88 protein-coding genes, 4 pseudogenes and 1 riboswitch (2 of these 93 cut by a window edge) are annotated in these 115,343 nt (G+C 45.8%); of the genes and pseudogenes, 70 read left to right on the top strand and 22 right to left on the bottom strand.

Annotated features, from left to right (window positions below):
• A protein-coding gene (locus tag J2T20_RS01895; protein ID WP_307585009.1) for an AraC family transcriptional regulator crosses the window boundary here: on the bottom strand, window positions 1-299 show its beginning. Its footprint begins 973 nt before the window's first position; 299 of the gene's 1,272 nt are visible here — the first part of the coding sequence; the start codon lies at window positions 297-299; the stop codon falls past the left edge of the window.
• A 115-nt stretch (window positions 300-414) separates the two neighbouring features.
• Between J2T20_RS01895 and J2T20_RS01890 the strand changes: the two genes are divergently transcribed.
• The 14 genes and pseudogenes from J2T20_RS01890 to J2T20_RS01825 all read left to right on the top strand — a co-directional run.
• Complete coding sequence (locus J2T20_RS01890) at window positions 415-2,685, top strand: glycoside hydrolase family 3 C-terminal domain-containing protein (protein WP_373457738.1); 2,271 nt, start codon at window positions 415-417, stop codon at window positions 2,683-2,685.
• A 1,094-nt stretch (window positions 2,686-3,779) separates the two neighbouring features.
• Window positions 3,780-5,246, top strand: a complete 1,467-nt coding sequence (locus tag J2T20_RS01885; protein WP_307585006.1) for a glycoside hydrolase family 30 protein — start codon at window positions 3,780-3,782, stop codon at window positions 5,244-5,246.
• A gap of 119 nt (window positions 5,247-5,365) precedes the next feature.
• The gene (locus tag J2T20_RS01880) at window positions 5,366-7,147 is read left to right on the top strand and encodes a sensor histidine kinase (protein ID WP_307585004.1); all 1,782 of its coding nucleotides are present in this window, start codon (window positions 5,366-5,368) and stop codon (window positions 7,145-7,147) included.
• Window positions 7,140-8,201 carry a response regulator gene (locus J2T20_RS01875; protein WP_307585002.1) on the top strand — a complete coding sequence of 354 codons (1,062 nt, stop codon included), beginning with the start codon at window positions 7,140-7,142 and terminating at the stop codon, window positions 8,199-8,201. Before J2T20_RS01880 ends, J2T20_RS01875 begins: the two co-directional genes overlap by 8 nt.
• A gap of 102 nt (window positions 8,202-8,303) precedes the next feature.
• Window positions 8,304-9,614, top strand: a complete 1,311-nt coding sequence (locus tag J2T20_RS01870; protein ID WP_307585000.1) for an ABC transporter substrate-binding protein — start codon at window positions 8,304-8,306, stop codon at window positions 9,612-9,614.
• A 104-nt stretch (window positions 9,615-9,718) separates the two neighbouring features.
• Complete coding sequence (locus J2T20_RS01865) at window positions 9,719-10,603, top strand: carbohydrate ABC transporter permease (protein WP_307584998.1); 885 nt, start codon at window positions 9,719-9,721, stop codon at window positions 10,601-10,603.
• Complete coding sequence (locus tag J2T20_RS01860) at window positions 10,600-11,427, top strand: carbohydrate ABC transporter permease (RefSeq protein ID WP_307584996.1); 828 nt, start codon at window positions 10,600-10,602, stop codon at window positions 11,425-11,427. The genes J2T20_RS01865 and J2T20_RS01860 overlap by 4 nt, the downstream gene beginning before the upstream one ends.
• A gap of 23 nt (window positions 11,428-11,450) precedes the next feature.
• Window positions 11,451-13,454 carry a beta-galactosidase gene (locus J2T20_RS01855; RefSeq protein WP_307584994.1) on the top strand — a complete coding sequence of 668 codons (2,004 nt, stop codon included), beginning with the start codon at window positions 11,451-11,453 and terminating at the stop codon, window positions 13,452-13,454.
• A 100-nt stretch (window positions 13,455-13,554) separates the two neighbouring features.
• Window positions 13,555-13,663, top strand: a riboswitch (guanidine-I (ykkC/yxkD leader).
• Window positions 13,664-13,752: 89 nt separating this feature from the next.
• Window positions 13,753-14,088, top strand: a complete 336-nt coding sequence (locus tag J2T20_RS01850; protein ID WP_307584991.1) for a DMT family transporter — start codon at window positions 13,753-13,755, stop codon at window positions 14,086-14,088.
• Between the two features lie 204 nt (window positions 14,089-14,292).
• Entirely contained in the window at window positions 14,293-14,607 is a 315-nt protein-coding gene (locus J2T20_RS01845) for a DMT family transporter (protein WP_307585110.1), read from the top strand.
• Window positions 14,608-14,708: 101 nt separating this feature from the next.
• Window positions 14,709-15,608: an aldo/keto reductase gene (locus J2T20_RS01840; protein ID WP_307585108.1), complete on the top strand. Its 900-nt coding sequence runs from the start codon at window positions 14,709-14,711 to the stop codon at window positions 15,606-15,608.
• A gap of 360 nt (window positions 15,609-15,968) precedes the next feature.
• Window positions 15,969-17,153: a glycerate kinase gene (locus tag J2T20_RS01835; protein WP_307584989.1), complete on the top strand. Its 1,185-nt coding sequence runs from the start codon at window positions 15,969-15,971 to the stop codon at window positions 17,151-17,153.
• A gap of 40 nt (window positions 17,154-17,193) precedes the next feature.
• Window positions 17,194-17,436, top strand: coding sequence for a GntT/GntP/DsdX family permease (locus J2T20_RS01830; protein ID WP_307584987.1), 243 nt, complete (start codon window positions 17,194-17,196; stop codon window positions 17,434-17,436).
• A gap of 276 nt (window positions 17,437-17,712) precedes the next feature.
• A pseudogene (locus J2T20_RS01825) lies at window positions 17,713-17,970 on the top strand (family 1 glycosylhydrolase); the annotation flags it as partial.
• 479 nt (window positions 17,971-18,449) lie between these two features.
• On the opposite strand, the gene J2T20_RS01820 reads toward J2T20_RS01825, so the two are convergent.
• Window positions 18,450-19,523: a M42 family metallopeptidase gene (locus J2T20_RS01820; protein ID WP_307584986.1), complete on the bottom strand. Its 1,074-nt coding sequence runs from the start codon at window positions 19,521-19,523 to the stop codon at window positions 18,450-18,452.
• 526 nt (window positions 19,524-20,049) lie between these two features.
• On the opposite strand from J2T20_RS01820, the gene spoVAC reads away from it, so the two are divergent.
• The 15 genes from spoVAC to J2T20_RS01745 all read left to right on the top strand — a co-directional run bounded on the left by spoVAC (window position 20,050) and on the right by J2T20_RS01745 (window position 32,793).
• On the top strand, window positions 20,050-20,502 hold the full coding sequence (gene spoVAC / locus J2T20_RS01815) for a stage V sporulation protein AC (RefSeq protein WP_307585106.1): 453 nt from the start codon (window positions 20,050-20,052) through the stop codon (window positions 20,500-20,502).
• 3 nt (window positions 20,503-20,505) lie between these two features.
• Window positions 20,506-21,540 (top strand): stage V sporulation protein AD, encoded by a 1,035-nt coding sequence (gene spoVAD / locus J2T20_RS01810; protein ID WP_307584984.1) that lies wholly within the window; start codon window positions 20,506-20,508, stop codon window positions 21,538-21,540.
• A complete protein-coding gene (gene spoVAE / locus J2T20_RS01805; RefSeq protein WP_307584982.1) occupies window positions 21,537-21,887 on the top strand; it encodes a stage V sporulation protein AE in 351 nt (116 codons plus the stop codon). Before spoVAD ends, spoVAE begins: the two co-directional genes overlap by 4 nt.
• A gap of 192 nt (window positions 21,888-22,079) precedes the next feature.
• Window positions 22,080-23,036 carry an AAA family ATPase gene (locus tag J2T20_RS01800; RefSeq protein WP_307584980.1) on the top strand — a complete coding sequence of 319 codons (957 nt, stop codon included), beginning with the start codon at window positions 22,080-22,082 and terminating at the stop codon, window positions 23,034-23,036.
• Between the two features lies 1 nt (window position 23,037).
• Window positions 23,038-24,282 carry a DUF58 domain-containing protein gene (locus J2T20_RS01795; RefSeq protein WP_307584978.1) on the top strand — a complete coding sequence of 415 codons (1,245 nt, stop codon included), beginning with the start codon at window positions 23,038-23,040 and terminating at the stop codon, window positions 24,280-24,282.
• A gap of 1 nt (window position 24,283) precedes the next feature.
• Window positions 24,284-26,521 (top strand): DUF4129 domain-containing transglutaminase family protein, encoded by a 2,238-nt coding sequence (locus J2T20_RS01790; RefSeq protein ID WP_307584976.1) that lies wholly within the window; start codon window positions 24,284-24,286, stop codon window positions 26,519-26,521.
• Window positions 26,522-26,612: 91 nt separating this feature from the next.
• A complete protein-coding gene (locus J2T20_RS01785; protein WP_307585104.1) occupies window positions 26,613-27,146 on the top strand; it encodes a YqeG family HAD IIIA-type phosphatase in 534 nt (177 codons plus the stop codon).
• On the top strand, window positions 27,143-28,270 hold the full coding sequence (gene yqeH / locus J2T20_RS01780; RefSeq protein WP_307584973.1) for a ribosome biogenesis GTPase YqeH: 1,128 nt from the start codon (window positions 27,143-27,145) through the stop codon (window positions 28,268-28,270). Before J2T20_RS01785 ends, yqeH begins: the two co-directional genes overlap by 4 nt.
• A gap of 17 nt (window positions 28,271-28,287) precedes the next feature.
• Entirely contained in the window at window positions 28,288-29,163 is an 876-nt protein-coding gene (gene aroE / locus J2T20_RS01775; RefSeq protein ID WP_307584972.1) for a shikimate dehydrogenase, read from the top strand.
• Window positions 29,164-29,222: 59 nt separating this feature from the next.
• Entirely contained in the window at window positions 29,223-29,516 is a 294-nt protein-coding gene (gene yhbY / locus J2T20_RS01770) for a ribosome assembly RNA-binding protein YhbY (protein WP_307584970.1), read from the top strand.
• Between the two features lie 53 nt (window positions 29,517-29,569).
• On the top strand, window positions 29,570-30,172 hold the full coding sequence (locus J2T20_RS01765) for a nicotinate-nucleotide adenylyltransferase (protein WP_307584968.1): 603 nt from the start codon (window positions 29,570-29,572) through the stop codon (window positions 30,170-30,172).
• Window positions 30,144-30,722, top strand: coding sequence for a bis(5'-nucleosyl)-tetraphosphatase (symmetrical) YqeK (yqeK, locus tag J2T20_RS01760; protein ID WP_307584966.1), 579 nt, complete (start codon window positions 30,144-30,146; stop codon window positions 30,720-30,722). Before J2T20_RS01765 ends, yqeK begins: the two co-directional genes overlap by 29 nt.
• Entirely contained in the window at window positions 30,719-31,066 is a 348-nt protein-coding gene (gene rsfS, locus J2T20_RS01755; protein ID WP_307584964.1) for a ribosome silencing factor, read from the top strand. The genes yqeK and rsfS overlap by 4 nt, the downstream gene beginning before the upstream one ends.
• A complete protein-coding gene (locus J2T20_RS01750) occupies window positions 31,063-31,980 on the top strand; it encodes a CvfB family protein (RefSeq protein ID WP_307584962.1) in 918 nt (305 codons plus the stop codon). The genes rsfS and J2T20_RS01750 overlap by 4 nt, the downstream gene beginning before the upstream one ends.
• 42 nt (window positions 31,981-32,022) lie before the next feature.
• Window positions 32,023-32,793, top strand: a complete 771-nt coding sequence (locus tag J2T20_RS01745; protein WP_307584960.1) for a class I SAM-dependent DNA methyltransferase — start codon at window positions 32,023-32,025, stop codon at window positions 32,791-32,793.
• 108 nt (window positions 32,794-32,901) lie between these two features.
• Here J2T20_RS01745 and J2T20_RS01740 read toward each other — a convergent pair whose 3' ends face one another.
• Both J2T20_RS01740 and J2T20_RS01735 read right to left on the bottom strand, forming a co-directional pair.
• On the bottom strand, window positions 32,902-33,063 hold the full coding sequence (locus J2T20_RS01740; RefSeq protein WP_307584958.1) for an asparagine synthase: 162 nt from the start codon (window positions 33,061-33,063) through the stop codon (window positions 32,902-32,904).
• Between the two features lie 90 nt (window positions 33,064-33,153).
• Window positions 33,154-34,068 (bottom strand): ArsR/SmtB family transcription factor, encoded by a 915-nt coding sequence (locus J2T20_RS01735; protein ID WP_307584956.1) that lies wholly within the window; start codon window positions 34,066-34,068, stop codon window positions 33,154-33,156.
• A 330-nt stretch (window positions 34,069-34,398) separates the two neighbouring features.
• Here J2T20_RS01735 and J2T20_RS01730 point away from each other — a divergent pair, with 330 nt between their 5' ends.
• The 4 genes from J2T20_RS01730 to J2T20_RS01715 all read left to right on the top strand — a co-directional run bounded on the left by J2T20_RS01730 (window position 34,399) and on the right by J2T20_RS01715 (window position 38,628).
• A complete protein-coding gene (locus J2T20_RS01730; protein WP_307584954.1) occupies window positions 34,399-35,742 on the top strand; it encodes an ABC transporter substrate-binding protein in 1,344 nt (447 codons plus the stop codon).
• A gap of 74 nt (window positions 35,743-35,816) precedes the next feature.
• Window positions 35,817-36,755 carry a carbohydrate ABC transporter permease gene (locus J2T20_RS01725; RefSeq protein ID WP_307584952.1) on the top strand — a complete coding sequence of 313 codons (939 nt, stop codon included), beginning with the start codon at window positions 35,817-35,819 and terminating at the stop codon, window positions 36,753-36,755.
• 3 nt (window positions 36,756-36,758) lie between these two features.
• Window positions 36,759-37,607, top strand: a complete 849-nt coding sequence (locus J2T20_RS01720; protein WP_307584950.1) for a carbohydrate ABC transporter permease — start codon at window positions 36,759-36,761, stop codon at window positions 37,605-37,607.
• 49 nt (window positions 37,608-37,656) lie between these two features.
• Window positions 37,657-38,628: a glycoside hydrolase family 43 protein gene (locus J2T20_RS01715; RefSeq protein ID WP_307584948.1), complete on the top strand. Its 972-nt coding sequence runs from the start codon at window positions 37,657-37,659 to the stop codon at window positions 38,626-38,628.
• 105 nt (window positions 38,629-38,733) lie between these two features.
• Here the strand turns inward: J2T20_RS01715 and J2T20_RS01710 are convergent, their stop codons facing one another.
• The 4 genes from J2T20_RS01710 to J2T20_RS01695 all read right to left on the bottom strand — a co-directional run bounded on the left by J2T20_RS01710 (window position 38,734) and on the right by J2T20_RS01695 (window position 43,391).
• On the bottom strand, window positions 38,734-39,822 hold the full coding sequence (locus J2T20_RS01710) for a GerAB/ArcD/ProY family transporter (RefSeq protein ID WP_307584946.1): 1,089 nt from the start codon (window positions 39,820-39,822) through the stop codon (window positions 38,734-38,736).
• A 34-nt stretch (window positions 39,823-39,856) separates the two neighbouring features.
• Window positions 39,857-41,077 (bottom strand): Ger(x)C family spore germination protein, encoded by a 1,221-nt coding sequence (locus J2T20_RS01705; protein ID WP_307584943.1) that lies wholly within the window; start codon window positions 41,075-41,077, stop codon window positions 39,857-39,859.
• A gap of 12 nt (window positions 41,078-41,089) precedes the next feature.
• Window positions 41,090-42,709 carry a spore germination protein gene (locus tag J2T20_RS01700; RefSeq protein ID WP_373457737.1) on the bottom strand — a complete coding sequence of 540 codons (1,620 nt, stop codon included), beginning with the start codon at window positions 42,707-42,709 and terminating at the stop codon, window positions 41,090-41,092.
• Window positions 42,710-42,860: 151 nt separating this feature from the next.
• Window positions 42,861-43,391 (bottom strand): hypothetical protein, encoded by a 531-nt coding sequence (locus tag J2T20_RS01695; RefSeq protein ID WP_307584939.1) that lies wholly within the window; start codon window positions 43,389-43,391, stop codon window positions 42,861-42,863.
• Between the two features lie 710 nt (window positions 43,392-44,101).
• On the opposite strand from J2T20_RS01695, the pseudogene tnpB reads away from it, so the two are divergent.
• The 3 genes and pseudogenes from tnpB to J2T20_RS01680 form a co-directional block, all read left to right on the top strand.
• A pseudogene (tnpB, locus tag J2T20_RS01690) lies at window positions 44,102-45,176 on the top strand (IS200/IS605 family element RNA-guided endonuclease TnpB); the annotation flags it as partial.
• A gap of 285 nt (window positions 45,177-45,461) precedes the next feature.
• Window positions 45,462-46,109: an SGNH/GDSL hydrolase family protein gene (locus tag J2T20_RS01685; RefSeq protein ID WP_307584937.1), complete on the top strand. Its 648-nt coding sequence runs from the start codon at window positions 45,462-45,464 to the stop codon at window positions 46,107-46,109.
• A 135-nt stretch (window positions 46,110-46,244) separates the two neighbouring features.
• Window positions 46,245-46,415, top strand: a pseudogene (locus J2T20_RS01680) (glycoside hydrolase family 95-like protein); the annotation flags it as partial.
• A gap of 155 nt (window positions 46,416-46,570) precedes the next feature.
• On the opposite strand, the gene J2T20_RS01675 reads toward J2T20_RS01680, so the two are convergent.
• Window positions 46,571-48,067, bottom strand: a complete 1,497-nt coding sequence (locus J2T20_RS01675; RefSeq protein WP_307584934.1) for an amidase — start codon at window positions 48,065-48,067, stop codon at window positions 46,571-46,573.
• Window positions 48,068-48,393: 326 nt separating this feature from the next.
• Between J2T20_RS01675 and J2T20_RS01670 the strand changes: the two genes are divergently transcribed.
• Window positions 48,394-51,924, top strand: coding sequence for an S-layer homology domain-containing protein (locus J2T20_RS01670; RefSeq protein WP_307584933.1), 3,531 nt, complete (start codon window positions 48,394-48,396; stop codon window positions 51,922-51,924).
• Between the two features lie 126 nt (window positions 51,925-52,050).
• Complete coding sequence (locus J2T20_RS01665) at window positions 52,051-55,017, top strand: GH36-type glycosyl hydrolase domain-containing protein (RefSeq protein WP_307584931.1); 2,967 nt, start codon at window positions 52,051-52,053, stop codon at window positions 55,015-55,017.
• A 45-nt stretch (window positions 55,018-55,062) separates the two neighbouring features.
• Here J2T20_RS01665 and J2T20_RS01660 read toward each other — a convergent pair whose 3' ends face one another.
• Together J2T20_RS01660 and J2T20_RS01655 are read right to left on the bottom strand one after the other, a co-directional pair.
• Window positions 55,063-56,676 carry a response regulator gene (locus J2T20_RS01660; protein WP_307584930.1) on the bottom strand — a complete coding sequence of 538 codons (1,614 nt, stop codon included), beginning with the start codon at window positions 56,674-56,676 and terminating at the stop codon, window positions 55,063-55,065.
• The gene (locus J2T20_RS01655; RefSeq protein ID WP_307584928.1) at window positions 56,654-58,405 is read right to left on the bottom strand and encodes a sensor histidine kinase; all 1,752 of its coding nucleotides are present in this window, start codon (window positions 58,403-58,405) and stop codon (window positions 56,654-56,656) included. The genes J2T20_RS01660 and J2T20_RS01655 overlap by 23 nt, the downstream gene beginning before the upstream one ends.
• 129 nt (window positions 58,406-58,534) lie before the next feature.
• On the opposite strand from J2T20_RS01655, the gene J2T20_RS01650 reads away from it, so the two are divergent.
• Entirely contained in the window at window positions 58,535-60,130 is a 1,596-nt protein-coding gene (locus J2T20_RS01650; RefSeq protein WP_307584926.1) for an extracellular solute-binding protein, read from the top strand.
• Window positions 60,131-60,232: 102 nt separating this feature from the next.
• Here the strand turns inward: J2T20_RS01650 and bglS are convergent, their stop codons facing one another.
• Window positions 60,233-60,916, bottom strand: a complete 684-nt coding sequence (gene bglS, locus J2T20_RS01645) for a beta-glucanase (RefSeq protein WP_307585103.1) — start codon at window positions 60,914-60,916, stop codon at window positions 60,233-60,235.
• An 805-nt stretch (window positions 60,917-61,721) separates the two neighbouring features.
• Between bglS and J2T20_RS01640 the strand changes: the two genes are divergently transcribed.
• Entirely contained in the window at window positions 61,722-62,249 is a 528-nt protein-coding gene (locus J2T20_RS01640) for an IS110 family transposase (RefSeq protein WP_307584925.1), read from the top strand.
• A complete protein-coding gene (locus tag J2T20_RS01635) occupies window positions 62,227-62,628 on the top strand; it encodes an IS110 family transposase (RefSeq protein ID WP_307584923.1) in 402 nt (133 codons plus the stop codon). The genes J2T20_RS01640 and J2T20_RS01635 overlap by 23 nt, the downstream gene beginning before the upstream one ends.
• A gap of 558 nt (window positions 62,629-63,186) precedes the next feature.
• Here J2T20_RS01635 and J2T20_RS01630 read toward each other — a convergent pair.
• Window positions 63,187-64,995, bottom strand: coding sequence for an LTA synthase family protein (locus tag J2T20_RS01630; protein ID WP_307584921.1), 1,809 nt, complete (start codon window positions 64,993-64,995; stop codon window positions 63,187-63,189).
• A gap of 503 nt (window positions 64,996-65,498) precedes the next feature.
• Between J2T20_RS01630 and alaS the strand changes: the two genes are divergently transcribed.
• The 11 genes from alaS to J2T20_RS01575 all read left to right on the top strand — a co-directional run bounded on the left by alaS (window position 65,499) and on the right by J2T20_RS01575 (window position 78,865).
• Complete coding sequence (gene alaS / locus J2T20_RS01625) at window positions 65,499-68,129, top strand: alanine--tRNA ligase (protein ID WP_307584919.1); 2,631 nt, start codon at window positions 65,499-65,501, stop codon at window positions 68,127-68,129.
• Between the two features lie 216 nt (window positions 68,130-68,345).
• Window positions 68,346-68,621, top strand: coding sequence for an IreB family regulatory phosphoprotein (locus J2T20_RS01620; RefSeq protein ID WP_036648763.1), 276 nt, complete (start codon window positions 68,346-68,348; stop codon window positions 68,619-68,621).
• Complete coding sequence (ruvX, locus tag J2T20_RS01615) at window positions 68,621-69,037, top strand: Holliday junction resolvase RuvX (RefSeq protein WP_307585101.1); 417 nt, start codon at window positions 68,621-68,623, stop codon at window positions 69,035-69,037. The genes J2T20_RS01620 and ruvX overlap by 1 nt, the downstream gene beginning before the upstream one ends.
• Window positions 69,038-69,050: 13 nt before the next feature.
• Window positions 69,051-69,359, top strand: coding sequence for a DUF1292 domain-containing protein (locus J2T20_RS01610; RefSeq protein WP_036648760.1), 309 nt, complete (start codon window positions 69,051-69,053; stop codon window positions 69,357-69,359).
• Window positions 69,352-69,657: a DUF1292 domain-containing protein gene (locus J2T20_RS01605; RefSeq protein ID WP_307584917.1), complete on the top strand. Its 306-nt coding sequence runs from the start codon at window positions 69,352-69,354 to the stop codon at window positions 69,655-69,657. Before J2T20_RS01610 ends, J2T20_RS01605 begins: the two co-directional genes overlap by 8 nt.
• Window positions 69,658-69,829: 172 nt before the next feature.
• Window positions 69,830-70,879 carry an endolytic transglycosylase MltG gene (gene mltG, locus J2T20_RS01600; protein WP_307584915.1) on the top strand — a complete coding sequence of 350 codons (1,050 nt, stop codon included), beginning with the start codon at window positions 69,830-69,832 and terminating at the stop codon, window positions 70,877-70,879.
• 55 nt (window positions 70,880-70,934) lie between these two features.
• On the top strand, window positions 70,935-71,867 hold the full coding sequence (locus J2T20_RS01595; RefSeq protein ID WP_307584914.1) for a peptidase U32 family protein: 933 nt from the start codon (window positions 70,935-70,937) through the stop codon (window positions 71,865-71,867).
• Window positions 71,868-71,904: 37 nt separating this feature from the next.
• Window positions 71,905-73,242: a peptidase U32 family protein gene (locus J2T20_RS01590; protein ID WP_307584912.1), complete on the top strand. Its 1,338-nt coding sequence runs from the start codon at window positions 71,905-71,907 to the stop codon at window positions 73,240-73,242.
• A gap of 196 nt (window positions 73,243-73,438) precedes the next feature.
• Window positions 73,439-75,691 carry a methyl-accepting chemotaxis protein gene (locus J2T20_RS01585; protein ID WP_307584911.1) on the top strand — a complete coding sequence of 751 codons (2,253 nt, stop codon included), beginning with the start codon at window positions 73,439-73,441 and terminating at the stop codon, window positions 75,689-75,691.
• Between the two features lie 207 nt (window positions 75,692-75,898).
• Window positions 75,899-76,963 carry a LacI family DNA-binding transcriptional regulator gene (locus tag J2T20_RS01580; RefSeq protein ID WP_307584910.1) on the top strand — a complete coding sequence of 355 codons (1,065 nt, stop codon included), beginning with the start codon at window positions 75,899-75,901 and terminating at the stop codon, window positions 76,961-76,963.
• 75 nt (window positions 76,964-77,038) lie between these two features.
• Complete coding sequence (locus J2T20_RS01575; protein ID WP_307584908.1) at window positions 77,039-78,865, top strand: APC family permease; 1,827 nt, start codon at window positions 77,039-77,041, stop codon at window positions 78,863-78,865.
• 96 nt (window positions 78,866-78,961) lie between these two features.
• Here J2T20_RS01575 and J2T20_RS01570 read toward each other — a convergent pair whose 3' ends face one another.
• The 3 genes from J2T20_RS01570 to J2T20_RS01560 are packed head-to-tail and all read right to left on the bottom strand — an operon-like array spanning window position 78,962 to window position 82,321.
• Entirely contained in the window at window positions 78,962-80,137 is a 1,176-nt protein-coding gene (locus tag J2T20_RS01570; protein WP_307584905.1) for a glycoside hydrolase family 130 protein, read from the bottom strand.
• Between the two features lie 2 nt (window positions 80,138-80,139).
• On the bottom strand, window positions 80,140-81,351 hold the full coding sequence (locus J2T20_RS01565) for an AGE family epimerase/isomerase (RefSeq protein WP_307584904.1): 1,212 nt from the start codon (window positions 81,349-81,351) through the stop codon (window positions 80,140-80,142).
• Window positions 81,344-82,321, bottom strand: a complete 978-nt coding sequence (locus tag J2T20_RS01560; RefSeq protein WP_307584902.1) for a glycoside hydrolase family 113 — start codon at window positions 82,319-82,321, stop codon at window positions 81,344-81,346. The genes J2T20_RS01565 and J2T20_RS01560 overlap by 8 nt, the downstream gene beginning before the upstream one ends.
• Before the next feature lie 448 nt (window positions 82,322-82,769).
• Here J2T20_RS01560 and J2T20_RS01555 point away from each other — a divergent pair, with 448 nt between their 5' ends.
• The 3 genes from J2T20_RS01555 (at window position 82,770) to J2T20_RS01545 (ending at window position 88,856) form a co-directional block, all read left to right on the top strand.
• The gene (locus J2T20_RS01555; protein WP_307584900.1) at window positions 82,770-83,792 is read left to right on the top strand and encodes a glycoside hydrolase family 130 protein; all 1,023 of its coding nucleotides are present in this window, start codon (window positions 82,770-82,772) and stop codon (window positions 83,790-83,792) included.
• A gap of 344 nt (window positions 83,793-84,136) precedes the next feature.
• Window positions 84,137-86,173: a methyl-accepting chemotaxis protein gene (locus tag J2T20_RS01550; protein ID WP_307584898.1), complete on the top strand. Its 2,037-nt coding sequence runs from the start codon at window positions 84,137-84,139 to the stop codon at window positions 86,171-86,173.
• A gap of 898 nt (window positions 86,174-87,071) precedes the next feature.
• Window positions 87,072-88,856, top strand: a complete 1,785-nt coding sequence (locus J2T20_RS01545; protein ID WP_307584896.1) for a peptidoglycan D,D-transpeptidase FtsI family protein — start codon at window positions 87,072-87,074, stop codon at window positions 88,854-88,856.
• Window positions 88,857-88,860: 4 nt separating this feature from the next.
• Here J2T20_RS01545 and J2T20_RS01540 read toward each other — a convergent pair whose 3' ends face one another.
• Entirely contained in the window at window positions 88,861-90,009 is a 1,149-nt protein-coding gene (locus J2T20_RS01540) for an AI-2E family transporter (RefSeq protein WP_307584895.1), read from the bottom strand.
• A 247-nt stretch (window positions 90,010-90,256) separates the two neighbouring features.
• Here J2T20_RS01540 and J2T20_RS01535 point away from each other — a divergent pair, with 247 nt between their 5' ends.
• A complete protein-coding gene (locus tag J2T20_RS01535; RefSeq protein ID WP_307585099.1) occupies window positions 90,257-91,642 on the top strand; it encodes a polysaccharide deacetylase family protein in 1,386 nt (461 codons plus the stop codon).
• A gap of 84 nt (window positions 91,643-91,726) precedes the next feature.
• On the opposite strand, the gene ilvD is transcribed toward J2T20_RS01535, so the two are convergent.
• Window positions 91,727-93,412 carry a dihydroxy-acid dehydratase gene (ilvD, locus tag J2T20_RS01530; protein WP_307584893.1) on the bottom strand — a complete coding sequence of 562 codons (1,686 nt, stop codon included), beginning with the start codon at window positions 93,410-93,412 and terminating at the stop codon, window positions 91,727-91,729.
• A gap of 328 nt (window positions 93,413-93,740) precedes the next feature.
• Window positions 93,741-94,781: an acyltransferase family protein gene (locus tag J2T20_RS01525; protein ID WP_307584891.1), complete on the bottom strand. Its 1,041-nt coding sequence runs from the start codon at window positions 94,779-94,781 to the stop codon at window positions 93,741-93,743.
• A gap of 205 nt (window positions 94,782-94,986) precedes the next feature.
• Here J2T20_RS01525 and J2T20_RS01520 point away from each other — a divergent pair, with 205 nt between their 5' ends.
• Genes J2T20_RS01520 through J2T20_RS01510 form a run of 3 tightly spaced genes read left to right on the top strand, consistent with a single transcriptional unit; the run spans window position 94,987 to window position 97,304 of the window.
• Window positions 94,987-95,730, top strand: coding sequence for an alpha/beta hydrolase (locus J2T20_RS01520; RefSeq protein WP_307584889.1), 744 nt, complete (start codon window positions 94,987-94,989; stop codon window positions 95,728-95,730).
• 30 nt (window positions 95,731-95,760) lie between these two features.
• Window positions 95,761-96,528: an HAD family hydrolase gene (locus J2T20_RS01515; protein WP_307584887.1), complete on the top strand. Its 768-nt coding sequence runs from the start codon at window positions 95,761-95,763 to the stop codon at window positions 96,526-96,528.
• Window positions 96,529-96,557: 29 nt separating this feature from the next.
• Entirely contained in the window at window positions 96,558-97,304 is a 747-nt protein-coding gene (locus J2T20_RS01510; RefSeq protein ID WP_307584885.1) for an NAD-dependent protein deacylase, read from the top strand.
• A 163-nt stretch (window positions 97,305-97,467) separates the two neighbouring features.
• Here J2T20_RS01510 and J2T20_RS01505 read toward each other — a convergent pair whose 3' ends face one another.
• A complete protein-coding gene (locus tag J2T20_RS01505; RefSeq protein WP_307584883.1) occupies window positions 97,468-98,346 on the bottom strand; it encodes an AraC family transcriptional regulator in 879 nt (292 codons plus the stop codon).
• 153 nt (window positions 98,347-98,499) lie between these two features.
• On the opposite strand from J2T20_RS01505, the gene J2T20_RS01500 reads away from it, so the two are divergent.
• From J2T20_RS01500 to J2T20_RS01490, 3 genes are read left to right on the top strand one after another with little or no spacing between them, the layout of a single operon-like run.
• On the top strand, window positions 98,500-99,678 hold the full coding sequence (locus J2T20_RS01500) for a galactokinase (protein ID WP_307584881.1): 1,179 nt from the start codon (window positions 98,500-98,502) through the stop codon (window positions 99,676-99,678).
• A gap of 1 nt (window position 99,679) precedes the next feature.
• Window positions 99,680-100,666: a UDP-glucose 4-epimerase GalE gene (gene galE, locus J2T20_RS01495; protein WP_307584880.1), complete on the top strand. Its 987-nt coding sequence runs from the start codon at window positions 99,680-99,682 to the stop codon at window positions 100,664-100,666.
• 17 nt (window positions 100,667-100,683) lie between these two features.
• The gene (locus J2T20_RS01490) at window positions 100,684-102,267 is read left to right on the top strand and encodes a UDP-glucose--hexose-1-phosphate uridylyltransferase (protein WP_307584878.1); all 1,584 of its coding nucleotides are present in this window, start codon (window positions 100,684-100,686) and stop codon (window positions 102,265-102,267) included.
• Between the two features lie 103 nt (window positions 102,268-102,370).
• Here J2T20_RS01490 and J2T20_RS25905 read toward each other — a convergent pair.
• Window positions 102,371-103,073 (bottom strand): annotated as a pseudogene (locus J2T20_RS25905) (transposase).
• Window positions 103,074-103,471: 398 nt separating this feature from the next.
• Between J2T20_RS25905 and J2T20_RS01475 the strand changes: the two are divergent.
• From J2T20_RS01475 to pulA, 8 genes are all read left to right on the top strand, one after another.
• Window positions 103,472-104,635, top strand: a complete 1,164-nt coding sequence (locus tag J2T20_RS01475) for an iron-containing alcohol dehydrogenase (RefSeq protein WP_307584875.1) — start codon at window positions 103,472-103,474, stop codon at window positions 104,633-104,635.
• 164 nt (window positions 104,636-104,799) lie between these two features.
• Window positions 104,800-105,336 (top strand): protease, encoded by a 537-nt coding sequence (locus J2T20_RS01470; protein ID WP_307584873.1) that lies wholly within the window; start codon window positions 104,800-104,802, stop codon window positions 105,334-105,336.
• On the top strand, window positions 105,336-106,823 hold the full coding sequence (locus tag J2T20_RS01465) for a flotillin family protein (RefSeq protein WP_307584871.1): 1,488 nt from the start codon (window positions 105,336-105,338) through the stop codon (window positions 106,821-106,823). Before J2T20_RS01470 ends, J2T20_RS01465 begins: the two co-directional genes overlap by 1 nt.
• A gap of 198 nt (window positions 106,824-107,021) precedes the next feature.
• Window positions 107,022-107,894, top strand: a complete 873-nt coding sequence (gene glcT, locus J2T20_RS01460; RefSeq protein ID WP_307584869.1) for a glucose PTS transporter transcription antiterminator GlcT — start codon at window positions 107,022-107,024, stop codon at window positions 107,892-107,894.
• 292 nt (window positions 107,895-108,186) lie between these two features.
• Window positions 108,187-110,250 carry a glucose-specific PTS transporter subunit IIBC gene (ptsG, locus tag J2T20_RS01455; protein WP_307584867.1) on the top strand — a complete coding sequence of 688 codons (2,064 nt, stop codon included), beginning with the start codon at window positions 108,187-108,189 and terminating at the stop codon, window positions 110,248-110,250.
• A 95-nt stretch (window positions 110,251-110,345) separates the two neighbouring features.
• The gene (locus J2T20_RS01450) at window positions 110,346-110,621 is read left to right on the top strand and encodes an HPr family phosphocarrier protein (RefSeq protein ID WP_307584866.1); all 276 of its coding nucleotides are present in this window, start codon (window positions 110,346-110,348) and stop codon (window positions 110,619-110,621) included.
• A complete protein-coding gene (ptsP, locus tag J2T20_RS01445) occupies window positions 110,614-112,338 on the top strand; it encodes a phosphoenolpyruvate--protein phosphotransferase (RefSeq protein ID WP_307584864.1) in 1,725 nt (574 codons plus the stop codon). The genes J2T20_RS01450 and ptsP overlap by 8 nt, the downstream gene beginning before the upstream one ends.
• A gap of 397 nt (window positions 112,339-112,735) precedes the next feature.
• A complete protein-coding gene (gene pulA, locus J2T20_RS01440) occupies window positions 112,736-115,138 on the top strand; it encodes a type I pullulanase (RefSeq protein WP_307584862.1) in 2,403 nt (800 codons plus the stop codon).
• A 172-nt stretch (window positions 115,139-115,310) separates the two neighbouring features.
• On the opposite strand, the gene J2T20_RS01435 is transcribed toward pulA, so the two are convergent.
• A protein-coding gene (locus J2T20_RS01435) for a diguanylate cyclase domain-containing protein (RefSeq protein WP_307584861.1) crosses the window boundary here: on the bottom strand, window positions 115,311-115,343 show its 3' end. The gene runs 1,578 nt beyond the window's last position; the window shows 33 of its 1,611 coding nt (coding positions 1,579-1,611); its start codon lies beyond the right edge, outside the window; its stop codon occupies window positions 115,311-115,313.

The following is a 115,343-nucleotide window of genomic DNA, read 5'->3' as shown; positions in this document are numbered from 1 at the left end:
GTAGCTTCTAGATGCTCATTAGGCAGACGGAGAATAATAAAATTCTCTAGGAATTGAGTACTTCGAATAATTGGTAGAAAGGAAGGGTTATCATTAGTACCCCCCTCATCCGCAGGGCTTATAATTTCGGCAAGCACACTGCTTGCATCTTTACTTAAAGGGCGAGATCTAAAGGACTCCGGTAGCTGATATTCTATGGTCCGGCTTGCGTTCAGAACAAACACCGGAATCTGATACGCTTCAAACATTAGTTTACAAATATATTGAATCCGTTCATTAGCCTCCAGATGATCAAGCATGCCACAACTACTCCTTTCATCCAATGAAAATACCAAGAATACAATCATAATGCCATAAAATACGAAAGAAGTATATTAAGATGATAATAGTAAACGCATTCATAGGAGGCTAATTATGAAAAATAAAGTTCAAGACCTCATATCCCAAATGACACTCGAAGAGAAAGCAGGGCTCTGCTCAGGGATGGACTTCTGGCATACAAAAGGCATTGAACGGCTGGGAATCCCCGCTTTAATGGTAACGGACGGGCCCCATGGCCTGCGCAAGCAAAAAGAAAGTGCCGATCACCTTGGACTTCATAACAGTGTGCCGGCAACCTGTTTTCCTTCTGCCGCAGGTATGGCTTCCTCTTGGAATCGGGATTTAATCGGACGAGTGGGCAAAGCGCTAGGTGCAGAATGTCAGGCAGAGAATGTTGCTGTCCTGCTGGGTCCGGGAACCAATATTAAACGCTCTCCGCTGAATGGGCGGAATTTCGAATATTTTTCTGAGGATCCCTACCTTTCTTCAGAAATGGGTACTAATCATATCAAAGGTGTGCAAAGTCAAGGCGTAGGTACATCCTTGAAGCATTTTGCCGCGAATAATCAGGAACATCGGAGAATGTCTACAGATGCTGTTATTGATGAGCGTACACTGCGCGAGATTTATTTGGCGAGCTTTGAAGGGGCGGTTAAGAACAGCCAGCCTTGGAGTGTAATGTGCTCCTATAACCGGGTAAACGGCGAATATGCTTCCGAAAGTGAATATCTGCTGACACGGATTCTTAGAGAAGAGTGGGGCTTTGAAGGTTTTGTGGTCTCCGATTGGGGTGCGGTTAACGAGCGGGTAAAAGCATTGCAGGCTGGGTTGGAGCTTGAAATGCCATCGTCTGCAGGGATCGGAGATGCGAAGATTGTTGCTGCGGTAAAGAGTGGCGAACTGTCCGAGGACACACTAAATCTTGCGGTGGAGCGGCTGCTCACTTTTATTCTGAAGACTGTGGAGAACCAAAAAGAAAATGCTGTGTTTAATGCTGATGATCACCATCAACTGGCGCGTGAAGTAGCTCGGGAGAGCATGGTGCTGTTGAGAAATGAAGAAGGCATTCTGCCGTTGTCCAAGGAAGGAACAATAGCAATTATTGGTGAATTCGCCAAAAAGCCGCGTTATCAGGGCGGGGGCAGTTCACACGTAAATCCGACGAAGTTGGATGATGCTTTTACAGAGATGAAGGCTATTGCCGGTGCGGATGTAGAACTTATTTATGCCCAAGGATATGAGCTCGACAGCAATAATATTAATGCGGATTTGCTGAATGAGGCGCGCGAAACGGCGGCAAAAGCAGACATAGCCGTACTGTTCCTCGGACTGCCAGATAGCTATGAGTCAGAGGGATATGACCGTATCCATCTATCCTTACCTGAAAGCCATATCGCGTTAATCGAGGCGGTAGCTGAAGTTCAAAGTAATATTGTTGTGGTGCTTAGCAACGGCTCTCCGGTAGAAATGCCTTGGCTCCATCATACAAAAGGGATTCTTGAAGCCTATCTGGGTGGTCAGGCCTTTGGCGGAGCAATTGCGGATCTGCTGTTCGGTGAGGTTAGTCCGAGCGGTAAATTGGCAGAGACGTTCCCGATGAAGCTTAGTGACAACCCATCCTTTCTCAATTTTCCCGGTGAAGGCGATAAGGTGGAGTATAAAGAGGGATTGTTCGTTGGATACCGCTATTATGATAAAAAAGAAATCGAGCCATTGTTCCCGTTCGGCTTTGGACTCAGCTACACTGAATTCCAGTATAGTGATTTGAGGATTTCTAAAAGCAGCATCAAGGATACAGAGAACGTGCAGGTTAGTGTAACTATTCAAAATATCGGAAATTGCCCCGGCAAGGAAATTGTCCAGCTCTATGTCAGTGATGTAGAGAGCCGAATGATTCGTCCGCTGATGGAGTTGAAGGGGTTCCAGAAAGTGGAGCTTCAGCCCGGTGAACAAAAAGAAGTTACTTTCGAGCTGAATAAGCGTTCCTTCGCCTATTACAATGTTAATATTGGGGATTGGCATGTAGAGAGTGGAAGCTTCATGATTGATATCGGCTCCTCTTCACGGGATATCCGCTTAGTTGCCTCTATTGAGGTTGAATCGACTACGCTGATTGAGGCCAATGTCCATCGCAATACAACGGTGGGTGATCTACTGGAGAATCCGCTTACTAAGGAGAAAGCTAAGAAGTACATCAATATATTCGGGTTTGAAGAGGCTATGGGGGATAATCCCGAAATGTTCATTGCAATGATGAAATATATGCCGTTACGGGCATTGATCGGTTTTGGTCAGGGAAAATATACCGAAGTGGACTTGGCCGCCGATTTACTGGAGTTGAATGCGCTCATTGCGGGGAAGTAGTTAACAACCGGGCAGCTGGTCTTTAGAAGCCCACAGCTGGTCTTTTGTAGTTGTAGTTTTAGTGGTTGTAGTTGTAGTTATTGTTGTGTAATCCTTGTGCAGCCGTCCACTTTTGGGGCTGCTTTCTTTTTATAATTAAGATTTAGTTTAAGGTTGGATTTGAATTTGTAGTTTAGTGTGCTGTGGGAGGTTTTAGTTGTATTTTATGCACTTAAAATCATCTAAAAGGTTTAAAAAATAATTTAGTTGTAGTTTGTGCAGTTATTTAGCCTGTATTTGTCTATATTCCCATTTTTCCTAGATTTTAGTTGTATAAAGTGCAATTAAAACCATTTTGGCAGCTGAAATGTGCTGAATAGATGTAGAAAGTGCAATTAAACATGCAGAGATAGTCTGCCTAAGGCGCTAAGTTGTTGTCTGAGGAGCTAAGTTACTGTGTTCGAGGGGCGAAGTTGCTGTTGAGTAGCTAAGTTACTGTTGTTCGAGGTGCGAAGTTGCTATTGAGTAGCTAAGTTACCTCTGTTCGAGGGGCGAAGTTGCTATTGAGTAGCTAAGTTACTGTGTTCGAGGGGCTAAGTTGCTGTTGAGTAGCTAAGTTACTATGTTCGAGGGGCGAAGTTGCTGTTGAGTAGCTAAGTTATTGTTGTTCGAGGTGCGAAGTTGCTGTTGAGTAGCTAAGTTACTGTGTTCGAGGTGCGAAGTTGCTGTTGAGTAGCTAAGTTACCTCTGTTCGAGGGGCGAAGTTGCTATTTAGTAGCGAAGTTACTGTTTTGAGTGCTTAGGTTGCTTTTTGAGTGGTTAAGTTGCTGTTCTAGTAGATAAGTTACTATTCGAGAGCGAAGTTACTGTTCGAGTGAGCTAAGTTGCTGCTGTCTGAGCAGTATAGGTTAAAAAAGTGCAACTGTTAATCACAATTTTGTCCAATGGAACAGTTCGGTCACTGAGATATAATGAAAGCGCAAACACAAGCCTGGTGTGAGGTGTTGTTTTGATATAAGTGGCAGATTTCATACACTAGTTCATCTATATGTATATCAGAAAGTCATACGATTAGATTTATTTTACTAATTGTCTACTATACGGAGGTCACAATTATGTATAAGAAGGATTTACAATGGTTTACCAGCACAGAGCTTTTGCCATGGGCAGAGAAAAAGAACCAGTACAAGGTGGCGGGCAGGGGAATAGCACCAGCAGAAGCACTAGCACTAGCAGAAGCAATAGCACCAGCAGAAGCACCAGCAGAAGCACTAGCACTAGCAGAAGCAATAGCACCAGCAGAAGCACCAGCAGAAGCACCTCCAGTCCCCAACATAACCATCACAACCGAAGCTTTTCAGACTTTGGAAGGTTTCGGGGGCTGCTTCAACGAGCTTGGGTTTGTGGCGCTTTGCCAATTGCCGGAGGAAGAACGAGCTGAGGTGATGCACTCGCTCTTCCACCCCGAAGGGGAGCAGCGCTTCAGTATTTGCCGGCTTCCGATAGGAGCCAGTGATTATGCCTTGGAATGGTACAGTCTGAACGAGAATGACGGTGATTACGCCATGGAGCACTTCTCGATTGAACGTGATCGGCAAATGCTGATTCCATATATAAAAGAAGCACTGGCGTTGAACCCGGAGCTGAAGCTATTCGCTTCCCCTTGGAGCCCTCCTACCTGGATGAAGTTTCCGAAGTCGTATAATTACGGCACTCTTCGCTGGGAGCCGGAGATTCTGGAAGCTTACGCGTTGTATTTTGTTAAGTTCGTAGAAGCGTACCGTGCAGAGGGAATTACGATTCATCAGGTACATGTGCAGAACGAAGTGGTTGCGGATCAGAAGTTCCCTTCCTGTGTTTGGACAGGAGAACAGTTACGGATTTTCATTCGAGACTACTTAGGTCCGGCGTTCGATCGCCACGGGTTGGATACGGAAATCTGGCTGGGAACGATCAACGCACCGGAGGCATGGGATGAATGGCTGAAGAAGAAAGCTACAGACTTTGATGCTTACGCATCCGTAGTGCTGAGTGATCCCGAAGCGTACAAATACGTGAAAGGTGTAGGCTATCAATGGGCTGGCAAGCATGCCATTCAGCGTACCGTGCAGAGTTATCCGGAGCTGCGCTATATGCAGACGGAGAATGAATGCGGCGATGGCGAGAATACGTGGTTCTATGCCAAATATGTATTTAACCTGTACCAGCATTATTTCATGAACGGTGTAAATGCTTATATTTACTGGAATATGCTTCTGGAGCCGAAGGGACGCAGTACTTGGGGCTGGGAGCAAAACTCCATGCTGACGGTATATCCTGAGCAACAAAAAGTCGTCACCAATCCAGAGTATTATGTAATGAAGCACTTCTCCCGCTTTGCAGCCCCAGGATCGGTCAGGGTTGGACTTAAAGGGCAGTGGAGCGGCAACGCCGTTGCTTTTAAAGCAACCGATGGTACCGTTACATTAGTAATCGCTAATCCATTCAATGAGCAGCGGGTGCTGAATTTGAATAGTGGATCATTCCTGTACTCCTTTGAGCTGGAGCCGAACTCCTTTCATACGATGGTTTTGCATTCATAAACCTATGGCATAATTTAAAAACTAACGTCTGATTTCAGAGACGTTAGTTTTTTGCTACTCTTAATACAGTTAAACTTTGGATACACTACAGCAAGTCGAAGCAGGGGGTTGAAACAGCTATGATAGCGAATTGGATGGTAAAGCTCACAGAACCCTTCCGCCGCAGTATGCGTAATAAACTCATTTTATCCATGATCCTTTTGGCTGTTGTTCCGATTGTTGCAATTACGGCTCTGGCCGCCGAGAATAACCGCAGATCTATGGAAGCAGAAGTCATAAGCACCAATCTCTCTAATATGAAATGGACAGGCATTTATTTGGGTGAACAGTTCTCCCAACTTAATAATCTGATATACACCGTTCTGATAAGTCCCCATTTAAGCGACTATCTCGCCTATGCCGATGAAGCGAGCCTGTCCAATCAGTTTGCCGCGCAGAAAAACATTATCGATACCCTGATGAACCTCTTTTATTCGGCGGGTAATCATGTGATCGGTGTTGAGCTCTATTTAAAGGAATCGAACAAGCTGTTTACGATTAATGCTTCTCAGAGTGATATTGAATCACCCGCCGAAATTCCTGCCCTTTACAAGATGCTATTTGATCAAAATAAGGATTTTATGATTCGTTCAGACGGTAGCGATGACAGCAAGTTCCAGCTCATCCGCAGCATCAACCGTTTTGAGAATCAGGAGAAGCTGGGCGGCATCTCTTTGGAGATTCGCTGGGGTGTATTAGATCAGACGCTAAACCTGCTGGGACGCGGGAACGAGCATACGGTATTTATAGCCGGACCGAATGGAGAAATACTCTATCAGCCATGGGGAGAACCTCCCTCGAAAGAGACACTTGCCCGGGTTGCTGGCACCGGCGAAGAACAGGGATATTTCCGAGGGGAACGCGAGTATGTGTTCTATAACACCATCGATCCGGTAGGCTTGAAGCTGATCACAGTGATTCCTAATAGCTTTATTAATCAAAGTGCGCTGTCTACCATGAAGTTTGGCTTGATCGTGGGAGCTATTTCAGTCCTTGTAGCCATTCTTATGGCTGTAATTATGGCCTTAAGGTTGGCAACACCTATTGTTAGACTGGCTCGTTCCATTCAAGGGTTTGGACTCATGAAGGATAGGGAAGTCCAGCTCAGTACCCGTGTGGATGAGATCGGTTTTCTGGAGACAAAGCTCTATCAGATGTCCCATCGTATAAGAGAACATATTAAGACTGAATATATAATTAGCCTGGAGAAAAAGAGTGCCGAACTTAAAGCGCTGCAGGCGCAGATTAACCCCCACTTTCTGCAAAATACGCTGCAAATGATCGGAAGTATGCTGTTCAAGAGCAATCCGTCGGAAAGCTATGAGGTTATAAGATCACTTAGCGAGATGTTCCGCTACATTATTCGGGAGCCGGATGATTTGGCACCGCTGAAGGCGGAGCTGGTTCATCTTAATAATTACATGCAAATTCAGAAGCAGCGCTTCGCCTCTCGTCTTACCTATACAACTCAGATAGATGAGGAAGCACTTGCAAGCTTGATTCCGAAGCTTACTCTTCAGCCCATTGTAGAAAATGCTTTTTTTCACGGTTTGGAGCTGAAATCAGGGCCATGGTTACTTGAGGTTACTGTTACACGCGAGGATAACGATGTGATCATCCGCATTCGTGACAATGGAATCGGGATAGAAGAGAGTAAATTGGATGAAATTCACGGGCAGTTGGGTCTCAAATCAGGAGGATTAACGGTGATCGGAGATCGGATTGGGCTGCATAATGTGGCCTCACGGATTCACATGCATTTTGGCAATACTTACGGAATTAGTATACAAAGCCAACCAGGACTGGGAACAACCGTTATAGCAACCATTCCGCTGAAAGGGGAGAGTCAATCCAATGATTAAAGTGCTATTAGTGGATGATGAAAGCTGGAATCGTGACATTGTGAGAACGTTCGGTTCCTGGGATGAACTAGGCATGGAGATTGCTGGAGAAGCGGAGGATGGAATAGAAGCGCTTCGTCTTATGGAACAATTATCCCCGCAAATAGTCATTACAGACATGCGTATGCCCGGTGTGGACGGGGTGAGGCTGATGAATAGTCTGTATGACCATTTTCCTAAAGTTAAGATTGTTGTGGTGAGCGGTTACGACGACTTTAAATATGCTCAGAATGCGATGAGATTTAGGGCTATAGATTATTTGTTGAAGCCTATTGATCCGAAGGAACTGAACGCCGTACTGCTTAGATGTAAGCAAGAACTTGAGATTTCCTCTAGAGATCAGGGTTCACTGGCGCTTGATTTGGATGTATCCATTTCCTTGTCCTCCTACAAGCAGCTGCTGCGAATTCACTTTAATGAATTAAATGTAGAGGGTGTTACTACTGTACTGCAGGGAATGGGAATTGAATTGGAAAAAAGAGGCATAGTGAAGCCGGGCTTGCTGTGGCAGGTAGCCCAAGAAATGCTGCTGCTCCTTAAGGAGTTAATGAAGGCGAATGCAATAGAAACCGACACCTTGCAGGTCGAGATAAACCCTGAGGTTTTGTCTTCTTGTGAGAATACAGCATCTTTCCTGCTTCAACATTATGCTGAGAACCTCGAGCATCTTATAGGGCAGCGTAAGTTTAAAAATAAGCTGAATCTTGAAGAGGTTAGGCAGTATATTGATCATCATTTTGCGGAGGCCGTAACTTTGGATGCTATGGCTAGAGCTTTTTTTGTGAGCAAGGAATATTTGAGTAAGGTTTTTAAGCTGGAGTATGGCCTCAACGTTACGGATTATATTTTGAACCTGCGGATGGAAAAGGCGAAAGCCTGGCTGGCAGATGAGAGCATTCCAATTAAGACGGTGGCAGAGCTTATCGGATACGAGGATATAGGCTATTTCTATAGAGTTTTTAAAAAGCATTATGGGATTGCACCCGGTGAAATGAGAAAGCAGGGGCAGGTTTAAAAATGTCCAATTCAGGAGGGTAGTTCCGTCCAATTAAACGCTTTCATAAAAAAGATACAATGAAAGCGTAAACAAAACACAGACATTGGGAGGTCTTACGATATGAAAAGGACGACAAAAGGTGTACTTTGCAGCCTTCTCGCAGCTACACTTCTGGCAGGTTGCGGTGGTAATAACGGAGGCAATACAGGTAACACGGACTCTGCAGCAGGCAACAACACGGTTAGCGCAGAGGCTAAAAGTGTAACTCTCAAAATGTTCATCGCCCAGCCTCGCTTCAAAGAACATTATGATAAATACATTGCTGACTTTGTGGCAAAGGAAAAAGCGGATAAAAATATTGATGTGTCTGTTCAGCTAGAAATGCCGACAGCGGATAACGCCTCGCAAATTCTAAAGACGCGTTTAGCTTCCAATGATGCACCTGATATTTTTGCCATACATGCCGTTAATGAGATTCCATCCTACTATAAAGCCGGATATCTAGAAGACTTATCGAGTCAGCCTTTTGCCGGCAAGCTGTTGGACAGTGTGAGGCCTTCCGTTACCACTACGGACGGTAAAATTGTAGCACTTCCACTGGAAACCTTGTCATGGGGATATCTTTACAACAAAAAAATATTTACTGATCTCGGTCTGACATCACCAACGACCCTTACAGAAATGAAAGCCGTTGTGGAGAAGCTGAAAGCGAGCAACATTACTCCTTTTGTGCTTTCCTATAAAGAGTCATGGATTCCTCAACTCGTATTACCGCTGGCTGTTGGCGGAATGGTGAAGACCAAGGATGCTGACTTCGTGGACAAGATGAACAAGGATGAAGGCTCATTTACGGATATGAAATCAGCAATCTTTGATGTGTTTGATCTGATCAATGCTAACGGCACTACTAAGGCAACCGAGGTAGGCGGCGATGACGGGGCAGCAGCCTTTGCGGCAGGCAAAGGGGCAATGTGGCTGCAAGGTCCATGGTATGCGGAGACGATTCTGAAATCAAACCCGGATCTGGATTTTGGAGTAGCACCTCTACCTATTAATGATGATCCGAGTGCAACCTTGATTAATCTAAGTGCTTCTACCTCTTTGGCCGTATCGCCAACCAGCAAGAATAAGGAAGTAGCGCTCGATTTCATGAACTATGTGCTGGACGATCAAGCCTCTAATGCATTCTTCCAGGCTCTGAAATTCAATCCTGTAGCTACGATTCACACGTATGAGAGCTATCCTTGGATCGATGATGCTATGGTTTACGTCAAGGAAGGCAAATCCGTGCAGGACCCTGCCATTCCGCAATCGGTTAAGGATGAGGTTGGAAAAGGGCTGCAGGCTTACTATGCTGGACAAATGTCGCAGGATGATGTGCTGAAAGCGTTGGATAAAGCGTGGAAATCCTATAACAAAGTGAATAAGTAAGTAATTCGAAAGCAGAAACAAAGATCCGGGATGGAAGATGAGAGGGATAACCTTCTTCCTCCATCCCGGTTGCTGTATACACATATAGGAGAGGGGCGGATACTGTGCCGGTCACTAGCTACAAAAAGTATTTTTCACTGCTTGCTTTCGTCGCGCCTGCATTTATTTTTTACACATTATTTCTGCTGATTCCTACGATTGGCGGTATGTTTTATAGCTTTACAGACTGGAACGGACTGAATAGAGACTATTCTTTTATCGGACTCGGGAATTTTATTGAAGCTTTGCGTGAAGACCCTGATTTCGTGAATTCCCTGCTGTTCACACTCAAATATGTATTGTTTATGGTCGTATTACAAAATGTATTTGCCCTTGTGTTAGCTGTATTTATTGAATCCAAAGTAAGAACCAAAGGTTTTTTTCGCACCATCTTCTTTATGCCAAATATGATCAGTACCATTATCAGTGCCTTTATGTGGACGTTCGTATTCTCACAAGTCCTGCCTCAAATCGCTGAGAAGACGGCATTCACCTTTCTCGACCAATTATGGATTGGCGATCCGCAGGTTTCCTTTTATTCGATTATTATCGTGTCGCTGTGGAATGGCGTCGGATACATGATGATTATATACTTGGCAGCCCTACAGGGTGTGCCGCAAAGCTTAAAGGAAGCGGCCGTTATTGATGGTGCTACGCCATTTCAAACCTTCCGCAGTGTGACTATGCCGATGATTACACATGCGATTACGATTTGCTTCTTCCTTACTCTAAATGGAGCCTTCAAAGTATTCGAAGTAGTCTACGGCCTAACGGGCGGGGGACCGGGACGCAGCACTCAGGTTATCACGATGAATATTTATGAAGAGGCGTTCTCCAATAACTTTCGGTACGGTTATGCCAGTGCCAAATCGGTCATTTTGTTCGTGATTATCTTAATCTTCACCTTTATTCAGATCAGTGTTATGAAGAGAAAAGAGGTGGAAGCATGAGACTGAGAAAATCATCCTCCCTATTTATTACTTTGTTTCTATGTGTCGGCGCAGTAATCTCCTTTTTTCCAATCTATTTGGCTATCATTAATTCGGTGAAGACGCAAGGCGAAATGTTCACTTCCTTTATGGCATTGCCGACGAAGCTGCATTTTGAGAATTACAGCCAGGCTTTTGATAAAATCAATCTATTAAACAGCACGCTGAACTCTGTCATTGTCTCGTTGATCGGTATTGGCGGTATCGTCTTTTGCGCCGCCTTGGCCGGCTACAAGCTGTCTCGGACGGGCGGCAAACTGAGCGGCATGATCTTCTTCTTATTTATCGCTTCCATGCTTGTGCCTTTTCATTCCATCATGATTCCATTAACCCGTATGGCAAAAAACCTGCATGTCAGCGGAAGTACTTATGGACTGGCCATTATCTATATCGGTCTTGGCGTAAATATGGCGATCTTCCTGTATCATGGATTTGTAAAATCAATCCCCCGCGAACTGGAGGAAGCGGCGCGAATTGACGGCTGTGGGGAGTTTCAGACGTTCTTCCGTATTATTTTCCCGCTGCTGCTGCCGATTACCGTAACCATCGCCATTCTTGACTTTTTGTGGATCTGGAATGACTTCTTGCTGCCACTCCTTATGCTCACGGATTCGAATAAATATACGTTGATTCTGTCAACAAATACGCTGTTTGGTGAGTATAACAAGGAATGGTCGCTCATTCTGGCGGCGTTGGTCTTGACTGCACTTCCAGTGATCCTGATCTATTCGTTCTTCCAAAAGTTTATTATGCAGGGTATTGCTGAAGGCGCAATCAAAGGCTAAGCAGAAAGGAATTGAAATGAAATATGTCTAAATTACGGTACGGTGTTGCCTATTACGATGAATATATGCCTTGTGAGAGGCTGGATGAAGATATCGCAATGATGAAGGCAGCGGGCATTAATGTGGTTCGTATCGCCGAATCGACATGGAGCACCCATGAACCGCAAAATGGCGTGTTCGACTTCACTTCGGTGGATAAAGTGCTGGATGCTATGCATGACGCTGGGATTGAGGTTATTGTTGGGACTCCTACGTATGCAGTTCCAACTTGGCTGGTGAAAGAGCATCCTGATGTCCTAGCAGTTACAGCTAAGGGTCCCGGACGTTATGGAGCCCGGCAGATCATGGATATCACCAATCCAGTCTATCTGTTCCATGCCGAGCGAATTATTCGCAAATTGATCAGCCGGGTCTGCAAGCATCCTGCGGTCATTGGCTATCAGACCGATAACGAAACGAAGCATTATGATACGGCTGGGGACAATGTTCAACTGCAGTTCGTCAAATATATGCGTGAAAAGTACGGTTCGCTGGATATCATCAATTCCCGGTTCGGGCTGGATTACTGGAGTAACCGGATTAACAGCTGGGAGGACTTCCCCTCGGTAGTGGGGACCATTAACGGAAGTCTTGGAGCAGAGTTTGCCAGATTCCAGCGCGGACTGGTTACGAACTTTTTAGCTTGGCAGGTATCATTGGTGAATGAGTACAAGCAGCCGGGACAATTTGTGACGCAGAACTTTGACTTTGAATGGCGCGGATATTCGTTTGGCGTACAGCCATCCGTGGATCATTTTGCCGCAGCTGAGCCCTTTGATATTGCCGGTGTTGATATTTATCATCCTTCTCAGCACGAGCTGACGGGGACAGAGATTTCATTCGGGGGAGATATGGCTCGCTCGCTGAAGCGCAGAAATTATCTTGTCCTTGAAACACAAGCACAAGCTTTTCCCCAGTGGACACCGTATCCGGGTCAATTAAGACTTCAGGCTTTCAGTCATCTCGCCTCTGGTGCGGATATGGTAGCTTACTGGCACTGGCATTCCATTCATAATTCATTTGAAACGTATTGGAAAGGACTGCTCAGCCACGACTTCAAGCCGAACCCGGTATACAACGAAGCGAAGACTATCGGCAGGGATTTTCAGGCATTAAGCAATCAGCTGGCGGGTCTGCGAAAGGAAAATAAGGTTGCGGTTATGGTCAGCAATGAGGCGTTAACGGCAATGGAATGGTTCAAGCTGCCGGACGGAAAGACGTACAATGATGTTGTTCGCTGGCTGTATGACGAACTGTACCGAATGAACATTGAATGCGATTTTATACAGCCTTCTTTTAAGGAGTTAGACCAGTACAGTATGATCGTTGTTCCGGCGCTCTATGCTGCTCCCGACGCTGATTTGGAACGGTTGAATGTTTATGTGAAACAGGGCGGGCATGTGGTGTATTCCTTCAAAAGCGGCTTCACCGACGAGGTCGTCAAAGTCCGTACCGTAGAGCAGCCAGGCATCATTAGTGAGGCTTGCGGCATAGGGTACAGCCTGTTCGTTAGCCCGCACGAAGTACTTTTGAAGAGTGAGCATGCGGACATCGGAGCTGAAGATAATCATGTGGAAACATGGATGGAGTTGATTACTCCGACCACTGCAGAGGTGCTGCTTAGCTATGATCATTCGGAGTGGGGTAATTATGCCGCGGTTACACGTAACCGTTACGGCTTAGGAACAGCTACTTATATTGGTTGTATGGCAAGCTCTGCTATGGTGGGAAGTGTGCTGAAGTCCACTGTGAAAGAGGCTAGATTATGGGGCAGTGATCAAGATCTGTCATTCCCAATTATTGTGAAAACGGGGACGAATCAGGCTCAACAAACCGTGCGATATTACTTCAACTATTCGAATGCTGCGGTTTCATTTACGCACACACATGCTGAGGGAACTGAGCTTTTAAGCGGAGTTGAAGTCAATAAGGATGAGAAGCTAAGCTTGGAGCCTTGGGGGATTTTGATCCTGCTGGAGAAACAATAATGATAATAAAGAGTTCTGCTCTATCGTCTGATGGGCTGACTGGCTGATAGGGTTGCTTTTGTCTGCTGGATTTGCTAACATACGATGTAACTTAAAAGATTGTTTTGTTTTCTAGGGTTCCGCAGCTGGTTACGGTTGGTCTGGTCCGAGGGAAAACGCACGGACAAGAATCGTCCGTGTCTACACGGAGGGATAAAAGCCCGGGAGGTATCGTCAACTGACGATGGCCTTTCGGGCTTTTTTGTTGTCAGTCTGCCAAAAGTTAATCGTAAATTTACTTTCGATGGGAGGGAAGGGTATGAACAATAATTTGGGTTGGGCAAAGGTATTTGGCGCCGCTTTTTTCGAGGTCGTCTGGGTCATTGGGCTGAAGCATGCTTCCACAGTCTTGGAGTGGCTCGTGACAGCTATAGCTATACTGATAAGTTTCTATGTCTTAATTTCGGCTGGGAGGAAGCTGCCTATCGGTACCGTATATTCTGTTTTTGTAGGGCTTGGAACAGCCGGTACCATCATGGCAGAAATTATTATTTTCGAAGAGGCGCTCAGTTTGGCTAAGCTTGCTCTGGTGCTCGTTCTACTTACTGGGGTTGTAGGATTAAAACGGGTAACCAAAGAAAAATCGGTTAGTTAAGGGACTACAGCTCGTGAGCCCCGAAAGAAGCAGGAATCCTGCACTTTGTGCAACAATTCGGCTCGTGAGGCACTGAAAGCAGCTAGAATCCTGCACTTTATACAACAATTCGGCTCGAATTCGGCTCGCGAACTTCGTGAGCCTGAGGCTTTTATAGGATAGAAAATGAATTTACTTTTTTGCATGTATGAGGGGGGTTTTATGGTGGCATGGTTATCTCTGATTGTGGCAGGAGTGTTAGAGATATTTGGGGTGGCGATGATGAATAAGCTGAACAGAGATCGTAGTTGGCAAGCGATTTGTTTACTTTGTTTAGGCTTTGGAGGGAGTTTTCTCTTTTTGTCACTAGTGATGAGAACATTGCCAATGAGTACTGCTTACGCGATATGGACGGGTATAGGTGCTTCCGGCGGGGCCATTTTGGGGATGTTTCTGTATGGAGAATCTAGAGACTTTCGGCGTGTGCTATTTATCGTAATGATCCTCGGTGCGGCAGTAGGGCTAAAGCTGGTTGACTAAAACGTTTTATATTTGGACAAGGATGCAATGTTTTGAATGAAAGAACGTGGTAAGTATAATAAGTAAACAATCCTTTCTGGTAAGGGGTCTTTAATATGAATATGTACAAGAGTACAAAACCAGACTTAGCTGAGATTGCACATGCAAACCGTATGTCGAGAATTACACTTGCCGATGGAGCTACGGTACCCAGAATCGGACAGGGAACCTGGTTCATGGGTGATTCCACATTTGATCGAGAAGGTGAGATTTCTGCTCTTAGACTTGGTGTAGAACTGGGAATGGATCTTATTGATACGGCTGAAATGTATGGGGATGGCAAGTCTGAATTGCTGGTTGGCGAAGCTATTAAAGGAATACGTGAGGAGGTGTTTCTGGTCTCTAAGGTGTATCCGCACAACGCGGGTCAAGAGAGAATCGTCACGAGCTGTGAGGAAAGCCTGAGACGGCTCGGAACCGATTATCTGGATCTATACCTGCTGCATTGGCGCGGGAATATCCCTCTCGAAGAAACGGTGGAGGGTATGGAACAATTGGTTACTCAGGGAAAAATAGCAAGATGGGGCGTATCCAACCTTGATACAGAGGATATGAAGGAACTAACCCGTATTTCGAGAGGAACCCATTGTGTTACTAACCAGGTGTTATACCATTTAGGGTCGCGCGGTATTGAATACGACCTGCTGCCATGGCAGCGAAGCCGTAGAATGCCTATTATGGCCTATTCGCCTTTGGCTCAGGCCGGATCGTTGCGTAAAGGATTGGTCGAAAATGAGATTGTTCAGGAGATAGCAAAGAAACATAATGCTTCACCTCTACAAATTTTACTTGCCTGGACGACTCGGGAGGGTGATGTTATGGCGATTCCGAAAGCTTCCTCGCGTGAGCATGTGATTGAAAATGCTTCTGCAGGGTTGCTGCAATTGACCGCAGAGGAGCATTGGAGGCTTGATGACGCCTTTCAGATGCCTTCATGGAAGGTTCCGCTCGACATGATTTAAGTTCTTATTTTGGGAAAGCTGTCCGATGGTTCGGGCAGCTTTTTTATTTGGCGTTCATCTTCTAACAATTCAAGTAAATATGGGCCTAAAATTGTGGGAGTGGAACAATGTGAAAATAGTTACAGGGGAGTATAGTTTAAGCATAGAGAAAGAAGCGGGACAACTGTTGCAAGAAGGCTCAAAGATTCAGATTGTATTGAGCTCTGAATGTTAATAGTCAGTCCCGCCCACCTATTGTTTACATGACGTCCGCTAAACCAATGCTGTAATTGTATAAGTGTCACCAACGAAGATGTCGGCTAGTGTCTTCGTTCGGTGCTTTGGTTTGGATACAGGACAGGAAGCGCTGGGAGTGATGGAATGAAAGTCTTGATCGTACCTGATTCCTATAAAGGCAGTCTCAGTTCGAAAGAAGTTGCAGACTTTATGGAGCAGGGAGTATTAGCAGCGCTGCCCGAAGCGGAAATTCACAAGATTCCAATTGCGGATGGTGGAGAAGGTACAGTAGAAGCTATGGTTAGTGCCACACACGGCGAATTCCGTGAACTGGAGGTTATCGGTCCGTTAGGCAAGCCGGTTACTGCAGTTTATGGCGTGCTGGAAAAAGGCCAATCCGCAGTTATTGAGATGGCTTCAGCCTCTGGGTTAATGCTTCTCCAGAAGGAAGAACTAAACCCGTTGGCCACTACTACTTACGGAACCGGTCAGCTAATCAAGCAAGCATTAGAGCTGGGTTGCCGCAAGTTGGTCGTTGGAATCGGGGGTAGTGCTACTAATGACGGCGGAGTTGGGATGGCGCAGGCTTTGGGGGTCAGGTTTCTAGATGAGCAAGGCGAAGAAATCGGCTTTGGAGGCGGAGAGTTAGTTAAAATCCGCACCATCGACATCTCCGGAATCCATCCTGGCATCGCTCATTGTGAGGTTATCATTGCAAGTGATGTTACAAATCCTCTGTGCGGACCGGAGGGAGCTTCGAGTGTATTTGGGCCACAAAAAGGAGCGACTCCAGAAATGGTGGAGCTGCTTGATCAGGGCTTGAAGCATTTAGCAGATGAAATTCTGATACAGCTCGGCATTAAGATTGAGAGCACCGCAGGTGCGGGTGCTGCCGGAGGATTAGGAGCAGGCCTTATGGCTTTTTTGAACGCTGGAATGGCCCGCGGAATTGATATCGTTTTGGAAGCTGCAAATTTTGATGAAATGGTCAAGGATGCGGATCTTGTGATTACCGGAGAAGGTAGAACAGATGCCCAGACGGCTTTTGGAAAAACACCTGCCGGTGTAGCCAAGCTAGCCAAAAAATATAATAAACCCGTTATTTGTATTTCGGGTGGGATTACAGCGGATGTACAGGCACTGTACGATATCGGAATCGACGTGATTGTAGGGGCTACTCAATCGCCAATGTCCTTGGAGGAAGCGATCGCTAACTCACCGAGTATGATTTCGCATGCGGTATCTTCCGTAATTCGTGCCATGAGTATACCGGGAAAGTACTGGCGACAGGAAGAAACTGACCGCCTAAATGTTCGCCCAGGTGTATAGCAGCTACAAAAGGAGCAAGGTTCGGTGGTTAAATCTTATCATGCTGTTTATAGTAACAACACTTAATTATGCGGATCGTGCTACCTTATCTATTGCAGGAACATCGATGGCAGCCGAGCTGTCTCTGGTTGATAGAGGAGTTGCAGATTACATTAAAGATGTAATGACCGGATTGGACATATCCCCCCTTATCCTGGCCTGGATTATCGCAGCTGTACTGCGTCTCGCTTTAGGGTCTGCAACCGTAACGGTTATGACAGCTTCAGGAATTGTATTGCCGTAACGATCCGGGCTTCTGGATGTACAAGAAATATTTCAATTTGTCTGTTATTGATGCGATTAAAGCAACCCGACAAATGGTGGGTTGCTTTTGTTTGGGAAAATAAATAAAAAAGTAATAACAAAACATAAAAAGTTTGCACCCTTTTAAATGCAAATTATAATAGAGAAGAAGTAATACAGGTTACGCTAACAAGAATAAGAGGAGGTATATATCATTATGACAAAAATTCAATTCCCACAGGATTTTATTTGAGGTGCTGCTACAGCCTCCTATCAGATTGAAGGCGCATTTAATGAAGATGGAAGAGGGATGTCCATCTGGGATACTTTCTCCCGGGTACCGGGAAAGGTTATTAATGGAGATTATGGCGATATTGCATGTGACAGCTATCATCGTTATCGTGAAGATATTGCCTTAATGAAAGAGCTGGGCATCAAAGCCTATAGATTCTCAATATCGTGGCCTCGTATTTTTCCTGAGGGAACTGGGGAAGTTAATGCCAAAGGCTTGGAATTCTATCAATCCTTTATTGATAGTTATGCCGCTTTGACCCGTTCAATGGCAGGCGCTCTCTTGTTCAACGTGCAGGATGATCCCGAGGCAGTTGAGCTCCAAGCATCCATAGCCGACATCGGAGTGGAAGGAACCGTTACGAAGTATACGGGGCTTGCAGCAGACCACGAGGTTCATAAGTCTGTTATGGCGGAATATAACAAACTGAAATAATATCAATAACAAAAGCCGCAGGGGCGTATGAAGCCCCTGCGGCTTTTTCATATTATAGGTTACAGAAATATCACCGTTCATCTTCCTACTTAAATGTACAATGTGCAACTAAAAGTAGGCCTTTACTCTGATAAAGTACTTTAGTTGCACTCCGTACACTTATATACCTGGATATCGATGCGATAAGTCTTATCTGTGCCTAATAGTTGTACAAAATACACGTAAAGCTCAGAATCAGTTTGATCTATCACGTATAGCTGCACAAAGTGCAATTAAACGCATTACATTTAACTCCGCTCAATAATAGTTTGCAGCGTTGTTCGGTCCAGACCTTCAACCAACTTGATGAGAAGCTCCTTCGCGGCTTCATAGTCGTCACTATGGATTATTGACGTAGCGGTATGTATATAACGTGAGCAGATTCCGATTACTGCTGACGGAACTCCAATTCCACTAACATGTACTTGTCCGGCATCGGTTCCCCCTTGGGAAACAAAGTACTGGTATTTGATCCGATGAGTATCTGCTGTATCCTGCACATATTCAATCAAGCCGCGGTGTGTGATCATGGTGGGATCAAAAATGCGCAGCAGAGCGCCTTGACCCAGATGACCAAAGGCTTGACGATCACCCGTCATATCGGCAGCTGCACTTGCATCCAGACCGAAGAAGATATCAGGGGATAGCAGATTTGCTGCTGTGCGTGCTCCGCGCAGACCCACTTCCTCTTGAACTGTGGCTCCTGCATAAATGGTGTTAGGGAGTTTTTTTCCATGTAGTGCTTTTACCAGCTCTATAGCAAGTCCTACACCATAACGGTTATCCCAAGCCTTGGCCATGATTTTTTTCGGATTGGCAAGCGGTGTGAAAGGGCAGATCGGCACAATTTGTTGACCGGGAGCTACTCCAAAGCTCTCAGCCTCCTCGCGGCTGTCAGCGCCGATATCGATGAACATCTTGGAGATATCGACTGTCTTTTTCCGTTCCTCATCACTCAGCAGGTGTATAGGAGTACTGCCGACCACGCCAGTCAGTGTTCCTTGTGGAGTTATGATGTGGAGCCGCTGTGAAGCAACTGCTGAGGAAAGCCATCCTCCAAGCGGAGTGAAGCGGATCATCCCCTTGTCAGTGATACCCGTAACCATGAAGCCGACCTCGTCCAAATGCCCGGCCACCATAATTTTGGGTCCATTTTCTTCACCGCGAAGCACACCGAATAGACTTCCTAGCCGGTCGTGTACGAATTCATTTGTGTAGGGCGTCATAGCCTCTTTAACATAAGCACGCAGTTCTCGCTCGAATCCGGGAGCTGAGGGGAATTCAGTTAGCGTTTTGAACAAATCCAGTGTTTCCTGATTCATAAATGTAATCGCTCCTTTTCTAACATCTAGTATGAACATTGTCGGTTCAATTGTCCATATTCTGGGGGATTGATGCGAACCATCCAGTTGTACACCGGGTAGAGTTACCCGGAATATATTGCTAAAGGGCTCTTTATGCAGGGGCCCGGAAAGGATGCGAAAGAGGATGATTCCAACTAGAGCTATGCGCAAAGTTAGAGGACCGGTGTCAATTAGAAGCATGTCAGCCATAGGGAATTACAGGAGGGCTGCATATCACCATGGACGGGAAAGGGATACTGTACTTATACTGGTGCTGTTTTTGCTGCTGATAATATTCCTGCTTTATTTTTCCTGAGTGGATAGGACATAACGAAGCGGCAAATAGCAAACAATAAGGAAAAACCTTTAAGCGAAGAAATTTACAGGAGCCTATGCCAGCAGCAGTTTATTGTTCACAAGGCAGGCTCTCTTCGCCAAATCCTAGGAGGTGTGCTCTTTGCCCGCAAAAACTAAACAACCCGGGATCAAGCAGCGGCTTGACAACATGACTTCGGAGGAATATAAAAAGTTATCTAAGCCGTTTGTTCCAGGCAGGCCTGTGTTGAAAAACTGTATAAGGGCTTTTCTGATCGGCGGATTGATCTGCTTAATTGGACAAGTCATTCAGACTGGATTTATGTCTATATTCGGAATGAACTCCAAGGAAGCTGCCAGTCCCACAGTGGCTCTGTTGATTCTAATCTCTGTCATACTGACCTCCCTAGGCGTCTACGATAAAATAGCACAGTGGGCCGGAGCCGGTTCTGCAGTCCCTGTAACCGGATTTGCTAACAGTATGTGTTCAGCGGCCTTAGAACACCGGTCTGAAGGCCTCGTACTCGGTGTTGGCGGAAATATGTTCAAGTTGGCCGGTTCAGTTATAGTCTTCGGGACAGTAGCTGCTTTTATAGTCGGTATAGTCTATGCCCTTATGGGCTTTGGAGGAGGCTCACATTAAGTTATGAAGCAGCTCGGCAGTCAGACCTGGCAATTCACAACCCGGCCCGTCATTCTCGGTTCATCCGCTGTTGTAGGACCTGAGGAGGGGGAAGGACCTCTAGCCTCAGATTTTGATTTTATATATGACTCTCTTAAGATGGGCGAGAAAACATGGGAAAAGGCGGAACGCGCCCTTTTTGAGAAGGCTTCAAAGCTTGCTTTAATTCATGCAGGAATAGAACAGGAGAAGCTGGAGTTTTTCGTAGGCGGCGATTTAATGAATCAAATTATCAGCAGCTCTTTTGCGGCGAGGAAGCTTGGAGTGCCCTACCTTGGTGTATTCGGTGCCTGTTCCACTTCTATGGAAAGTTTAGCTATTGCGTCGATGATTGTAGATTCCGGCGGGGCTACATATGCGTTAGCAGGCACATCTAGCCACAACTGCACAGTAGAAAAACAGTTTCGTTATCCCACAGAATATGGTTCTCAAAAGCCTCCGACTGCCCAATACACGGTCACGGGGTCTGGGTGTGCGATTGTAGCCAAAAATGATGGATCAAGTAAAGGCCCTTTTGTAATATCTGCAACGATCGGACGGATTATGGATCTTGGACTTAAGGACCCTTTCAATATGGGAGCAGCAATGGCACCGGCAGCAGCGGATACCCTCGTCGCCCACTTTAGGGATACGGGCCTCTCTCCTGGTCATTATGATTTAATTGTTACCGGTGATCTTGCCTCTGTGGGCTTGCCCATTGCCAAGAAGCTGTTGGCTGATGAAGGTATACCGATGGAGGAGACAACGTTTAATGACTGCGGACTCCTTATCTATAATTTGGACAAGCAGAAGTACGCTATTGCTGGAGGCAGCGGCTGTGGCTGTTCCGCAGTTGTGACCTATGGACATATTCTTAAACGCATGAAGAAGGGCGAGTTGAAGCGTGTACTTATTGTAGCAACCGGAGCGCTGCTATCCCCTTTGTCTTATCAGCAAGGAGAGAGCATCCCATGTGTAGCTCATGCTATAGCTTTGGAGAGCGGAGGTGAAGAAGCATGATTTTTTTATGGGCTTTTATTATCGGGGGTGCTATTTGTGTGGTCGGTCAATTGCTGATGGATGTGGTGAAGCTGACACCTGCTCATACGATGAGTGCCTTAGTTGTTGCAGGAGCTGTCGCCGATGCTTTTGGAATTTATGATCCCCTGATCAAGTTCGCTGGGGCAGGCGCTTCAGTACCGATAACGAGTTTTGGTAATTCACTTGTGCATGGTGCACTTACGGAGCTCGAAAGGGATGGCTGGATCGGTGTGGTTACAGGTATTTTTGATATCACCAGTGCGGGGATTTCCTCAGCCATAGTTTTCTCATTTCTGGCAGCGCTGATCGTTCGGCCCAAAGGATAAAAAGCACTACTCAGAACCATGCCCTACAGGCTTTTGCCGGAGGGTATGGTTTATTTTTTGCGTAAAAACGGTCTCTTCTATTACAGGTCTATTACATTTCACTTTCGTGAGGTCCGCTAATGTACTTTGGGTCCCTGCATCATGTAAAATATATGTATACTGTTTTATTCTGACATAGGAGGTTTACTATATATGCCCGTAGGTCAAGAATCCATGAAAACCGTAAACGCTGTCCGTATGAATTTAGAATCGTGCATCCTTGGTAAATCCTTTGAGATCCAACTTTTATTAACAGCACTTCTCGCTGGCGGACATGTTCTCATAGAGGATGTTCCGGGAACCGGCAAAACGCAATTGATTCGTGCACTATCCAGATCCATGTCCGGTGAATACCGCCGTATACAATGTAATCCGGATATTCTTCCGAGTGATATTACGGGTGTGTCTGTATATCATCCGCGTGATGAGATGTTCCACTTTCGCCCCGGCCCGGTGATGACTAATATTTTGCTGGCCGATGAGATTAATAGAGCAACAACCAAGACACAGTCCGCCCTTCTCGAAGTCATGGAGGAACGGAATGTTACTGTCGATGGGGAGACCTATCCGCTGCCGCATCCTTTTATGCTGTGCGCTACCCAGAATCCCATAGATTTCGAGGGAACTTATACGCTGCCGGAGGCGCAGTTGGACCGTTTCATGTTGCGGATCAGCCTGGGCTACCCGGATGCGGATACGGAGAAGAGCTTGCTGCTGAAGCATCAGGAAGGACAGCCGGTGGATAAACTTTTACCGGTAACAGATATGGAACAGATTTCGGCTATCCAGAAGGAAATACGCGAGGTTTATATAAGCGACCCCGTATTAAATTATTTGCTGGAAATCGTGCGTACAACTAGAGAACATCCTCTCGTCTTGCTGGGCGCGAGTCCGCGTGCATCGTTATCCTTTATGATGGCCTGCAAAGCCTATGCTTTCCTACAGGAGAGGGACTATGTACTTCCTGATGATGTAAAGGTGCTTACCCCTTATGCACTAAGCCATCGTATTCTGCTTCGTCCGGAGTCACGGTTGGACAATGTAAGTGTGGATTCTTTATTGCAAAAGCTGCTGCAAAGCATCCATGTGCCAGTTACGATGAGGCAATAAGATGGACCGCTACTTGTCTGCAGCGGCAGCGGTCATACAGCCGGCCAAACTGGCCGGTATACTCGGGGTGTGGGGTATTACTTTGCTGTATGTCCTATTTCAGGGCGGGAAAACCTCATTCATGCTATTTATAATGGTCTCACTTCTTATAGTTTATTTAATAGTTGCAAGTTTAGGCGGTGTTCGCCGTTCCAAAGGATCACGCAGTTTTTATACTGAACAGGAAAAGCCCGATCTGCTCTATGCTGGAGGTGCTCTACGGGTAAAGCTTCAAATCTCTATACCCGGCTATTTGCCTTTGCCATATGTCGTCGTGAGAGAAATATTGAAACGGCATAACGGGGAATCATGGGTTTTCGAGGAGAGTCTTGTTCCGAGCTTTAAAGGGGAAGGGGAGCTGCGTTTTCAGACACCTACCTTGGAGCGTGGAAGCTATACGTTTGCAGATACGGATATCATCGTTGAGGATATCTTTGGGTTGACACAGCACAAAGGCAGCTTTTTGGCGAAAGGGCAGTTTCGGGTATTACCCCGGGCTGTATTCATTCCGCGTTGGCAGTTGTATGAACGGAATTCGAGGCTCGCTGGACCGCAAGTCTCCCGGGTTCAATCCAGGCGTGAAACTACGCAAATCAATGGAGTGCGTGATTATATATATGGTGACAGACTGACGCGCATCCATTGGAATGCGACTGCGAAGACCGGATCCTGGAAGTCAAAGGAATTCGAGCATGAATCTATTCCGAAGACGATGATCGTTCTGGATGGAAGTTCAAGGGCTTATCAATCATCCAATACCTTTGAACTGGCCGTTTCTACAGCCGCTTCTTTATTGGGCTTCGGTATCCGGGAACGGATCGGTATTGGCCTATGCTGTCTCGATAAGAATACCAAAATGTTCTCACCTGCAGAGACCGGAGCAGAACGTCAGAAAATGATTCAATATTTAATAGATATCAATGCAGAAGGAAAAGGCACCCTTGTTTCCAGATTAGAAATGGGATACCGCATGTTCCCCAGAGGGTCATATTTCGTTCTGATCAGCCCTCAGCGGGGGAATCCGGTATTGGACGCTTTGCTATGGGCGGAGAGCCACGGAATGACACCTTCCCATATACATGTAATTGATCCTACAGAAGCAAGCCGTAAAGATGATTGGATGGGTGTGCTGACATCTCGTGGGTTGACGGGATGCAGCGTTAGTTCTCTCCAAGATCTGCCTGCTGTGCTGGGAGGGGAGAGGTAAGATGAGTAAATGGTTGACTCTGCAGAAATCGTCCTGGCACCACTCCTTAAGATTGCTTTGGATTATGATTATTGTGCTGCAGTGGATTTCTTATACAGAGCCCATCTGGTATCGGGAGACGACATCATCCGTTCTGTTAGCACTAGCCGCAGCAGCTATTATTGAGATTCTAATCCCTGCACGTTCTCTGTACCGGGTTCTCGTTGAAGCAGCAGCAATCATCTATATCGTATTCCTAACCATCAAATACTACGGATTGTATACTCCAGACCCCTTTCTGGGAATTCGAGAGAGGCTGCCTGATATAGCGGTTCATATGATGCCGTATATATGGTTTGCACTGGGAGCCTGGGGCCTACTGCTCCTGTCAACCTGGTGGGTATCTACGAAGGCGCGTATTTTAATATTTATAGGCTTAAATATTGTTGCCTTTGCTGCGCTCGATTCATTTACCTCCACTGTATTGTGGCAGGAAGTGGCTTGGACCGTATTCACCGGTATGGGCTGGCTTGTAACTCAGAACCTGAGAAACTTCCAGCTGCGCTATCCGCGAGGCTGGTCGTATCTTATGGACTATCCTTTAAAAATTCTCGTCAATATTGCAATCATTTTCTCTCTTATCATTCTTACCGGTATCAATATGCCTGAAGTGAAACCGCGTTTAACTGATCCCTATACGGCCTGGATAGAGTGGCGCGGAACGGGTGGGTCTTCGGGTTCCGGTTCCTCTGGAAAAGGGACGGGAACGGGAGCAGGTACAGCTGTTAAGAATACTTCATCAGGGTATAGTCTGAATGATGACAAACTAGGCGGGGGCTTTGCTTTTGATTATACACCCGTTATGACAGTGGTCTCTGATATGCGTACCTATATGCGTGGAGAAAGCCGGAACGACTACTCCGGAGAAGGTTGGGTTGATAATGACCGTTCTACCCGTGGGCTTCTCGATGGAGTGGCAGTGGGCCAACTTCTGGATAATCCCTCAACTTCTAAGGTTCAGACCCAGAAATTGCAACAAACGGTTAAAATTCTAGGAAATAATCGCTATCCGGTTATTTTTGGCCCTTATTCTATTTCTACAGTCAATACAATCAACGGTGTTGAGAACAGCAGCGGATTATTCTGGAGAAATCAGGATAGTGAACTGTTGTGGGATCCCGACAAAAAAAACCTGCCTTATCCCCAAAGCTACGTGCTTACTGCGGAAATTCCTATTGTTCCGGTTCAAGAGCTGAGTGTAAAGACATACGAAGACTTGTATGGAGTAAATGAAGTGGATAAGCAGTACCTGCAGCTGCCGGGTGATTTCCCGATTCGGGTAAAGGATCTCGCTCAGGAGATTACGGCTGGTGCACAAACTCCGTATGAAAAAACGGCGCTATTGCAACAATACTTACAACAAACCTTTCCGTATACCAATGAACCCAATGTTTCTCGCGGAACCAGCTCTGACTTTGTAGACAGCTTTTTGTTCGAGATCAGAGAAGGATACTGCGATTACTACTCCACTGCACTAGTGACCATGGCCCGCTCTCTTAATATCCCTGCCCGATGGGTGAAGGGTTATGCACCCGGAGAACAGGCAGAGCTTCCTGATAATATTGCTATGCAGCAGGGGAGGTCGGTTAGTAACAACTATACGATTACCAACGCCGATGCACATTCCTGGGCAGAGGTTTATTTCGGGGATTATGGCTGGATTCCGGTAGAAGCGACACCCGGATTTAATGTTCCCTTGCTGACTAAGAATGAGACTGAACCTGTAAAGGACCCACTGGATGAAGAAGAGGACAATGCACAGTCTGAGGATAATGCAGCCGATGCAGGAGCAGAAGATAATGGCTTTCAATTAGGAGCTTGGGCTGCAGTGGTATCAGGTGCAGTATTGCTCGCATGGGTAGGATATCTGCTTTGGACTCGGCGTTTTAGTCTGCGTTTTCTAATTCAACAGCTGCTAAGTGGACATCCTTTATCATCGGCTCAAAAAGTAGCGCTGGAGACAGAGCGGTGGGTACGATACCTTCGGCGGAAAGGTTTTGTAAGGGAAGAACATGAAACGTTGCGTGAATCCGTGGAACATTGGAGCCAAAAACGTCCCGAGCTTACAGGCGTTCTCCGCATTTTGTTAGAAATATTTGAAAAAGCGCAATATAGCCCGGATGTTATAGAAGACAAAGATTGGCATAACGTGTATACTGAAGCTTTGCGGCTACGTAAAAGCCTGAAGTCCGGGAAGTAATACTTTAGGATTAACAATAGCCTTGCTCTCAGTCATTTGCGAAGTGCAGAGAGTATGATATATTTTTTTGTAGGAAATCGAGGTGAACGTATTGTTTGAAATGCTCGTCCCCAAACTCCGCGTGAATACTGTATTTGATATTCCTCTAGAGGAGCTATATATCAAGGGTTATCGCGGCATTATAACGGATCTGGACAACACGCTTGTAGGTGCCAAAGCACCTTTAGCTACTCCGGAACTGCTGTTGTGGTTTGAGAAAGTGAAGCAGTTCGGCTTTAAGCTGATCATTGTATCAAATAATAACATGGATCGGGTGTCGCGTTTTGCCACTCCGCTTAATATTGAATTTGTACATCAGGCACGCAAGCCCAGTAATGCGCCCTTTCGCAAGGCGATGAAGCAAATGGAGTTATCACCGGAGCAAACTATTGTTGTAGGTGACCAAATGCTTACGGATGTCTATGGCGGAAATCGGCTGGGTCTTCATACCGTATTAGTCCTTCCCATTTCGGTGAAGGATGAAGGTATAGGTACCCGAATTAATCGCAGAATTGAGCAGATTGCTCTGACCAGACTGCGCAAACAAGGATTGTGGCATGAGCACGAGGAGGAAAAATTGAAATGAGTCAAGAGCATGAAGCACAGCTTCCTGTAAAATGCAGCGGCTGCGGAATTAAGCTGCAAACCGAAAATAAGGAGATTCCGGGGTTTATTCCTGAGGTCGCCTATGATCGGGAGCCAGTCATCTGTCAGCGCTGTTTCCGGATTAAAAACTATAATGAGGCTTCATCCGTTTCTGTGAATCAGGATGAATTCCTTCGTTTGCTAAGCGGGATCGGTGAGAAGAATGCACTCGTTATCCACATCGTCGATCTGTTTGATTTCGAAGGAAGTTTAATTTCAGGTTTGCAACGGTTCGTGGGTAATAACCCTGTTATACTGGCAGTGAACAAAGTGGATTTGCTGCCTAAGGTGACGAATTTGAACAAACTGCGGAATTGGGTGCAACAGCGCTGTAAAGAGCATGGTATGAAGACTGAGGAAATCATACTCTGCAGCGCCAAACGCAATCAGGGATTTGACCGTTTGCTTGAATCGGTTACTGAACTTCGTGGACAACGGGATGTCTATGTAGTCGGAGCTACTAATGTAGGTAAATCCACTCTGATTAACCGTCTAATCTCAGATTATAGTGATCTGGATCAGGAGCTTACAACTTCACAGTACCCGGGTACTACCCTGGATACAGTCAAAATTCCGCTCGATGACGGACACTACATTATCGATACTCCCGGTATTGTGTACCCTTGGCGCTATAGCGAATTGGTAGAACGTCAGGATTTGGATGCGGTAATGCCGGCACAAACCTTGAAACCTGCGGTATATCAACTTAATGAGGGGCAAAGCCTGTTCTTTGGAGGTTTGGGAAGGTTTGATTTTGTTCAAGGTGCGCGTCAGTCTTTCACTTGCTTCATCAGCGGAACACTCAAAATTCACCGGACGAAGCTGGAACGTGCAGATTCCCTATATCAGGAGCATCGCGGTGAGTTATTATCTCCTCCAGGAACAGATCGTATGGACAAGCTTCCACAATGGCAGCGTCACGAGTTCCGAATCAATCGGGACAGTAATACCGATATATATGTATCAGGCCTGGGATGGATTAAACTGAACAGTACTGAAGGGGCTGTAATTGCTGTACACGTTCCGCGTGGAGTGAAGGTACTTACCCGCCCTTCACTGATTTAACTAGGGAGGTTACAAGAGTGCCAGAGACAACTGCAACTTGGTCCGCCGGCAACGGGGATATTCTGCTTGGAGTCATGGGTGACCCTATTGCGCAATCTAAATCTCCGATCATGCACACAGCTGCTTTGCGGGCCATGGGGATATCAGGGGCTTATGTCCCTCTGCATATTACCCCGGACAAACTGGGAGAAGCTGTAGAGGCGATTAGGACACTCGGCTTCCGCGGTGTTAATGTCACGATTCCTCATAAAGTAGCTGTTATGGCATATTTGGATATACTGCATGAAAGCGCAAAGGATATTGGTGCTGTTAATACCATTGTGAATGATAACGGAGTATTGACTGGATACAATACAGATGGCATTGGTTACGTTCGTTCGCTGAAGGCTGAAGCCATTTCCGATTTAACCGGAACGAGAATTTTGGTTATTGGAGCGGGGGGAGCTGCCAGAGGGATTATAGCTGCCCTGCTGCAGGAAGGTCCGGCATCGATTGTTGTATCTAACCGTACTGCTGACAAAGCATTGGAACTTGCGGAGGAGTGGAGTAGTAAGGGTAATATCACCGGAATAGGTCTGGATTCGATTCCAGAGTTATTAAAGGAAATAGACGTGATAATCAATACTACCTCAGTGGGGATGTACCCTCATATGGATGAATCCCCTGTAGATACCACTTTATTTTGCGAGGGGATGGTTGTAAGCGATCTGATTTACAATCCACTCCGTACCCGACTGCTCCAGGAAAGCTTAGAACGCGGTTGTCGTATTCATGGAGGTCTCGGTATGTTCGTTTATCAGGGCGCTTATGCGCTTGAGTATTGGACGGGACAGGATGCTCCAATCGGAGTCATGCGGCAGACTATTCTAGATTGTCTTAGTGGTAATGACTAGGAAATGGTTTTAGGAAATTCGGGTAATAATATATGTTAATTAAGGAGTTTTGTTCATTTATGTTAACTGGAAAACAAACACGCTACCTTCGTTCTATGGCACACCATCTTGACCCGGTATTTCAGGTCGGTAAAGGTGGCGTAAACGACCATCTTGTTCGCCATATTGAGGAAGCTATTGAGAAGCGTGAGCTTATGAAGATCAGCGTGCTCAACAATAATGTTGAGGATCCTAAAGTAATTGGCAGAGCGTTGGCTGAACAATCAGGTTCCGAGCTCGTTCAAGTCATCGGAAAGACGATTGTTTTGTATAAAGAGTCAAGGGATAACAAGACTATTGAGCTGCCCCGTTAGAGAATAAAGATGAGCCGGTTGTCATCTTATATGATCTTTAAGGAGGTGGCCTCTTGAAAGTCGGAATCATGGGAGGTACCTTCGATCCTCTGCATATGGGTCATATGCTGGCAGCTGAATCTGCTAGAGATACCTATAGCTTGGATGAAGTTTGGTTTATGCCGTCGCATATCCCCCCGCATAAGCATGAGGCCGGAGTATCAAGTGAGGATAGGTTGGCGATGGTGCAGGAAGCAGTTCAAGCCCATGAAAGTTTTCGAACCCTTGACTGGGAAATTGCCCGCGGGGGTGTCTCTTACACGATTGAGACGGTAAGAAAACTGCAGCAGGAATTTCCTCAGCTGGAGCTTTATTTTATTATCGGAGCGGATATGGTTCAATTCTTACCAAAATGGGAAGGAATTGAAGAGCTTGTGGAGCGGCTTACTTTTATCGGTGTGGGTCGCCCAGGAACAAAGCTTGATCTTGCAGTACTGCCCGCGAATATCGCCGAAAAGGTTGTGCTGGCAGATATGCCGCAAATTGATATCTCTTCCACAATGCTCAGAGAACGGGCAGCAGAGGGGAAGTCGATCCGCTATATGGTGCCTGAGGCCGTTTTTAATTATGTTCATAGGAGTGGATTGTATGGAGTACAGCCGCGAAGCGCTGATTGAAGCCGTATCTGCGCAGATGCCAGACAAGCGCTGGAAGCATACACTTGGCGTTATGGAGTCAGCCGTTAAATTAGCGGGACGATATGGAGCTGATCCCGAGCGTGCAGAGACAGCAGCTATTCTGCATGATGTAGCTAAGTATTGGGCCGTTGAAAGAATGCGGAAGATTATTGAGGAGCATGCGCTCTCTAAGGACTTGCTGTCTCATGATAAGCAGCTGTGGCATGCTGAGGTAGGCGCGTTTGTTGCCGAGAAAGAGTATGGGATACATGATCCTGAAGTTCTGGATGCCATACGCTATCACACATCTGGCCGAGAGGGCATGGGTCTTCTCGAAAAAATTGTATGTTTAGCCGATTATATTGAACCCGGACGGGATTTCCCTGGAGTGGATCAAATACGCAAGCTGGCCAAGGTTAGTCTCGAGGAAGGACTCGTAGCAGGATTTGATTCTACGATCCGTGTTCTTCTGGAGAAGCGGAGAATTGTATTCCCGCTGACTGTGCTGGCACGAAATGATTTAGTTAGAGCATTGGAGGAAAAAAGATGAAATTAAGTCCAGAAAAATTACTACAGTTAACCGTTACAGCAGTGGAAGACAAGAAAGCAAATAACGTGGTTGCGTTGGATCTGCGGAATATTTCACCTATCAGTGATTATTTTGTCATTTGCCATGGTAATTCCGACACACAGGTGCAAGCCATTGCAACTGAAGTTCGTAAAGTAGTACATGAAGCCGGAGGAGTTATCCGCGGTATGGAAGGTGTAGATTCAGCACGTTGGGTTCTTATGGACTTGGGAGATGTGGTGGTACACATTTTCCACCGCGATGAACGTGAATATTACAATATCGAACGTCTTTGGTCTGATGCCAAAGTAGTAACGTCTGTATGAGCTTGATTGCAGGAACTATAGTTACATTGAAGGTAGCACGGGAAGTATCTCCGTACGGTTACTTTCTGACTGCAGGTGATCAAGATGTTATGCTGCATTATACAGAGCTTACACGTAAAATCAAACCGGGTGATTCCGTCGAGGTTTTTCTGTTCTTTGATACAGAAGACCGCTTCGCTGCAACGATGAAAAAACCGTTTCTCACCCTTGGAGAAATGGCATTGCTTGTAGTGGCTGATGTTCATCCTCGACTGGGCTGCTTTCTGGAAATTGGACTTGGACGGCAACTGCTGCTGCCGATCAGTGAACTTCCTGAGCTCCAGGAACTCCGTCCACAGATAGGTGATTGTGTATATGTAATGATGGAGCATGATAAACAAGGACGTCTTCGTGCTAAACTGGCCGGAGAGTATGAGCTTGAAGAGAAATCTCTGAATGCACCTGAATCGTGGATGGGTCAAACCGTTACTGCCAGAGTGTACAGACCGCTGCAAATGGGTACTTTTGTGTTGGTGGATGCTGGGGTATTAGGCTTTGGTGTCATCGGCATGATTCATTCCTCCGAACGCAGCCGTTTGCTGCGACTCGGCGAACAGGTTGAAGCACGAGTAACGCACATTCGGGAAGATGGACGGGTGAATCTTTCTATGGCCCCCCGTAAAGAAGTGGGTATGGATTTAGATTCCGCTAATCTTTTGGAATTTCTGAATGCGCGTCCGGGCGGAGCGATGCCTTACTCCGATGCTACACCGGCTGATATTATTAAGCAGCGCTTCGGGATCAGTAAGTCAGCCTTCAAGAGAGCGCTTGGCAAGCTGATGAAAGAAGGACTTATTACTCAAAAAGAGAACTGGACGTATCTTGCCCGTAAGGAAGAAGAAACCTCAGTTGAAGGTAATGAGCCTGCCGAATAAAAGTCATTATTATTTTTTGAACAGAAAGCGCGGTGTACTCTGGTGTCTTCCTATGGGAAATTTGCATATGTATACGATGAGCTAATGGCCGATATGCCCTATCCGGATTGGCTGACCTTTGCTGAAACCGCGTGGAAAAAACATGGAAAGCCGGTATCTGTAGCGGAGCTGGGCTGCGGAACAGGCAGTATTACTATTCCCCTGGCGGGTGCAGGATATCACATGAGTGGTATTGATTTATCCTCGGACATGCTTTCGGTTGCAAGGCAGAAGCTGGAGGAGCATCCTCAGGGACGCCGCTTTCTGCGAGAAGGTAGGGTACACTGGATCAGGCAGAATATGACGGAATGGGAGCTGCCGGAGACGGTGGACTCCGTTATATCTTTCTGCGACTGTCTTAATTATTTGCTTGATGAAAGTGATATTAAGTCTACCTTTGCCCGCACCTTTGCAGGGCTTAAGCCCGGTGGCACTTTTTTATTCGATGTGCACCATCCGAATACGTTAATTCGTTACGAAGAAGAGCAGCCGTTCATCCTGGACGAGAAATCCGTATCTTATATATGGACCTGTGAGCTGGATGCCCCTCGTCGTGAGATTGAGCACCACTTAGTGATATTTGCCCGAGAGAGCGGAGAAGTCAATCTGTATCGGCGCTTTGAAGAAACTCATGTTCAACGTGCTTATGATCCCGAATGGCTGACTGCTGAGCTGCTTAAGGCCGGTTTCTCTAATGTTAAAACCTACGCTGACTTCAAGTGGGTCGAGGCGGATGAAGGGGCCGAACGTCTCTTTTATGTTGCTGTGAAATAAATAATCAACATTAAGCGGTCCAAGCCCGGTACAGGGGGAGGGTCGTTTTATTTTTGTACAAAAAAAGCCAAGAGGCACTGTGAGCACCTCTCAGCATTCTCCAAACAATTAACGGTGTTCAAACAAGTCAATCGTACCCAACACTACATGAGCAAGACCGAACCCTAGCACGCCTGTAGCAGCCATTCTATATCTTCTGCTACCCAGAAAAGCGGCGCTTGAAGCACAGACAACAGTTCCAAGAATAGTGGGAATCAGACCTTCGCGCATTCGAAACACTCCTTCTCGGTGGTTTTGGAGACAAAGGTTATTTTGCGTCGAAGGGATAGCAATTATACAAGTCGATAGGTCATGTTAAGATTAGGAATTTACCACATCAAACATTACTCTTGCTACCAAATCATGATCGTAGTTGCCAAAGTTGCGTCCGTAAATGGTAAGACCACCGGAATGACCGGTTTCGGAAACCGCAATTTTGAATTTGATATCGGATTGCTGATGCAGCCCAATATCACAGATTCTCACGTCTGAAATACGGCAGCCGTCAATGAAGGTTCCATCGTCATTAATACGAAGCAGCTTATTCATTCCGTACTGATTAAGATGCGGCGGCCACCACTGAGGATTAAAGTTTCCTTTTCGATCCCCGAAATCCCCTGGAGAGGTCCAGGATCCTAATTCGATTTTGTTGAGGGAGAACACAATATCCGATGGATAATTATTGTTATAACTCGGAGCCTCAGAGCTGATCTCCATGACAAACTGAAGTTCTTTAAATCTTTGGTTAGATTTCAGATAATTCGGAATTCGGTACTCCAAATACCCTTTATTGAGCCAGACAATGCCTGCATTAATATGCTGTGGATCTGCAAAGTAACGCTGATCATCAAACTCTCCTATAATACTGTCTTTAGTGGCTAGACCGCACGTAGGTTCGGCATAATAATCACTATAATGACCCACCTGAATATCAACCTCATACACGTTCTCCGTTTCTTTACTTCGTAAATCAACAGTGAGCATATTCTCATTCAAATAACAAATTTTTTGGATTCCATGCTTGCCAACTGCAGTGGTAATATCAATTAATCCACTTTCCTCAAGTTTCTTAATGTGCATTGTAATCGCACCGTTGGTTAAACCAAGCTTCTCAGCAATTTCGTTCAGATTAAGACTCTCATAAGTATTAAGTAATCCCAATATTTCAATTCGAATATCTGAGCTTAAAGCCTTAAAAATATTCAAACCTGATTTCAGATCTTTTATGTGAATCAAAGCACACAGCGTCCTCTCTCAATGATAATTTTGTTTCATTTTAATTAATTATAAACAAAAAGCGGCGTTTTGCAATGATTTGTCATTAAACTTCTTTAAAATTCCATAAATTTAACCTAATATCAAACTTTATGCGCAAAATGTACCACGAATTTTAATAAAACAAGCTCTTTAGTTTATATAAATAATCAAGAAAACGCATACATTTTAGTATTGACATTCATTATTGAACTATATAATATAAAAGTATAAATTGATTTAAAGAAAGTTAAACAAAAGGCTTTTATCCTTTGGGATTCAGCATATATTACACAATAGGGGGATTATAGAATGAGGAAAAAGAGTCTAAGCTTGCTTTCAGTATCACTTGTTATGACCCTAGCATTGTCTGCTTGCGGAGGCAATAATGCAAACAACACTGCGAACAACGCAGGAAAGGCTACTAACGAAGGCAGTGGTAATACGGCACCATCTACTGCTAAGGCAACCAAAGTTGAGTTCTGGACGTTCCAACAGCTTCATGCCGAATTCTATACTGAAATGGTGAAGAGATGGAATACAGCTAATCCCGACAAAACTATTGAACTGGTGGCTAACGTGAGCCCGTATGATGATGTGCACAACAAATTGTTGGTAGCATTACAATCAGGCAGCGGAGCACCTGACTTTGCAGATATTGAAATTAGTAAATTCCCTAACTATATCAAAGGTGAGCCACAACTTGTACCTCTAAATGATATTGTTGAACCCGATCTGGATAATTTAGTTAAAGCCCGCTTTGATATTTACGCTAAAGACGGAAATTATTATGGGATTGATTATCATGTAGGCGCTTCCGTAATCTATTATAACAAAGAAATTCTCGATAAGGCAGGCGTGAATGCCGACGATATCAAAACTTGGGATGATTTTGCTAAAGCAGGTAAAGTCGTTCTGGACAAAACAGGGATTCCTATGACAACCTTGGAAACTTCCGAGCAGTGGTCGATGTGGCTGCAAACCGCTCAGCTTCCATCAAAAGATGATTTGTTGAAAGCAGACGGTACACCAAACCTTGATGGACCTGAAGTTACACAAGTTATGAAATGGCAACAAGAGCAAATGAAATCAGGCGTGGCTGTTGGGGCACCTGGTGGATTCCATCATGCTGAAGAGTACTTCGGATTTATGGGTAAAGGCGGAGCAGCTTCTGTATGGATGCCTCTTTGGTATATGGGCCGCTTTACAGACAGCATGCCTGATTTGAAGGGTAAAATGATCATCCGCCCAATGCCAGCTTGGAGTACAGGCGAACCTCGCTCGGCAGGTATGGGTGGTACTGCAACTGTAATCACTAAGCAAACCAAGAGTGAAGATCTTGTGAAGCAATTCCTGAGCTTCGCTAAGCTCTCCAAAGAAGGAAGTATTGCTACTTGGACTATTCTGGGCTTTGATCCGCTTCGTTCCGATGTATGGGATGATGAAGCAATGAAGGCGCCTAACAAATTCACCGAGTATTTCGGCAATAATATTTTCGATGTTCTTACTGAAGTGAAAGACGAGATTGAAGGCATCAACATCGGTGAGAAAACACCTCAAGTGATTGACGCGATTAAAACACAATCCAACGTTCGAATTCTGCTTGATAATGAAGACACTGAAAAAGTATTGAAAGATGTAAATTCCGGTTTGTAATAGAAAAAGAGAAGCAACGCATCACCGACCCTTGACGTCGGTGATGTGTTATTACCAAAGGAGGGTTACGGTTTATGAGCAATACGCCTAACGTTACCCGGGTGAAACAAACGTCTGGATCATCATCGATTTCCAGTCTGCTCTATTCGCAGAAGATTGCCCCTTACGTATTTGTACTCCCGTTTATTATTTCGTTCTCCGTGTTTTTTGCCTACCCCGTGGTTTCGGCATTCATTATGAGCTTTCAGGAAATTGTGCCGGGCTCCAGTAAGTTTATCGGCTTCGATAATTATAAAGAGCTGTGGAACCCAACCTTCTTCAAGGCCATTAAGAACAGTACAGTTTATACCGCATTAACACTGCTTTTGCTAATACCGATACCTTTGGTGCTTGCTGCATTCTTGAATTCCAAAGTTATGATATTCAAGAACTTTTTCCGCTCAACTCTGTTTATCCCTGCATTGACTTCAGTTGTTGTTGCGGGAACTATTTTTCGGCTCGCTTTCGGCGAATTGGACGGATCACTTATGAACACCTTTATAACTGCGCTCGGTTTTGAGAAGCAGCGCTGGTTGGGTGATCGCTGGCTGGGTCTGATGACCTTGCTGATTCTGGCATGCTGGCGTTGGATGGGGATTAATATGCTTTATTTCATGGCTGGTCTGCAGAACATTTCAAAAGAAGTTTATGAATCCGCTGAAATTGATGGAGCAAATACATGGAAGAAGTTCACTAATATCACAGTCCCTTTGTTAAAACCAATTACTATTTACGTGTTCACAATCAGTATTTACGGCGGTTATGCAATGTTTACAGAAAGCTATATGCTCTATAGCGGCAACCGCTCGCCGAAAGATATCGGTCTCACGATGGTGGGTTACTTATATCGCAGCGGCTGGGAACAAAATAACTTGGGCCTCGGTGCTGCTGTGGGTATCGTCTTGCTTGCCATTACCTTTATTATCACATTCGTGCAATTGAATCTGTTTGGATTATTTAAGAAGGAGGAGTAGCCGATGAAAACTGCCGAAGAAACCAAATGGTCGCTAAATCGGGTGCTGCTGCTGTTGCTCTTTTCCGCACTCGCAATCTTTGCACTGTTCCCTATCGTTACGCTTGCTATCGCTTCGTTCAAACCTGCTCAGGAATTGCTCCGGAATGGTCTGAATTTAAGCTTGGATAAAGAGCTTCTGACGCTCTCCAATTACACGAATTTATTTTCCCCGAAAGAGAATTATGTTACATGGTATAAGAACAGCGTATTAATTACTTTTACGTTCACCGTTCTATGTCTACTGTTGTCTTCCATGGTAGGTTATGCGCTTGCTGTGTATAAGTTTAGATTCCGTAATTTTCTGTTCGTACTCGTGCTTATCATAATGGCTGTGCCATTGGAAATCATTATGCTGCCTATGTATAAGCTCGCTATTTCATTTCACCTGATCAACAACATGTGGGGTGTTATTCTACCGTTTGTCGTGGCCCCGCTGCCAATCTTTTTCTTCAGACAGTATGCCGGTGGTCTGCCAAAGGATTTCCTTGATGCAGCCCGTGTAGACGGATGTACGGAGTATGGAATTTTCTTCAAAATTATGATGCCGTTAATGGCTCCAGCCTTCTCATCCATGGCTATTCTGCAGGCACTGGCTAGCTGGAATAACTTCTTGTGGCCGCTGATCGTGCTGAACAGTACGAATAAGCTGACCATTCCAATCGGTTTATCTACACTGCTTACGCCTTATGGCAACAACTATAAAATTCTAATTGCCGGTTCTGTATTTGCAATCATTCCCGTTCTAATCGTATTTGTGTTCTTCCAAAAATACTTCATTGAAGGCATGACAGCCGGTGGAGTTAAAGGTTAGTTGCAGGTTTTCAGTTTCCCTAAAGATAGAATAAAGGAGAGAAATTCAGATGTTTCCAAAGGAACAATTAAATAATCCCGTTCTTCCACAACGTGCAGACCCTTGGGTATATAAACATACAGACGGATATTACTACTTCTCCGCCTCTGTACCGGAATATGATCGAATTGAAATCAGAAGAACTCTGACCTTAAATGAGTTAAGCGAGGCAGAGCCTCTAACCATCTGGAGAAAACACGACAGCGGGCTCATGAGTGCTAACATATGGGCACCTGAAATCCATTATAGCGGCGGCAAATGGTATGTCTATTTTGCTGCAGCACATACTTCAGATACGATTGAGGGTATATTTGACCATCGTATGTTTGTTCTGGAGAACGAAGCGGACAATCCTCTTGAAGGTACTTGGGTAGAAAAGGGTCAGATTCATACGGATTGGGAGTCCTTTTCGCTGGATGCCACAAGGTTTGATCATAAAGGGATATCCTACTTAATTTGGGCACAGAAAGACCCGGCAATAGAAGGGAACTCTAATCTCTACATAGCAGAATTGGAGAACCCTTGGACGATCAAAGGACCGCAGGTCATGATCTCAACGCCCGAGCTTGAGTGGGAGATTATCGGTTTCAAAGTAAATGAAGGAGCGGCGGTAGTTAAACATGCCGGTAGAGTATTCATTAGTTACTCAGCAAGCGCAACCGACCATAATTACTGCATGGGACTGCTCGCTGCATCCGAAGATAGCGACTTATTGGATCCGGCTTCATGGTCCAAATCGGTAGTGCCCGTGTTCCAGAGCAACGCGACTACGGGGCAATTTGGTCCAGGTCATAACAGCTTCACACGTTCTGCGGATGACAGTGAGGATATCATTGTCTATCATGCGAGAAACTACACGGAAATCGTGGGAGATCCTCTCTATGATCCGAATCGTCATACTCGTGCCCAGGTTTTCACTTGGAACTTGGACGGAACGCCGAATTTTGGTTTTCCGGTACCGGATGACCGCACCCAAGAGTAGAGAAGAATACGATTAGTATTAAAGACTCCAAAGACCGTCAACGGTGTACTTGCCGAGGCGGTTTTTTTGAATTGTTGCTGAATGGGCCGTGATGGAGTGTACAGATCAAGCTTTCTTCCGTCTTCGAATAACCATCACGACAAACAGTAATACGGGAAGGAGGATCTGGAATATAGGCCACCATTTATTAACAGCGATCCCCCGGCCGATCTCGATATGATGTGTGTAATTTGGAGATAAAAAGGCAAGGTAATATAGTAGAATGGATAGAGGGATGACCCACTTTTTATAGCTGATTTTGGTTATTCTTTCAAGACCGATCAACGCACCTAAATAAAAGGCAGCCATCTTGGTTCCCAGTCCTATGTAGAGAACCATGGTGAAAAGGGCATCTGTCCGTTCAAATACCTGTGTCAACTGTATTAATTGCACAGTCTCCAGAAGAGGCAGGGTCATGTTAGGCGCCAGATCAGTTCCAAGCACAAAAATATTCAGTTGATTAAAAATAGTCAGAAAAAGCGCACTAGTAAGATACGTAATGATAACAGCACGGGGGAGATTACGTCCTTTCATGGCGAGCGGGTAAAAAACAAGAAATAACACCGTCTGACCGAATGGAAAGGAAACGATCTCGGGAATCGCAGAGGTTACAGCAGGCATAAAACCATACTCCAGTACCGGGAGCATATACTCGAAATGAAAAAGACCTGTAGCCGGAATTAGAATACTTATGGTCAAATAACCTATTAGCATTACGGGGAATAGAATCATGCAGAACAGGAAGAACACCTCAGGTCCATAGCGGACCAAATTGGATATGATCAGGAGTACTATCAAAATAATAATCCATACCGGTGTTCGATTCAGTAAGCTCATTACTGTCAGTTCTCCGAAATCACGCAAATTTCTGGAAGCTTCGTATGTAAAGTAGGCAACAAACAATACATTCATGATGGTACCCAGATATTTGCCCATGTAACGACGGAATAGTCGAAAGAGATCCAGTTGTGGTTCCCGCCGGTGAATAGCCAGATGAAGTAAAAGAAGGACTAACCCAACTGTGGCACCTATTACCATTGCTAACCAAGCATCCTGCTTAGCCTCTGCTCCCATCAAGAATAAAGTAGTGCTTCCGACTTCGAAAATGGAAAAAACAACAACTAACTCAGATACTCTGATTTTACCTAGGTTCATAGATTAGCTTCATCCTCCTTTACTTTTTGTCCTATTACTTGCCGATCTGCTTTTTGAATGAGTTTTGAAACAATCCAGTTCGGCTGATAACCGTTTCAACATTTATTTTGATATCCATTCTTGCTAATTCCTCAGGCCAGGTTTTTTTAATTTTGTGCCACTCTTTTGGGTATTTACGATGAATTTTATTTCCAACCCCTGCCAGATCAACCTTGAGATCCTGAATAGTTTGCCAGCTGTTCTGAATTTGGGCCTCTATTTCTTTATTGATAAGCTGCTGCATCTGATTAATCCCTTTAGATTTAGTGATATTTATTTTAGACTCGGATTCCACAAGTTCTCCTCTTACCTTCACATCCACCTTCAAGGTGTAATGCAGAGGACCTTTTATTGGGGTAACTTTTACTTTAGCTTTACGGACCTGAAAAGCGGTATACCTTTTCTCCTCATTTTTCTTAACCGGATCTGTAAAAGACAGGGTACTGCTGTTCATCTGATTGTTTAACCAACTAACGCCTTGACTTTCCTTTTGTTTCAGCGTTGCAATTCTTTTGCTCCCCTTGATCACACACAAACCGGTAAGTTTTAGCTTAGCCTTGGCGGATGTTTTTTGAAAAACCTCGATAGTATCGAGTTTTTCATCTTCGGAACCAACCTTAGATACCTCCGGAATGCCAGCTGCTTCGCTTTCTGAACTGATTCTTTGGGCAATTTCATATATAGTGATTAAAGGAAAAAAACTCCCTAACTGATTATCCTTTGCTAGAATTTTTGCCAATGCTACACCTGGAACCTTCTCAGGAGGTGTAAGCTGCTTCAAGAGTTCACGGGCTTCGCCGTCAGCTACTAATACTTTCACAGTTTCACGCGTTTCAAAATTACGTAAATAAATATCTATAATCTCGTCAATTCCCTGATCTGCACTTTTTTTGCCTATGAGAAGCACATTGTTATGTGAGAAATATAGTCTGCGCGGATTTTCAAGATTGCTTATATCTACTGCTTCTCTTATGGTTTTCGCCTCTGTAGAAAAGGTATGAACGGCAGCTTGTGAACCTCCTCCGCCTCCTCCGCTTGTTCCTGAGGCCATTGCCGAAGGGATGATTATTTGGTAGGTTACAATCCATGCACCGCTTTTCCCGTCTACTCCGGTAGCTGTTATTATCCCTAGTTCATTTAATTCGACACGGTTACCGCATCCTGAGAGCCAAAGGCCTATAAGAATTAAAAAAGTTATAACCCCTAATTTGCGCATTTTGATCTCTCCTTATTCCTGGGAATCGGGTTCATTGGTGTTCCCCTTCTGGACTGAGCTATCAGGGAATTGGTGTGCTGCCTGTCTATACTTATTGGAACTCGACTTTCGGTTAGGACGGGTTTTCATAGCCCACCAAGGCACCCTGATCAGCAGGTCCTTCATATTGGATTTATAGAACGGAGCGTAAGGCATCATATAATTGATGCCGAAGGATTTAAGTGCGACCATATGCGTCAGAATGGGTATTATGCCTGCGATGATCCCGAAAAATCCAAGTACTCCACCTAGAATCATGAGCGTAAAGCGGATTAACCGGACTGCCGATGCCATGTTAAAGTAGGGGATTACAAAATTGGCTATGGCCGTAAAAGAAACAACTATGACCATTGCACCCGACACCAGTCCGGCTTGTACCGCGGCTTGACCGATTACCAGCGCACCTACGATGGAAATAGCCGGTCCGATAACCCGAGGCATCCGAACTCCGGCTTCACGTATAACCTCGAACATCAACTCCATCATCAGAGCCTCCATTAAAGCCGGCAGAGGTGTCCCTTCCCGTTGTGCACTCAGAGATATCAATAGGGTGGTCGGTAAAATTTCCTGTTGAAATGTCGTGATGGCAATATACAAGGAAGGCAGCAGCAAGGCGACTAAAAAGGACATAAGTCGGATAATACGAAGAAAGGTGGAAATATCATATCGCTGGTAATAGTCTTCGCTTGACTGGAAGAAATTAAAAAAAGTAACGGGTGCAATCAGAACAAAGGGGGTACCATCAACCAAAATGACTACTTGTCCGTCTAGAAGTGCCCCGGCAGCAGTGTCCGGACGTTCCGTATTTAAAATCGTCGGAAATGGGGAAAACGCACCGTCCTGAATAAATTCTTCAATATAACCGCTCTCCAGAATACTATCCGTATCAATACCACGGAGACGCTGGTTAACTTCGTCCACCACTTCCGTCAGTGCAATTCCTTCAATATAAGCCAATATGACCTTTGTTTTCGTATATTCGCCGATAATATGACTCTCAAGCTTAAATTGAGGTGTCGGTAGTTTTCGTCTAAGTAAGGTTATGTTAAGTGAGATATCCTCTGTAAATCCTTCCTTAGGACCCCGAATGACGGTCTGAGAAGTAGGTTCCTCAACGCTTCGCCGGCTTCCACCCGAAATGGAGACAGCCTGTACATAATCAACCCCATCAATAACTACAATAGCGCTTCCGGTAAGTATGGTCTGGATAAGTTGATTTTCGGTTTTAACGGCTTTGATATTTCCTAAAGGGAGCTTTTTCTTAAATAATGCAGCCGTTTCCTGAGCATCGAGTGATAAATTGGATTGTGAGCTTTTTTCAGTAATAATGGCCTCTATTAAATCTGTGAGGAGCACATTATCAATAAGACCTTCGATATAACAGACAGCAACGGGGTCAGTCAGTCCCGGGTCCTCATTAAATTTGCGAACAACAAAGTCAGGACTTTTCCCTAGCTCTGATTCAAGGAAGGATAGGGTATGAGACAAAGAGGTGGTTAGTGATTTATCATTAGCCTGCTGTCTTGTTTTTAAGGCATCTAGTTTATGGCTCTTTGCAGGCTTCAAAGCATCCTTTATCCAGTTAAATGGCACGGGACTCATCTCCCTTCCTTGATTACCCAATAACGTTTACTTTTAAAGGGGAATTTATACATAGGGTATATCGACACACAAAAACACCCCCCTTGAATATCTAAGGAGGTGTAATGTAATGTTCGAATAACTTATTTATGCTAAAGCCGATTTAAGGGATATATTGCTGCACAATAGATGTAATTACACCATCCTGGACGGTGATATGATAGGGAAATTGACCCAAATCAAGTACATCGGCGGTGTTGCTGAAGGCATCTTTAAACTGCTGAGGAGTAATTATTTCATTCCAGTGAATGTCCAGATCCTCCGCATTTCCAGTATGATCAAAAAGCTGCATAGTGACGGCTAGATTATCCGCAAGCGAAAAGGATGTCAATGTATCACTGTCGTTTACAATATAATAATCATCCGGCGTTCCGCCTATTTCCGCATAAGCCTCCGGTTCTCTTTCGGCAAAGACTTGATTCGCGCTTTCGCCCTGATACCAGTCTATTTCATCGGCTACAATGGAGAGTTTTCCGTTACCGGATTGCAGTGATTGAATGTATACAGTGAGGCTTTGTGTGGGTCCGCTGCTCTGTGCATCCACCCGTGTTCCGACTGTGCTTGCCGTAGTAATTAGGGAAAGAAAAAGCAACATAGCAAAAGGTAAAACATAAACAGATCTCTTCTTAATCATAGGTCATTCTCCCCCTTGGCAATTGAGAAGCACAGTATAAGGTTAATTACCCTTTGGGGAATTACTCAAACGTGCTTTTCACTACTATTAACGTTATGCAATAAGAAAAAGTTGCAAAACGTTTTTTTCTCAGGAGACCAATTGGAACGAATATTTACGATACCATTGTCCAACAGGTTGTGAAAATGGGAATGCCTGATCTTGAGTCTTGGGCGAACAAGAAGTATGCAGACGTGAAGGAATTGTTCAAATAATTCAGAGTGGTTCGAGATTAAAAAGTAATTCCGCCGCCGTAGTTTCTAACTCGAAACTGCGGCGGCAGTTTTACGATTTTCAGCTCTTTATGGTGATGCGTTGTTATAATAAGATCTAACCTGTAACACTTCGCTTACAGATTGATGATTACTTATTAAAGCCAGTCGACCAGAAAGAACTAACGGCCTTGCTGCACCAGATCGCATCGCAGATTATACATGAAAAGGCTCGTACTCCAGTCCAAGGAGGAGATGAGATTGAAGCGGAATCAGCCGAAAGTCCGGATAACGATTCCCAATCGAGCATCACGGTGTTCGAGCAATTTATCCCAATTATTTATCAATAAAAGCCTAGAACACCCCTACCTCTATAGGTTGGGGATGAATCGGCGGTTTAAGAAACCGAACATATGTGCTAATATATCCTTATAACCCTATTGAAAGGAGGTGTGTGGCATGCTGGCATCGGATCCAGATTTTGGTACACAAAAACGGGTCCATAAAGCCTATAAGTACCGAATCTATCCGACAAAGGAACAACAGCAACTCATCCATCAGATGTTTGGCTGTTGCCGTTTTGTGTTCAATCATTTTTTGGGACTATGGAACAATACCTATGCGACAACAGGAAAAGGCTTATCCTACAACACCTGTGCCACACAACTTCCTACTCTCAAAGGGCAGTTTGATTGGCTCAAAACGGTGGATAGTATCGCCTTGCAATCCGCCGTTCGACACGTGGCAGATAGCTTTGATCGGTTCTTTAAAAAACAGAATCAGGCTCCACGAAACAGACCAACGGCAACATTGCAATTAAAGAAAACAAACTTAAGCTCCGAAGCTCGGTTGGGTTCGGTTTGCCAACTCCAGAGCCTTAGAGGGACGTATCCTTTCTGCCACCGTGCGACGAAATGCGGCTGGTAAGTATTTTGCATCCATTGTCTGTGAAGTTGACATACATCCCCTGCCGCAGAACAACAAGGCGATTGGCATAGACCTTGGACTCAAGGAGTTTGCGGTCTGCTCCGATGGATTACGTGAGGCCAATCCAAAGTGGTTTCGCCACTACGAGAAGAAGTTAGCCTTCTGGCAACGCCGCATGGCTCGTCGCACGAAAGGCGGCTCCAATTGGTTTAAAGCCAAGCAGAAGGTTGCCCAAATCCACGAGAAGATTGCGAACGGTCGCCATGATTTTTTGCACCAACTCACCACCAGGCTGATCCGTGAAAACCAAACGATCAGCATTGAAAATCTTCGTGTAGCAAATATGCTCAAAAATCATAAGCTGGCGAAATCGATTGCCGATGCGTCATGGGGCGAGTTCGTACGCCAAATTACATACAAGGCGAGTGGGTACGGACGGACGGTTAAGATGGCTGACACCTTCGCCCCCACCAGCCAAACGTGTCATGAGTGCGGCTACATCAACCAAGAAGTAAAAAACCTTTCGGTGCGGCAGTGGACCTGTCCATGTTGTGATGCACTTCATGATCGGGATGAGAATGCTGCACACAACATCAAACAAATGTCTAAATAGCAGGATACATTCAACTGTGGGAACCACAGGGATCGCTTGGGATTCGATTTTCCATGTTGGGAAATCGAATTATCATAACTCTGCTTCATTGGAAGCAACTACCCAAGAATCCTCCACCTCTACAGGTGGCGGGAGTGTTCAAGCACGCTGCTAAAAAGGAAGACGGGGATAACCTTTGTTCATTATCTGCGTATGGTCCGTATTGAAATCTCGCGTACAGTGGGATACGAGAATCCGCGTCATTTCTATTAAATCATAATCAAAGGGATGAATATTCGAATGAGTAAAGTTATTTTATTTCAAGGGGATTCCATTACAGATGGAAACCGTGGCCGCAATGATGATCCAAATCATATTCTAGGACACAGTTATGCGTATATTATCGGCGGCAAGCTCGGAAATGAACTGGCTGAACAGCAGCCTGTATTCTATAACCGGGGAATCAGCGGTGACCGGATCTCGGATTTATATGCCCGTTGGAATGAGGATGCGATTAGCCTTAACCCGGACATTATCAGTCTGTTAATAGGCGTTAATGACCTATGGAGAACGATGAAGGGCGAGCCGAGCGGAGTGACGGATCGGTTTGAGCGGGCGTACCGACATGTGCTCGAGGAGACACGTGAAGTGCTGCCAGAAACAAAACTGATCCTTTGCGAGCCATTTATCCTAAATACCGGAGCACCGGCAGAGGAATGGGAAGCATGGAATGAGCGGATTACACACTATCAGAAGGTTGTCCGACAGCTTGCGGATGAATTTAATGCGATCCATGTGCCTCTCCAAGGAGTATTTGATACAGCTGCCCAAAGAACAGATGCGGAATACTGGCTCTGGGACGGTGTTCATCCGACTGCTGCCGGGCATGATCTTATCGCAAGTGAATGGCTGAATATCGTAGGGAAGAGCGGTTTGCTTAACGAGTGATGCTGTGAAGGAGAGATATGGCTGCAGCTTAATGAAGATACGTTATGATCCTATGAAAGCTTGCGGAATCAACATATCAGTGATTATCAATCGCTTTTTCAACCGTGTATCCCTTCGTTTGGCTTTTCAAATTGACGGGTTGACGGGAATTTTGCAGCGACTTCCGGGATTATTGAGATGCTGATGCAATCCCATCAAGGTTTTATAGAGCTGCTTCCGGCGTTGCCGGATGCCTGGCCTGATGGTGAGTTCAGAGGTTTGCGGGCCCGGGGTGGGTTTGAGGTGAGTTTGCGCTGGGAGCAAGGTGCAGGATTGGCAATTCGGGTATGCTGTCCGTGAACGTATAACCTCTCCCATTAGTTTTCTGTTTCCTGTATTGCAGGGCAGATCGCGATCCGGTCAAATGCAAATAAGCCTGTTTGAAACGCCGGGTCCAGCTCGGCTTCAAACAGGATCTTCTTTTAGGGCATAAGAGGATTACCCTTCATTCCCACCCATAGCTCGGACTCTTCCAGCCGTGCAGCCACCTGAAGCAGCAGATCCTCCCGGCCTTTGCAAGACATCACCTGAACGCCAACCGGCAGACCTGAAGGCGTCATATGTACAGGGACGCTCATTGCCGGCTGTCCGGTGAGATTCGCAAGCTGGGTAAAAGGAGTGTAGGTAAGGCTTGGCTCGAACATGGTATAAATCATCCGCCGCTGTTCATCTTTGGACATGTTGCTTACTTGCTGCAGTTTTTCGATTTCATCTGGTCGCTGGCTAAGCTCACCGATTTTTGGTGCCGAGTCGGCGTTGGTAGGGGTCACATATAGATCATAACGTTTGAACAGTGAAGACATTTGAGCGGCTGCAACGTCCCATTCATGTAGACTGTGGATAAATTCGGCGGCGGTAACGTTTTTACCGGCTTCGCCGAGTACCCAGGTCACGACATCGACTTCCCCGGCAGAAATGGTGCGGCCAAGCATTCCCTCCAGCGAGACAAACATGGCTGCAACCTCTCCAGCGTTCATTGTATAGTAGTTTTCCATGAGTCTTACACCATTCACCGGACTTAGCCTTTCTTCTACTTCATGTCCTTCAGCTTCAAGAAACTTCACGGTTTTTAGAACCGCTCTTGCAGCTTCTTCGCTGACTGGTGTACCGACCGGAGAGATCGTTGTATATGCGATTCGCAGCTTCTTGGGGACAGGCTTTAAGAGGTCGTCCAGATACAGCCCCGGGTAGAGGGGGGTCTGAAAAGCTGCCTCAGGCTGCAGGGTCTGCAGCAGATCCAGCATTGCAGCACTGTCCCTTACTGAACGGCTCAGTGCGAAGTCGATGGATGCGCCCTGCCACTGGCGCCCGATTCCCGGCCCCACGGGTGTGCGTCCCCTCGTGGGCTTAAGCCCGAACAGGCCGGTGAACGACGCCGGGATTCGGATAGAGCCCCCACCGTCACTGGCTCCAGCTGCCGGAACGATACCCGAAGCAACCGCCGCGGCAGCACCGCCACTCGAACCACCAGGAGAAAATTCGGTGTTCCAAGGGTTGCGGGCAGGGCCGTGGAGTACCGATTCGGTAATATTTTTAAGTCCGAATTCAGGTGTATTTGTATGTCCAAGCGGTATAAAGCCGCCACTTCTTATACGGGCTACGAAATTGGAGTCCCGTTTGGCTATATGGTTCTTCATAAGCAAAGCACCAGAGGTGAGTGGTTCTCCGCCAATCGCTTGAGAAATATCCTTCAGTAAGAAAGGAACCCCCGCAAAAGGTCGGGAGGAGTCACCTGTAGGCATTTCATCTGCTTCCTTCAGGGCAGCCTCGCGGCGGGTACGAACGACCGCATTTAACACCGGATTTACTTCATCCATACGGGCGAAGGCTGCTTCTACGAGCTCACGGGGAGACACTTCACCCGCCTTGACGAGTTCTGCAAGTCCAATTGCATCATAAGTTTGATAGGAAAAAGACATTATCGAAAACCTCCTTCTGGTAGCTCTCTCTGTAGCCGCCCCTTTCGAATTATATACCAGAAGCCCAACTTACGAAAAGTATGAGATAGATGCTCTCTCCCTGTAACCGCTTTTAAGAACTAAGCCGCTGCGGACCGAAACACTAAAAGGAAAGCCTCCACTCACTCGGAGGCTTTCCTTTTTTTTAAAAGAGGAGAACCATTCAAGGTTGTATTTTTGTTATTTAAGCTAATGAATTGGTATATAACCCGTACCGTGACAAATTTATACTAAAATACAGAACGGTTAAATAATGACCGAGGTTGATTATAAGAGGAGGAGTTTGTTTGCATCACAGGAAAATTTCCATGCTTCTGATCTTCAGTATTATTGTATCGCTTGTTTCCTCAGCCGCATCCGTAGGGGCCGCCGGTTCTTTAAACGGGGGAATTCCTTCAAGTAAGGTGTCTTTCGAAGATATGCAAGGCCATTGGGCCGGGGAAGCGGTAACGGGGCTTCAAGAGGCAGGGATCGTATCCGGTTACGCGGACGGCCTCTTTCATCCGGATGATGTCGTCACTCGGGCCGAATTTGTCTCGATGCTGAACCGAGTATTTCATTATGCGGACAAAGGAGATACCACTTTCTCCGATGTCAAGACTTCAGACTGGTATGCAGACTCTGTCCTGAAGGCTCAACAGGCGGGTCTCATCAGCGGTTATAGTGATGGGCGTTTTGATCCTGGGTCATCTATTTTGCGTCAGGACAGCATGGTGCTCCTTGTCAGAGCCTTTCAGTTGGAGGAATTATCTGCTGCCAAGCAGAAAGAGTTCACGGATGGCAATACCATATCCACGTATGCCAGACCGGCAGTGCAGTCTATGCTGGCAAAGGGTTACTTGCATGGTGACCAAGCCGGGAAATTGAACCCAAAGCAGACGATGACCCGCGCCGAGGCGGCCTTTCTTCTGAACCAAATGATTGGTTGGATGAGCATGCTGGATGGTGAGTCCACGCTCGGGAAGATTGAAGGCAATGTAATCATTAACCGTCCTGGTGTTATCTTGAAAAATACAGAAATTCAAGGTGATCTATATGTGACGGAAGGGGTCGGAGATGGAGAAGCAACATTCGATCATGTAACAGTCTCTGGTAAAACGTATATTCTGGGTGGCGGTGTAAACTCGGTTGTGTTCAGCGACTCTAAATTATCTGATCTATCCATCGGGAAGAAAAGTGGGTCTGTCCGTGTGGCGTTGACCGGCAATTCTTCGGCTCAACATATTTATATCACGCAGAAAGCAAATTTGGAGTTGTCCAACGGTTCGAGAGTGGACGCTGTAACCATTGATTTGAAAGCAGCAGGGTCAAGCATCAGGAATAACGGCACTATTGCTCTGCTGGAGGTACTCACGGATGGCATTCTTTTGAATGGCAAACCACTTGATCGGGGAGTGCGGCTTGAACTTCTTCAAGGAACGGCCCAGCCCACCAGTACACCGGCAAGCAATTCTGGAAGTACGCCAGTAAGTACGCCAGCTCCGTCTTCTTCGCCCGCAGATCCATGGGAGCTGATCTGGAATGACGAATTCAATGGCAGCTCTATAGATGCCAGCAAGTGGAACGTTCAAGATACCGGGACGGTCTACAATAACGAATTGGAATATTACAAACCTGATAACGCGAGTATTCGCCAAGAGAGCGGCAACAGTGTTCTGGCTCTCGAAGCCAAGAGCGAGGATTATCAGAACAGAAACTACACTTCCGCGAAGCTGACCTCCAAAATGAAGGGGGATTGGACTTATGGGAAGTTCACAGTCCGTGCCAAGCTGCCCGTGCAGCAGGGGATGTGGCCGGCGATCTGGATGATGCCGACTGATGAGATGCAGCAGTATGGACCTTGGCCAGGATCTGGCGAGATGGACATTATGGAATTAACCGGGCCGGTGGGAAGTGATCCGGATCATGCCGGCAAATATCCAAGAACGGTTCATGGTTCGCTGCATTATGATGTTCCGCATGACTCACAAACTGCGGAATATGTGCTCCCTGAAGGCGTGACCTTTGCAGATGATTATCACGAGTTTACGATGGAATGGCTGCCTGGAGTCATCCGTTATTATGTAGATGGCAACAAGTATTTTGAGACAAATGATTGGGGCACTAAAGCGGAAGGGCAAGGTGAATATTACACGTATCCGGCGCCGTTTGACCGTCCGTTCTATATGATTCTGAATCTCGCCGTTGGCGGAGATTGGCCTGGAAATCCAAAGGATGATTTCCAAAGTGATCAAATGTATGTGGATTATGTCCGGGTGTACGAGTATAAAGATTTGGAATTGCTGCCGGATGTGACAGGCACACGTCCCGTGAATCCCTCGAATGCTGTTCCGCAGCGGACTCCACTTGCAGACGGTAATCAAATCTATAACGGTGATTACACGGGAAATACCATGAACGGGGTTCCGGAGGATTGGCAGTTCCTTTTGAATGGCGGTGGAGTTGGTACTGTAAGTGTGGTTGAAGATACTTACAAGGACATGGTCGCGAAGGTTGTCGTTGATCAGGCAGGCACGCAGAATTACTCCCTCCAGCTGACGCAGATGCCTCTGCTGTTGGAGAAGGGAAAATCCTATAAGGTTACCTTTGACGCCAAGGCGGATGGGGAACGGTCATTTATGACGAAGCTGACGCAATTCGGCGGGAGTTGGACCGCTTATTCAGGGGAGAAAAACTACCAGCTTAGCAATGAATGGCAGTCTTACGAATACAGTTTCACTATGAATAAAGCGACGGATAACAATGTCCGGTTCGAATTCAACCTTGGTTTGAGTGATATCGACGCTTATTTTGCCAATGTGAGAGTGGTAGAGACAGAACCGCTGCCGCAGGTACGCGTACCTTTAGCAGATGGTAATCTGATATATAATGGAGGTTTTGATCAAGGGGCGGACCGCATGGCGTTCTGGGCCTTCGCAGCCGAAGCCGATGCTGCTTCAACAGCCCAGGTTAGCAATGTTTTGTCATTTCCCTTCATGGAACGCAAACTGAATGTAAATATTACAGGCAGCACAGAGTCATCAGATGCTGTAGTCCTGTCGCAAGGCGATCTGGAACTAAAGCCAGGAACAACATATCACCTGACATTTGAGGCAAAATCTAATCAGAACCGTCCGTTGGAGATTGAATTGGATACAGGGAATCCCCAAGACGTGACCTACATCGACGGGCAGGTGATTCAACTGACCAATACAACATCTGCCTACAGCAAGGATATTATAGTGAGCGATTCAGCAAGCGAAAATGCTGCGCTCTTATTTCTACTGGGCGGAGCAAGCGGTTCTGTTGAACTGGATAATGTACGTTTGACTCCGGTTAAAGGGGAGCAGCCAACCGGAGCCAACCTGCTGGATAATGGTGATTTTGCAACTGCATTTCAAGGATGGAGCAGCTACTCTACGGACAGCGGTCAGCTCGCGATAGAGAATGTAGATGAATCCCTGCAAATCAATGTTGGCACCGTAGGTAACAATCCTTGGGATAGACAGGTGTTTTATGAAGGTGCCAATTACATCAATGGCAACCGCTATACACTCACGTTCAAGGCTAAAGCCACGACGGCAAGACCAATGAATATCAGTCTAGGCTGGCTTGATGCGGCAAATAATTATTTATGGCACGCGTATGGTGGCAAAATCATTGAACTTGGGACTGAATATCAGACCTATACGATTGTTTTTGATGTTGCACCCGACAGTACAACGATCGGGCGGATATCCTTTGAAGTGGGGAAAGTCATGGATGCAGCTGTTGGAAATTTAAGTGTAAATATTGACGATATTAGCTTGGTCAATAATGGTCCTTCACCACAAAATTAAGATCCAAAGGCTCTAATTGCTAATCTAGAAAAAATACAAGATTCAATCAGATGGAGGCAAGCAGGGCAGTCCCTGATATTCGGGTACCGGCTTGCCTATATCTGTAAGGGAGAAGAGGAGAAATTCATGTTAGTACATCATATAGCAAGACAACATTCAGGGAGTCCCGGGGCTCGACTTCGGGAACTATTCCCCATTCAGATTTCACCAGAGGACATAGTGGATGCCATTTATACTGATGCGGAGCAGCAATCGGTTATCGGGGTTTCCGGTTTACCACACAAAGCACCGGCAGTTTTGGAGATAATGAAGCACTCAGCCATTGCTTCATTTCTGCTTGGTCTGACCACAGAGGAAACCTCTGCTTTGATTAGATGTAGCGATCAGAAAATCGAACTGTTTGTCTGCCCTTCAAGGGTGCAGAAGGCTGAGATTCCAGAAGCAGCCACCCGGGAAATTCAGCAGATTCTGCTGACCGTGAAAGGCTGGGCAGGTTCGTTGAATGGCGAGGGGGGACACGAAGTTGATTTGTTGGCTCCGTCGCCTGGACCGCATTTTCATGTTAATCTACTGCTCGGTAACAGGATCGGTTATGCCCATCCTCTGCAGACAACACCCAAGAGCGTAGTCGACCGCTTGGGTGGAGGCAGCTTCCGTTCACATGCCGCAACGCAGGTACTCGCCACGCGTTGGGATATGCGACAGGAGGAGAACGGCTTTCCCGCGAACCGGCAGTTTTATCTGTATGAAGATAGCCGACAGATCTTTTATTCTGCTGAACCTGGGGACCCCAATATCCTTTCCGCTGTGTGCTGCCATTCACAGAATTACACGACGATTACATACGTTACCGCCTGCGGTCTTACAATCCAACGTACGATTTTCATTCTTCCGCAAATGGATGGCCTGCCACTGGCGACTGAGGTTCAGCGCATCTCCATACGCCATAGCGGAACAGCGGTAAGAAATCTTCGTCTGGTATACACAGGAATGTTCGGTTCAGCAGCTCCTGGCGCGTTGTTCGAGGATGTATTATATAGCAATATTATTATGCAGGGAGGGATTCTGAAGGATGGGACCGGAGCTTTGGCGGCGGTCAGCCCCGATTATTACCCTGAAGCAGGGAGAATCGACCGCAGATTTCACACCCTCATGGTCCATAATGGAGGCCAACCGCAGTTTCCACGGGAGTTTTGCCTTAATTACAACGAATTTGTGGGAAATGGCACTCTGCAGCGGCCCCAAGGTGCGTTAAAACTAAGCAACTCACTTTATCGTAAGGGACCTGGCTTTTTTGCCGTAGCTGCTCAGATGGAAATCAATGCGGGTGAGACGGTGATGGCCGACCAATTCACAGGCCTTGTTTCAGACAAAGCGAACCCTCACTGGGGGGATCATTCACTGGCGGAGGAAGTAGAGCGGCTAACGGCACAATTTTCGGACCCGTCAGAGGTAGATAGGGCATTGACACAAAATCAGGAGTTTGTGCGTAAGTACAGCAACTACCTGCAAGTGAATACTCAAAATGAAGCGTTTAATACGTATGTAAATCGGAACTTGCCCTTTCAGGTTCTGTACCAGTCGTTTGTTTCCCGTTCATTTTGCCAAACGCAGAAAGGATACCGGGAAATCGGCTTTCGGGAAATTCAGGATTTGTATGCCTCCATGTATTATTTTACAGGAATGGGTCAAGGAGAACTGGTCAAGCAACTCCTTAAGGAATGGACCAGCATGGTATTTGAATTCGGCTTCGCCTACCACAATTTCTTCTGGACCGGTAAAGAACCAGGTAAGTGGTCGGATGATGCTTTATGGTTGGTTCAAGCCGTCTCCCGTTATATTAACTTAACTGGGGATATCGGTTTTCTGGACGAAGAATGTGTGGTTGCGGGTACAGTGCCGTCTGAAAGACGCCCGGTTTATCAGACTCTGCAGTCCATTCTTGTCTATTCCGGCTTAATTTCAGTAGGCAAACACGGACTTCCTCTGCTGGATTATGCGGATTGGAATGACTGTCTCAAGCTCGATGAGACCTGTATTAATGGCATCGTCAAGGAAGAACGGTACCGTGAGCAAATCAAGGATTCCGGGACGTATGGTGACCCGCTGGAAAATAATTATTCCGAAAGTGTTATGAACGCGTTCCTGCTCAAAATGGCCATGGATCAAATGATAGATTTGGCGGAACGCAAGGGAGATCGCGATTACGCGAAGCAATTGGACGAGCGCAGCAGCCAGCTGTTTATGCGTCTCCAGGAACATGCTTGGAAAGGTGATTTTTTTGCGCGAGTGCTGTTTAATCGGTATGAGAATGGAACGTTTACTTATTTGGGGGCGGGTGGAGACGGATTGTCCGCCGATCCAGAAATAGATGGCTCATATTTCTTGAATTCGTTCAGTTGGAGCATTCTGGCCGGTTGCGCAAGTGAGCAACAGATCGAAACCATGCTGGATGTGATCGAACAGCGGCTGAAAACCCCCTTTGGCCTTAAGCTGGTCACGCCTGCTGCACTGGGCAAGGTATCGTCCCATACAGCTTCCGATGAATACTTCCCCGGTGATCGGGAGAACGGCGGGGTGTTCAAGCATGCTTGCATGATGGCGACGACAGCCATGTTCAGGGCAGCGAGGTCCGTGAATGATCCGAAACTCGCAGCAAAGCTCGGGCGTCTCGGCTATTGGCTCCTGGACATTACGGTTCCGTACCGGACTCTGGAAGATCCGTTCAGCCTCTGCGGAAACCCCCGGTTCTGCACGCAGTATAACAACAGTGAAACGGGGGAGAACATCGGTCCGATGCTGAGTGGAACCTCTACCTGGCTTACGCTGTCTTTGTTAGAAGCGCTTGGGGTAGAGCACACGCCGGAGGGAATCATAATCGATCCTATTCTGCGAGAAGACGAGCGTTCACTGAATTTCGTATTAAATCTGAATGAAGCTGCGTACCATGTGAGCATTAGCAAGCCGGAAGGTTTCCATCGATCCTTGGATAACCAGGTTCAAGTGAGTCTGGACGGTCAGGGACTGGAGAGCCGCTTGATTCCGAAAATGGCTGATCGCAAACGACATGAGATTAGAGTTGCTTTTAGTTGATTAAGAGATACAACCTATATCACTAATAAAAACAGGGACCGTCCATTAATTGGATCGGTCCCTGAATTCCTGTGGTGTCATATGACTGTATTCCTTGAATAGCTTGATGAAATATTGCGCGTTAGAGTAGCCCAATGCCGAAGAAATCTCATATATCTTAAGTGGGGTATGCATCAAAAGGTAAGAAGCTTTCTCCATTTTGACACCGCTGATATGATCACTTATGCGTTTCCCGGTCTCCAACTTGTAGATTTTTGACAGATAGACTGGATGCAGCATAACATGGTCAGCTATAGCTTGCAGCGAGACGTAATTCAGATTGCGGTCGATATAATCATGGATATTCCGAATTAGAACGGAGCGGATATCCTTGCGTTCGGTGTCGAAGTGTTCCTCTAACCGATGCAGTACTTCCAAAGCCCACTCCTGCAGCATGTCCGGCGTATGGAGCAGCTTGCCCTCCAGCAGCGGATTACCGATAATATCACCCAGCAGCTTGTTGTTTTTATGAGCAAAATAATAGAAGGCACTTTCCAGATAATGTTTCGCTTCCTGAATATGCTCGGGAGAATGCTCATTGCGTTTTTTTAACTCGGTGATGATGGTCAATATCTTCTCTTCTATGCCCTTCCAATGGTTCGTATCAAACAAATGAAATAATGTGGGCGGTTCGTACAACGACTGCAGAGTTTGTATTTCCGGGAAAACCGTCGATTCACTGCCGTCCAAGAACAGTCCGGTTTCATTTCCAATGTGCTGACGAATCATGGAGACTGCGGATTGGTACAGCCCGTGAACACTGTCCGGGAATATTCCCCAGCCCGTCGTTACGACAGAGATACCGCCTCCAATTATTGTGCCTACATTTTTTTGCAACTGATAGGCGGTTTGGACTAACTGCTTATGAACATCATGGGATTCACCGGCGGAGAGCGGCACTTTGGGCTGAAGTATAAACACCAGATAATCATGTACATCCTTGCAGGACCAGATGGAGAATTGCTCCTGGAACAGTTCGTTCGCTATATTTACAATGGCATATTCAAATAACATCATGCTGTTCAGATCATGTTGCTGAAAGAAATCTTCCAGCCGCGCGACAAGAATAGCGCCCGGAGCCTCCAAAGTGAACGGAAGGCTGAATTTATCCATTTGTTCAGCGAGCTGGGAGGGGGAAATTCGTCGCCCTTGCAGTAAGTCATTCAGCAGCCGGTCTCGAAGCAGGGGGAGGTGCTCTCGAAAAGTTTGCAGAGTACGGTGATACGAGGACCAGTTTTCCCATTCCCGGTTAATCTCCAATTGGAGCTGCTCGATGACCTCTACAAGCTGTGTGTTACTGATCGGCTTAAGCAGGTAAGCGCTGGCTTGCTGTTCAATAGCCAGCTTGGCATATTCAAATTCAGCATATCCTGTAAGCAGCACGATCTTGACATGCTTCCAGCGTCTGCGGATGGTTTCAATTAATTGAAGCCCTGACATCTCGGGCATATTGATATCGGTGATTACGATGTCAATCGGATGCTGCTGGAGAATTTCCAGAGCTTCCATACCAGAGTAAGCTAAGTGAACTTGTTCAAACTGCAGATCCGACCATGGAATAGAAATCGATAAATCATCCACCACATAGGGCTCATCGTCAACGAGTAAAATTTGCTGCATGCTCTGCCTCTTTCTGTTGTATATAAAGACTTATTTTGAGTCCGCCAAGTTCAGATGCCGATAAGTGAATATTGGACAGCTCCCCAAACTGAAGCTTCAGGCGCTGCTGTACATTCCACAGTCCACACCCGCGATCTTCTCGCAGAGAGGCGGTTAGTTGGGTATACATCTCTGCGATCCTGCCTTCGTCCATTCGGATTCCGTTGTCTTCAACGGAAATGATCAATGCCGATGGGTTGCGCACACCGATGATGCGAATAAGGCCGAGTCCATTTTTCTTTTCGACTCCATGGATAATGCTGTTCTCAACAAGCGGTTGAATAAGCAGCCGGGGGATAGGTTCGTCCATTATTTCAGCGGGCATGTGAATCTCATATTGAATCCGCTGCTTTCGAAGATTCTGAATGGCCAAGTAGTTCTCAAGCAGCTTCATTTCTTCTTCGATTGTTGTCAGGGAATGATCCATCTTGGTGATATAGCGGTAATATTCACCAAGATTAAGCGCCATGGCCTCTACGGATTCCGTATCACCAATGCTGGCCTTGCTCTTCATGAAAAAGAGGCAGTTGTATAAAAAGTGTGGATTGATCTGGGACTGCAGCTGTTTGAGATAAGCATCCTTTGTACTAAGCTGTTCCAGATAGACACGTTCAATCAGCGATTGAATCGTGGCAGCCATCTCATTGAACTCCTCATTCAACCGTGAGAATTCATTATTGGTCTTCATATGAATGCGTGTCGACCACTGGCCTTCCTTCATCCGGTTTAACGCTCGGAGCAACAGACTGACCGGCCGTTGCACCTGGCGGAACAAGAGCAGTGAGAACAGCAGGCTCATGATTAGCAGTACAGCTGAAGCGATCAGGAAAGAGTAACGGTTGCTTTGAATCGGTTGAAGGATCTGTTCAATCGATGAATAATGAATCACGTACCATCCGAGTGTAGAAGACCGCACAGCGCTGACCAGATAACTGTCATTTTTCAGCTTTACCACTGTGGATAATTCTGTGAAGTCCGAGGCGTTTGAAATGGATTCCGCAATACTCCGGGCAACCAGTTCATCTGAATTTGAGGGCTGAATGAACCCTAGTCTCTCATGATAGAGAAAGGTGTTACCCGTATTTTGCGACTGATAGCTATTGAACATTTTCTCGATATTAGCCGTCGGAAACCGTACCTCTAGAATCATGTTTGCCAGCTCGGGCATTTCCCGGTAGTCGGAGGGATCAGAGAGAAGTAAACGGAATTCACCATTCTGACCGTTTGCAGTCCCGGGAGAAACATACACCCAGCCTTCAGGCAAAACGCGCTGCAGAACGGAGGTGTCGAAAGCAAGTGCTGAATCCGAAGAAAGCGTCTCTTTTTTCTGAAGATTGTAGATCAAGATTCGGTTCTCCCAAGTGCTGGAGCCGGTTTGGAGTGACAATTTCTCCAGTACGGTCAATATCGTTTGACTAGGGTCTATCAAGTGATCGAGCTTCTGGATTTGCTCATAGTCGCGTACTGTCGGGTCGTGTTGCAGCGTATATATGCTTCCTGCCAGCTGATTGATATTGTTATCCATTTGCTCTGTCAAAAAGTCCAAATGATTTAAATCGCTAGTTTTGATCTGATTCGTAATGACTCGTATGTCTTTCCGGTAGGAAATTCCGTAAAAAAATAAAGTGATCGATATAATGGAAAACAGTATGGCAACCATTTTTATGAATAAATTAACGCGGATAGGCAAGGGAATCATCCTTTATTAAAGCGTATACAATTTAGAGAGTATATCATACTTATACGATTTTTTTATGATATACTACTGAAAAATATAAATATAATGGAAACTAGATAGCACTCAATCGGGAGGCAGAATATGCGGTTGCTATTATTGATTACATTTATAATCTCCATCACCGCTGGATGCTCTAACGGAAGCAATGGCAGTGCCGAGGTAAACTCAACCTTGGACGGCAAAGATGATGCTGTTCATTACGATCAAGAACTGGGGAAGTTCGTACCGCCAGTAGATTTATATACGGTTGGTTCCGTCAATCCTGATATTAATTTTAAAGAAGGAGAAAACTTGGAGAATAATGTACATACACGCTGGGCGGAAGAACGTCTTGGCATCCGGATCCGCTATTTATGGACCATTCCCGATTCTAATGAAGCTTACGCCAATAAACTGCGTTTGGAACTGGTAAAGGGTAATATGCCAGATATAGTGACTACCCGGGATCATGAATTAATCCATGAATTAATAGATTCGGGCCAATTCATAGAAGTTGGGGAGTTATTCGACCAATATGCTTCACCGGTTTGGAAAAGCGCCATGGACGAAGTGCCCTCCGTATGGGATTCTTACATCCGCGACGATAAAAAGTATGCCATTCCAATACTGGACTACGAATATTCGGCTGATCCAATTCTGTGGATTCGTGAGGATTGGCTCAAGCGCCTTAACCTTCCCGTTCCGCAGACTTTTATTGAGCTTGAAGCCGTCATGGATGCCTTTACTTATGAAGATCCGGACGGCAACGGTGTAAAAGATACGTACGGTCTGTCGCTGGGATTCAGATACGGCCCCAGTACTTGGATGGGAGACAGCAGTTGGATCTTTGGCGCTTTCAGAGCGGTTCCCGAGCAATGGAATGTGCAGGCGGATGGTCAACTGCAATACGGATCCACGTCTCCGGGGACCAAACAGGCACTTGGCTTGTTAAAGAATTGGGTATCCAAAGGATATATCTCTCCTGACAGTGAATGGTTTGATGAAGAGCATGCGGCGTCCTTATTCACGGATGGCAAGGCCGGTATTATCGCTGGTCCATATTGGATGGATGGGTGGCCATTGTCGAACGTAAAGAACAGCGCTCCAGAGGCTGTTGTTCAAGCGGTTCCCATTCCGGCAGGACCAACAGGGGTCGTTCAGAGACGAGGGACGCAACCGGTCAACGGCGCAATACTTATTAATAAGAAGATGAAGCATCCAGAGATTTTCTTCATCTACCAGAATTATCTATTTGATTATTATGCTACGTCAACCGGTGAGTTTACGAATGGGCTTGCCAAAGGGTATGACTGGACTGAGATCAATGGCATCCCAACCATTGAGCCTGAATATCTCCCGCAAGGAGGCATTCGGGTAGCGTCCTACACGTTAACCTTTGATGGAGCACGTATTCCTTCCAAAGTGATCAAAGCCATTCCTAATAACATTATTCCAGTACTTTTTTCTCAGAAAGAGTCCTCTCAAAAGGAGCAGTTCACCGGGCCGCCTACAAAGACGATGAGAACCAACTGGGAGCTGTTGCGGAAACTGGAGCAGAAAACCTTCCAAAAAATGATCTTCTCAGATATACCGGTAGAGAGCTTTGATTCTTTTGTACAAAAATGGTCGCAATACGGCGGCGAACAGATTACTCAGGAAGTGAACAACTGGCATCTCTCCCAAAATCCCCAGCAATAATAGATAGACGGAACTCCCGTAATACAAGAAACCGTATGTCAGTGCGAACAGGAAACTGCCTGTTCACTGCATACGGTTTCTTGTAGTGTTACGGGCAATCCTTTAATTGCTGGTGTATTTCATCCAATCGTAGTAGGCATACAGCGGATTAGCTCCATTGTAAGCGCCGAGCCAGGAATCAACACCGGTGCCGTTCCAGATATTCATCATAATTTTACCGGCATGTGTAGGGATATTGCTGGTTGCCGTATGCTTAAGCACACCGTCTACATACCACTTGATAGAACCAGCCTGCCAGTCAAAAGCGTACGTGTGATAGCCTTGCGAGGCATCAAATCCGAGATTAATAATCTTCTCATGCCCGCCGACACCATTCGTGAAATAATTGAATTGAACCTGTGTAGTGTCCTTGCCTAGGAACTCAATGTCGATTTCATCCCAAGGCGTTCCGTCAGACGGGCCGGTATAGGTGAAGAAAGAGGAGACAATCCCCGTATTCTTAGCCGGCTTCATACTCACTTCATATTTGCCGTACCCATATTTGTTCACAGAACGTAATTCCCCACCGTCAAATTTATCATAAGATGGGCTGGTTAGTGCGAGTCGTAGTTTGCCGTCAGCGGTAAAGGTTACATTGTTAGCTCTCCAGGTGCAATTGAACATGCCACCGTTAGAATAGCCGTCAGCTTTGGTCCAGTTGGTTGAATTGAAATAAGTAAGCGGCTCCCAAAATTCCCAAGCTCCGAAAACCGATGAAGTCAGGAAAACGCAGCTCATTATAACCATAGCCAAGCTGCTGACCCCTAATTTTTTCATACGTTTCATCATTTTTATTCCTCCTTGTAAGGGTTTTCATTATGGATTAATCATACTTAGTCCTCCCTCGGGGATAAATAACAATAATTAAAGTTTGGATAACAAAAAGGCAACTATTTGGGCTTTCTCCTAGATAGATCGTTCTCCAGTAACGGATAATTAGAAGTTTGTTTTAGTTCCAGTTTGCTACTATGAGTCTGATAACGTGGCAAATAAAGTTTAGAGGGAAAATTCGGCTCTTTCTCAAAATCAGTGATAGACTTTCGGTTTGCTTCACTGTACCGGGGACGATTTCGATCTAACTTCGCCTGATGCTCACCGGGTTTGGGGAATTACGCCTTACAGTAGCCGATTCGGGGTTGCGGACCAGTCCTTCGGCGAATTAGAGGGGAAAATGCCCGCTAATACCGACCGAAACGACTTTATTTTGAGATGAAAGGGAAAATATCCCTCTAATCTTAGCCATGCCGCCCCAACGAGGTAAATCCTCAAAATTAGCGGGCGAAATCCCTTCTAATTACCCAAACGGGGTGCCGGGCACAGAAATAGAGGGGGAAAATCCCTCTATTTGGATATAACGGCTTTCTGTCCTTCCCATCACCTGTCAAGCACTGATTTTGGTGTTGAGCCGAAAATTCCCCTCTAAATCACAAATAAAACCTTGTAATCAACATTTAGTTATGATGAACGAAAAGCAGCCCCTGTTCGCACACCGTAGGTTAAAATGGGAGTAAGGACAACCATTTCAGAGCTACATGCGAAAGGAGCTGTTACTATGAAGAATACCATAAAATACGTAGGTTTGGATGTATCTAAAGAAAAAATTGCGGTAGCCATTGCAGATGAGGGCCGAGAGCCTGACCGGCGGGATGCTGAGCGACTCGCCCAATTGCATCGTGCCGGGGAATTGACAGCCATTCATGTGCCGACCCGAGAAACCGAAGCCTTGCGGGACCTCATTCGATCGCGCGAAGATGCTAAAGAAGAACTGCATAGGGCTCGGCAACGGCTGATTCATTTTCTGTTGCGGCACCAGATTCGTCAGCCTGAAGGCATGAAAAAACGATGGACTAAAGTGTATCGCCAGTGGCTTGCACAGTTGACGTTTGAGCAAGCAGCGGAACAACTAGTATTTACCGAGTCACTCCAGCAGCTTCGGGAAGTGGAAGAGCGAATCAAACGGCTCGAAGCCGGTATGCGGGAGCAGGCCAAGGTCTGTAACTCATGCGCCCGTGATTCAAGCGTTGCAAGGTCTGCGGGGGATTGCGCTACTGACCGCTATGACATTAGTGGTGGAGATTGAAAATTTCGAGCGGTTCCGTTCGCCTGCGCAGTTGATGAGCTACCTCGGTCTGGTCCCTCGGGAATATTCGTCGGGTGCAAGTACGAAACGGGGCAGGTTGACGAAAGCCGGGAATCCGAGAGTGAGGCGGGCACTCGTTGAATCTGCATGGAGTTACCGCCACCGCCCCGCAGTCAAGGGTGATCTGGAGAAACGATTGGAAGGACAGCATGCGCATGTCCATGAAACGTCATGGAAAGCCCAGCACCGGTTGCACCACAAGTATCTCAAGCTGGTCAGACGAGGGAAGCACCGAAATCTGGCAATGGCAGCTGTGGGGCGAGAGTTAGTGGGATTCATCTGGTCTATAGCGGTTAACGTGGAAAGAAGTATGGTATAAATACGCTAGCAGGGTCAAGCGGTGAGACCTTTTAGAATAATGAGAAAAGACTTGAATCCTTGGGGCATGGAGACAAAGAAGAAAGGTTCGAGGAGAATCCGCGATTTCCTTTTGCACAAGATCTGTGGATCTGACGTGCGAAATTAGTTCACGGAAGCTCCTTCGACGTAGGCATAACATGTGGTAGCCAACCCACGGATAGCAGTGTGCCAGCCGACGACTTGCATTTTGTCTCTGTACCTGAAGGATTTAAAAACCCTTGTAAAAAGGGGGACAGACAGGGGAATTGACAAATTCGTTCATAGCAGAGGGAAATATTCCCTTTAAGTAACTCGATAGGGGGTTCAATCCCAAATTAGTAGGAAAAATTCCTTCTAAATAAGTTGAGCAAGAGAAAATAACAAAAAGCGAAAAGGAACGAAAGGAAGTCTTACGACAACAGCGGCCGGAAGTCCAAATCTTCACTTTAGTGACGCTTGAGCCTTAAGTTAATATCTTAAGTTCATCTTATATATAGAATGGAAGATAGATCTTACTTCATAAAAAAAAGAGCCTTGCTTAAAAAAGCAGGCTCTGTGAGTAATTTTCTCCTTCTAGCATGTCGTACTGTACCAACTTATAATCATTCAGTAATTCCTGCTGTGCAGCGGTTAAGTCGGTTATGACACTGCCAGAGGAGCCCACAAGCACGTTTTTGCTTAATCCCGGAATTTCCGCTTGTACTTTTTCCAGGAGCTTGTAGTAGGTTGGCAAGGACTGTCCGGTTAGCTTAAAAACAGACGGCCCGATAAAGGCAGGACTAAGTGTGCCCAAAGGCTGCTTGCCGATATCAAAGTTAGCGATGTACAGAAGTTCTGTTTCATGCTTCATTCTTGGATTACTGTCCCAGCCTGCCTGTGTGTAGATTCCGGCAGACAATGCGGGGAGGTGATCCCCCCAGAATACTACAATGGTTGGACGTTTAATGGTCTTTAGCTCCTGATCTAGATAAGCGAGCGCCTCATCTGTCAGCTTGGTATCCTGAACATAAGTTTCAAGCTCGTCTTTATGTTCCGGCTTTACACCTTCGGCGGTGATCGTGTTGGGCCCATTCATCCCTTTTACGAAAGGGAAATGATTCTGCATTGTAATTAGATGTAGAAATGTCGGTTTGTCAGATGCCTTCAGTTCCTGCACAGCTTCTTGAACGGCAGACATGTCGGAGATGTATCCATCTGGAGTAATCCGTCCACCATTCTGCATCTCTTGTTCGCTTGTAAACTGTTCAAACCCAAGAATCGGATAGACCCGATTTCGGTTGTAGAAGGTATCATCAAAAGGATGAACCGCTAGCGTCTTGTAGCCCCTGTCTTTGAGAATGCTGACAATGGAAGGCAACGAGGACATTTTCACAATTTTCTGCTGGTAGGGAATTGAACCGTCCTTCAAGAAATACATTGACATCCCCGTTAACGCCTCAAATTCAATATTAGCGGTATTCCCCCCGAATTCCGGTGATAACAATTCTCCTGATGGACTTAACTTTTCCTCCGAATGGACAAACTTCAAGGGATCCTCACTAAATGTAAAAGCAGAGAGACGTGTCACATCAAAGAAGGCTTCGTCCATCATATATACAATATTTGGCTGCTCCACAGGTGTAGAAGAGGATGCGACATCGGGCAACGCACTGTACTTTTTGGCAATTTGCACGATGGTCTCCCGGCTGTAATGCTCCGGCTTCTCGATTAGGTCCTGTCTAAGATTCCCTGTAAAAGCAAATAAAAATCCATTTTGAGTATAGTTCACCTTCTGATTCCAATAAATATTCTGGTAGCGGATGGCAGAAGCGAGTGTATGTTGACCGCCGACCATTAGACCAAATCCCCAGACCATAGCAAGGGATAAGAGCAAATAAGTAAACCGCAGTGGCAGCCGGATAGTAAGCTTAGGGAGTTTGAACATAAGCCATATCAGGCCTGCAAGCAGGAGAACGCCCAATATAATCGCTAGCGGCGAAACCATACCTTTGGTAATACTGCTCATTTCCCCGGCATTTTTGAGGAGCATCAAATCCCAGGGAAACAATGGTTCTCCAGTTGTGGTCAACTTTTTATAATCGACAATACCGAGAGTAACACACCCCATAAAAATAACCACTGGCCCCATATACATATTAGGCAGAAGCGCTGCAACTGCAAGCAGCAAGAAGAAGAAAAACAGACTGCCAAACAAATAAAGCCAGTAAAACTCCGAAATCCAATTAAATACTCTTACAATATTCATATCAAAAGAGGCAGCCTGTAAAATGAAGTTTAAAACAAACCCGCTTATTAATAATGCAAGCAGCAGATATCCCAATCGTTTAGTAGGTAAAAAATGACGCACCCTTATCCTCTCCTATCGTTTCTAAACGAACAGTATACGCCTTTTTTCTTAAAGTAACATTAAAAACCGGTGGATTTTTCTGAGGAGGGTGTTAGGAGTACTTTCAGCCTGTGATTGACAGAAATAAGGGCACTGGCTATACTTGAAATGTTAAAATACAAAGCAAAAAAAGCGTTGATGAAATGAAGTACGCCGAGGTATGGCTTGATCAGAGAATAGGTTCCTTTACGGTCTGTCCGTAATGGCTGTGAGAACCTTGAAGACAAAACGGCGGAAAGCTAATTTCGGAGTGTGAGGACAAGCTCACCGGGGGGTTCCCGTTAACAGCCGCGACAAGGCGATCGTCTGCAAGTGTCCGAGCAAATCGGGCAAGGCGATAACCAGGGTGGTACCGCGATAATAATCGTCCCTGAACTATTTCAGGGGCGTTTTTTTGTTTTTTATTATTGAATTTGTATTTCGGCAGAAGTGCCGCATTAACTATGAGACGGGAGCTGTATATTATGAAAGCAAGTGAAATCCGTTCCAAATGGCTTGAGTTTTTTGAAAGTAAAGGTCACAAAATTGAACCTAGTGCCTCACTCGTTCCCCATAACGATCCCTCGCTGCTGTGGATCAACGCGGGTATGGCGCCGCTGAAGGCGTATTTTGATGGTCGGGAGATTCCAGAGAATCCGCGTCTGACTAACTCGCAGAAATGTATTCGTACCAATGATATCGAGAACGTGGGCAAGACACGCCGTCATCACACCTTTTTTGAAATGCTGGGTAACTTCTCCATTGGAGATTACTTCAAGGAAGAAGCGATTACGTGGGCATGGGAATTCCTGACGGGAAAAGAATGGATCGGTTTCGATCCAGAACGCTTATCAGTTACGGTATATCATGAGGACGAGGAAGCGTTCAAGCTGTGGAATGAAAAAATCGGCGTGCCGGCAGAGCGTATCTATAAGCTGGATAAAGATAATTTTTGGGATATCGGCGAAGGCCCATGCGGTCCGTGCTCAGAAATTTTCTATGACCGCGGTGATGCATATGGTGATTTGTCTGACCCAGAAGTGAATCCAGCCGGAGAGAACGAGCGTTTCTTGGAAGTCTGGAACCTTGTCTTCTCGCAATTCAATCACAATAAAGACGGCAGCTACACACCGCTTCCGAATAAAAACATTGATACAGGCGCAGGTCTGGAACGTTTTGCTTCGATCCTGCAAGATGTAGATTCCAACTTTGACACCGATTTATTCCAACCGATTATCCAAAAGACGGCACAGCTTGCCGGTGTGAAGTATAAAGAAAGTTTGGAGCAGGATATCGCACTTAAGGTTATTGCCGACCATATTCGTACGGTAACCTTCGCAGTTGGCGATGGAGTACTTCCTTCTAATGAAGGTCGTGGATACATTATCCGCCGCTTGCTTCGCCGTGCAGTTCGTTATGGGAAGACTTTAGGCTTAGATCGCCCGTTCCTGCATGAACTGACTGCGACAGTTGGAGAAGTAATGGGTGTATATTATCCATCCGTAGTCGACAACCGGGAGTACATTGCAAAGATTATTCGTACAGAAGAAGAGCGTTTCCATGAGACGCTTTCAGACGGACTGGCAATCCTGGGCGAGATCAGTGCCAAAGCAAAAGCTGACGGTCTTAGTGCAATTGCGGGAGCAGATGCATTCAAACTATATGACACCTATGGCTTCCCGTTTGACTTGACGGAAGACTTCGCTTCCGAGCAAGGACTGACTGTTGATCGTGCAGGTTTTGATGCAGCAATGCAAGAACAGCGTGACCGTGCAAGAGCAGCTCGTCAGGACAGCGGCAGCATGAAAGTTCAGGGTGGAGCCTTGTCAGATTTAACGGTTAAAAGTGAATTTGTTGGTTATAATGACACCATAATAGAGTCGAAAATCGCTGCAATTGTTGTAGACGGCGAGCTTGCTGACAGAGTTGGCGAAGGTAAAGAGTGCCAAATCATTCTGGAAGCCACACCGTTCTACGCAGAAAGCGGCGGACAAGTTAGCGACACAGGTATTCTCACCGGCGGTTCCGTAACCGCGAAGGTACACGGACTATTCAAGGCTCCTCACGGACAACATGTACATTTTGTGACAGTAGAAGCCGGGGAGTTAATGGTAGGCGATACGGTTCGCGCAGAGGTAAACCGCGCACAGCGTGAGGATATCGTGAAGAATCATACAGCAACTCACCTGCTGCATAAAGCACTGAAGGAAGTTCTAGGCGGGCATGTGAATCAGGCGGGGTCCCTTGTTGAGGGAGCACGTTTGCGGTTTGACTTCTCCCATTTCGGTGCAATTACCCCGGAGGAATTAACTGAAATTGAACACCGCGTCAATGAACAAATCTGGCGTGGACTTGATGTAGTGATTGAGAATAAATTAATTGATGAAGCCAAAGCAATGGGCGCAATGGCACTCTTTGGTGAGAAATACGGAAATGTCGTTCGTGTGGTTCAGGTTGGTGATTACAGTCTGGAATTATGCGGTGGATGCCATGTCTCCAATACTTCACAAATCGGAGTATTTAAGCTACTTGGCGAGAGCGGCATCGGCTCCGGTGTTCGTCGGATTGAGGCCGTAACCGGAAGATATGCGTACCAGCATACAGAAAGCCAGCTTGATTTACTGAAACAATCGGCAGGCCTGCTTAAATCGTCTTTGATTGATGTTCCAAAACGTATTGAGGCATTGCACGCTCAAGTACGTGAGATTTCACGGGAGAATGAATCTCTGCAATCCAAACTAAGCGCAACCTTCGCAGTTGAGCTTACAAGTCAGGTAAGAAGTGTGGGCAATGGTATACAACTGCTAGCCGTATCTGTTCAGGCCGGAAACATTGATGCTCTCCGTTCTACCGCAGATGAATTGAAATCTAAGCTTCCTGATGCAGTCCTTGTGCTGGGCGCAGTCATGGATGACAAGGTGAACTTTGTTGTAGCTGTACCGCAGGATTTGGTAAAGAAGGGCTTTCACGCAGGCAAACTGGTTAAGGAAATTGCAGCGGTATGCGGCGGCGGCGGCGGCGGACGCCCTGACATGGCGCAAGCTGGCGGTAAGGATGCCTCCAAGCTGGAAGATGCACTGCGTAAGGCTGAAGAACTTATAGCTGCACAAGTCTAAGCAGCCCCAACATTTGTAAGATATAACGAATGTTTGGCTCAAATAACCGAATTCTCGCGTTTTTTGTAGACAAATTGCCAAAAAAAGTGTTATTACCTTGGCAGGATTTCACTGATAGGCCGTGAATATGTTATGATGGGACAGTAAGAAAGCTGTATAGTAGCAACTTTGCGAAGCTATCCTTGGGGATGATTTTGCAGAAGGAAGGTGTCACAAATGGACTCCATGGACAAAACGGTTAAATTTAATGTGAAGGGCGACGAAAAGGAAGCCTCTCCCCGGGAAATACTACTGTCTGTACACGACGCGCTGGTGGAGAAAGATTATAATCCAATCAACCAGATCGTAGGGTATCTGATTTCTGGAGATCCGGCCTATATTCCGCGCCATAACAACGCCAGAAGTTTGGTCCGGAGGAAAGAACGTGATGAGTTGATCGAAGAACTGGTTCGCTTCTATCTCGCTAATAATCGGGTGGACGACACCCAATGATGAAAAAGCTGGGATTAGATTACGGTGACCGCAGAATCGGTGTAGCCACAAGCGATATTTTTGGATGGACTGCACAAGCTTTGGAGACCATTGAACGCCGTGGTAACGGAAATGAGTTCGAACGAATTCGTCAACTGGTTAAGGAGTACGAAATAGGTGAGGTAATTGTTGGCCTCCCGAAGAATATGAATGGTACAGTAGGACCCCGCGGTGAAATTTGCATTGAATTCGCCGACAAACTGCGGGAGCAATTGGAATTGCCCGTACACCTTTGGGATGAGCGTCTGACGACAGTATCCGCCGAGCGGGTGCTGATTGAAGGGGACGTCAGCCGGAAGAAGCGCAAAGGGATTGTGGACAAAATGGCCGCAGCCCTGATTTTGCAAAATTTTTTGGATGCTAACAGTAAAAGGTGAGGGGTGCAACATAATGACAAACGAGCAAATTGGCCAAGACGAAGAACCGGAAATTATTTATATTCCCGATGAAGAGGGTAATGAAGAGGAATTTGAAGTCATCATGAAATTCGAGGTAGATGGTTCGGATTCCAAATACATGATGGTTGTTCCGCTTGATTCCGAGGACGAAGAAACCGATGAGGTGTATGCGTTCCGTTATGAGGAAGAGGGAGACGATCTTCAGCTGTTCATGATCGAGGATGACGAGGAGTGGGCGATTGTCGAAGAGACTTTCAATACACTTGTCGACGAACTGGATGGAGGAGCGGAGAATGACTGATTTTTCCGCCGACAAAGCGGTATGGACATCGAAGCTTAAAGAAGCATATGGAGAAGCAGTAGAACTGGAGGACGAGCAAGGCAAATCTTCCGTTTATGATATTATTGCCGAGTTCGAGATCGAAGGTCGTGGTTATGCAGTGTTAGGAAGTCCTGGAGCAGGGGAACATGAGATATTGCGAATTGTTGTCTCCCCTGATGGGTTGCCAGAACTTGAGAGCATTGTCGACGATGAAGAATGGGAAGATATTTCAGAGCTGTATGATGAGATGACTTTTCCAGGCGAGAATCTTGAGTAAACTCATGTCTAATAGCTTTTATGTACAGATTGCAAAAGGAGGGCGGAGTATTCCGCGCTCTTTTTGCTTCAATTTCATGTTTTTTCGTACTTGAAAAGAAACTCGTAAAAAATAAATGTTGAATTTAAGACAATACAATTTTATATTTATACTCGGAAAGTGAGGAGAAACCTTGAAATCCGCAATCCGCACTGTGCTAATCTTGATTCTGCTGCTTGTAGCAGCAGCTGGAGGCGGAGCATGGTATATTTGGAACGGGATGCAGCCAGTAAGTACTGCGGGACCGGCCGTAACATTTACGATTGAAAAAGGTATGGGAAGCTCGCAAATTGCTGATCTTCTAGAGAAAAATGGAATTATTCGTAAAAGTCTTTTTTTTAAGGGATATTTGAAATGGACGAAAGAAGGCTCTCAGTTTAAGGCGGGGACCTACACTGCAAAACCTGGCGATACCTATGATAATCTCATAACACGCTTAAATGCGGGAGATGTAGTTAAGAAAGAAATGATTACTTTTACAATACCTGAAGGATATACCGCGGAGCAGGTTGTGGACAAGCTTGAAGATGCGTGGAAGATAGATTCAGCTGTTTTTCTGGATTTAGTGAACTCGGGTACAGAACTTAAAGAAACTGATATTCTTGGCATTCCCAGCGATAAAGGGATTCGTCATAGGTTGGAAGGTTATTTATTTCCCGAGACCTATGAAATCGTTAAAGACAGCACCGTACAAGAAGTGGTGGAAGCGATGCTTACGCAATTCAAAAAGAAACTGGATACCATCCCGAACTGGCAGCAAAAGCTGAAGGAGCGCGGATTGTCTTTGCATGAGCTTTTAACGGTAGCTTCGCTTGTGGAGCGGGAGGTCGTGGTAGACAGCGAACGTCCACTTGTCGCGGGAGTAATCTATAACCGGCTTGATAAAGGACAAAAGCTGGAGATCGATGCAACCGTTCAATATTTATTGGACAAACAAAAGGAAAGGCTTCTGAATAAGGATCTTGAAGTAGACAGCCCTTATAATACTTACCGGAATGTGGGACTGCCACCGGGCCCTATTTGTAATCCTGGACTTGCCGCGATCGAGGCAGCCCTTTCGCCTGAAGCTTCGGAATATTTCTTTTATGTGACGAAAAAAGATGGCAGTCAAGCTCATTTGTTCGCCAAGACGTACAAGGAACATTTAGCCAATATTCAAAAAAGCAATAAATCTGCTAAATAAACGATTAAAATAAAGAGTGGCGTAGGAAATAGGATGCGCCATAGGAGGATAAACCATGAATAAGAAACCGGAGCTACTGGTGACGGCAGCTTCCTTGGAAGAAGCGGCTGCGCTGCTGGATGCCGGGGCAGATGCTTTGCTGATCGGAGATGACCGCTTCGGCATGAGACTGGCCGGACATTTTTCTTTGGAAGACACGGCTACGGTTGTAGCAATGGCTCATGCACGAGGCTGCAAAATATATGTCGGTTTAGGCGGTCTGATGCCTAACCGTCTACTGGCCGAGCTTCCGGCCTATGTCAAAGCTATTGCCGAACTCGGAGTGGATGGCATTGAGTTCGGAGATCCAGCTGTGCTGATGACTGTGAAAAAGGAAGCCCCAGGTTTGAATTTGCACTGGAATGCGGAGATGACCTCTACTAATTATGCTACAGCTAATTATTGGGGTAGCAAGGGAGCGTCCCGAGTTGTCCTCGCCCGTGAGTTGAATATGGACGAAATGACGGAGATGGTGCCGCTTCTGGAAGTGGAGGCACAGGTTCAGGTCCATGGCATGACCAACATTTATCACTCCAAACGCAAGCTGGTCGAGAGCTATATGTCTCATCAAGGTCGACCAAGTGACGGCGGAAGTCTGGGTAAGGACCGCGGTCTGTTCCTGATTGAGTCCGAACGTCAGAATGAGAAGTTCCCGATCTATGAGGATGAGAACGGAACACATATTATGAGTTCAAACGATATTTGTATATTGGAGGATCTGCATGTACTGATGGGGGCTGGTGTGGACAGCTTGAAGATCGAAGGCTTACTCAAGCCCATTGCCTACAATGTAGCGGTTGTCAAAGCTTATCGCCACGCCATTGATTTGTATGTAGCTAATCCTGCTGCTTATGCTTTTCGTGAGGATTGGATGAACCCGGTCAAACATCTGCAGGACCCGGAACGGGAGCTGTCCTTCGGATTTTTCTATAAAGAGCAAGTATTCTAAGAGTATTATAAAGATTAACAACGAGGGGAGAAAAGGAATGGAAACCATGGCAAAGCCGCAGCATAAAGGCAAACGTTACCGCCTGGACAAACCGGAGCTCCTTGCTCCGGCAGGCAATTTGGAAAAATTGAAATTCGCCGTGCATTATGGTGCGGATGCAGTATATATCGGGGGACAGAAATATGGCCTGCGTTCAGGAGCGGATAATTTCAGCTTCGAAGAAATGCGCGAAGGTGTAGAATTTGCGAAGAAATATGGTGCCAAGGTGTTTGTGGCTGCCAACATTTATGCTCACAATGAGGATATCGCCGGTATTGAAGAATACCTGCGTAATTTATATGAAGTAGGGATTTCAGCGATTATCGTGGCAGATCCGGCCATCGTGGATACTGCTCGCCGCCTGGTACCCGGACTGGAAGTTCATCTGAGTACCCAACAGTCAACACTGAACTGGCAAGCTGTATCCTTCTGGAAGGAAGAAGGACTCCCGCGGGTTGTATTGGGACGGGAGACCAGTCTTGAAGAGATTGCGGAGATTAAAAATCATGTCGACATCGAAATCGAGACTTTCATCCACGGAGCGATGTGCTCGTCTTACTCCGGACGCTGTGTTCTATCGAACCATTTCACAGACCGGGATTCCAATCGCGGAGGTTGCTGCCAATCCTGCCGCTGGAAATATGATTTATTCCAGGATGACCGTCCGGAAGGTACCTGGGTTTCCGAGGAAGAGGCGGGGAATCAGGTATCGCCTGAACTCTTGCAGCCTGGAGTAACACAGCTTCCTCTGCATCAATCGGAGGACAATCCATTCTCCATGGGCTCCAAAGACCTATGCATGCTGGAGAGTATTCCGGATCTGATTGAGGCAGGGATTGACAGCTTCAAGATTGAAGGACGAATGAAGTCTATTCATTACGTGGCTACAGTGGTTAACGCCTACCGTAAGGCTATCGATGCTTATATGGCAGATCCCGAGCATTATGTGCTAAATCCTGAATGGCTCGAGGAACTTAATAAAGCGGCTAACCGTCCGCTTAACACAGGCTTTTTCTATGATACACCCGACCATGAGGATCATATTTATGAGCCGGAGGAAAAGGCTGCCCCTTATGATTTTGCCGGATTGGTGATTGAATATGACGCCGAGACAGGAACTGCCATGATACAACAACGGAATCACTTCAAGCCAGGGCAAGAAGTGGAGTTTTTTGGCCCGGACAACACCTTCTTCAAACAAACAGTAGGAGAATTATGGGATACAGACGGTAATTCTCTTGATGCTGCACGTCATCCGTTGCAGGCTGTTCGCATGAAAGTGGATCAGCCTGTAGCTTACTTTGATATGATGCGAAAGAAAAAGATTATTAAATAAAACATTTAAAGTGGGGCTATTCCTTGTTGAAGGATGGTCCCGCTTTTTTTCCAAGAAAAGGGCGAAAAAGAGAGAGAAATATAAAAATAAATCACAAAAACATAAAAATTCTAATATGAAACTCTAGGTCTTCCGATATATAATACATAGATTACGCTTACATATAGCTTATAATCCAACTGGTAGGTGAATATTAATGGGGACTCCACAACAGGAGAGTAAGAAGGAAAAGCGGAAAGAAAGAAGGATGAGAGTGGGAATTAAGGGGAAGTCGTTGATTACACAGAAAACAGAGACAGATAGCGATAAGACTACTCAAGGCAACAAAAGGATTCCCTCTGGATTCAGCTTTAAAGGGGCGCTGCACGGTTCAGCAAAGCAGGTAAAAAAGGTCAATCCTATTAAGTCTGTAGGAGTAAAGCTATTTTTGATTTTTTTATCCAGTATAGTTGTAGTGGTGCTAGCACTGGGGTTATTGTCCTATACTAAAGCGAAAAATACGATTAAGGATAATGTGTCAGAGGCTAACCGCCAGACCGTTATACAAACATCCGAAAAGCTTGATATTATACTGAAGCAATATGAAAACCTGTCCATTCAGCTGTTTTTTGATCCTCAGATTCAAAGTGATCTGTCAGCGATGACAAATGCGAAAACTTACTACGAGAGTTTTGTAGCAACAAATAGCATCAGCAAGAAGCTATCGAGCCAGACAACCTCGGATTCTAATTTTGTCAGTGTATCGTTTATTCCGGAAAGCGCAGACTTTGATATCGTTACAAGTGGTAGTTCAGGTCTTTCACTGGATGGCGTAAGAGATCAGGATTGGTTTAAGAAGGTGGTAGCCAATACCAAGGATTACAAGCCTTATTATACTGAGGAAAGCAAAGGTACACCGAATTATTGGTTCTCTGCAGCAGTCGAGGGAAAAGGCGGAACTAATATCGCCATGGTACGATCCCTCAAAGTTCTAGGAGACAGCACAGGTTATGTAATCTTGTTTGAATTGAAAAACAAAATGCTTGAAGATGCCTTTAATAGTGTTAAATTGGGTGAAGGCTCCCGAATTCAGCTTGTTACTGCGGATGGAACCGTGGTTGCCTCCAGTGCAAAGGAAGATGACGGAAAGCCATCGGAATTTGGATTTATTAAAGAGAGCAAAACTGAGAATAACAGCCAGGAAACCACCAGTTCTGACGGGAAGGACTTACTGGCTGTATTTAATCCAATGGTAATGGCCGATTGGAAGCTGTCCGGCGTAGTTCCGACGGGTGAACTTGTTAAGGCAGCCAAACCTATCCTGGTAACAACGTATTTAGCGGCAGGTGCGGCAGCTCTGCTGGCGGTACTGCTGGGAATATGGATGGTTCGTATGATTGCCCGTCCTTTAGCTCGTTTGAAGGACTTAATGGTTGAGGGTGCAAAGGGAGACCTAAGTGTTCGTACAGAATATGTTTCTCATGATGAAATCGGTCAGTTATCCGCGTCCTTTAATGTCATGATGGAACGTATTACGGATTTGGTAGCTCAGACAACGGAAACCGCCCGTGAAGTATTGGAGACGGCAGGCGAGCTGGGAGAGGCTTCACGTAAGACAGCAGTGTCTGCAAAGGAAATTGCAGCAGCTACTGAGGAAATTGCCGGAGGTGCCGGAAGTCTAGCCTTAGAGGCAGAACGGGGCAGCGATCTAACCGAGTTGATTTCATCGCAGATGGTAACAGTCGTCTCTGCTAACCAAGAGATGGATGCAGCGGCTCGTGGCGTTGGAGAGGCTAGTGAGCAGGGAGCAAAGCAACTTAAGGGCTTGCTGGAACAAACAAGTCGTACCGGTGAAATGACAGGTGCTCTGGTAGAAAGAGTTAATAACTTGAAAGAGACTGTATTCTCTGTAATCAAGGTCCTGGATGTTATGAAGAACATCACGCAACAGACGAATATCTTGTCGCTGAATGCAACTATTGAAGCAGCACGTGCAGGTGAAGCAGGTCGAGGCTTTATGGTCGTTGCAGGAGAAGTTCGACAGCTTGCGGACCAGTCGAAGCAATCCATCGCTCTGGTTGCCGGTATTACCGATAAGATTATGGCTGAAATGAACGAAACGGTCTCTGTACTCTCTGAAGTGGCTCCGCTCTTCAAGGAACAAATGAGCTCTGTTAAGAGTACAAGTGATATCTTTGTATCGGTTCAAGGGCAGATGAACGATTTCATTACAAGCCTGGAGTCGGTTACTGACTCAATTAACAGCTTGAATCACTCTCAGGGCGTATTATCTGAGGCTATGGGCAATGTAAGTGCAGTAGCTGAGGAATCTTCTGCAACTTCTCAAGAGGTGGCTTCACTGAGCAGCGAGCAGCAGAACGTAAGTGTTCATCTTGTGACGCTCTCAGGAAAATTGGAAAGTGCATCAAGCCAGTTGAAAGAAAAGTTGTCATTGTTCACCATCGAGTAGATCGAATAAATTATAAGATCGTCCCAAGAGACCGCTGCTTCCCTCGTGAAGCAGCGGTTTCTCTATGTATCAATGAATTAACATCTCCTTGTGTATGGCCGCTTTCTTATTGTTGTGTAATAGCATCGATACACGTATAATGTTTTTTGTTAGGTATTTGTTATATTATCCTAAAAAGTTAGCATATACATATGGGGGTTCTTAATTATGGCCAAGAAAATTACGATGCAGAAAATAGCCGATCATTTAGGGGTGTCCAAGTTCGTGGTCTCCAAATCCCTTTCAGGGAAAGAAGGAGTTAACGAAACAACAAGAGAGAGGGTTATACAGGCGGCCTCACAGTTGGGCTACTTTACACAAAAGAATGCTTATGTGCAAGGAATTAAACGAACGCCTTCCCAGCCGAATAGTGATCGTAATAAACAGTCCGTGCTTGTGCTGATGCCTAACATTCGTTCACAGACACAGGACTCCCTCTATTGGGGAAAGATTGTGGACGGCATTGCATTAGCACTCGACAGTGAAGGTTTGGGTATGGTAATCGTATCCGAGCACCGTGCTGATAATTTTATTAACATTCTCAACCCGAGTGGCATTCTAGGGTTAGTTGGCGTTGGACAAATTTCTACCTCCTTACTGCTGGAGGTTCACCGAATTGGTCTGCCGATGGTACTGATTGATCATGAAGACCCGTTGATTCCAAGCGATACTGTATTTGCTAATAATGTGGATTCTATGACCAGGTTAACAAATCATCTGATGGGTATAGGTCATACTCTTATCCATTTTATCGGGAATATCCGCTATTCGCGCAGCTTTAGGGACCGCTGGATCGGATTCCGCAGTGCGCTTGAGGAGAATGAATTGAAGTCTCCCTTAGAGGATGACTCGATGTTATTTCTTGAAGGAATGGATGACGGAACGTTCAAGGAAGACTTTAAGAGCTGGGTAGCTAAAAGGAAGAAGGACCAATCACTTCCAACAGCGATTTTGTGTGCTAATGATTTTATTGCTCTTACCGTAAGTGATGCACTTAGAGAAGATGGCATACAAGTTCCAGAGGATATATCTGTTACCGGCTTCGATAATATTGAAGATGCATCACGGGGAATCCCCCCGCTAACTACAGTGCATGTACCTAAGGAAGCTATGGGGAGGGCAGCGGTTGAGAAGCTTTTGGCCCGCATCCAAAATTCGACTGCACCGCTGGAAAAAATCTTGATTACCGCCGATATCGTTCACCGTGATTCTGTCGTTGAGCCCAAGCGTTAGAAGGTCTGCTTCCCGGAAGCAGATTAATATCTTATTTACAGGGTAATATAAGATAAAAATGCGGCGGTGAATGAGATGTATTCTTCTCTAAAGAAATTTTTGATCGGGAGACCGTTAAAGTCAACAGAGTTGGGCGAGCAAAAGCTTAATAAGACAAAGGCGCTTGCCATTCTTTCTTCAGATGCCTTATCTTCTGTGGCCTATGGACCAGAACAAATATTAATTGTATTAATTACAGTTAGTGCCGCAGCATTCTGGTACTCCATGCCGATCGCGATTGGAGTATTAGTTTTATTAGTAGCGCTGATTTTATCATACAGGCAAATTATTTTTGCCTATCCTCACGGCGGAGGGGCTTATGTTGTCTCTAAGGAAAATTTGGGTTTATACCCGGGTTTAATCGCTGGCGGTTCACTGCTGGTTGACTATATTTTAACTGTGGCAGTAAGTGTGTCTGCTGGCTCGGATGCCATTACATCGGCTTTTCCAAGCTTGCATTCGTATAATGTTATCATTGCCGTCTTTTTTGTAATCTTCATTACCACCTTGAATTTAAGAGGTGTAACGGAGTCTGCATCCATATTAGCTTACCCGGTTTATTTATTCGTTTTAGCTTTGTTTATTCTAATTGGTGTAGGTATTTTTGATATCATTATGGGTAATGTTCCACCTGAATTACATGCTCCTATCGGAACCCCAGTGGCCGGAATCAGCTTATTCCTTCTTCTTAGGGCATTCGCCTCAGGAAGCTCCGCACTAACAGGTGTAGAAGCCATATCGAACGCAATTCCCAACTTTAAATCATCTGCTCCTAATAATGCGGCAAAAACGTTGGTTGCAATGGGGACGCTGCTTGCTTTGTTATTTACGGGCATCGTATTTTTAGCGTATTATTACGGAATTAGTCCTCAGGAAAATGTTACTGTCGTCTCCGAAATTTCAGAGCAGATATTTGGACGGAACTTTATGTATTACTTCATTCAGGGGACAACAGCCTTGATCTTGATCCTGGCCGCTAACACGGGTTATTCAGCTTTCCCTTTACTTGCGGTTAATCTCGCCAAGGATAAGTACATCCCTAGAATGTTTACGGTGCGCGGAGATCGGCTGGGGTATTCCAACGGGATCATTATTCTGGGTTTGTTGTCTATTCTTTTGATTTTAGCTTTTAAAGGGCAGACCGAGCATCTAATCCCTCTCTATGCAGTGGGGGTGTTTATCCCATTTACGCTTTCGCAAACGGGGATGATGTTGAAATGGATTCGCCAAAAACCTAAAGGCTGGCTGCCCAAGTTCTTGATTAACTCGACTGGAGCTTTGATTAGCTTTATTGTCACCGTCATGTTCTTCTTAACCAAGTTCTTACAGGTCTGGCCTGTCTTAATTTTTATTCCCCTTATTTTATGGCTGTTTTTTCGAATTAGAAAGCATTATGATGCGGTGGCTGACCAATTAAGAATAACCACTTGCGAGCCGTCTGTCCCCATAGAAGGGAACGTAATTATTGTTCCAGTAGCAGGTATCACGCATGTAGTAGATTACTCTTTAAACTATGCCAAATCACTGTCGGCCCATCAGATTATTGCCGTCTATGTTCCCTTCGAAAGAGAGGATGAAGCTATATTTGAAGCCAAATGGAAAAAGTGGCAGCCTGGAGTAAGATTGGTAACTCTGCATTCACCATATAGAAGCATTCTTCAACCCTTGACTAAATTTATTGATACCGTCCAACGTAAGGCAAGTGAATCGAATTATCAGGTAACGGTTATAATCCCGCAGTTTATTCCCAAGAAAGGTTGGCACAATATCCTTCACAATCAAACCAGCCTGTTCATTCGTGCTCATTTACTGCGGCGCAGAGATGTGATTATTACTACAGTGCCGTACCATTTAAAGAAATAAATTTGGGAACAAACCTTATCTACAAGAGACTGCAGCACAAAAAGGCGTTTACCACCAGTATGATTCACAGCTGGTGGTAAACGCCTTTTGTATAACCTATTTCAGCTCAAGGTTGCGATCGATCAAGCTTATCCGCTGCTGAACTGAGGCGTATGAACGGAGAGGGTCTTCAGGTGTATTCATTACATAATCCAACATCTGGTCCACAGTAGTAGTGGCTACATGAATACGTGTGTCTGAGGAAGCGTAATAGATATAGATTTCACCATTATCCCGTGCGATTACCCCATTACAGAATACCACGTTGGATACATCTCCTACACGTTCTTCACCCTCTGGAGCGATGAAGTGCCCCCCTGGAGCATGTGTCACTTTGTTAGGCTCATTCAAATCAGACAGGAAAGCGTAGAGCACATATCTCAGCCCAGCAGCCGTATTCCGCACGCCGTGAGCGATATGCAGCCAGCCGCGTGAGGTTTTGATTGGAGCAGGTCCTTGCCCGTTCTTCACTTCTTTAATGGTGTGGTAGTAGCGTTGATCCATAATAGTCTCTTCTGTGATTACTGCATTCACAATGGTTTCAGACAATCCCCAGCCAATACCGCCGCCGGAACCAGCATCGATGAAGCCGTCCTGTGGACGGGTATAGAATGCGTATTTACCATCAACGAATTCCGGGTGCAGTACAACGTTGCGTTGCTGGGCAGAGCCAGTCTTCAGATCAGCCAACCGTTCCCAAGATTTCAGATCCTTCGTCCGTGCGATTCCGCACTGGGCAACAGCACTGGAGAGATCGCCGTGCGGTGCATCCGGATCTTTGCGCTCTGTGCAGAATAGTCCATAGATCCAGCCGTCTGCATGTTTTACAAGTCTCATATCATAGACATTTACATCAGGATCTTCGGTCTCCGGCATTACGACCGGGTGATCCCAGAAGCGGAATCCATCCACGCCGCTGTCACTTTCAGCTACAGCAAAAAATGATTTGCGGTCAACACCCTCAGCGCGGGCTACAATGTAAAATTTCCCGTCTAATTCGATAGCACCGGGATTAAATATTCCGTTGACTCCAATTCTTTCAGCGAAATAGGGGTTAGTCTCCGGATTAAAGTCATAACGCCAGATCAACGGAGCATGCTCAGCAGTGAGTAGAGGGTAGCGATAGCGATCATAGATGCCGTTTCCGTAAGGAAGCCTCTCGTTGCGGCGACCGATCACTTCCTCATAACGTGCTGTTAATTGTTGTTTGCGTTCCTCGAATAATGAATTCATGATTAGTGCTCCTTTGTGATTAATTTGAGTCGTTCGATCATTTCGAAGCAGGCTCTGCTGTTATGATAAGGACATTTCCAAGCACTTACTTTAGGCTCATAAGCAAGAGGTTGGAGGTTCTCATCCACACCCCAGTGCCATTCACCCTGTTCATGATCTACGATGTATTTGTCAATAAAAGTCCAGGTTCCAAAAGCTGCATCTTCAAACTTTGTATCCCCTGTTAGTTGGTAAGCATTGTAGAAGCCAACCACAGCTTCGGCCTGCGGCCACCAGTCTTTATCCTTGCTTACAAGACCGCTAGGATCGGCTTCATTCCAAATCCCATGATCTTCAGCGATACCCTCGGCAAGAACGGCTTCGGCCATGGAAACGGCTACGGCTTTTACACGTTGTAGAATGGCTTGATCACCCAAAACCTCCGCAGCTTCTACGAGCAGCCAGCTGCCTTCAATGTCATGACCGTAGGAAATCCGGTCAGACTTAACGTTCCATTCCTCATCAAGGAATAGATGGAAGTGTTTCCCCTCCTGATCGATAATATGATCCAGCATGATCTCAATTAGTTCGGATAGTTTATGATGCAGAAGCTCCGATTTCCAGATTCTATATAGCCCCGTATAGGCTTCCAATACATGCAGATGTGTGTTCATCGATTTCTTCTCATTCATATCCTTACTGCTTAAGGTTAAGTTGTCTGTCATTTGCCATTCACGGGACAAAGCTTCGATATACCCTTTATTGCGGGAATCATAACTGTATTTCTCAAGCATGTGAAACAGCTCAATGGCCTTCTCCAATACCTCTGGGGATGGAGTTGCTCGGTAATATTCGGCTAAAGCATAGATAACAAAGGCTTGCCCATATACCTGCTTTTTGTCCTCTGAAGGCTGGCCTTCAGCATCAACCATCCAATAAAGTCCGTCATACTCCTTGTCCGTGAAAAAGCTTTGCAAATATGCATAGGCACGGTCTGCCATCGTTAAATATTCAGGCTGACCATAGACTCGGTAAGCGCTCGCAAATGTCCAAAGAATCCGGGCGTTCAGCACTAGACTTTTCCGGGCATTGGCAATAACGTTCATCTTTGAGTCGATTTCACCCAGGAAACCGCCATTTTTCTCGTCTACGGAATGTTGGATCCAGAAGCTAAGAATATTCTCTTTGAGTTCGTGTTCCAGTTGCGACAACCATTCCACCGGTTTGTTACTCATTCTTCTCATTCACATCCTTATAAAATAAAATTTGTTCGGTGTAATATTCTTTGATGATACCCGCTGCCTCTTTGCCATACATACAGTAATCATCGTTCAGGGGTCCTTCTTCTACAGGGTATAGACGGGCCGGCCAATCCCATAACATAAAGCCTTGAACCCATTTTCTAGACTTGCAATGAGTGAACATGGCCTGGTAAAAACGGCTTTGCTCCTGTTGACTGGGTTCTCCCGGAAGTGACCAATCATTAGGGATTGCAGCACTCCCCGTTCGGCTTGGACATCCTGCTTCCATGAAGAAAAACGGCTTATCATGAGACTTTACAACCTCTTCAATCCGGTTAAGCTGTGCTTCCCAGTCATGTTCGGGGTAATATCCGCTGGAGGAAATCACATCAAGAGCATCCCACCAGGTTACATTATCCTCCTGATATTTGTCGCAATTATAAGTTAGGATTCCGGTGTAGACCTTGCGGACCTCAGCGATCAAAGTGCGCCATTCTTGGTCACGGCGATCCGACTGAACAAGCTCGCAGCCTACACAAAACATCTCGCAGCCGGTTTCTTCAGCCATTGCGGCATAATGGAGGATAAAGTTACTGTATGAGCTGAACCATTGAGACCATTTAGGCTCGCAAGGAACATCCTTTTCAAAAAAATTGATATGCGCCCGCCAGGTTCCATCGGCACAATTCACAATCGGCTTTAGACATACCTTCAGGTTCAATGACTTGGCTTTGGATATCGCCCAATGTACCTCTTCATCCGTTACGGTTGGTTTGTCCCAGTAAGGTATTTCTGTGGATTGGGGAGTGGCCTGTAGAGCGCTGAAGGCGATAGCCGTCCAGTTGGCTCCGGTAGTTAAAGGCATTAATTCCATGGACTGTTCAGCCTCATCGTTCATCCAAGTTCCCCGTCTACCCACGAATCCCCAAGTTACGCCTCCGATATACTCATTATTCAGTAGCATGACAACCTCCCATTGTTCTGTAAGTGAATGTGAAACCTGAGATGTTCAAGGAGCTTTTTTTAATTTTGTTATTTTGTTATTACTAACTAATTATTTAACAATAACATTTCAATTCAGTTATATACTTTTTTGACGTTGATTTCAAGAGGGAAATGCATTTAAGTGTGAAGATTGGTGGAGATTTTTAATAATAACATATACATATTATAAAACAAAAATAACAATAAAAGACTAGAAAAAACGATAAAAACCATCGTATTCAATAATAAATGGGATTATAATAGGCGTGTAAGCGGTATTATTGTAAATTCCCAGCTGTTAATTATCGTTTTTAATATAACTAAACTGAGGATGGTGATATAAAAGTTATTGTATTTGTTAGTTTTTTTGACTAGAGTGTTTATAGATACATCCTTAACTTAAAAATTGAAGGGAGTCTTACCTTACTATGAAAGAAGTTCAGTTGATTGGTAATAATCTACCTAACGTTCCTTGGCAGGAGAAGCCTGAAGGACATGTTAACCCGCTATGGAGACACAGTGATAACCCGGTTATCAAGAGAAATCCGGCTAAGGGGGTTGCTCGCATATTTAACAGTGCGGTAGCCGCTCATGAAGGTAGCTTTGTTGGTGTATTTCGTGTCGAAGACAATACTACCCGCCCGCATCTGCGCATGGGACATAGTGTGGATGGACTTGAATGGAAAATTGATGATGAGCCTATTCAATTTATAGATGAAGCGGGGAACCCCTATCAACCGCGTTATGCCTATGATCCGCGACTAGTAAAGGTAGAGGACACCTTTTATATAATCTGGTGTACGGATTTCTACGGAGCTGCCATTGGTATTGCCAAAACGCAAGACTTTAAATCCTTTACCAGCCTGGAGAATCCGTTCTTACCGTTTAACCGAAATGGTGTGCTATTCCCTAAGAAAATAAACGGCAACTTCGTTATGCTGTCCCGTCCAAGTGATAGCGGTCACACTCCATTCGGGGACGTATTCCTTAGTGAAAGCCCTGATTTCGTATACTGGGGCAAGCATCGGCATGTAATGACCAAAGGCGGTCAAGGTTGGTGGCAAAGCACAAAAATCGGGGGCGGTCCGGCTCCAATCGAAACTTCTGAAGGCTGGTTGATGTTCTATCACGGTGTAACTGGAACATGCAACGGGCTCGTGTACAGCATGGGTGCGGTCATTCTGGATCTCGATGAGCCTTCCAAAGTGAAATACCGCTCCAAAAACTTTGTGCTAACTCCTGAAGAGTGGTACGAGGAAAGAGGATTTGTAAATAACGTTATCTTCCCTTGTGCTACACTGCATGATGCTGAATCTGGTAAAATTGCTATCTACTACGGTGCGGCTGATACTTATGTTGGTGTTGCTTACACTACTGTTCAAGAAATCGTCAATTATGTGATCGATACCCATGAAGAAGTTGGAGACGATGCCGAGATTGGGAAAATCTAATTTTTAGAATTAAGTAGGAAAATATACCTATATTAAATAACAAAAGCATAAACAGAAAACTAATCCTAAGCGGAGAGTTTTCTTCGTTTATGCTTTTTTAATGATTGATCTTTAAATGTGACTTAGGCATAAAGCACTATGAATCAGAGGGGTAAGCGATAACATTCGACTTCGTTCTCCTAATTTTCTCATAACAATAAAATCACAGCTTCGGAAGTGCGAATAGTTTATTATGAGTACGGTCATGAACATCTTCCATATCTTGGGGTCTAGTTTATGCAGACTTTTTAACCAACGTAGTGAGGATAACTTCAGGATAAACGTAGATATGGCGGGTGATTTAGTTGAATGCATCAAAAGCGCGAAAGGGAGGCATCCTTTTCCGGCTGCATCCCTCAAGATCTGTAGGGGTACGGCTTTTTCTTATTTTTTTCATCGCGACAATGGTGTTGGTATTATCGTTAGGTTATACTTCTTATTCTGTAGCCAAGCAAACCATCGAGGACAATGCATTAAAATCAAGTGAGCAGACCATAGTCCAGACAGCGAATAAATTGGATGTTGTATTACTGCGCTTCGAAGATAACTTACAGCAGATGTTCTATAATCAGCAAATCAAGGATGCAGTTAAACAGGCAAATACGGATAGCGGCAGTACACTCACAGAGCTTACAAATTGGCTTTCGAATAACAAGGATGTACAGGCCGTGTATCTCTTTCCTCTAAATGAGACCCTGCCTGTAGCAGCTGCTGGAACAATTAATGATTCGTTTCAGAAAGCTGCCAAATCTAGCGCTTGGTTTAAACAACTTCAGAAAGAGCCAACAAGCTTATGGATAGCGGAAGCACAGACTCCCAAGTCCCCGGGTGTATTGCATTTAGCGAAATCGATAACAAACGATGGCAATAATGGTGGTTTCATTGTAGTTTGCGATATTAAGAGTAGTGTAATGGGGAATCAGCTGACTGGAGTAGATCTTGGTGAAGGCTCCTACATACAACTAATGACGGCTCAGGATCAAGTGATCGCGTCTTCTTTGGCAGAGGGAGCCGACTCATATTTAAGTCTTGGAGGTACCCTTTTCAAAGGAGTAACCTCCGCAGCAGGGTCTTTACCTACTATAGATGAGAATGGAGAATCCATTCTGGCGGTTTATGGTACAGTAGTTGATTCTAAATGGAAAGTGCTTGGTGTTGTTCCGGCAGGCAACCTCGTTAAGGATGCAGGGCGAATACTGCAAACCACGTATTTGGTTGTGGCCGGCGCAGCGGTTATCGCTATTTTGGTGGGCTTATGGATGATGAGAATGGTTTCACGTCCGTTGTCCAACTTGAAGGAGTTAATGTTTGAAGGTTCAGAGGGAAATCTAAGCGTTCGGACAAAGGTAACCTCGCGTGATGAAATCGGACAGCTTTCGGAGTCTTTCAACACGATGATGGAACGTATTACTGAATTGGTTAATCATACTAATGAAGCAGCCCTGGAAATATTGGCAACTGCAGATGAGCTCAGCGGTGCTTCCCGTAAAACAGCCGTTGCAGCGAGTGACATTGCATCTGCTACAGAGGAAATTGCTGGCGGAGCAGGCAGTTTGGCGCTGGAAGCGGACCGTGGCAATGAGCTGGCAAGCCGAATCTCAGAGCAAATGGATACGGTAATAGCTGCAAATCGCGAAATGGATCAAGCAGCACGCAGTGTTGGAGAATTCAGCCAAGAAGGCGTCACTCAGATGGGTGAATTGTTGAATAAAACAACGCTTACCGGTGAAATGACCCATGATCTGGTCACGAAGGTGAATGAACTGAAGGAGACTGCATTTTCTGTTATCAAAGTTCTTGAAGTTATGGAGAACATTGCACAGCAGACGAATGTATTATCTCTGAATGCAACGATTGAAGCCGCACGCGCAGGTGAGTCCGGAAGAGGGTTCATGGTTGTTGCGGGAGAGATCCGCGGACTGGCAGAACAGTCCAAGCGTTCTATAGCTGTAGTGGCTGAAATTACCGACAAAATAATGACAGATATGAATGAGACGGTAACGGCCCTGTCCCATGTTGCTCCGCTCTTTGAGGAACAGGTATCCTCTGTTAAGAATACCAGTGACATCTTTATAACTGTAAAAGGGCAGATGGATCACTTCATTGACCGGTTGGAATCGGTGACAACATCAATCAACGGTCTCAGTCATTCGCAAAGCGTGATGTCTGAAGCCATGGAGAATGTGAGCTCGGTGGCTGAACAATCTTCTGCGGCATCACAGGAAGTGGCCTCTCTTAGCGGTGAACAACAAAATGTGAGCGACCATCTCGTTGAACTTTCCGCCAGTCTTAAGAATGCTTCCGTGAAGTTAAAGGAAAGACTATCCAGATTCAGTGTATAATAGTTAAGCTGTCTCAAAAGTAGATATTTTTCAAGAATTAGACAGACTTTTGCACTTCAAAGCTGTAAAAGCTAAAAACTAGCCAGTCTCTGGGTTATTGGAGACTGGCTATTTAAGTTCTTTGATTTTATCCGCTTTTTAGCGACGGTTAAATCCGGATACAGCTTATGCTTTCGAGCGAGCTTTCCTACGGAAAGCTTACGGGCGGTCGCTCTCGCTCCTACAGTTCCAAATTTCCCTCCCCGTTACTTTTCGCTTTTGTTATTTTCTTTTCTTCAGCTTATATACTTTTCGATATTAATCCCTAGCGCTGTTATTGTTCGTATTTTTGTAGGCGAAGGAGCAAATCATTGCGGAACTGACGTTACCGCTCTCTTCAGTGGTTTATCTTTCGGCTTCTCCTGGAATCGGGTTTCCAACTTTTGACTGGCTTTTTCTTCGGCGAGGTTGCCACCTTGTTGAATTCGCTCTTCCCGCTGTTCGTCAACTTAAAGGGTCCCGTCTACAACGCTCCTTATGGGATGTTTGGTGGTACCTCCATTTTACCAAAGAAGATTTTAAGAGAATTGTAGAAACTTTTCCTACTCAAAGCAGCGGAGAGAACGGGACGATTGTGGAAAGCGGCAGCGGTCGCCTTTGTGTCCGTATTTTCGCCGCTAAGGGGAATTAAAAAAAATATGGACTGGGCAGCTATTGTAACAACGGTCCGTTCGTGGAGCGTCCACATCGAGTGTCAAACTCGTTCCTACTCAAAAAACAAGAACTGTCGCAAGTAGCCATTTTATGGCTTATGGGACAGCCTCTTTTTGTCGTTCTAAGTTTCCGTTGTGCTATGAAAGGACATAATAGAAGAAAGCTTTGAACAAACATATAAGAAAGCCTGCCGGGAGGAAGATTCTTGCTGAATAAACCCAATAAACGTATCTTTAGCGGACTGATAATATTATGTGCTGCCATTTCCATTTTGATTTTACGGCTAGCTTGGGTTCAATTCTTCCTTAAGGACCGGCATGTCCCTAACAGTGAGTATTCCCTTGCTAAGATGGCGGAGGTTCAGAGTGAACGGGAGACCATATTAGATACTGGGCGAGGCCGTCTTTATGATCGAAACGGCAAGCCGCTTGCGGGTGAAACCATTTGGACGGTGGCTTTTTTTCCGCAAGAGGAGAACAAAGGGGATAACGGCAATGTGAAGCGTGATATAGCCCTGAATCGTGTGGCCGAAATATTAGGGACTAATTATAAGGCACTATTTAACAAAATCTCTCCGCTCAAGGAGCCTATCTTGTGGCCTTCCGCTGCTACTGGCGAACCTATGGCAATTACTCCTATACAAGCTGAAGAAATAAGCGGTCTCGGTATTGATGGTCTGAAGGTTCTGCCCTTTGCTCGTAGATATAACGGAGATATATCCGGGCGCCAATGGATGGGATACCTGTCGGAAGCAGCACCTCGCTCATCCGCCGGGCTTCGAATTCCAATGAAGGGAACAGCGGGCTTGGAGAAGACATTGGAGCCCTTGCTTCGAGGAGTTGGTCATACTGAGGCATACGCACAAGTGGATGCTCGTGGGAATCGCCTGCCTGGAAGTGACATTAAGGTACGGACCCCCGCTAATCCATATTATCCGCTATCTCTTTACACGACGATAGATATGAAGATACAGGAAGGAATTGAAGAACTGGCTGTTAAAGCGGGGGTAAAAGAAGGCGCGGTGGTAGTATTAGACGCCCATACCGGGGATGTTGTATCCATGGTATCCCGGCCCTTTTATAATCCGGAAAAGATTTCACCGGAGGGCGGGGAATGGAACAATCGAGCGCTGAAGGCTATGGAGCCTGGATCGATTTTCAAAATTATAACGGCTGCTGCTGCAATAGAAACGGGTGTCACATCCCCCGGTGAACTATTCTCTTGCAAGGGTGAATTTGATAGATACGGCTTGTCCTGCCGGCAAGGAAAAGGACACGGGCCCCTTACGCTTGAGGAAGGGTTCGCCGTGTCCTGCAATACTGTATTTGCAACTCTGGCCGAGCGTCTAAGCGGTAATCAGCTTCAATCTATTGCCATGGCACTCGGGATGGGGAGAGAGATTACCTGGCAAGCTGACGATACCCTCGGGATGAATCATTTAAAGCCGCTGGCAGGGGAACAAAAGGGAACGATTTTTAATACTTTAGTAACTGATGACGCCGGAACCAGAGTACAAACGGCTATTGGTCAGAGGGATGTTCGCGTCTCACCGCTTCAAGCGGCCAATCTTATAGTAACCCTTCTTCATGGAGGTGAAGTGACCGCTCCTCGTATTCTGCAGAGGATCAATTTCGCAAATGGCCAAAAGCTGATGGACCTATCTCGTCATCTTGCACCCACTCCGTTCGGCCGAATTTCTAAGAACACTGCAGAGCTACTACTGTCCTGGATGCGTAAGGTAGTAACGGAGGGCACCGGCAGTTCACTGCAGAGCGCGAAATGGCCTTTGGCTGGAAAATCAGGTACTGCACAAACCCTTGTGAAGGGATTGCCGCGAAATAACCAATGGTTTATCGGTTATGGCCCGTTTGACCGTCCTCAATATACTGTAGCAGTGGTTGTGCAGAATGTAGCTCCTGGCAACCGGCATACCGCAACGAAGCTGTTCGGGCAGGTCATGGATCTTTTATCCGAGACATCTCCTGTATAAAATCTTAGAGTTCAGGGCTCTCGTTATCTTCAGCTTCGGTTTCATTACCAGTTGAAAAAGGAGAGACGATAAACTCTTCCTTCGGCAGGAAAATCCATCGCTGGAGATAGCCCTGCTGCAGAAGCTCCTTAATCAAAATAAGCAGGATCGGTGACAAAATCAATCCGGCAAAGCCAAAGGCTGAAGTCGATAAAATAACGAACGATAGCATGAGGAAAGCTGAGGATACACCGATAGAGTTCCCTGTAATCTTCGGCTCAAGCAATTGACGCACAACCAGAACGATTACTAGCAGAACTAACAATCCAATAGCGAGCGACATATTTCCGAGAATGAACAAATAGATAATCCAAGGGATAAGAATCGTCGAGACTCCAAGCAGCGGCAGGACATCGAATACGGCACAAATGAGCGCCATAGTGATGACATTCCCGGTGCCCAGAATAAACAACCCTACAAGAACGATCACAAAGGTAATAGAGATCAGAATAAGCTGTGCTTTTAGGTAGGAGCCGATAGCCTTAAAGACGTTGCCCTGCAGGAAATTGTAGGCGGTCTTGAACGTTTTCGGCATTTTGTCATGCGCGATTTTACGCCAATCTTTAATTTCCATACTAAGGAAAAAGGCCAGAATTATAGCGATTCCGAAATTAGCCATAAAGGAGGAGAACGAGCCCAGTATACCGATCATATAATTAAAGAATATAACCAGCCAACGGGACAACAGGTTTGTTGCATCTTGGAAATAACCGTTCACTTTATCGGCTACATCAGGAGGCAGAGTATTTAGTTTGTTCTGAAGAAAAGAAGTGAACTCCGCAAAGTTTTCCTGAATTACGTATGTATAATGTGGAAGGTTGGATTGGAAATTCACGACCTGAGAGGTTATCAGCAGTCCTGCACCAAACAGGATGCCCAGCAGCACAATAAGAAACAGCAGTACGGAGATCGCCGAGGCAAAAGGTTTGGCTAGACCTTTCCGGTTTAAAAACCGGGCCAACGGCTCAATTAATATGAATACGAAGAAGGACAGGAAAACAGGAGCGGCCAATTGGTAGAGCTTACTGAAAGTGAGCATGACCAAATATACGGTCAGAACGATCAGTCCCAGATCAAAAAAGGTGCGCCAATACTTTTTGTAAAGAGGTAGCATAGAGATAAACGACTCCTTCTTAGGGTAAGTTAACAGTCTTGATTCACTTGGATTCATTGTACACGATTTTACCGGAAAAACGTCTTTTTCTTTGTAACCTGTGTTAAAATAGGAGGTAATGTTTTTTGACAGTCTTGATTTAACCGCTCCAAAACGGCGGACATTTACTCTACTTGGCCGTATCACAAGTTCTGCTTGCAGACAAAGACGAGCCAAAGTCATACTTCTGGAAAAGCGGGGAATACACATGGAGACTTTGCTGCTCTGGCTATTCTACATCTCATCTTTCTATGCCTTTATTCCTGGCATCATCAGCCGAATTTTCGGATTCCGCGTCTTTCGGAAAGGAATCGGAACGGGGGGATTTGCCCTTACCTTTGATGATGGACCAGACCCTCGCTTTACACCGAGGTTACTGGATTTACTTCAGAAGCACGGGGCAAAAGCTACCTTCTTTGTGGTTGGAGCCCATGCTGAGCGCCATCCTGATCTTATCCGGCGCATGCATGAGGAAGGTCATCTTATCGGTATTCATAATTATGTGCACAAGAGCAACTGGCTAATGCGCCCTTCGACCGTGCGTAGGCAGATCCAGCGTACCGATGATATTATTTTTGGTATTACCGGGAAGAGAAGTACTTATTATCGGCCACCTTGGGGAATCGTGAATCTGTTTGACTTTTCCAAACGGCGTCAGGTACAAATTGTACTCTGGTCAGCAATGTTCGGCGATTGGCGTGAGAAGCAAGGCTCAGAGCGCCTCGCGGAGAAGATGCTGTCACGCTTGAATCCCGGTGAGGTTATGCTGCTCCATGATCGCGGGACCACACTCGGTGCCGATCCAGACGCGCCTGAACATATGCTGGTCGCACTTGAGCGCACGCTTCAAGAAGCCAAACTCAGAGGGCTAAGCAGCATTCGGGTAGACGAAATGATCAAGGCAGCCGAGAGTTCACCGATGCACAGGCTTTCTTTTGCAAAACGATTGGTTGTTGGACTTTGGTTGGCGTGGGAGAAGGTCTTCCAATTTCTATTCCGCTTAAAGACGGTTTCTCCAGAGAATCCGTTTTTGCATTACCGCTTACGGAAATATCAAGGACAGTCGTTGATGATGGAGAACGGTGCATTCTTGAATAAAGGCGATAAGGTAATCGAGATTCATATCGATAACCGACAGCTGTTCGAGATAGGTATACACTCCCGTTCAACAGCGCAGCTGGCGATTCGTATGATCCGCCGGATGAATCAGGATTTGCCCCTGCTGGCAGACCGGATTGCTGCTGATGAGCATCTTGCGAGAGCAAAGGCGCTCTATGGAGTGAGTATGCTTAATCGGGGACCGGAGAAGTTCGGTTTCACTGTACTGGATCTTCCTAGCGGTTGGTTTGCACGATCTACCAAGTTCTATCTAAGTGTTCTGATGAGTGTCATTCACCCAGCTGGGGGTGCAAGGCTTAAAGAACGCAGCGAGGTTCTCATACCTAAGATGATTTTGATGCCGATCTCAGAGCTTTTGCTTCGCTCGGAGAAAAAGTTTCCTACGGGTAGTCAAGTGAAGAAACGTCGGGAAGAGGATTATTCGGTAAAAGTTGTACATGAAGCTGAGCTTCCTAGTGCAACAATTGTACATTGATTTATACAATTAAAAGCCTTCACCCCGTAGATCTACTGGAGTGAAGGCTTTTTAATTTATTTTAATCCATTGCAATTAAGGGTACTAGATCTTCAGAACCGCACCGTTGCTGGCATTCGTAACCATTTTGGAGTAACGGGCAAGATAGCCAGTTTTTACTTTAGGTTCAAAGCCTTTCCAACCTGAGCGACGAACAGCCAATATTTCCTCGTCAACTAGCAATTCGATCTTACGGTTATTCAGATCCAGCTCAATGATATCGCCGTCTTCAACAAAAGCGATCGGTCCGCCTTCAGCGGCTTCAGGTGAGATGTGTCCGATACTGATTCCGCGGGATGCTCCCGAGAAACGACCGTCAGTGATTAGACCGACTTTTGCACCAAGTCCCATTCCGACGATTTGCGAGGTTGGAGCCAGCATTTCCGGCATGCCCGGTCCACCCTTTGGACCTTCATAACGGATAACAACAACATGTCCTTCTTTAACTTTGCCATTAGCGATACCTTCTAATGCTGTCTCTTGGGAATCAAAACAAATCGCTGGGCCTTTATGATAGCCGCCTACAGATGCGTCAACCGCTCCGACTTTGATAATGGAGCCTTCTGGAGCAAGGTTACCGTAAAGTACAGATAGACCGCCAATCTCAGAATAAGGGTTGTCTAACGTATGAATTACATTGGTATCCTGAATTTCATGTCCCGTAACGTTCTCGGCAAGTGTTTTGCCGGTAACTGTCATGCAATCGCCGAATAAAGCGCCTGGTTTCTTGAGTAGTTCATTTAATACAGCACTTACTCCGCCTGCATTCTGAACATCTTCAATAAAGTAGTCGGAAGCTGGAGCCAGCTTGGACAGGTAAGGAACACGGTTTGCAACCTCATTAATGCGTTCGAGCGGATAATCGATACCAGCCTCTTGAGCAAGAGCAAGGGTATGCAGAACAGTATTGGTGGATCCGCCCATTGCCATATCAAGCGCAAAAGCGTTATCCAGGGATTCTTGGGTTACGATATCACGCGGTTTGAGATCCAGCTTAATAAGCTCCATCAACTGTGTTGCGGATTCACGCACAAATTGTCTGCGCTCTTCTGCTACAGCGAGGATGGTACCGTTACCTGGCAGGGCCAGTCCAAGTGCTTCAGCCAGACAGTTCATAGAATTTGCAGTGAACATACCCGAGCAGGAGCCGCAGGTTGGACAACCGAATTGTTCTAATTCCAGCAGCTGAGCATCGTTGATTTTACCAACCTGGTGGGCACCTACGCCTTCGAATACAGAGGTAAGCGAAAGCTTTTTACCTTTGCTGTCTACTCCGGCTTTCATCGGTCCACCACTAACAAAGATGGTTGGGATGTTGACGCGCAATGCGCCCATCATCATTCCTGGTGTAATTTTATCGCAGTTCGGGATACAGACCATACCGTCGAACCAGTGTGCGGATACTACGGTTTCCAGAGAGTCAGCGATAATCTCACGGCTTGGCAGTGAGTAACGCATACCGATATGGCCCATTGCAATGCCATCATCGACGCCGATTGTATTGAATTCAAACGGAACCCCGCCCGCTTCACGAATGGCTTCTTTAACGATCTTGCCGAACTCCTGAAGGTGTACATGTCCCGGTACGATATCAATATAGGAATTGCAGACCGCAATAAATGGCTTTCCGAAATCTTCCTCTTTTACGCCGGCCGCTCGCAGGAGACTGCGGTGCGGAGCCCGGTCAAAGCCTTTTTTAATCATGTCTGAACGCATTTTCTTGGCTGCCATAATGACATTTCCCCCCTAAATAAGTTGTGATTCAATATTGTGTCGCATTAACGCAATGCTCTATAAAGAGCTGTGTATATGCGGGTTATAGAAATAACGGGGTCCAGCCTCCTGAAGAGAAAGCGTGCGAAGCCGTTTCTATAAAATAATACAATGATGGTATTAACGGAAGCCGACTGTATAAGGAAGGCAAGCCATTGTTATTAGTGAGTTTATCACAAATGTCATCTTTTTTCTACCGCACATGTGTAATGTATTGGCATGGGATTGGGCTGGATATTCAATAAAAATCCCACTCTCAAGAGAGTGGGCAGGCAATAGATATGGGCTATAAGGAGCGGCGTAATACCGCTCGCTGCAACGTCATCATCCAGCTTACAGAGGGTTCAACTAGCGGGTGCAGCCATTGTTTGACAACAGGCTGGGCCAAAAGGATGGTCAGAGAGACAGCAGCTGTTAACAGTACAGCTGCGCCAAATGCATTTCCCAGGAAGGTATAGACTCCAGATACGACAGCCAGACGAACGATAAAACCATGTAATAGGAAAACATACAAAGTACGCCGGCCCCAGTCTGTTAAACGACTAGCTCTAAAAGGAATCCAACCGAGAAAAGCCAGAGCAGCAATGAACTGTAAACCATACATGGCTATACGGTATAACCCGGCATACCATTCCTGATGGTCAAGCTGCATATAAGTGAAGCTGCCGAATAACCAGCCTAGCGGAAGCTTAACCCCCCAATTCATCAGTATAAAAAAGAGTAGTAGGGAGGTAGCAGCAGCAGTAATTTTGATCCATTTGGTATAGATACGACTAAAAGCAGAGAACGAAAAGTGGTACCCTATTACGAAGAAAGGCAAGTATACAAAAGTACGGCTAATACTGAACCAAACTCCGTCCAACTGCAAATATCCAACGAGTATTCCCGCCAACAAAGCGAAAGTCATCTGACCGAATGGTGTCCACTTGCTCATTCCCAGCATGAGGAGACGCCAAAAGGCATGACTTGCTAAAAACCAAAGGAGCAGATAAGGAGCGAAAAAGGAATGATGAATACCGTTTACCTGAAAAAGAGTTCGGTCTAACAAAGAATAGAGGCTTTGAAATATAACATATTGAAGCCCAATTTGCATTAGAAGCTTGCGGCCAGCAGATCCATTCAGGCTTTTACGGGCGAAGTAGCCCGTAACCAGAACGAACAGGGGCATATGAAAGCTGAAAATCCACATGTACAAAGCATGCAATCCGCCCATCGTTTCAATCAAAGGCTCAATGGCATTGCTTGCAAATACAGTTGCAATAAGGATAAAACGGAGGTTCAGAAAAAACGTTTCTCCACGTGTCTCTATTGAAGTTTCCCCAATCATTTTTCCCCTCCAGTTCGTGCGAGTTACTTTAATTTTAAAATACCTTTTTTCCTTTTAATTAATTGTGAAAAAAGTCACAGTGGTAAGCGTTATCATAGCTGCGAATTGTGCCAAAACGTTGAAGGTTGTTTGAAATCCTTGATTCCACTATAATTTTGGTATTAAAGAGGAAGATAACAGGCCCTTGCATTTAGGAGAGACCCCATTGAAGAATAAGGCAGGAACAAAACGTACGATTAGCATCATAATTCTATTGGTTCTTATTGCATTTGGCTTATGGATTTGGAAATACCTAACCCCTTATCGACCTGCCGATAATGCAGAGTCTGCTATGGTTTCGGAAGGCGGGGTTATTGTTGATAAGAATGATAATTGGATCTCGTTCGAGCCTGCACTCACTACCGGACCAGCGATTATTTTTTATCCTGGCGGATTGATCGAAGCTGAGGCCTATTCGACTCTGGCTAAAAGGATAGCAGCCACGGGCCATACGGTTTACATTGCCCAGATGCCGCTCAATCTTGCCGTAACTAAAGTAGATGCCGCCGAGGAAATCATACGGGTTCATCCCAATCTTTCTTTTGTACTAGGCGGGCACTCTTTAGGGGGTGTAATGGCTTCACGATTCGCCGCAGAGCATCCGGATCAACTGGAAGGTGTGTTTTTCTTGGCATCCTATCCAGATGAGAAGGGCAGTCTGAAAGGGACTACGCTGGCTGTTTTATCCGTGCTGGGCACAGAGGATCAAGTTATTGATAAAGGCAGTTATCGGGAAGGCCGTACTTATCTGCCGGATAATACCGTTTATTATTCGGTTGATGGCGGCAATCACGCCCAGTTTGGAAGCTACGGACCCCAGAAGGGCGACGGTGAAGCAACGATTTCCGAGGATGAGCAGCAGAACCGAACTGTTCGGGCACTTCAGGACTGGCTCGGGAATTTGCGGTAATACCCAATCAGGTGAGGAAGTGACGAAGAGATGCCCTTTTTACATGTGAATAATAGATCTGTTCCTTGTAAGGGAGTCCTGTTCGACAAGGATGGAACATTGCTCGATTTCATGACGATGTGGGGAGCTTGGGCTGAACTTGTATTGTGCGGCATGGAGGATGCCCTTGCCTTGGAGGGAACTAACTTTAGCGGCAACGCATCCAAGCTGTTAGGAACAGAGCATGATGCAGAGGGCAGAGTAACCGGGTATGACCCCGGAGGCCCGCTCCCTATGGCGACTACGGAAGAGACACATGGTATTCTTGCCTGGCAGCTATATGCCGCAGGAGTTCCCTGGAACGATGCTTTAACTCGTGTAATTAATATCAGCAGTGTAGCTATGAAAGAGGTAAGGAGACGCAGGATTGCCTCTCCTTTGCCGGGTTTGCTTCCCTTCCTGCAGCAATGTACCGGAGCATCACTGAAGCTTGGTGTTGTTACTTCTGATGAATCCGGGACGACTATTGAGCATATGGAATGGCTCGGTATCACTAGCTATTTCGGGTCAGTTGTTACTAGAGACAGGGTGAACAGGGGTAAACCGGCGCCGGAAATGGTGGAGCTCGCTTGCAGGGAGTTGGGGCTGTCCCCACATGAGACCATCCTTATTGGAGATAGTAATGCAGATATGCAGATGGGCAAAGCGGCTGATCTGTGCTTAACCGTCGGTATCTCAGGGAAAGACGGCAGGGCGGAACATCTGCTTAACGCCGACACCATTATTACTGATTTTACGGAACTTTTGATTACACCTTGAATTCAGTACAGAAAGGACGCGTTATATACATGGATCAACTGCATACTCTTGTTTCATGGATTACAAGTAGCGATAATATTGTTTTTTTCGGCGGAGCAGGAACATCTACAGAGAGCGGGATTCCTGACTTCCGCTCAGCAGCTGGATTGTACCAGACTCAGCAAAATTCCCCCTACCCACCTGAAGTAATGCTTAGCCGAACCTTTTTTATGTCCTCGCCAGATATATTTTTTGACTTTTACCGCAGTAAAATGATTCATTCGGAGGCTGAACCCAACGGTTCCCACTACCTTCTATCTAAGCTTGAACAGGAGGGAAAGCTGAAATCAGTCATCACACAAAATATCGACGGCCTGCACCAGAAAGCAGGGAGCCAACGTGTACTTGAACTCCATGGATCTATCCACCGAAATCATTGTATGGGCTGCTCCCGTTATTTTGGATTAGATTCGATTATTAACAGTACAAAGACGGTACCCCGCTGCCCGGACTGCGGCGGAATCATTAAGCCGGATGTTGTTCTGTATGAGGAGGAATTAGATCACTCGGTTCTTATGGAGGCTGTGGAGGCGATATCGAACGCAGACCTGCTAATCATTGGGGGGACCTCTCTAACTGTACAACCTGCAGCGAGTTTAGTTACATATTTCCGCGGACAACATACAGTACTGCTGAATGGTGAGCCTACGCCCTATGATCATCATGCGGACCTGATCCTAACACACCGCATCGGCGAGACGATGAGCAAGGTTAAAGACATCTTATACTCGTCCTAGTCCTGCAATAAAATCATGCTTCCCGGATTACAATGTCCCCGAGTGGTTTAAAATAGGTTATATGAAATCATGCGGTTAGACAGCAGCAACAGCCCAGTTTCCCTATGTGAACCTGGGCTGTTGCTGCATAAGCAGAAATAGATGGGACCAAACCACGCTCTTTTTAGTGGACGGATTTGTCGGCATGCCGTGTGACCTTGATTCGATAAGAGGTTGGTGATTGACTGCAGAAGCGTTTGAACTGTCTGGAGAAATAAAGGGCATCCGTTAAGCCGACAGAAGCGGCAACTTGCTCCACGGATAGTTCCGGCCTCTCCCTCAGCAGCTGTCTGGACTTTTCGATACGCAGCTTCAGCAGATAGGTAACGGGTGACAAGCCCGTTTCTTGTTTGAATACCCTGGACAAATAGGCACGATTATACCCCAAGCTGTCGCACATCTGCTCAATCGAGATCGGATGGGCGTATTGGGAGGACATGAAGTGAATCATTTGCTTCACGGTGCGTTTCACCTGAGACCCTGCTCCGGGCAGACGTGAATAAATGGATAACCGTTCAGCTGCTTCTCCTATTATAAGGTAGAGAAAGCCGAGTGAAGTCAGATGGGCGCTTTCCTTGTTAGCATAGAAGGCTTCCATCATTCCACCAAGAGAAGTTGGAACCACGCTTCCTTCTGCTATGGATAAAACGGGCTGTTCAGGTGTGAATCCAGCTTGCAGTACCAGTTGGTCACTTTCCTTTCCGGTAAATGCGGCCCATCTATACTGCCAAGGATGATCTCTATCGGAAACATAACTGACAAGCTGTCCGGGGTGAATCAGAAAGCAGTCCCCCGCTCCAAGCTCATAAGTTCGATGCTCCGTGCGGAAAATTCCAGAACCGCCTTCCACGTAATGAAGGAGGTAATAATCGTAGATTTTGGGGCCGGCCTGGTGCAGCGGCAGGGTTTGACTTTTTCCGGCGAAAAGCACATGCAGATTTTGATTATCGTAGTAAACCGGATTCGAGGCAACAGAATAGGTGTGGTCGTAGTTAGGCTCCATGACGAACCCCTCTCTTCATGTAAAGTCACATTTATCCATACATTACACACATGGTTGCATTACTATTTGAAGTCTGTTTTTATTATAATATAAGCATACAAGAACAAATACTTTTTCACAAAACCGTAAGAAACGAAAGGGTGGAGTAACATTATGAGCATCGGGCAAATGAAACAAAAGTTTATTGAAAAGTACGGAGAAAGCGGACAAGAAGAACGCGTGTTTTATGCACCTGGACGGGTTAATCTCATCGGCGAACATCTGGATTATAACGGTGGTTATGTACTGCCGGCGGCATTGGAGTTCGGTACAACTTTGATTGTGAGACCGCGCAGTGACGATAAAATAAACTTTGCTTCCACAAATCTTCCTTTCGAGGCTTCCATTGATTTCAATGAAGTTGGAAATGAGAAAAGCAACGAATGGATCGACTACCCAATTGGGGTAATGGTGGAATTGAAGAAGAAGGATACTCCAGTTTCCAAAGGTTATGATCTGCTGTTCCATGGCGATATCCCGAATGGTTCAGGTTTGTCCTCTTCCGCTTCCCTTGAGGTAGTAACCGCATATGCGTTCCTGACTTTGGAAGGCGGGGATACGGATACGGTTGAAATAGCTCTCTTATCCCAGCGTGCTGAGAACCAGTATGTTGGCGTAAACTCCGGTATCATGGACCAATTTGCTGTTGCCAACGGCAAACGGGACCATGCGATTTTGCTGATGTGCGACACGTTGGAATATGATCTGGTACCTTTCGTAACAGGTGCCTACAAGCTGGTTATTGGCAACACAAATAAGAAGAGAGGACTTGTGGATTCAAAATATAACGAACGCCGTCAGCAATGTGATGAGGCGCTCTCTATTTTGCAGAAAGAGATTCCTTCCTTGTCTTATCTGGCAGAGCTTACGCGTGAACAGTTCGAAGAGCATGAGGGTAAGATCGTTGACGAAACTGTCAGACGCCGCGCGCGCCATGTGGTGGAAGAGAACCAACGTGTACTCGACTCGGTCGAAGTCCTGAAGAATAATGATCTCAAGCAGTTTGGACAATATATGAATGACTCTCATGACTCGCTTCGCGATCTGTATGAAGTGAGCTGTGAAGAGCTGGATATCATGGTTGAAGAAGCCCAACGCATTCCGGGAACTCTTGGTTCACGGATGACAGGTGCAGGTTTTGGTGGATGTACGGTATCACTGGTCCATGAGGATGACATCGAACGCTTCATTTCGGAAGTTGGAGAGGCCTACACTACTAGATCTGGACTGGTCGGCGAGTTCTACGTTTGCGGTATCGGTAACGGTGTCGAAGAGCTGAAAGGAGTGAAATAAGATGGCGATTCTAGTAACGGGTGGAGCAGGTTATATTGGTTCCCATACAGTAGCTGAGCTTCTGAATCGAGGTGAGGAAGTTGTGGTCATTGACAACCTTGTAACTGGACACCGCGAAGCACTGTTGGGCGGCAAGCTTTATGAAGGCGATCTGCGCGACAAAGAACTGCTGGCAAAGCTTTTTTCCGAGAATGAAATTGATGCGGTTATCCATTTTGCTGCAAGCTCACTGGTTGGTGAAAGCATGAAGGATCCAGTGAAATACTATGACAACAATGTATACGGAACGCAATGTCTACTGGAAGCTATGCAGAAGGCCGGCGTTAACAAAATTGTATTCTCTTCTACAGCAGCTACTTACGGTGAACCTGAGAAGGTGCCTATTGAAGAGACTGACCGTACGGAACCTGCAAATGTGTACGGTGAGACTAAACTGACCATGGAACGTATGATGGCGTGGTTTGACAAAGTTCTGGACATCAAATATGTGGCCCTGCGCTACTTCAATGCGGCTGGTGCTCACGAGAGCGGTAAAATCGGTGAGGATCACCGTCCGGAAAGCCATCTGATCCCGCTGGTCCTGCAAACTGCGCTTAAACAACGGGAGAGCATCGCAGTATTCGGAGAAGATTATCCGACTGAAGATGGAACTTGTATCCGTGACTATATTCACGTTAGTGATCTGGCAGATGCACATGTTCGTGCAGTAACGTACTTGCGCAGCGGCAGTGCCAGCAGCGTCTTTAATCTTGGGAACGGTCTTGGCTTCTCCGTGAAACAGGTGATCGAAACCGCTAAGAAGGTAACCGGCCTTGAGATTCCGGTGGTTATTCAGGAGCGCCGTGCCGGAGATCCAGCCGTGCTGGTAGCTTCCTCTGCCAAAGCCCGCTCTATTCTTGGCTGGAACCCGCAGCATGCAGACTTAGAGAACATCATTCAAAGCGCTTGGAACTGGCATTCAGCGAACCCAGAAGGATACGGTAATTAATTTTAAGGAGAATCAAGATGGACAACGAGAATAAAGTAACTCCCGCCGGAGTGAAGGCATTACAAGCTATTGAACAGCTTGCACTCTTTGCTCTGCGTCAGAGATTAATTGAGCCCGCGGATCTTGACTATAGCCGTAACGTATTGCTGGAGCAATTCGGCTTCAGCGAGCCTTCTTTTGATGAGGTGGATCAAACGATATTGGAAGGTCCTCAAGCTCCGCTTGATATCTTAATTGATTATGGTTTTGAAATTGGACTGATTCCTGAGAACAGTGATACCTATCGTGATCTTCTGGATGCCAAAATCATGGGGCTGCTGATGGCCCGCCCCTCGGAGGTCAATGCTGAATTTCGCAGATTGACAGAAGAGAAGGGCATTTCAGCAGCAACAGACCAATTCTACAAGCTTAGTATTGATTCCAACTATATTCGGATGGACCGCATCTCCAAGAATGTCTACTGGCTTCAGGATTCTCCATACGGTGACATTGAAATGACGATCAATTTGTCCAAGCCTGAGAAAAGTCCTAAGGAAATCGCAATGGCGCGGTTGCTTCCTCCACCTGTATATCCAAAGTGTCAACTCTGTCGTGAAAATGTTGGTTATGCAGGTCGCATAAACCATCCTCCCCGCCAGAACCTGCGGATTATTCCGATGGCTCTTAATAATGAGAAATGGTTTTTTCAGTATTCCCCATATGTTTATTACAATGAGCACTGTATCGTATTCCATCATGACCATGTCCCGATGAAGCTCACCAAGGATACCCTGAAACGCCTGCTCGGTTTTGTGGAATCATTCCCGCATTATTTTATAGGTTCCAATGCTGATTTACCGATAGTAGGCGGCTCCATTTTGACGCATGACCACTTTCAAGGGGGGCGTCACACCTTCCCGATACAAAAAGCGCCTAAAGAAAGTACATTCACTCATGAGGCCTATCCGGGCGTTAGCATTAGTATCGTAAAATGGCCGATGTCGGTACTGCGTTTACACGGTCAGGATCCTGCGGTTCTCCTTGAATGTGGTAATTCCATTTATGAGGCTTGGAAAGGATATAGTGATCCTGAAGCAGATGTGCTGGCTTTTACTAAAGAAGTGGGTGGGGAGACAATTCCTCACAATACGGTAACACCTATTGTCCGTAGAGCAGAAGACGGCGGTTACGAAATGGATCTTGTCCTTCGTAACAATCGTACCAGTGATGAGTTCCCGGAGGGTATTTTTCACCCTCACCGGGAGATGCACCATATCAAGAAAGAGAATATCGGCTTGATCGAAGTTATGGGTCTGGCTATTTTACCTGGTCGTCTGAAGGAAGAACTCGACAGGATTGCGGGTATTCTAGCTGGAGATTCAGCTACGCTGAATGCGCTGCAGGGGGATTCTACACACGCCTTAGCCCTGCATGCAAGTTGGGTTCAAGAGCTGGTTGAACGCTTTGGTACGTCGATGGATCATGAAGAAGCTGTAAAGACCATCCAGAATGAGGTAGGCATTAAATTCACGCATATTCTAGAGCATGCTGGGGTTTACAAGCGGACCCTTGAAGGACAAGATGCTTTCCATCGTTTTGTGAAGAGCTTTGGTGCCAACTAGACACCGATAGATGGGGATGTCCCATAAGTAGGTTTTCTATGACGGGAGACAGTTCTCTTCATTCTTAAAACCACAAAAAGTGATCAAAGCAGTGATTCTCCCGTTATTGGAGGATCGCTGCTTTGCGTTTTTGGTCATTGGTGGCTTGCTTTAGCAGATTATGGGCAAGGGAAAGCCACCCGACTTCGAGGGTCACTTTTTCTATCCCTCGAAGCAGGAAGCGCCGGAATCCCCGGTTGTTCTTCAGTTGTCCAAATACACTTTCCGGTTCCGTCATCCTGCGTACAGCCAAGGCGTAACCTTCTTCACTCCGTAGAATCTCCCGAGCCTGACTCTGGTACCGCAGTCGTTCCAAACTGACGACCACTTCCCGATTTCCTGCGGCTTTGGTACATCGTTCCTTAAGAGGGCAGCCCTCGCAGCTTGGGCTGCGGAAATGACGTTTTCTGATTTCATATCCACTCTCTAACGTTTCCTTACTTTCTTTGCGGAAATGTGAATACGGTTTCGAGGACATCTTTCATCCGCTGGGAGCGGAACCGGTTGATCGTGCGAAAATCCGGGCACTGCCGTCCCGCCAACCACATGAAAGGAATGTTTTCCCGGACCGCTTTAGCGATTTGTCGGGAGGAATAGATTCGCTGGGTGTAGGCGTAAATAATGACTTTGGTAAGCATTTTGGGATGGTAACTGTCGTGGCCGCCGCCGGGATAGGCAGCGTCAAAAATGGAGTCGTCGAGCCGATTCACGGCGGCGTTAACGACACGAACGAGGTGGTGTTCTGGAATGTCTTCCTCTAAATCCATTGACAAGCAAAGTGAAATGGTTGTGTGGTAACTCCATTTCACCAAAGAGTGGTTTCTTTTTTTTGCGTTTTAAAAATATTGCAGTACATTTCCCGCTTAAACAGCGGAGAGAACGGAACGATTGCGGAAAAGCGGTAGCGGTCGCCTTGGTCTCTGGATTTTTACCGCTAAGGGAAATAAATAAAATCTGGAGAGCACAGCGATTGGAGCAACGGTCCGTTCGCGGAGTGTCCTCACAAGCATAACCGTTTATCCGACTCCAAAAACAAGGGGGGTCCCAAGCAGCCATTTCATGGCTTATGTGACACCCCCTTTGCTTTTGCCTAATTTGAATGAGGAAACCCTGAGAGATATAATAAGTTAGTGAACTAAATAAAGAATCATGGAGGGTTACACGTATGCGTAAGTTTGAATTTCACAACCCGACGAAGCTAATTTTCGGACAGGGTACATTGGAAGCACTGAATCACGAAGTACCTAAATACGGGAAAAATGTACTGCTAATGTACGGAGGAGGCAGTATCAAACGTAACGGGTTATACGATAAAGTAGTCTCACAGTTAAATTCTCTGGGCTCCGTGGTAACGGAACTCTCTGGAGTGGAGCCGAACCCGCGTCTTTCCACTGTACATAAAGGTGTGGAACTGTGTCGTGAGCATCAGATCGACTTAATACTTGCAGTAGGCGGAGGCAGCGTGCTGGATTGTGCCAAAGCGGTTGCAGTAGGGGCGAAGTATGAGGGGGACATGTGGGATTTCGTGGAGCGTAAAGCGGTTCCTCAAGATGCTCTGCCTTTAGGGACGGTACTTACTATGGCAGCGACTGGGTCTGAGATGAACAACGGCTCGGTAATTACGAATGAAGTCACTCAAGAAAAAATGGGCTGGGGCAGTATGCATTCCTTCCCGGTATTTTCTATTCTAGATCCTGAGCACACCTTTTCATTACCTCGTGACCAGACCGTGTACGGTATGGTAGATATTATGTCACACGTATTAGAGCATTATTTCCATTTGGACGGGAATACTCCGGTTCAAGACGGCTTTCTCGAGACTCTTCTGAGAACAGTCATTGACACAGCTCCTAAGCTAATTGAGGATCTGGAGAATTTCGAGCTGCGTGAGACCATTCTTTACTGCGGTACGATGGCCTTGAACGGGATGGTCAGTATGGGATTTGCCGGTGACTGGGCCACTCATAATATTGAACATGCGGTATCAGCTGTATACGATATTCCTCACGGAGGCGGCTTAGCTATCCTTTTCCCACACTGGATGAAATACAACCTAAGCGTTCAGCCTGCGCGGTTCCGTCAGTTGGCCCTGAATGTGTTTGGTATTGACCCTTCCGGTAAAGATGATGAACAGGTGGGTCTCGAAGGTATTGAAGCTTTGCGTACCTTCTGGAATTCCATAGGTGCACCAAATCGCTTGGCTGATTATGATATTGATGATTCTCAGCTTGAGAATATGGCTGATAAAGCTGTTCGTTTTGGACCGTTTGGCAATTTCCGCAAGCTTGAACATGAGGATGTTGTTCAAATTTATAAAATGTCCTTGTAATTCTATTTCGAGCAGTTTACTGCAAAGGATGCCTTTCTTCTTCGGAAGAGGCATCCTTTTTTGCTCTTTTTGAAGAAAAAACCAAGTTTGTGAAACTTAGGACATATCTAATGCGTTTATAGGAGTAAGACATTTCGTCAGAAGTAAGACAGGAGGAAACGGGTATGGAGACGCTGTATTTGGGCTGTCTGGCACTGGGTGTCATTTTTGCCGTAGTCAGCGTGTTGGTAGGGGATCTGATTGGGGATGCACTGCATGGTATGTTTCATTTTGCAGCCTTTGATTTCCTGAATCCCGCCGTTTTGGCAGGGGGAGTAACTGTATTTGGTGGTGCCGGTCTTTTGCTTACCCGTTACAGCGGACTGGAGGTCGGGGCTGTGGTGGCCTTGTCTCTACTAATTGCTGGTTCTGTTGATGTTTTGCTGTACTTGGGTTTTGTCAAACCGATGGATAAAAGTGAGATGTCAAACGGGTTCTCCATGAAAGAGCTTCCCGGAAAAATGGGGGTGATCACCGTTCCCATACCGGCGCAGGGCTTTGGAGAAATTATGGTGAAGTTTGGCGCAGGCAACAGTTTACATACCGCGTCCAGCTTTGAGCATCAGCCCCTTCCCGCTGGAATCAAGATCGTTGTGATTGATGTTATCGAAGGGGTGGCAGTTGTAACTGAATTTGAAGAGAGAAAAGGAGAGGATATTTGATGTTTGGCATTCCCGATTTTTTATTTATTCCAGCTGTGGTCGTTGCCGTTATTTTTGTTTTAGGGCTAGCATTCTGGGCCCGTTTTAGAACGGTAGGACCGGATGAAGGTATGATTGTAACGGGTTCTTTCCTGGGTACTAACCATATTTTGGATGACGGATCAGGTCGTAAAATTAAAATTGTACGCGGTGGGGGAGCTTTTATTTTACCAGTATTTCAAAAGGCAGAATTTATGTCGCTGCTATCCCATAAGCTGGATGTCACTACACCGGAGGTATATACGGAGCAAGGTGTTCCAGTTATTGCAGATGGTGTGGCCATTATTAAAGTCGGAAGTTCTACTGAAGATGTGGCTACGGCGGCTGAGCAATTCATGGGTAAACCTATAGAGTCATTAAAGAGTGAAGCTCAGGAAGTACTGGAAGGTCATCTCAGAGCTATTTTGGGTACGATGACCGTTGAGGAAGTGTATCGCAACCGTGATCGGTTCGCCCAAGAGGTTCAGGGTGTGGCTGCCCGCGATCTGAAGAAAATGGGGCTGCAGATTGTCTCCTTCACCATTAAGGATGTTCGTGATAAGCATGGATATCTTGAGGCTCTGGGTAAGCCGCGTATTGCCGCAGTGAAGAGAGATGCGGAAATCGCTGAAGCAGAGGCATTGCGTGATGCCCGGATCCAAAAGGCCGCAGCGGAGGAGCAGGGTCAGAAGGCTGAACTGTTACGTGACACTAACATTGCAGAAGCTTCCAAAGACAATCAACTGAAGGTCGCTGCCTTCAAAAGGGATCAGGATACAGCCAAGGCGGAAGCGGATCAGGCCTATTTCATTCAGGAAGCACGCGGTAAGCAAACCGTGGTTGAAGAACAAATGAAGGTGGAACTCGTTCGTAAAATGAGAGAGATCGACTTGCAGGACAGGGAAATTCAGATTCGCGAGAAGCAGTTTGACGCGGAAGTGAAGAAGAAGGCCGAAGCAGACCGTTATGCGGTTGAACAGGCGGCGGAAGCAGATAAAGCGAAAAGAATGCGTGAGGCTGATGCTCTTCAGTACAGCATTGAAACCCAAGCAAAGGCAACGTCCGCACAGAAGCGTCTAGAGGGTCAGGCTATTGCAGATGCAGAGCTCGCCAAAGGGACTGCAGATGCAGAGGTCATCAGGCTGCGAGGTTTTGCTGAAGCCGAAGCTAAAGAAAAACTGGCGGAAGCCTTCCAAAAGTTCGGTGAGGCTGCAGTTCTTGATATTATTGTAAAAATGCTGCCTGAGCTCGCAGGACAGATCGCTAAGCCTTTGGCCTCCATTGATAAATTAACAGTTGTTGATACAGGCAATGGAGAAGGTGCAGCCCGAGTAAGCAACTATGTAACCCAGCTGATGTCTACCGCTCCTGAAATGCTGAAAAACGTATCCGGTATTGACGTAGAAGAACTGATCAAAGGGTTGACCCATAAGCGGTCGGCAATATCAGAACTACCAAAGGCGGAGTGATATCTAATTTATCAAAGTATGTCTGTATCCGCTACAGACATACTTTTTTTGTATAACAAAAGCTGCCAGTACGGTTTGTACACTTCTTTTATAGAATTTCTGGTGTTATGATGAGAGCGTAAGTATAATCAATTCGTGCCACTTCGATCGACGGTTAGCGCCGGAAGTCAGGTATTCAGAAATAAAAGAGGTGTCAAAGTGAGCAGCATAACCGTGGCTAAAGTGCTAAACAACAATGTAATCATCGCCGAACATCCACAATATGCCGAAGTTGTTGTAATCGGCAAAGGTATAGGATTCAATCGCAAAATGCGTGATCGTATAGAGCTATCCTCCGTTGAGAAAATGTTTATTCTTCGGAGTCAGGAAGAGCAGGAGCAATACAAGCAACTCGTACCTCAAATTGACGAAAAGCTAATTGAGGTCGTCCAGGAAATCATTATTCACATCATGCAGCATAGCCGTGAGCCGCTGAATGAACATATCCATATTGCATTAACCGATCATATTTCTTTTGCCATTCGGCGGAATGAACAGAATATACCTATTCATAACCCTTTTCTGTATGAGACCAAAGAGATATATCCTGAAGAATATGCGATGGCTGAGTATGCGATTGGCAGGATTAACGAGGTCATGCATGTATCCATGCCTTCCGATGAGATTGGATTTGTTGCCCTGCATATTGTAAGTGCTTTGAGCAACCGTCATATTACCGAAGTGAAACAGCATTCTGTACTTATAGGTGATCTTGTAACATTGGTTGAGAACAGCCTAGACTATCGGATACCGCGAGATTCCCTTGATTATTCTCGTATGGTCACCCATTTACGATTTGTTCTGGAACGGCTGCGTCGGGGAGAAACGGTCAGAGAAATATCCTCGCTGGACGGTCTGATGAAGCGTGAATATCCAGAGATGTATACGTTGGCTTGGAAATTAACAAAGGTGATGGAACAGCGTGTCCGCATTCCCGTTTATGCCGCCGAGGTAAGCTACTTAACGGTTCATTTGCAGCGCCTTGCCCAGAAGAAAGAGGATGAGGCCGAAATGGAAGAGAACAACAGTTAATTCCACAGCACATTTTTGCTTAAAATCCTATGATTTACATATAGCCGACGATACTGAAAAAAATGCTTGCAAGTTCAAAAAAACGATGCTACACTGATCCCAGTTATTAAACAAAACAGAATATCAACGTGTAACTGATTCGATCAGGCATGAGTGATTTACAGTATTTTGGTTGTATAACCCTATCTCGGGGTAATCTAACTCTAGAGTTAGATAACAACCTGTATGCTGTATTGCTCATGCTTTTTTTGTCTTCTGTTTTGTTACGAAATCAAAAAAGGAAGTGACTTTAATGTTTAAAAAGCTATTTGGCGTTTTACAAAGAGTTGGTAAAGCGTTAATGCTTCCGGTAGCCATTCTTCCGGCAGCCGGCTTGCTACTAGGTATCGGGAATATGCTAGTTAATCCAGACTTCTTGCAGTATGTACCTGCACTTGAGAACAATACAGTTCAGGCTATTGCTAACGTATTGATGAATTCTGGACAGGTTGTATTTAATAACTTGGCGCTGCTGTTCGCAGTAGGTGTAGCCATTGGTTTGGCCGGTGGGGAAGGCGTAGCAGGCCTTGCAGCCATTATCGGTTTCCTCGTGTTAAATATTACGATGGGTACCGTTGTCGGTGTTAATGAGTATGTACTAAGCCAAGGTAACTTTGCTTATGCTAGCGTACTTGGAATTCCGACGCTGCAGACCGGGGTGTTTGGCGGTATATTAGTCGGGGTACTAGCTGCGGCAATGTACAAACGCTTCTTCAAAATCGAACTTCCGTCCTACCTGGGTTTCTTCGCGGGTAAACGTTTTGTTCCGATTATGACTGCGGTAACCTCACTAATCCTTGGTCTTGCTTTGACTCTAATCTGGCCTCCTATTCAAGAAGGCCTGAACTATGTGTCCCAAAGTATGATTGATACGAATAAAACGCTCGCGGCCTTTATCTTTGGTCTGATCGAGCGCTCACTGATTCCGTTTGGACTGCATCACATTTTCTACTCCCCGTTCTGGTATGAATTCGGAACTTACGTAGATAAAGCGGGCGACCTGGTACGAGGTGACCAACGGATCTTTATGCAGCAACTTCGTGATGGTGTGGACTTTACAGCGGGTACATTTACTACAGGTAAATATCCGTTCATGATGTTCGGTCTTCCAGCCGCTGCTCTGGCGATTTACCATGAATCCAGACCTGAAAATAAAAAGTTTGTTGGTGGTTTGATGGTATCTGCTGCCTTGACTTCTTTCCTCACAGGTATTACTGAGCCTCTCGAATTCTCCTTCTTGTTCGTGGCTCCGCTGCTATTCGCAGTGCATGCCGTTTTTGCGGGTCTGTCTTTTATGACCATGCACATACTAAATGTTAAAATCGGGATGACCTTCTCCGGGGGCTTTATCGACTATGTGCTTTTCGGAATCATTCCGAACCGCACAGCATGGTGGCTTGTTATTCCGGTAGGTCTTGTAATTGCGGTAATCTACTACTTCGGATTCCGGTTCGTTATTCGGAAATTCAATCTTAAAACACCGGGCCGTGAAGATGCTTCGGACGATGATGACAATAATCAAAACACCGCAGCTGTTTCAACCAGCGGTAATGATCTTCCAAGTAACATCTTGTCCGCTCTTGGCGGTAAGGAAAATATTACCCATCTTGATGCTTGTATTACTCGTCTTCGAGTAGAAGTTAAGGATAAAGCGGGTGTTGATAAGAACCGTCTCAAGAAGCTTGGAGCTTCCGGTGTCCTTGAGGTTGGTAATAACGTACAGGCGATCTTCGGTACACGTTCCGATACGATCAAATCTCAGATTCAGGATGTAATGAATGGTATAACACCAGTAGCTTCTTCTACACCAGTTCCTACTCCGGTGTTAGAGAAACAAGCAGGTGAAGAAGGCGTAGCGATTATGCCGGAAGATATAGTCTCGCCAGTTAATGGAGAGTTGATGGATATCACTCAAGTTCCTGATGCTGTATTCTCCCAAAAAATGACAGGCGACGGTTTTGCCTTTCTTTCCGATGACGGCAAGATTGCATCTCCTGTATATGGTAAAGTATTCAACGTATTCCCGAGCAAGCATGCTATTGGTATCATGTCTGATGGCGGCAAAGAAGTGCTCGTTCACATAGGGGTTAATACTGTGAAGCTTAAAGGTCAAGGCTTTACTGTTCTTGTCGAAGAAGGCGATCTTGTTGCTGCTGGACAACCGATTATGGAAGTGGATCTTGAATACGTGAAGGCACATGCTCCTTCAGTAATCTCTCCGGTTATTTTCTCGAATCTTCCTGAAGGTTCTTCTGTAACATTGAAGAAGCCGGGTAAGGTATCTATTGGTGACAAGGATATCATCGTAATCCAGTAAAAAGTGCAAAGGTGTTGCGCTTCCATTATAATGAAGGGAGCGCAATCACCTTAACCTAAAAGTACCTAATATGAATAGAAAGCAGGTTGAATATTATGCAAAAAACATTCAGAATTATTGACGAAGATGGAATTCACGCACGCCCAGCAACAGCTCTGGTTAACACAGCAACAAAGTTTAAGGGAACTGAGGCTTATGCAGAAGCCAAAGGTAAAAAAGTTACTTTGAAATCCATTCTAGGTGTTCTTTCATTGGGTCTTGAAGCAGGAGATACTCTTACTCTGATTACTGAAGGTTCTGAAGAAAGCGACGCTTTGAACGCACTTCAAGAAATCATGATTAAAGAAGGGCTGGGCGAGTTGAATGACTAAAATTTCAGGAATCGCGGCTTCAGCAGGGATTGCAGTAGCCCGTGCTTTTATCCTGGAGCATCCGGATTATACGATTACTAAAGCTACAATCAGCGATACGGAAGCAGAAGTGACCAAGCTGAACGATGCACTTGCAAAGTCCAAATTGGAGCTGCAAAGCATCAAAGAACGCACTTTAGCAGAGCTTGGCGAGAAAAAAGCCGAGATTTTCGAATCTCACTTGCTTATTCTCGAAGATCCGGAGCTGGTAAGCCCTGTTATTGACAAAATCCGTGATGAGTCTGTCAATGCAGACTATGCCTTGAATGAAGTAGCGGGTCAGTTTATTGAGATGTTCGAGAATATGAAGAGTGCTTATTTGCAGGAACGCGCAGCGGATATGCGTGATGTAACCAAACGTGTGTTAAATCATTTGCTAGGCATTCATTATGTGAGTCCTGCTGAAATAAGTGAAGAAGTTATTGTTATCGCTGAAGATTTGACGCCTTCTGATACAGCACAGCTTAACCGTCAATTTGTTAAAGGATTTACAACGAATATCGGAGGTCGTACTTCCCACTCGGCAATTATGGCTCGTTCGTTGGAGATTCCTGCAGTTGTAGGTACCAAGAATATTCTTTCTCAAGTAAAATCCGGCGATCTTATTATTGTCGATGGTTTAAGCGGTGAAGTACTCATTAATCCTAGTGAAGAAGTCGTTGCTGAATATAGCAAGAAACAGGAAGCTTACGATTTACAAATCGCAGAGTGGAAAAAACTCCGTGATGAACCTACGATCTCGGCAGACGGCAAGCATGTTGAGTTGGCTGCAAATATCGGCACACCTAATGATGTGAACGGTGTAATTGAGAACGGTGGGGAAGGCGTAGGCTTGTACCGTACAGAGTTCTTGTACATGGGACGCGACAAGTTACCATCCGAAGAAGTGCAATACAATGCATACCGCTCTGTTATTGAGAACATGGGTGGCAAACCGGTTGTAGTGCGTACTCTTGATATCGGTGGCGACAAGGAGCTGCCTTATCTGGACCTTCCAAAGGAAATGAATCCGTTCCTTGGTTTCCGGGCAATTCGTCTTTGTCTGGATCGTCAAGATATTTTCCGCACACAGCTGCGTGCTTTGCTGAGAGCCAGTGTTCATGGGGATTTGCGTATTATGTTCCCTATGATAGCTACGCTTGGTGAATTCCGTGCTGCGCGTGACTTGATGTTGGAAGAGAAAGCTAATCTTATAGCAGAAGGCAAGGAAGTTTCTGACAACATTCAGCTCGGTATTATGGTTGAAATCCCTTCAACAGCTGTATTGGCTGATCAGTTCGCTAAGGAAGTTGATTTCTTCAGTATCGGTACCAACGATCTTATCCAATATACAATGGCTGCTGACCGTATGAATGAACGGGTATCTTACCTGTATCAGCCTTACAATCCAGCTATCCTTCGTTTGGTTAAAATTGTTATTGATGCCGCTCATGCTGAGGGCAAATGGACTGGAATGTGTGGAGAAATGGCTGGTGACGCTACAGCAATTCCATTGCTGCTGGGTCTCGGCCTGGATGAATTCAGTATGAGTGCCACATCTATATTGCCAGCACGCAGTCAAATTTCCAAGCTGTCGGCTGCCGACATGAAGGAACTAGCTGCTAAAGCATTACAAATGGGGACCGCCGAGGAAGTGGCAGAACTCGTTCAAAGCATCGGGAAGTTAACTGTAAATTAGTAAAATCTTCAATCCGTTTTAGGGCATTACACTTTTCCAACTACTTATTACCGGCTCCCTTTGGGGGTCGGTTTTTTTTGTATGTGGCTCCACAAAGTGGGGTGTTTTGCGGGGAGGGGTTTTAATATATACTTTTTTTAGATTAGATATTTTATGATAATAAGTCTTAAATGCTCATGGTCACTTACCGATATTAATATTAGGGGACAAATTCCTTTCTGTAGGAACCCAAACCTGTGAACATATTGTTACATATTATAGTAGTGAGTCCTGATAAAGTGTTTATAATTAATCCTGCTTGCAGAGCAGTGCAAGTATGAATTTAATATAAGTTGGAAATATATGGATCTATTAGCTTATCGGCTTGAAGCCGGTAGCGATGGGATGGGTGATAATAATGAAAAGCAATTATATAAATGCGGAATCCGCAATGGATAGTTATGAAGGTAAGGATCTTGGTTTGACCTATACTCCGGTAAGCAGTGTCTTTAAGGTATGGGCACCCACAGCTAAATCTGTGTCGCTGGTTCTGTATGCTACAGGTGGGAATGAAGATAATATGAGTTCTGTTTCCGGTATCGGGGACAAAGGACAACTCATTCAAATGCAGCCTTGGGTGGATGGACTTTGGCAGGTTAAGGTAAGCGAAGACTTGAGTGGAAAGTATTATATGTTCCGCGTAACTTTTGAAGAAGGTACCGTTCAGGAGGTTGCGGATCCTTATGCGACTGCAGTATCCGCGAATGGCGTAAGAACGGCTATTGTGGATTTAAAGAGTACTGATCCGGAAGGATGGACAGAGGATATAGCACCACCTTTATTACACCCGTCTGATGCCGTTCTTTATGAACTCCATGTCCGTGATTTTTCAATTCATGACAGCTCGGGAATGGTGCACAAGGGAAAATATAAAGCTTTTACCGAGACAGGGCTTAAAGATGATGCAGGAAATGCACTGGGAATCGACCATTTGGTCGAACTGGGAATAACTCATGTGCATTTAATGCCTGTTTTTGATTTTCAGACCATTGATGAAATGCTGGCTGAAGGTGATGTTAGCTCAAGCATGCCTCATTTCACGGACTATAACTGGGGTTATGATCCGCAGCATTATAATGTACCCGAAGGCTCCTACAGCACGAATCCAGCCAACCCGGTTACCCGTATTACTGAATTTAAGGAGATGGTTCAAAGTCTGCATCGTCATGGGATTTCAGTCATTATGGATGTCGTATACAACCATACCTACTCCGTGGAGAACGGTCCCTTTGATCGGTTAGTACCAGGTTATTTTTACCGCCATGACTTTAATGGCCGACTCTCAAATGGATCAGGTGTTGGTAATGAACTTGCCACAGAGCGGCCAATGGTACGCAAGTATATCAAGGATTCTTTATACCACTGGGCTAAAGAGTATCACATTGACGGATTCCGCTTTGATCTTATGGGTTTAATTGATAAGGTGACTATGCGTGAAATTACGGAAGAGCTTCGCTTGGAGGTTAATCCTAATTTGCTTATATATGGTGAGCCTTGGACGGGTGGAGATTCTCCGCTGATAACCAAAACCCTAAAGGGTGTACAACGGGGAAAAGGGTATGCTGTATTTAACGATAACTTCCGTTCTGCGATTAAAGGCGACAGCGATGGTTGGGGAAGAGGATTTGTAACGGGAGAGTACGGTAAGGAAAGCGCGATAGCGGAAGGTATTAAAGGAGCCATCCATGATTTTGCCGATTCTCCTATGGAAACCGTTAATTATGTTACCGCTCACGACAATTTGAACCTGTGGGATAAGGTCCTGGCTGTGCAGGGGAAACGTCAGGAAGCAAGGTTTCCGGATATTGAGAACGGTCAGTTGAAGGATGGCGGAAGTGTCGAGGAAGCGGTAGCCCTCGCAAACCCTTATGTAACGGTGAATGAAGAGAATATACTGGATAGTGAAACGGTTCGCCGGTCCGTCCTCGCGAATGGGATAGTGTTGACCTCGCAGGGTATACCTTTCTTACACGCTGGAGATGAATTGCTTCGCAGCAAGTTTGGAGACCACAACAGTTACCGAAGCAATGATGCTATCAATGCCTTGAGATGGAACAACAAGAAGGAATTTATGCCCGTATTCAAATATTATCAAGGCTTGCTGGACCTGCGCCGTAGCCATCCGGCATTCCGCCTGCATGGACGTCAGGAAATTGAACGCTCTCTAGATTTCATCCGCTGTGATAACGGGGTAGTAGCTTATGTACTGAAGAACAACGCAGGCAGTGACAACTGGAACAATATTGTCGTTATCTTCAACGCCAATACATGGCCCATTTCGATAGATATGCCTAACAAGTCTAAGCAATGGAATATAGTTGTAGATCATACGACCGCGGGTAAGGAGGTCTTCCGTACCGTAGAGGGCAGTGAGGTGCAGGTCGAAAGTTTGTCTATGATGGTACTGTATGACGAATGCAAGCAACCAGGCCCGCGCGCCAAAATCATTCAGGTTCACTATGATCGCCCTGATGGTGATTATCGCGGTTGGAATCTGTGGGTATGGGGAACGGGAATACAGGATGGACAATGTGATTTTCGTTCTATGGAAAACGGAAGGGCAGTAGCTATTATTGAAGCTTTGCCGGAGATGGAAACCATCGGTTATATCCTAAGGGTTAACGATTGGGAGGAAAAGGACGGCGGCGGAGATCGATTTATTGACTGTCCTCCCGGGGAAATGTTGATAAAGGTAGTGATTCATGACCGCGAAAAAGACGGCGGTGTAACAGCAGAAGATCATCTGCTGTTAACGAGCTAAACAGATAAGTAAAAGGCTGTTTCAAGGGCATCCATTTGGATGACTTGGAACAGCCTTTTTTTTCTTAAAATATAAGAAAGTATAAGTTTCCACCATACTTTGCTTATATTTCTACGAGAAACCGGTGCCGTCCCATTAAGGATGGCGCAGCCGTTTCTTCTTGATTTAGGTATTAAGTACGTCCGTTTTTCTGATTCGGGAACCC

It is taken from the genome of Paenibacillus wynnii (assembly GCF_030812855.1).
GTDB classification, from domain to species: Bacteria; Bacillota; Bacilli; order Paenibacillales; family Paenibacillaceae; genus Paenibacillus_AQ; species Paenibacillus_AQ wynnii_A.
The sequence above is the reverse complement of the archived record's forward strand: the minus strand, read 5'-3'. Positions and strand labels throughout refer to the sequence as shown.

What these genes read in the sequence shown, in the direction of transcription:
- yqeH (WP_307584973.1), top strand. Translation starts at nt 27,143, where the DNA reads ATGAGTCAAGAGCATGAAGCACAGCTTCCTGTAAAATGCAGCGGCTGC.
- J2T20_RS01730 (WP_307584954.1), top strand. Translation starts at nt 34,399, where the DNA reads ATGAGGAAAAAGAGTCTAAGCTTGCTTTCAGTATCACTTGTTATGACC.
- pulA (WP_307584862.1), top strand. Translation starts at nt 112,736, where the DNA reads ATGAAAAGCAATTATATAAATGCGGAATCCGCAATGGATAGTTATGAA.
- J2T20_RS01450 (WP_307584866.1), top strand. Translation starts at nt 110,346, where the DNA reads ATGCAAAAAACATTCAGAATTATTGACGAAGATGGAATTCACGCACGC.
- J2T20_RS01560 (WP_307584902.1), bottom strand. Translation starts at nt 82,321, where the DNA reads ATGCTACTGAATAATGAGTATATCGGAGGCGTAACTTGGGGATTCGTG.
- J2T20_RS01880 (WP_307585004.1), top strand. Translation starts at nt 5,366, where the DNA reads ATGATAGCGAATTGGATGGTAAAGCTCACAGAACCCTTCCGCCGCAGT.
- J2T20_RS01515 (WP_307584887.1), top strand. Translation starts at nt 95,761, where the DNA reads ATGCCCTTTTTACATGTGAATAATAGATCTGTTCCTTGTAAGGGAGTC.
- J2T20_RS01580 (WP_307584910.1), top strand. Translation starts at nt 75,899, where the DNA reads ATGGCCAAGAAAATTACGATGCAGAAAATAGCCGATCATTTAGGGGTG.
- J2T20_RS01835 (WP_307584989.1), top strand. Translation starts at nt 15,969, where the DNA reads ATGAAAGTCTTGATCGTACCTGATTCCTATAAAGGCAGTCTCAGTTCG.
- J2T20_RS01500 (WP_307584881.1), top strand. Translation starts at nt 98,500, where the DNA reads ATGAGCATCGGGCAAATGAAACAAAAGTTTATTGAAAAGTACGGAGAA.
- J2T20_RS01535 (WP_307585099.1), top strand. Translation starts at nt 90,257, where the DNA reads ATGGAGACTTTGCTGCTCTGGCTATTCTACATCTCATCTTTCTATGCC.
- J2T20_RS01870 (WP_307585000.1), top strand. Translation starts at nt 8,304, where the DNA reads ATGAAAAGGACGACAAAAGGTGTACTTTGCAGCCTTCTCGCAGCTACA.
- alaS (WP_307584919.1), top strand. Translation starts at nt 65,499, where the DNA reads ATGAAAGCAAGTGAAATCCGTTCCAAATGGCTTGAGTTTTTTGAAAGT.
- J2T20_RS01525 (WP_307584891.1), bottom strand. Translation starts at nt 94,781, where the DNA reads ATGATTGGGGAAACTTCAATAGAGACACGTGGAGAAACGTTTTTTCTG.
- spoVAE (WP_307584982.1), top strand. Translation starts at nt 21,537, where the DNA reads ATGATTTTTTTATGGGCTTTTATTATCGGGGGTGCTATTTGTGTGGTC.
- J2T20_RS01715 (WP_307584948.1), top strand. Translation starts at nt 37,657, where the DNA reads ATGTTTCCAAAGGAACAATTAAATAATCCCGTTCTTCCACAACGTGCA.
- J2T20_RS01490 (WP_307584878.1), top strand. Translation starts at nt 100,684, where the DNA reads ATGGACAACGAGAATAAAGTAACTCCCGCCGGAGTGAAGGCATTACAA.
- J2T20_RS01660 (WP_307584930.1), bottom strand. Translation starts at nt 56,676, where the DNA reads ATGCAGCAAATTTTACTCGTTGACGATGAGCCCTATGTGGTGGATGAT.
- J2T20_RS01505 (WP_307584883.1), bottom strand. Translation starts at nt 98,346, where the DNA reads ATGGAGCCTAACTACGACCACACCTATTCTGTTGCCTCGAATCCGGTT.
- J2T20_RS01465 (WP_307584871.1), top strand. Translation starts at nt 105,336, where the DNA reads ATGTTTGGCATTCCCGATTTTTTATTTATTCCAGCTGTGGTCGTTGCC.
- J2T20_RS01720 (WP_307584950.1), top strand. Translation starts at nt 36,759, where the DNA reads ATGAAAACTGCCGAAGAAACCAAATGGTCGCTAAATCGGGTGCTGCTG.
- yhbY (WP_307584970.1), top strand. Translation starts at nt 29,223, where the DNA reads ATGTTAACTGGAAAACAAACACGCTACCTTCGTTCTATGGCACACCAT.
- J2T20_RS01575 (WP_307584908.1), top strand. Translation starts at nt 77,039, where the DNA reads ATGTATTCTTCTCTAAAGAAATTTTTGATCGGGAGACCGTTAAAGTCA.
- ptsP (WP_307584864.1), top strand. Translation starts at nt 110,614, where the DNA reads ATGACTAAAATTTCAGGAATCGCGGCTTCAGCAGGGATTGCAGTAGCC.
- J2T20_RS01860 (WP_307584996.1), top strand. Translation starts at nt 10,600, where the DNA reads ATGAGACTGAGAAAATCATCCTCCCTATTTATTACTTTGTTTCTATGT.
- spoVAC (WP_307585106.1), top strand. Translation starts at nt 20,050, where the DNA reads ATGACTTCGGAGGAATATAAAAAGTTATCTAAGCCGTTTGTTCCAGGC.
- J2T20_RS01640 (WP_307584925.1), top strand. Translation starts at nt 61,722, where the DNA reads ATGAAGAATACCATAAAATACGTAGGTTTGGATGTATCTAAAGAAAAA.
- J2T20_RS01705 (WP_307584943.1), bottom strand. Translation starts at nt 41,077, where the DNA reads ATGCGCAAATTAGGGGTTATAACTTTTTTAATTCTTATAGGCCTTTGG.
- J2T20_RS01590 (WP_307584912.1), top strand. Translation starts at nt 71,905, where the DNA reads ATGGAAACCATGGCAAAGCCGCAGCATAAAGGCAAACGTTACCGCCTG.
- J2T20_RS01510 (WP_307584885.1), top strand. Translation starts at nt 96,558, where the DNA reads ATGGATCAACTGCATACTCTTGTTTCATGGATTACAAGTAGCGATAAT.
- rsfS (WP_307584964.1), top strand. Translation starts at nt 30,719, where the DNA reads ATGAAATTAAGTCCAGAAAAATTACTACAGTTAACCGTTACAGCAGTG.
- J2T20_RS01885 (WP_307585006.1), top strand. Translation starts at nt 3,780, where the DNA reads ATGTATAAGAAGGATTTACAATGGTTTACCAGCACAGAGCTTTTGCCA.
- J2T20_RS01800 (WP_307584980.1), top strand. Translation starts at nt 22,080, where the DNA reads ATGCCCGTAGGTCAAGAATCCATGAAAACCGTAAACGCTGTCCGTATG.
- J2T20_RS01710 (WP_307584946.1), bottom strand. Translation starts at nt 39,822, where the DNA reads ATGAACCTAGGTAAAATCAGAGTATCTGAGTTAGTTGTTGTTTTTTCC.
- J2T20_RS01740 (WP_307584958.1), bottom strand. Translation starts at nt 33,063, where the DNA reads ATGCGCGAAGGTCTGATTCCCACTATTCTTGGAACTGTTGTCTGTGCT.
- J2T20_RS01855 (WP_307584994.1), top strand. Translation starts at nt 11,451, where the DNA reads ATGTCTAAATTACGGTACGGTGTTGCCTATTACGATGAATATATGCCT.
- J2T20_RS01665 (WP_307584931.1), top strand. Translation starts at nt 52,051, where the DNA reads ATGTTAGTACATCATATAGCAAGACAACATTCAGGGAGTCCCGGGGCT.
- J2T20_RS01540 (WP_307584895.1), bottom strand. Translation starts at nt 90,009, where the DNA reads ATGCTACCTCTTTACAAAAAGTATTGGCGCACCTTTTTTGATCTGGGA.
- spoVAD (WP_307584984.1), top strand. Translation starts at nt 20,506, where the DNA reads ATGAAGCAGCTCGGCAGTCAGACCTGGCAATTCACAACCCGGCCCGTC.
- J2T20_RS01470 (WP_307584873.1), top strand. Translation starts at nt 104,800, where the DNA reads ATGGAGACGCTGTATTTGGGCTGTCTGGCACTGGGTGTCATTTTTGCC.
- J2T20_RS01675 (WP_307584934.1), bottom strand. Translation starts at nt 48,067, where the DNA reads ATGTCTTTTTCCTATCAAACTTATGATGCAATTGGACTTGCAGAACTC.
- J2T20_RS01820 (WP_307584986.1), bottom strand. Translation starts at nt 19,523, where the DNA reads ATGAATCAGGAAACACTGGATTTGTTCAAAACGCTAACTGAATTCCCC.
- J2T20_RS01850 (WP_307584991.1), top strand. Translation starts at nt 13,753, where the DNA reads ATGAACAATAATTTGGGTTGGGCAAAGGTATTTGGCGCCGCTTTTTTC.
- J2T20_RS01750 (WP_307584962.1), top strand. Translation starts at nt 31,063, where the DNA reads ATGAGCTTGATTGCAGGAACTATAGTTACATTGAAGGTAGCACGGGAA.
- bglS (WP_307585103.1), bottom strand. Translation starts at nt 60,916, where the DNA reads ATGGTTATAATGAGCTGCGTTTTCCTGACTTCATCGGTTTTCGGAGCT.
- J2T20_RS01570 (WP_307584905.1), bottom strand. Translation starts at nt 80,137, where the DNA reads ATGAATTCATTATTCGAGGAACGCAAACAACAATTAACAGCACGTTAT.
- J2T20_RS01890 (WP_373457738.1), top strand. Translation starts at nt 415, where the DNA reads ATGAAAAATAAAGTTCAAGACCTCATATCCCAAATGACACTCGAAGAG.
- J2T20_RS01610 (WP_036648760.1), top strand. Translation starts at nt 69,051, where the DNA reads ATGACAAACGAGCAAATTGGCCAAGACGAAGAACCGGAAATTATTTAT.
- J2T20_RS01875 (WP_307585002.1), top strand. Translation starts at nt 7,140, where the DNA reads ATGATTAAAGTGCTATTAGTGGATGATGAAAGCTGGAATCGTGACATT.
- ilvD (WP_307584893.1), bottom strand. Translation starts at nt 93,412, where the DNA reads ATGGCAGCCAAGAAAATGCGTTCAGACATGATTAAAAAAGGCTTTGAC.
- J2T20_RS01605 (WP_307584917.1), top strand. Translation starts at nt 69,352, where the DNA reads ATGACTGATTTTTCCGCCGACAAAGCGGTATGGACATCGAAGCTTAAA.
- J2T20_RS01795 (WP_307584978.1), top strand. Translation starts at nt 23,038, where the DNA reads ATGGACCGCTACTTGTCTGCAGCGGCAGCGGTCATACAGCCGGCCAAA.
- J2T20_RS01830 (WP_307584987.1), top strand. Translation starts at nt 17,194, where the DNA reads ATGCTGTTTATAGTAACAACACTTAATTATGCGGATCGTGCTACCTTA.
- J2T20_RS01650 (WP_307584926.1), top strand. Translation starts at nt 58,535, where the DNA reads ATGCGGTTGCTATTATTGATTACATTTATAATCTCCATCACCGCTGGA.
- J2T20_RS01790 (WP_307584976.1), top strand. Translation starts at nt 24,284, where the DNA reads ATGAGTAAATGGTTGACTCTGCAGAAATCGTCCTGGCACCACTCCTTA.
- J2T20_RS01475 (WP_307584875.1), top strand. Translation starts at nt 103,472, where the DNA reads ATGCGTAAGTTTGAATTTCACAACCCGACGAAGCTAATTTTCGGACAG.
- J2T20_RS01695 (WP_307584939.1), bottom strand. Translation starts at nt 43,391, where the DNA reads ATGATTAAGAAGAGATCTGTTTATGTTTTACCTTTTGCTATGTTGCTT.
- galE (WP_307584880.1), top strand. Translation starts at nt 99,680, where the DNA reads ATGGCGATTCTAGTAACGGGTGGAGCAGGTTATATTGGTTCCCATACA.
- ptsG (WP_307584867.1), top strand. Translation starts at nt 108,187, where the DNA reads ATGTTTAAAAAGCTATTTGGCGTTTTACAAAGAGTTGGTAAAGCGTTA.
- ruvX (WP_307585101.1), top strand. Translation starts at nt 68,621, where the DNA reads ATGAAAAAGCTGGGATTAGATTACGGTGACCGCAGAATCGGTGTAGCC.
- J2T20_RS01840 (WP_307585108.1), top strand. Translation starts at nt 14,709, where the DNA reads ATGTACAAGAGTACAAAACCAGACTTAGCTGAGATTGCACATGCAAAC.
- yqeK (WP_307584966.1), top strand. Translation starts at nt 30,144, where the DNA reads ATGGAGTACAGCCGCGAAGCGCTGATTGAAGCCGTATCTGCGCAGATG.
- J2T20_RS01565 (WP_307584904.1), bottom strand. Translation starts at nt 81,351, where the DNA reads ATGAGTAACAAACCGGTGGAATGGTTGTCGCAACTGGAACACGAACTC.
- J2T20_RS01555 (WP_307584900.1), top strand. Translation starts at nt 82,770, where the DNA reads ATGAAAGAAGTTCAGTTGATTGGTAATAATCTACCTAACGTTCCTTGG.
- J2T20_RS01685 (WP_307584937.1), top strand. Translation starts at nt 45,462, where the DNA reads ATGAGTAAAGTTATTTTATTTCAAGGGGATTCCATTACAGATGGAAAC.
- J2T20_RS01595 (WP_307584914.1), top strand. Translation starts at nt 70,935, where the DNA reads ATGAATAAGAAACCGGAGCTACTGGTGACGGCAGCTTCCTTGGAAGAA.
- J2T20_RS01620 (WP_036648763.1), top strand. Translation starts at nt 68,346, where the DNA reads ATGGACTCCATGGACAAAACGGTTAAATTTAATGTGAAGGGCGACGAA.
- J2T20_RS01585 (WP_307584911.1), top strand. Translation starts at nt 73,439, where the DNA reads ATGGGGACTCCACAACAGGAGAGTAAGAAGGAAAAGCGGAAAGAAAGA.
- J2T20_RS01725 (WP_307584952.1), top strand. Translation starts at nt 35,817, where the DNA reads ATGAGCAATACGCCTAACGTTACCCGGGTGAAACAAACGTCTGGATCA.
- J2T20_RS01635 (WP_307584923.1), top strand. Translation starts at nt 62,227, where the DNA reads ATGACATTAGTGGTGGAGATTGAAAATTTCGAGCGGTTCCGTTCGCCT.